Annotated in this window: 92 protein-coding genes, 1 tRNA gene and 1 other RNA gene (1 of these 94 only partly in view); 35 read left to right on the forward strand and 59 right to left on the reverse strand. The window is 45.2% G+C overall.

The window, feature by feature from the left end; genetic code table 11:
- The 3 genes from HQ865_RS10680 to purE all read left to right on the forward strand — a co-directional run.
- A protein-coding gene (locus HQ865_RS10680) for a hypothetical protein (RefSeq protein WP_173414895.1) crosses the window boundary here: on the forward strand, positions 1 to 18 show its 3' end. It extends 645 nt beyond the left edge of the window; 18 of the gene's 663 nt are visible here — the last part of the coding sequence; the start codon falls outside the window, past its left edge; its stop codon occupies positions 16 to 18.
- Positions 19 to 131: 113 nt separating this feature from the next.
- Complete coding sequence (locus HQ865_RS10685) at positions 132 to 575, forward strand: STM3941 family protein (protein ID WP_317170052.1); 444 nt, start codon at positions 132 to 134, stop codon at positions 573 to 575.
- A 10-nt stretch (positions 576 to 585) separates the two neighbouring features.
- Positions 586 to 1089 carry a 5-(carboxyamino)imidazole ribonucleotide mutase gene (gene purE, locus HQ865_RS10690; RefSeq protein ID WP_173414897.1) on the forward strand — a complete coding sequence of 168 codons (504 nt, stop codon included), beginning with the start codon at positions 586 to 588 and terminating at the stop codon, positions 1087 to 1089.
- Positions 1090 to 1137: 48 nt separating this feature from the next.
- On the opposite strand, the gene HQ865_RS10695 is transcribed toward purE, so the two are convergent.
- The gene (locus HQ865_RS10695; RefSeq protein ID WP_317170048.1) at positions 1138 to 1647 is read right to left on the reverse strand and encodes a YqgE/AlgH family protein; all 510 of its coding nucleotides are present in this window, start codon (positions 1645 to 1647) and stop codon (positions 1138 to 1140) included.
- Positions 1648 to 1795: 148 nt separating this feature from the next.
- Here HQ865_RS10695 and pdxH point away from each other — a divergent pair, with 148 nt between their 5' ends.
- From pdxH to HQ865_RS10715, 4 genes are all read left to right on the forward strand, one after another.
- Positions 1796 to 2443 carry a pyridoxamine 5'-phosphate oxidase gene (gene pdxH, locus HQ865_RS10700; RefSeq protein ID WP_173414899.1) on the forward strand — a complete coding sequence of 216 codons (648 nt, stop codon included), beginning with the start codon at positions 1796 to 1798 and terminating at the stop codon, positions 2441 to 2443.
- Positions 2440 to 2937 (forward strand): NADH-quinone oxidoreductase subunit C, encoded by a 498-nt coding sequence (locus tag HQ865_RS10705; RefSeq protein ID WP_173414900.1) that lies wholly within the window; start codon positions 2440 to 2442, stop codon positions 2935 to 2937. The genes pdxH and HQ865_RS10705 overlap by 4 nt, the downstream gene beginning before the upstream one ends.
- Before the next feature lie 239 nt (positions 2938 to 3176).
- Positions 3177 to 4025: a cupin-like domain-containing protein gene (locus HQ865_RS10710; RefSeq protein WP_173414901.1), complete on the forward strand. Its 849-nt coding sequence runs from the start codon at positions 3177 to 3179 to the stop codon at positions 4023 to 4025.
- Between the two features lie 350 nt (positions 4026 to 4375).
- Positions 4376 to 5539, forward strand: a complete 1164-nt coding sequence (locus HQ865_RS10715) for an NADH-quinone oxidoreductase subunit D (protein WP_237073808.1) — start codon at positions 4376 to 4378, stop codon at positions 5537 to 5539.
- A gap of 143 nt (positions 5540 to 5682) precedes the next feature.
- Here HQ865_RS10715 and HQ865_RS10720 read toward each other — a convergent pair whose 3' ends face one another.
- The 3 genes from HQ865_RS10720 to HQ865_RS10730 form a co-directional block, all read right to left on the reverse strand.
- Positions 5683 to 6534, reverse strand: a complete 852-nt coding sequence (locus HQ865_RS10720) for an energy transducer TonB (RefSeq protein ID WP_173414902.1) — start codon at positions 6532 to 6534, stop codon at positions 5683 to 5685.
- A gap of 346 nt (positions 6535 to 6880) precedes the next feature.
- Positions 6881 to 7903 (reverse strand): porin, encoded by a 1023-nt coding sequence (locus tag HQ865_RS10725; RefSeq protein WP_173414903.1) that lies wholly within the window; start codon positions 7901 to 7903, stop codon positions 6881 to 6883.
- A gap of 192 nt (positions 7904 to 8095) precedes the next feature.
- The gene (locus HQ865_RS10730; RefSeq protein WP_173414904.1) at positions 8096 to 9652 is read right to left on the reverse strand and encodes an ammonium transporter; all 1557 of its coding nucleotides are present in this window, start codon (positions 9650 to 9652) and stop codon (positions 8096 to 8098) included.
- Positions 9653 to 10207: 555 nt separating this feature from the next.
- Between HQ865_RS10730 and HQ865_RS10735 the strand changes: the two genes are divergently transcribed.
- Positions 10208 to 12379 (forward strand): glutamine synthetase III family protein, encoded by a 2172-nt coding sequence (locus HQ865_RS10735; RefSeq protein ID WP_173414905.1) that lies wholly within the window; start codon positions 10208 to 10210, stop codon positions 12377 to 12379.
- Positions 12380 to 12442: 63 nt separating this feature from the next.
- On the opposite strand, the gene HQ865_RS10740 is transcribed toward HQ865_RS10735, so the two are convergent.
- A complete protein-coding gene (locus HQ865_RS10740) occupies positions 12443 to 12955 on the reverse strand; it encodes a DinB family protein (protein WP_173414906.1) in 513 nt (170 codons plus the stop codon).
- Positions 12956 to 13114: 159 nt separating this feature from the next.
- Here HQ865_RS10740 and HQ865_RS10745 point away from each other — a divergent pair, with 159 nt between their 5' ends.
- Positions 13115 to 14659, forward strand: coding sequence for a L,D-transpeptidase scaffold domain-containing protein (locus tag HQ865_RS10745; RefSeq protein WP_173414907.1), 1545 nt, complete (start codon positions 13115 to 13117; stop codon positions 14657 to 14659).
- Between the two features lie 184 nt (positions 14660 to 14843).
- Here the strand turns inward: HQ865_RS10745 and HQ865_RS10750 are convergent, their stop codons facing one another.
- The 3 genes from HQ865_RS10750 to HQ865_RS10760 all read right to left on the reverse strand — a co-directional run bounded on the left by HQ865_RS10750 (position 14844) and on the right by HQ865_RS10760 (position 19110).
- Complete coding sequence (locus HQ865_RS10750; protein ID WP_173414908.1) at positions 14844 to 15659, reverse strand: murein L,D-transpeptidase catalytic domain family protein; 816 nt, start codon at positions 15657 to 15659, stop codon at positions 14844 to 14846.
- Between the two features lie 339 nt (positions 15660 to 15998).
- Entirely contained in the window at positions 15999 to 16580 is a 582-nt protein-coding gene (locus HQ865_RS10755) for a nitroreductase family protein (RefSeq protein ID WP_173414909.1), read from the reverse strand.
- 100 nt (positions 16581 to 16680) lie between these two features.
- A complete protein-coding gene (locus HQ865_RS10760) occupies positions 16681 to 19110 on the reverse strand; it encodes an alpha-ketoacid dehydrogenase subunit alpha/beta (protein ID WP_173414910.1) in 2430 nt (809 codons plus the stop codon).
- A 351-nt stretch (positions 19111 to 19461) separates the two neighbouring features.
- On the opposite strand from HQ865_RS10760, the gene HQ865_RS10765 reads away from it, so the two are divergent.
- The 3 genes from HQ865_RS10765 to HQ865_RS10775 all read left to right on the forward strand — a co-directional run bounded on the left by HQ865_RS10765 (position 19462) and on the right by HQ865_RS10775 (position 21894).
- A complete protein-coding gene (locus tag HQ865_RS10765) occupies positions 19462 to 19866 on the forward strand; it encodes a DUF1573 domain-containing protein (protein WP_173414911.1) in 405 nt (134 codons plus the stop codon).
- 98 nt (positions 19867 to 19964) lie between these two features.
- A complete protein-coding gene (locus tag HQ865_RS10770) occupies positions 19965 to 21191 on the forward strand; it encodes a pyridoxal phosphate-dependent aminotransferase (RefSeq protein ID WP_173414912.1) in 1227 nt (408 codons plus the stop codon).
- 31 nt (positions 21192 to 21222) lie between these two features.
- Positions 21223 to 21894 (forward strand): outer membrane beta-barrel protein, encoded by a 672-nt coding sequence (locus HQ865_RS10775; RefSeq protein WP_173414913.1) that lies wholly within the window; start codon positions 21223 to 21225, stop codon positions 21892 to 21894.
- A 99-nt stretch (positions 21895 to 21993) separates the two neighbouring features.
- Here HQ865_RS10775 and HQ865_RS10780 read toward each other — a convergent pair whose 3' ends face one another.
- Complete coding sequence (locus HQ865_RS10780) at positions 21994 to 22914, reverse strand: hypothetical protein (protein ID WP_173414914.1); 921 nt, start codon at positions 22912 to 22914, stop codon at positions 21994 to 21996.
- 205 nt (positions 22915 to 23119) lie between these two features.
- Here HQ865_RS10780 and HQ865_RS10785 point away from each other — a divergent pair, with 205 nt between their 5' ends.
- On the forward strand, positions 23120 to 23464 hold the full coding sequence (locus HQ865_RS10785) for a HopJ type III effector protein (RefSeq protein WP_173414915.1): 345 nt from the start codon (positions 23120 to 23122) through the stop codon (positions 23462 to 23464).
- A gap of 118 nt (positions 23465 to 23582) precedes the next feature.
- Here HQ865_RS10785 and HQ865_RS10790 read toward each other — a convergent pair whose 3' ends face one another.
- The 3 genes from HQ865_RS10790 to HQ865_RS10800 all read right to left on the reverse strand — a co-directional run bounded on the left by HQ865_RS10790 (position 23583) and on the right by HQ865_RS10800 (position 29349).
- Positions 23583 to 25070, reverse strand: coding sequence for an MBOAT family O-acyltransferase (locus HQ865_RS10790; protein WP_173414916.1), 1488 nt, complete (start codon positions 25068 to 25070; stop codon positions 23583 to 23585).
- A gap of 34 nt (positions 25071 to 25104) precedes the next feature.
- Positions 25105 to 26145 carry a hypothetical protein gene (locus tag HQ865_RS10795; protein WP_173414917.1) on the reverse strand — a complete coding sequence of 347 codons (1041 nt, stop codon included), beginning with the start codon at positions 26143 to 26145 and terminating at the stop codon, positions 25105 to 25107.
- 246 nt (positions 26146 to 26391) lie between these two features.
- A complete protein-coding gene (locus tag HQ865_RS10800) occupies positions 26392 to 29349 on the reverse strand; it encodes a sensor histidine kinase (protein ID WP_173414918.1) in 2958 nt (985 codons plus the stop codon).
- A 179-nt stretch (positions 29350 to 29528) separates the two neighbouring features.
- Here HQ865_RS10800 and HQ865_RS10805 point away from each other — a divergent pair, with 179 nt between their 5' ends.
- The 3 genes from HQ865_RS10805 (at position 29529) to HQ865_RS10815 (ending at position 31644) form a co-directional block, all read left to right on the forward strand.
- Positions 29529 to 30350: a hypothetical protein gene (locus HQ865_RS10805; protein WP_173414919.1), complete on the forward strand. Its 822-nt coding sequence runs from the start codon at positions 29529 to 29531 to the stop codon at positions 30348 to 30350.
- A gap of 325 nt (positions 30351 to 30675) precedes the next feature.
- Positions 30676 to 30846 carry a hypothetical protein gene (locus HQ865_RS10810; RefSeq protein WP_173414920.1) on the forward strand — a complete coding sequence of 57 codons (171 nt, stop codon included), beginning with the start codon at positions 30676 to 30678 and terminating at the stop codon, positions 30844 to 30846.
- Positions 30847 to 30894: 48 nt separating this feature from the next.
- Entirely contained in the window at positions 30895 to 31644 is a 750-nt protein-coding gene (locus tag HQ865_RS10815; protein WP_173414921.1) for a hypothetical protein, read from the forward strand.
- A gap of 129 nt (positions 31645 to 31773) precedes the next feature.
- Here the strand turns inward: HQ865_RS10815 and HQ865_RS10820 are convergent, their stop codons facing one another.
- From HQ865_RS10820 to HQ865_RS10855, 8 genes are all read right to left on the reverse strand, one after another.
- Positions 31774 to 33402, reverse strand: a complete 1629-nt coding sequence (locus HQ865_RS10820) for a tetratricopeptide repeat-containing sensor histidine kinase (RefSeq protein ID WP_173414922.1) — start codon at positions 33400 to 33402, stop codon at positions 31774 to 31776.
- Between the two features lie 110 nt (positions 33403 to 33512).
- Entirely contained in the window at positions 33513 to 34160 is a 648-nt protein-coding gene (locus HQ865_RS10825) for a hypothetical protein (RefSeq protein ID WP_173414923.1), read from the reverse strand.
- 298 nt (positions 34161 to 34458) lie between these two features.
- Positions 34459 to 34828, reverse strand: a transfer-messenger RNA (tmRNA) gene (ssrA, locus tag HQ865_RS10830).
- Positions 34829 to 34924: 96 nt separating this feature from the next.
- The gene (locus HQ865_RS10835; protein ID WP_173414924.1) at positions 34925 to 35602 is read right to left on the reverse strand and encodes a DUF6250 domain-containing protein; all 678 of its coding nucleotides are present in this window, start codon (positions 35600 to 35602) and stop codon (positions 34925 to 34927) included.
- A gap of 5 nt (positions 35603 to 35607) precedes the next feature.
- Positions 35608 to 38322 (reverse strand): exo-rhamnogalacturonan lyase family protein, encoded by a 2715-nt coding sequence (locus HQ865_RS10840; protein ID WP_173414925.1) that lies wholly within the window; start codon positions 38320 to 38322, stop codon positions 35608 to 35610.
- 245 nt (positions 38323 to 38567) lie between these two features.
- Positions 38568 to 39941, reverse strand: coding sequence for a glycoside hydrolase family 27 protein (locus tag HQ865_RS10845; protein WP_173414926.1), 1374 nt, complete (start codon positions 39939 to 39941; stop codon positions 38568 to 38570).
- Between the two features lie 23 nt (positions 39942 to 39964).
- Positions 39965 to 41587 (reverse strand): sodium/sugar symporter, encoded by a 1623-nt coding sequence (locus tag HQ865_RS10850; protein WP_173414927.1) that lies wholly within the window; start codon positions 41585 to 41587, stop codon positions 39965 to 39967.
- Between the two features lie 656 nt (positions 41588 to 42243).
- Positions 42244 to 42879 carry an acyloxyacyl hydrolase gene (locus tag HQ865_RS10855; RefSeq protein WP_173414928.1) on the reverse strand — a complete coding sequence of 212 codons (636 nt, stop codon included), beginning with the start codon at positions 42877 to 42879 and terminating at the stop codon, positions 42244 to 42246.
- 178 nt (positions 42880 to 43057) lie between these two features.
- Between HQ865_RS10855 and HQ865_RS10860 the strand changes: the two genes are divergently transcribed.
- Positions 43058 to 44086, forward strand: a complete 1029-nt coding sequence (locus HQ865_RS10860; RefSeq protein WP_173414929.1) for a hypothetical protein — start codon at positions 43058 to 43060, stop codon at positions 44084 to 44086.
- Positions 44087 to 44138: 52 nt separating this feature from the next.
- Here HQ865_RS10860 and HQ865_RS10865 read toward each other — a convergent pair whose 3' ends face one another.
- On the reverse strand, positions 44139 to 44459 hold the full coding sequence (locus tag HQ865_RS10865; protein ID WP_173414930.1) for a Dabb family protein: 321 nt from the start codon (positions 44457 to 44459) through the stop codon (positions 44139 to 44141).
- A 61-nt stretch (positions 44460 to 44520) separates the two neighbouring features.
- Between HQ865_RS10865 and HQ865_RS10870 the strand changes: the two genes are divergently transcribed.
- Positions 44521 to 45516, forward strand: coding sequence for a serine hydrolase domain-containing protein (locus HQ865_RS10870; RefSeq protein WP_173414931.1), 996 nt, complete (start codon positions 44521 to 44523; stop codon positions 45514 to 45516).
- Between the two features lie 57 nt (positions 45517 to 45573).
- Here the strand turns inward: HQ865_RS10870 and HQ865_RS10875 are convergent, their stop codons facing one another.
- Positions 45574 to 48102 carry a phosphocholine-specific phospholipase C gene (locus HQ865_RS10875; RefSeq protein ID WP_173414932.1) on the reverse strand — a complete coding sequence of 843 codons (2529 nt, stop codon included), beginning with the start codon at positions 48100 to 48102 and terminating at the stop codon, positions 45574 to 45576.
- Positions 48103 to 48713: 611 nt separating this feature from the next.
- Here HQ865_RS10875 and HQ865_RS10880 point away from each other — a divergent pair.
- The 4 genes from HQ865_RS10880 to HQ865_RS10895 all read left to right on the forward strand — a co-directional run bounded on the left by HQ865_RS10880 (position 48714) and on the right by HQ865_RS10895 (position 54563).
- Complete coding sequence (locus tag HQ865_RS10880) at positions 48714 to 51944, forward strand: SusC/RagA family TonB-linked outer membrane protein (RefSeq protein ID WP_173414933.1); 3231 nt, start codon at positions 48714 to 48716, stop codon at positions 51942 to 51944.
- Between the two features lie 11 nt (positions 51945 to 51955).
- Positions 51956 to 53422 (forward strand): SusD/RagB family nutrient-binding outer membrane lipoprotein, encoded by a 1467-nt coding sequence (locus HQ865_RS10885; RefSeq protein WP_173414934.1) that lies wholly within the window; start codon positions 51956 to 51958, stop codon positions 53420 to 53422.
- 109 nt (positions 53423 to 53531) lie between these two features.
- Entirely contained in the window at positions 53532 to 53912 is a 381-nt protein-coding gene (locus tag HQ865_RS10890; RefSeq protein WP_173414935.1) for a VOC family protein, read from the forward strand.
- Positions 53913 to 54071: 159 nt separating this feature from the next.
- Positions 54072 to 54563 (forward strand): hypothetical protein, encoded by a 492-nt coding sequence (locus HQ865_RS10895; RefSeq protein ID WP_173414936.1) that lies wholly within the window; start codon positions 54072 to 54074, stop codon positions 54561 to 54563.
- Between the two features lie 104 nt (positions 54564 to 54667).
- On the opposite strand, the gene HQ865_RS10900 is transcribed toward HQ865_RS10895, so the two are convergent.
- The 32 genes from HQ865_RS10900 to HQ865_RS11055 all read right to left on the reverse strand — a co-directional run bounded on the left by HQ865_RS10900 (position 54668) and on the right by HQ865_RS11055 (position 94809).
- Positions 54668 to 56092, reverse strand: coding sequence for a polysaccharide lyase 6 family protein (locus tag HQ865_RS10900; protein WP_173414937.1), 1425 nt, complete (start codon positions 56090 to 56092; stop codon positions 54668 to 54670).
- Between the two features lie 89 nt (positions 56093 to 56181).
- On the reverse strand, positions 56182 to 56844 hold the full coding sequence (locus tag HQ865_RS10905) for an outer membrane beta-barrel protein (protein WP_173414938.1): 663 nt from the start codon (positions 56842 to 56844) through the stop codon (positions 56182 to 56184).
- Positions 56845 to 56854: 10 nt separating this feature from the next.
- Positions 56855 to 57667: a hypothetical protein gene (locus tag HQ865_RS10910; protein ID WP_173414939.1), complete on the reverse strand. Its 813-nt coding sequence runs from the start codon at positions 57665 to 57667 to the stop codon at positions 56855 to 56857.
- A 14-nt stretch (positions 57668 to 57681) separates the two neighbouring features.
- Positions 57682 to 59232, reverse strand: a complete 1551-nt coding sequence (locus HQ865_RS10915) for a RagB/SusD family nutrient uptake outer membrane protein (RefSeq protein ID WP_173414940.1) — start codon at positions 59230 to 59232, stop codon at positions 57682 to 57684.
- A 12-nt stretch (positions 59233 to 59244) separates the two neighbouring features.
- On the reverse strand, positions 59245 to 62601 hold the full coding sequence (locus HQ865_RS10920) for a TonB-dependent receptor (RefSeq protein WP_173414941.1): 3357 nt from the start codon (positions 62599 to 62601) through the stop codon (positions 59245 to 59247).
- Positions 62602 to 62904: 303 nt separating this feature from the next.
- A complete protein-coding gene (locus HQ865_RS10925; RefSeq protein WP_173414942.1) occupies positions 62905 to 64080 on the reverse strand; it encodes a FecR family protein in 1176 nt (391 codons plus the stop codon).
- A gap of 111 nt (positions 64081 to 64191) precedes the next feature.
- Positions 64192 to 64785: an RNA polymerase sigma-70 factor gene (locus HQ865_RS10930; protein WP_173414943.1), complete on the reverse strand. Its 594-nt coding sequence runs from the start codon at positions 64783 to 64785 to the stop codon at positions 64192 to 64194.
- 221 nt (positions 64786 to 65006) lie between these two features.
- On the reverse strand, positions 65007 to 66746 hold the full coding sequence (locus tag HQ865_RS10935; protein ID WP_173414944.1) for a glycoside hydrolase family 28 protein: 1740 nt from the start codon (positions 66744 to 66746) through the stop codon (positions 65007 to 65009).
- Positions 66747 to 66758: 12 nt separating this feature from the next.
- Positions 66759 to 68816 (reverse strand): hypothetical protein, encoded by a 2058-nt coding sequence (locus HQ865_RS10940; protein WP_173414945.1) that lies wholly within the window; start codon positions 68814 to 68816, stop codon positions 66759 to 66761.
- 12 nt (positions 68817 to 68828) lie between these two features.
- Positions 68829 to 70412 (reverse strand): glycoside hydrolase family 28 protein, encoded by a 1584-nt coding sequence (locus HQ865_RS10945; protein WP_237073787.1) that lies wholly within the window; start codon positions 70410 to 70412, stop codon positions 68829 to 68831.
- A gap of 9 nt (positions 70413 to 70421) precedes the next feature.
- Positions 70422 to 70856, reverse strand: a complete 435-nt coding sequence (locus HQ865_RS10950) for a c-type cytochrome (RefSeq protein WP_173414946.1) — start codon at positions 70854 to 70856, stop codon at positions 70422 to 70424.
- 10 nt (positions 70857 to 70866) lie between these two features.
- Positions 70867 to 72156 carry a PQQ-dependent sugar dehydrogenase gene (locus HQ865_RS10955; protein WP_173414947.1) on the reverse strand — a complete coding sequence of 430 codons (1290 nt, stop codon included), beginning with the start codon at positions 72154 to 72156 and terminating at the stop codon, positions 70867 to 70869.
- 25 nt (positions 72157 to 72181) lie between these two features.
- A complete protein-coding gene (locus HQ865_RS10960; protein WP_173414948.1) occupies positions 72182 to 73081 on the reverse strand; it encodes an AraC family transcriptional regulator in 900 nt (299 codons plus the stop codon).
- A 106-nt stretch (positions 73082 to 73187) separates the two neighbouring features.
- A complete protein-coding gene (locus HQ865_RS10965) occupies positions 73188 to 76145 on the reverse strand; it encodes a glycosyl hydrolase family 28-related protein (protein ID WP_237073788.1) in 2958 nt (985 codons plus the stop codon).
- A 109-nt stretch (positions 76146 to 76254) separates the two neighbouring features.
- Positions 76255 to 77994, reverse strand: a complete 1740-nt coding sequence (locus HQ865_RS10970) for a HAMP domain-containing sensor histidine kinase (protein WP_173414949.1) — start codon at positions 77992 to 77994, stop codon at positions 76255 to 76257.
- Entirely contained in the window at positions 77991 to 79109 is a 1119-nt protein-coding gene (locus HQ865_RS10975; protein WP_173414950.1) for a sensor protein KdpD, read from the reverse strand. The genes HQ865_RS10970 and HQ865_RS10975 overlap by 4 nt, the downstream gene beginning before the upstream one ends.
- A 140-nt stretch (positions 79110 to 79249) precedes the next feature.
- The gene (locus tag HQ865_RS10980; protein ID WP_173414951.1) at positions 79250 to 80272 is read right to left on the reverse strand and encodes a porin; all 1023 of its coding nucleotides are present in this window, start codon (positions 80270 to 80272) and stop codon (positions 79250 to 79252) included.
- 284 nt (positions 80273 to 80556) lie between these two features.
- On the reverse strand, positions 80557 to 81108 hold the full coding sequence (locus tag HQ865_RS10985) for a K(+)-transporting ATPase subunit C (RefSeq protein ID WP_173414952.1): 552 nt from the start codon (positions 81106 to 81108) through the stop codon (positions 80557 to 80559).
- Between the two features lie 7 nt (positions 81109 to 81115).
- Positions 81116 to 83149 carry a potassium-transporting ATPase subunit KdpB gene (kdpB, locus tag HQ865_RS10990; protein WP_173414953.1) on the reverse strand — a complete coding sequence of 678 codons (2034 nt, stop codon included), beginning with the start codon at positions 83147 to 83149 and terminating at the stop codon, positions 81116 to 81118.
- Positions 83150 to 83262: 113 nt separating this feature from the next.
- Positions 83263 to 84981: a potassium-transporting ATPase subunit KdpA gene (kdpA, locus tag HQ865_RS10995; protein ID WP_173414954.1), complete on the reverse strand. Its 1719-nt coding sequence runs from the start codon at positions 84979 to 84981 to the stop codon at positions 83263 to 83265.
- Positions 84982 to 84987: 6 nt separating this feature from the next.
- The gene (gene kdpF, locus HQ865_RS26115; protein ID WP_095705731.1) at positions 84988 to 85065 is read right to left on the reverse strand and encodes a K(+)-transporting ATPase subunit F; all 78 of its coding nucleotides are present in this window, start codon (positions 85063 to 85065) and stop codon (positions 84988 to 84990) included.
- A gap of 258 nt (positions 85066 to 85323) precedes the next feature.
- Positions 85324 to 86655, reverse strand: a complete 1332-nt coding sequence (locus HQ865_RS11005) for a sigma-54-dependent transcriptional regulator (RefSeq protein WP_173414955.1) — start codon at positions 86653 to 86655, stop codon at positions 85324 to 85326.
- A gap of 781 nt (positions 86656 to 87436) precedes the next feature.
- Positions 87437 to 87670, reverse strand: coding sequence for a helix-turn-helix domain-containing protein (locus HQ865_RS11010; protein WP_173414956.1), 234 nt, complete (start codon positions 87668 to 87670; stop codon positions 87437 to 87439).
- A gap of 149 nt (positions 87671 to 87819) precedes the next feature.
- Positions 87820 to 88827: an ATP-binding protein gene (locus HQ865_RS11015; RefSeq protein ID WP_173414957.1), complete on the reverse strand. Its 1008-nt coding sequence runs from the start codon at positions 88825 to 88827 to the stop codon at positions 87820 to 87822.
- Between the two features lie 405 nt (positions 88828 to 89232).
- Entirely contained in the window at positions 89233 to 89841 is a 609-nt protein-coding gene (locus HQ865_RS11020; RefSeq protein WP_173414958.1) for a hypothetical protein, read from the reverse strand.
- Positions 89842 to 89864: 23 nt separating this feature from the next.
- Entirely contained in the window at positions 89865 to 90857 is a 993-nt protein-coding gene (locus tag HQ865_RS11025) for a relaxase/mobilization nuclease domain-containing protein (protein WP_173414959.1), read from the reverse strand.
- Positions 90838 to 91239, reverse strand: coding sequence for a plasmid mobilization protein (locus HQ865_RS11030; RefSeq protein ID WP_173414960.1), 402 nt, complete (start codon positions 91237 to 91239; stop codon positions 90838 to 90840). The genes HQ865_RS11025 and HQ865_RS11030 overlap by 20 nt, the downstream gene beginning before the upstream one ends.
- A 193-nt stretch (positions 91240 to 91432) precedes the next feature.
- On the reverse strand, positions 91433 to 91705 hold the full coding sequence (locus HQ865_RS11035) for a helix-turn-helix domain-containing protein (RefSeq protein ID WP_173414961.1): 273 nt from the start codon (positions 91703 to 91705) through the stop codon (positions 91433 to 91435).
- Positions 91702 to 91968: a helix-turn-helix domain-containing protein gene (locus tag HQ865_RS11040; protein WP_173414962.1), complete on the reverse strand. Its 267-nt coding sequence runs from the start codon at positions 91966 to 91968 to the stop codon at positions 91702 to 91704. Before HQ865_RS11040 ends, HQ865_RS11035 begins: the two co-directional genes overlap by 4 nt.
- A gap of 120 nt (positions 91969 to 92088) precedes the next feature.
- Positions 92089 to 93237 carry a hypothetical protein gene (locus HQ865_RS11045; RefSeq protein ID WP_173414963.1) on the reverse strand — a complete coding sequence of 383 codons (1149 nt, stop codon included), beginning with the start codon at positions 93235 to 93237 and terminating at the stop codon, positions 92089 to 92091.
- 213 nt (positions 93238 to 93450) lie between these two features.
- Positions 93451 to 94533 carry a 3-oxoacyl-ACP synthase III family protein gene (locus HQ865_RS11050; protein WP_173414964.1) on the reverse strand — a complete coding sequence of 361 codons (1083 nt, stop codon included), beginning with the start codon at positions 94531 to 94533 and terminating at the stop codon, positions 93451 to 93453.
- A gap of 81 nt (positions 94534 to 94614) precedes the next feature.
- On the reverse strand, positions 94615 to 94809 hold the full coding sequence (locus HQ865_RS11055; protein ID WP_173414965.1) for a cold-shock protein: 195 nt from the start codon (positions 94807 to 94809) through the stop codon (positions 94615 to 94617).
- 287 nt (positions 94810 to 95096) lie between these two features.
- Between HQ865_RS11055 and HQ865_RS11060 the strand changes: the two genes are divergently transcribed.
- Positions 95097 to 95579 carry a hypothetical protein gene (locus HQ865_RS11060; protein ID WP_173414966.1) on the forward strand — a complete coding sequence of 161 codons (483 nt, stop codon included), beginning with the start codon at positions 95097 to 95099 and terminating at the stop codon, positions 95577 to 95579.
- Positions 95580 to 95590: 11 nt separating this feature from the next.
- Here the strand turns inward: HQ865_RS11060 and HQ865_RS11065 are convergent, their stop codons facing one another.
- The gene (locus HQ865_RS11065) at positions 95591 to 97198 is read right to left on the reverse strand and encodes a Na+/H+ antiporter (RefSeq protein ID WP_173414967.1); all 1608 of its coding nucleotides are present in this window, start codon (positions 97196 to 97198) and stop codon (positions 95591 to 95593) included.
- A gap of 250 nt (positions 97199 to 97448) precedes the next feature.
- Here HQ865_RS11065 and HQ865_RS11070 point away from each other — a divergent pair, with 250 nt between their 5' ends.
- Positions 97449 to 97820 carry a hypothetical protein gene (locus HQ865_RS11070; protein WP_173414968.1) on the forward strand — a complete coding sequence of 124 codons (372 nt, stop codon included), beginning with the start codon at positions 97449 to 97451 and terminating at the stop codon, positions 97818 to 97820.
- Positions 97821 to 97854: 34 nt separating this feature from the next.
- On the opposite strand, the gene HQ865_RS11075 is transcribed toward HQ865_RS11070, so the two are convergent.
- Together HQ865_RS11075 and HQ865_RS11080 are read right to left on the reverse strand one after the other, a co-directional pair.
- The gene (locus HQ865_RS11075) at positions 97855 to 98139 is read right to left on the reverse strand and encodes a hypothetical protein (RefSeq protein ID WP_173414969.1); all 285 of its coding nucleotides are present in this window, start codon (positions 98137 to 98139) and stop codon (positions 97855 to 97857) included.
- A gap of 155 nt (positions 98140 to 98294) precedes the next feature.
- Positions 98295 to 99509 (reverse strand): sensor histidine kinase, encoded by a 1215-nt coding sequence (locus HQ865_RS11080; RefSeq protein WP_173414970.1) that lies wholly within the window; start codon positions 99507 to 99509, stop codon positions 98295 to 98297.
- A gap of 346 nt (positions 99510 to 99855) precedes the next feature.
- On the opposite strand from HQ865_RS11080, the gene HQ865_RS11085 reads away from it, so the two are divergent.
- From HQ865_RS11085 to HQ865_RS11120, 8 genes are all read left to right on the forward strand, one after another.
- Positions 99856 to 100587, forward strand: a complete 732-nt coding sequence (locus HQ865_RS11085; protein ID WP_173417777.1) for an acyl-CoA desaturase — start codon at positions 99856 to 99858, stop codon at positions 100585 to 100587.
- Positions 100588 to 100787: 200 nt separating this feature from the next.
- The gene (locus tag HQ865_RS11090; RefSeq protein WP_173414971.1) at positions 100788 to 102020 is read left to right on the forward strand and encodes a BamA/TamA family outer membrane protein; all 1233 of its coding nucleotides are present in this window, start codon (positions 100788 to 100790) and stop codon (positions 102018 to 102020) included.
- Between the two features lie 171 nt (positions 102021 to 102191).
- Entirely contained in the window at positions 102192 to 102413 is a 222-nt protein-coding gene (locus HQ865_RS11095; RefSeq protein ID WP_173414972.1) for a hypothetical protein, read from the forward strand.
- A 290-nt stretch (positions 102414 to 102703) separates the two neighbouring features.
- Positions 102704 to 102946, forward strand: coding sequence for a hypothetical protein (locus HQ865_RS11100; protein ID WP_173414973.1), 243 nt, complete (start codon positions 102704 to 102706; stop codon positions 102944 to 102946).
- A gap of 117 nt (positions 102947 to 103063) precedes the next feature.
- Positions 103064 to 103456, forward strand: a complete 393-nt coding sequence (locus HQ865_RS11105) for a hypothetical protein (RefSeq protein WP_173414974.1) — start codon at positions 103064 to 103066, stop codon at positions 103454 to 103456.
- A 15-nt stretch (positions 103457 to 103471) separates the two neighbouring features.
- Positions 103472 to 103609, forward strand: coding sequence for a hypothetical protein (locus HQ865_RS11110; RefSeq protein WP_173414975.1), 138 nt, complete (start codon positions 103472 to 103474; stop codon positions 103607 to 103609).
- Positions 103606 to 103932 carry a hypothetical protein gene (locus tag HQ865_RS11115; protein ID WP_173414976.1) on the forward strand — a complete coding sequence of 109 codons (327 nt, stop codon included), beginning with the start codon at positions 103606 to 103608 and terminating at the stop codon, positions 103930 to 103932. Before HQ865_RS11110 ends, HQ865_RS11115 begins: the two co-directional genes overlap by 4 nt.
- Positions 103933 to 104035: 103 nt before the next feature.
- A complete protein-coding gene (locus tag HQ865_RS11120; protein ID WP_173414977.1) occupies positions 104036 to 106303 on the forward strand; it encodes a glycosyltransferase family 4 protein in 2268 nt (755 codons plus the stop codon).
- 71 nt (positions 106304 to 106374) lie between these two features.
- On the opposite strand, the gene HQ865_RS11125 is transcribed toward HQ865_RS11120, so the two are convergent.
- Positions 106375 to 107610 carry a site-specific integrase gene (locus HQ865_RS11125; RefSeq protein ID WP_173414978.1) on the reverse strand — a complete coding sequence of 412 codons (1236 nt, stop codon included), beginning with the start codon at positions 107608 to 107610 and terminating at the stop codon, positions 106375 to 106377.
- Between the two features lie 310 nt (positions 107611 to 107920).
- Positions 107921 to 107994, reverse strand: a tRNA-Pro gene (locus tag HQ865_RS11130).
- Positions 107995 to 108314: 320 nt separating this feature from the next.
- Here HQ865_RS11130 and HQ865_RS11135 point away from each other — a divergent pair.
- The 3 genes from HQ865_RS11135 to HQ865_RS26120 all read left to right on the forward strand — a co-directional run bounded on the left by HQ865_RS11135 (position 108315) and on the right by HQ865_RS26120 (position 115297).
- Positions 108315 to 114011: a beta-propeller fold lactonase family protein gene (locus HQ865_RS11135; protein WP_173414979.1), complete on the forward strand. Its 5697-nt coding sequence runs from the start codon at positions 108315 to 108317 to the stop codon at positions 114009 to 114011.
- A gap of 301 nt (positions 114012 to 114312) precedes the next feature.
- On the forward strand, positions 114313 to 115179 hold the full coding sequence (locus HQ865_RS11140; RefSeq protein WP_173414980.1) for a hypothetical protein: 867 nt from the start codon (positions 114313 to 114315) through the stop codon (positions 115177 to 115179).
- A 37-nt stretch (positions 115180 to 115216) separates the two neighbouring features.
- Positions 115217 to 115297 (forward strand): hypothetical protein, encoded by an 81-nt coding sequence (locus HQ865_RS26120; RefSeq protein ID WP_394353377.1) that lies wholly within the window; start codon positions 115217 to 115219, stop codon positions 115295 to 115297.
- Positions 115298 to 115343: the final 46 nt, after the last annotated feature.

The raw sequence follows: 115343 nt of genomic DNA on the forward strand, positions 1-115343 counted from the left end.
AAAAGAAATAAAGCATAGGCTATTATGAATTAGTATCTTAGCGCATACTAAAACAATAAGTGGACGAAATAAAAATATACAAATCGCCTTTAAAGGCATTGAAACTGATCTTCTTAGCTTCAATTTTTGTTGTGCCCAGCCTTTACGCCCTCATCACAGGGAAGCTAAATATGCCTCCCATAATAGCATGGCCTGCCGTGTGTTTTTTTGGAGTGGGGATGCTGTATGGTATTTTCAACCTGCTGGACAGGCGGCCGCAGATCATCATCAACACCGTAGGTATTTTTGACCGGATGGCTTATACAGATTTTATCAACTGGAGCTTAATAGAAAACGCTTATGTATTCCATATCAGTAAGCAAACATTTATAGGTATTGTCATCGACCAATCGGCAACTGACCTGATCAGGAAAAAAAGCTCGCTCAAGGCATCCAAACATTTAGGCTTCCAGGAGATCACGCTTAAGCTTAGCACCATTAAAATAGACGAGACACGACTAAAGGATTTTATTGTAGCGATGTCTAAGGCCGACCCCGTTAAACAAACAAAACTAATTGAACAATATAACGCATAAACACATCAGCATGGATCAATCACAACCAAAAGTAGGTATTATTATGGGCAGCAAATCAGACCTGCCGGTTATGCAGGATGCCGCCGATGTTTTAAAAGAACTGGGTGTTGAATTTGAGATCACCGTAGTATCGGCACACCGCACGCCCGACCTGATGTTCAGCTACGCCCGCTCTGCTGCCGACCGCGGCCTGAAGGTGATCATAGCCGGTGCGGGTGGCGCCGCACACTTGCCGGGCATGGTGGCCTCATTAACCCATTTGCCGGTGATCGGTGTACCGGTACGTTCAAGCAATTCCATCGATGGCTGGGATTCGATACTTTCCATCCTGCAAATGCCAAACGGCATCCCTGTAGCAACCGTAGCCCTTAACGCCGCGAAAAATGCAGGTATTCTGGCCGCGCAGATCATCTCTACTGCAGATGAAAGCATCGTACAAAACCTAATCGACTATAAAAACGACCTGAAAGCCAAAGTAGAAGCTTCGGCCCGGGATATGGGGTTCGAGTCGTAAGTCAAAAGTAAGAAGTCAAAAATCACTTCTTACTTTTGACTTTTTACTTTAATTCAAAGTTGGATTTTCGGGAAAATTGGCGATGTGCGCGTAGCGCTGCCCTAAACCTATAACCACTTGCTTCCACAAATTATGTTCAGCATCGGCAAAAATGGTATCGATATTGAATTTGTTGGCAACTATCCAGGTATCCTCCTGCAATTCGGCATCCAGTTGGCCGGCCGCCCAGCCAGAGTAGCCGGTAAAGAATTTGATCTCGTCGGTTTTTAACTGGTAGTTATTGATCAGGTTTTTCACGGTATCGAAATCGCCGCCCCAGTAAATGCCGTTCCATATCTCCAGGCCGCCGTCAATCTTTTCTGGACAACGGTGGATAAAGTGCAGGGTATCTTCGGCAACGGGGCCACCATTATATACCGGGATCTCTGAATAAGAAACATCGGGCAGCAAATCGCCCAGCAGGTTGTCGCTCTGGTGGTTCAGCACAAAGCCCACTGCCCCCTCTTCGTGGTATTCGGTGATCAGGATAACCGAACGCTTAAAGTTGGGATCCATCATAAATGGTTCCGATATCAATAATCGTCCAACTGCGGCAGGGATAGTACTTAACATAGCTACAAAATTAAACACTAAAAATAGTCAATAGTTTAGTCAAAAATGACTTGTATCATCATATACGGTATAATTTATTTGTAAGTTTGCTGTGATGAACGAGCAGGAACTACAAAATTTAAGGCAGGATTATACCGCGGCTACCCTTACCGAAAAAGAAGTAAAGCAAGACCCTATCAGGCAATTTGATAAATGGTTTAACGACGCGGTTGCCTCACAAATACACGAGCCAAACGTAATGACACTGGCCACGGCAACACACGATGGCCGCCCTTCGGCACGTATTGTATTGTTGAAAGGCTTTAATAACGAAGGCTTTATGTTCTACACCAACTACCTGAGCCGCAAGGGGAAAGAGTTGGCCAAAAACCCGCTGGCGTCAGCCGTATTTTTTTGGGGCGAACTGGAACGCCAGGTGCGCATTGAAGGCACGGTTGAAAAACTGAGCCGCGAAAAATCAGAAGAGTATTTCCACAGCCGTCCAAAGGGCAGCCAGATCGGCGCCGTAGCATCACCCCAAAGCCAGGAAATTGACGGTCGTAAGGAACTGGAAGCCAAAGTGGCCGAACTGGAGGCCGAATACGCTGATAAGGATATCCCCAAGCCATCGTACTGGGGCGGATACATTATTAAGCCGCGCCTGTTTGAGTTTTGGCAGGGCCGTAGCAGCCGCCTGCACGACCGCATCGTCTATAAAAAAGTTGATAACAAGAACTGGAAGATCGTACGCCTTGCACCATGACGCTTGCTGAAGTTAAACAATTACTGACCGATAAATTTGGAGAACAGGTTATTGCCGGCGAGGAACTAACTGGCCTGCAACCTGCCCTGCTCATCAACCCCGCCGAAATTACCCGCGTATGCCTTGAACTGCGCGATAATCCGGCCACTTACTTTGATTTCCTTTCGTGCCTGAGCGGGGTTGACTATGGTGTGGAAGATGGCCGCTTCGGTGTGGTTTATCATTTAACATCCATCCCCTATCAAACACAGTTAGTGTTAAAGGTAAGCATAGTTCACGACCGAACCGGCGATACCCTGCCGCATTTCCCCAGTATAACCGCTGTTTATAAAGCCGCCGACTGGCACGAGCGTGAAGCTTACGATATGTATGGCATTTATTTTGACGGACATCCCGATATGCGCCGCTTGCTGATGCCGGATGACTGGGAGGGCTTCCCCCTGCGCAAAGATTACCACAATGCCGAGTATTATAAGGGGATTAAGATAGATTAGCGTTTTTTATTACTCCTCTGCATTTATGCATTTAAGGTGCCTGTGTCTTCACAGGCACCGGGTAGATATCCCGTGGGCTGTGTCCTCACAGACCACTCACCGATTGACTGGATTGGTTAAACTAATTCCCATATTCTCTATTTTTAAAATTGGCGCACTATGGTTTATATTCCGTTTTTTTATTATGATTGTGTACATAAACAAACCAATCATCACATTCAATCCCCTTTTATTAAACCATGGAAATCATCAGGCGCGAGAACATCACCCACGAGGAATTTTTAGAAGAACATTATAAACCGGGCATCCCGCTGGTGTTTAAAAACGCGGTGAAAGACTGGAAAGCTAAAGACTTATTTACCCCCGATTGGTTCCGCGAAAACTACGCCGACCGTACCACCGTGGTACAGGGCAAAACCTATAACATGCGCGAAATTATGGATATGGTTGAAGCCAGTTCGGAAGAAAAGCCCGCGCCTTATCCATCCATCTATAATATCAACGAGCAATTACCTGAATTGCTGCCGCTTATTAAGCCCGACCTGCAATATGCCCAACCTAACTGGCTAGACAACAAAATGTTTAAGCTTGGAAAGTGGGGCGCAGCATTAGAGTTATTTATCGGCGGCCCGGGCGGCAGGTTCCCATATTTGCATTTGGATTATTACCACCTTAACGCCTGGATCACCCAGCTTTATGGCGAGAAGCGTTTTACGGTTTTCCCGCGCGGGCAGGAGCACATGCTTTACCCCCGCCCTAACGACCCGTGGCGTTCTGAACTGAATATCTTCGAACCTGATTACGAGAAGTATCCGCTTTATAAGGATGCCACACCTATCAGCTTTGTGGTTGGCCCGGGCGAGACCTTGTTCATCCCCTTCGGTACCTGGCATACGGCCTATTCATTAACGCCAACCATCTCGGTGGCATTTGATACGCTTAACGCCAAAAACCACAAAGAATTTATGAAGGATGTGTGGACCTTTAAAAGCCGCGACAGCAAAGTAAAGGCTTTAGCCATGTATCCTTATGCATGGGTTGCCACCAACCTGAGCAAAATGATGGATACCTCGCCTATAAAAGGATAACTGGTTGTTTTAGTGGCAATTTAACCACAAAGGGCACAAAGTTTTTTCACAAAGGACACTAAGGAATATAAACCAGGTGTCCTTTGTTGTTTTTATTTATACTGTTTGTGCTGATAATGTTTAATTTCGGGCCTTGAGGTTAATATAACCGCGAAGAACATAAAGGGAAAGAATCACAAGGGTTATTTTAACCATTTAACTTTGTGCTTTCTTTGTGAAAACCCTTTGTGCCCTTTGTGGTTAAATTGCCATTAACGCACTCAAAACGGAAATTGAATACACTCGCCCCCATATACAACGAAGCTTTAAACCGCTACAACCAAAAGATAGCCAGCGCCGCAACCGAGGATATGGTGTTGAATATGGGTCCGCAGCACCCGTCTACCCACGGCGTTTTGCGTTTGGAACTCATCACCGACGGCGAGATCGTTAAAGAGGTGATCCCGCATATTGGCTACCTGCACCGTTGCTTCGAGAAACACGCCGAATCGCTTACTTATCAGCAAACTATACCCTTTACCGACCGGATGGACTACCTGGCCAGCATGAACAATAGCCATGCCTGGGTAATGGGTGTAGAACGGATGCTGGGTATTGATAAGGATATCCCCAAACGTATCGAATATATCCGCGTGCTGGTATGCGAATTGAACCGCATTGCCTCGCACCTGATCGCCATTGGTACTTACGGTATTGATATTGGCGCCTTCACCCCTTTCCTGTGGTGCTTCCGCGATAGGGAACATATTATGGGGATGCTGGAATGGGCATCAGGATCGCGCATGTTGTATAACTATATTTGGGTGGGCGGCCTGTTTTACGACTTGCCTGTTGGTTTTGAAGAACGCTGCCGCGAATTTGCAGATTACTTTAAACCCAAAATGGTGGAGTTGAACGGCCTGTTGACCGATAACCAGGTATTCATCAACCGCACAGCCAATGTGGGTGTTTTGCCGCTCGACGTAGCTATTAACTACGGCTGCAGCGGGCCGATGCTGCGTGGTTCGGGCTTGAAATGGGACCTGCGCCGTATAGATGGCTACTCGGCCTACCCCGAACTGGAGTTTGAGATCCCCGTAGGTACCGGCCAGATGGGTACCGTTGGCGATTGCTGGGACCGCTACAAGGTACGTGTAGATGAGATAGAACAATCGCTGCATATTATCGAACAATGCCTGGATCGCCTGCAAAAGGAACTGAAGCGCCCACCAGAATTTGATCCACGCGCCAAACTGCCCCGTAAGCTTAGTCCAAAACCACAAGACTATTATATACGCTGCGAGGGTGCCAAAGGCGAATTAGGCTTTTACTTCATCCATCAGCAAAAAAAGGAGAAAGACCTTAAAGGCAACGACCGCTTTATGGATACCGAGATCCCGTTCCGGGTAAAATCGCGCGGGCCAAGTTTTAGTAATCTTTCTGTATTGCCGGCCATGGCTAAAAATGTAATGATAGCCGATCTGATCGCGATTGTGGGCTCGATAGATTTTGTATTGGGGGAAGTGGACAGGTAGGGTTTTTACGTTTAGAATACAATAACGTCATTCTGAGCGATAGCGAAGAATCCCAAATTAGCAGAGTAGTCTGGCAAGATAGCTTTGCATACCGGGGATTCCTCGCTATCGCTCAGAATGACGATTTAGTTAAGTCCCGCTCGCTACTCAGCCAACTGAAAATTAATCGGGATCAAATACCTAACCCGTACCGCTTGTCCGTTTTGCATACCAGGTTTCCAGGCCGGTGCCAGTTTTAACACACGGCTTGCTTCTTCGTCAAAACCATAGCCTGCTTTGCGCTCAACGGTGATATTTGATAAATGACCATCCTTTTCAATAATAAAACTTAGGTATACCCTACCCGATACACCGGCATCCTGTGCCTGGCCCGGGAAGCGCAGGTTTTTTTGCAGGAATTTGGCCCAGGCTTTATCACCGCCAATTGGTTCGGGCATTACTTGCAAACCACCTTCGCCAACATTAATTATGCCATCGCCGTTACCTCCTTTAACGCCCTCTCCTGTTCCGGGATCTTCTATTAATGGCACATTGTCACTACCCGATCCCGGTACTATTTTATCCTCCGGGCCAATAGCTACATCTGCTTTTATCGGCTCCGGATCTTTAATTACATCTTTATCGGGCTTAACTACATAGTTTATATTTTGTGTAGAAACCTGTAGCGGCTTTGGCAGCTCTTTTGGAGCTTCTGTTTTAGGCTTTGCTTCCTTGGGTTTTGGTTGCTCCTTCTGCAGTTTTGCTTCAAAGATTTTCTCGGGCGGGGTTATTGTAAGAACTACCGTCTTGGTTACCGGTTCAATAGCCCGGTTACGCGATATCACCGTTTCGGTAATGCACAAGGCGGCTACCGTAAAAAAGGTAACTGCCATAGCCCTGTTTAACACCACCGGGTAACTGCGGCGCAGTTCGTAAGCGCCATAGTTTTGGTTCCTACCCTTAAATACAAGCGAGAGCCATTCCCGGTTGTACAAATTAAATTCTGATTTTAGCATGATGATTGAAATTAAGTTTCTTATTTAACGCCTTAATATTTTATAATATTGCGAAAAATCACACTTTTCAGAGTTTTACAACAATACTATAACTAATTTATTAGTTTTCAAATATAAATAAGTTTTTCATTTCAAACTAATAATTTAGTTAATATTTTTCTATGGATAATTCCACAGATTTCAGAAATGATTTCCCCGATTAGCAGTTTAGAACATCAAATTCTATCCCCCCAGCAAACCTTATCAAGAGAATCGGTGAAATCATTCCCAAAATCTGTGGAATCACAAAAAACAAAAAAGCCGCAGGGTATCCCCTACGGCTTCAATCACAATTATGTTGTTTAATTTAGAAGGCGTAAACAGCAGCCAAAGCAAATTGCGATGCCGATTTAGTGGCTATGCCTTTATTATCGGTAAACATCGTTTTCGATCCGTTATCTAACCTTACTTCCGGGATAAAGGTCAATGGGCCGCCTTTAATGTTGGCGGTAAATGTTAATCCGGTTACCGATTCGCCAACAGCCGGGCCTGCAGTAGTGAAGCCGCCTGTTTTGGTCTTAAAGTACTCGCCACGTAAGCCTAAGGTTACGGTGGGTGCTACCGCTACCTGCGGATACAAGGCCACACCGGTAAAACCGCCTTTAACCGCGGTCGGCGCGCTGAAATCAGCCGCGTTCAAGCCCAGTTTAAAGGCTTCGGTAATTTGGTAAGTAGTGGTCAGGTCAAGCTCGGTGCCTGATGCAGGGCCGCTTACCAGGTTCAAATAGGCCGTCCAGCCTTTTACCGGGGCTACCATCAGTTGCGCGCCGAAAGTGTTGATCTTGCTGGCGGCACTGTAAACATTCCACAGGTCGTTATATAAACCGGCGGCCAGGCTTACTTTATCGCTGAAAGCATAGCTCAGTTTAACACCGGCATTCTGGAACGGGCCGTTAGTGAACAAATACGAGGTGGAGTAGTTGAAGTTACCGGCAGGTGAGATCACTTCGTAACCTACAAAAGTGCTCATGTAACCGGCGGTAACGCTCAGCTGGCTGGTCAGATCATAAGCTACATACAGGTTTTGGATGTGGTTGGTGGGTACCGGGATCGACTGGTCATTACGCGGACCAAAGGATACTTCGCCTACAAACGAGGCTTTGCCGATCTTTTTTTTCAGGCCCAGGTCTACCATCCCGATCGAGAACGAGTTTTGATCTGAGGCGAAGCTGGTGGGGATATTGCTGTGTCCCGAAAAATCGTACTTATAATACGTATCTACCGAGCCGGTGATCACCAGTGACGGATCAACCGTTTTCGCCGCTTCCTGGGCATGGGCAACATAAGTAACAGCTGATAGTGCGAGTAATAGTAAAAATTTACTTTTCATTTTTAATTGTTTTAAGAGTTGAATGATTTTTTAGTTGTTTTTGAATGATTTATGATAGATATTGAATGATCGCTATTAAAAATTGGGGCAAAGCTCACCCCGTACCATGCGGCATTACATTTTTTACACACAGTAAAAGCTATAAACTATATAAACCGTGCGGGCAAATCTCCCGCACGGTATAGGGGTATGTTATACAGTTGTAGTAGTTGGCTCAAATAAGCCGCTCAGGCTAACGTCTTCGTCGTCCTGGTCTGGGTAGGCAGAAGTACCGTGTTCAAACACATCGATACCGCCTTTCATCAGTTCGCCGTGTTCTTCAACACGCAGTTTCCATGGGTAAGGCAATTTGCCAATTACAAACATCATGATGCCGGCAATAGCAAAGGTTGCAAAGGTGATGCTCGCGCTGCCGATCAATTGGTTAACTAACTGACCGGTGCCACCACCGTAAAATAAACCAGTGATCGGGTGCGAATCATCTGGTCCGGTTGGGCCGGTAACACCATATTTACCGCAAGCGAAAAAGCCGATAGAAAGCGTGCCCCAAATACCATTTAAACCATGCACAGGTACAGCGCCAACCGGATCATCAATACGCAGGTACTCTAATAATTGGGTACCATAATAAACAATCACGCCAGAGATAGCGCCCAGCAGGATAGCACCCAGCGGGCTAACCCAGTAGCACGAAGCAGTAATGGCCACCAGGCCAGCCAGGAAACCGTTTACGGTAAAGCCAACATCAAATTTACCCTTGGTGCTGCCAAACCATAAACCCAGGTACATAGCCACAATACCGCCGGCACAAGCAGCCAAAGTGGTGTTAGCAGCCACACGCCCAATACCTTGTCCGTCCATTGCAGAAAGCGTGCTGCCCGGGTTAAAGCCATACCAACCGAACCAAAGCAGGAAACCACCTACAGCGGCAATGGTAAGGTTATGCGGCGCCGGCATGCCACCACCATCACGGGCGAAGATGCGGCCTAAGCGTGGGCCTAATACCATAGCACCGACCAATGAAGCTACACCGCCAATGGTATGTACTACGGTTGAACCTGCAAAATCAAGGAAACCTTTAGCTACCAGCCAGCCGTCAGGACCCCATGCCCAGTGGCCCAGGATAGGATAAATAAAGCCGGTGATACCTATACTATATAATATATCGCCACGGAAACTGGTACGACCGATCATAGCGCCCGATACAATGGTAGAGCAGGTATCGGCAAAAGCGTACTGGAAGATCCAGTGGGCCAGCACCGGGATACCGGTTGTACCATAAGTAAGCGGGGTATTTTGCAAAAAGAACCAGTTTTTACCATCGGCACCACCCCAACCAATAAATCCGTTGCCGCTGCCAAACATAAACGCGTAGCCAACAGCCCAAAACAAGATCCCGCAAAGGCAGGTATCGAAGATACACTCCATCAAAATGTTAACGGTTTCGCGTTTACGTGCAAAACCGGCTTCCAGCATCACAAAACCGGCCTGCATGCCGAATACTAAAAACGCTGCTACCAATGTCCAGATGGTATTAGCGGTATTCATTAAAGCGGTTTCATGCGCCGTGTAAGTATCAGCCGCGTGTGCCGATGTTGAAATTAGCCCGGGTAATGTCATCATGGCTATTATCGCCAGCCCCAGCCCCAAAAGCTTCCCGGTGAAAATAGTTGCACCGAGTTGCCATTTCTCCCGCGTTAGTTGTCGAAACGACCCGAGGAATTTACTTTTTGTGAAGTTTACTTCCATTGTTTTTAAAATTTAGTTAGTTAGAATGATATGTGAACGATTAATAAATTCAAAATTTCCAATTTTACATCATAAATACATCTACATAATTTATAAAACTTTATTTTTTGTGATTTTTATCATTAATTATCAACAATATAATTATCAAAATCACACAAACATCAAATTTTAAAGATGTTTTTATTAATATTTTTATGAAAATATGGATATAATCTCAATTTATCAAAACATAAGTTAAAAATAATTACGTTTTTAATAAAATTTTATGATTTTATTAAAACAAATAGATCAAAACAGTAAAATATTTACACATTTTCAAACAAATAGGCAGATTTTAAGTCAAAAAGCAAAAAATCGACAGGATTATAGTATTTTACCATATAAAATCTATATTTTTAGTGGGTTTTTATTAAAAACGTACAATAATTCGAGGCCAAACGGGGGCTTAGTGCCAACGGCCCGCTAATTCGCTGATTAATTTATTTAAGACTTTTCCCTGATTTTTGAGTGTTTTTATCGGGATTACATTATTTTTGGTCATCAATTACCTAAAAAATGACAAATTTTCGATTCAAAGCGCTCGAAACAGTGCTAACAAGGACAATTCCGGAGATAAAATTGCCATCAGCTAAAATTTCAGACTATTTTGGCGCGAATGTTTTCGATAATAAAAAACTAAAGGAGTATTTATCCAATGATGCCTACCAAAGCATCATCAACTCTACCGACGATGGCGAACCCATCCCCCGCGAAACTGCCGAGCAGATCGCATCGGCCATGAAGAGTTGGGCCATTAGCAAAGGCGCTACGCACTATACTCACTGGTTCCAGCCCTTAACCGGATCGACCGCCGAAAAACACGACGCGTTTTTTGAACCAACTGCCGACGGCGTGATCGAGCGCTTTAGTGGTGATGCCCTTGCACAACAGGAGCCGGATGCTTCCAGCTTCCCGAGCGGCGGTATCCGTAACACTTTCGAGGCCCGTGGCTACACCGCCTGGGATCCATCCTCCCCTGCCTTTATTATGGGCCGCACTTTGTGTATCCCTACCGTGTTTGTATCGTACACCGGCGAAGCGCTGGATTATAAAGTACCTTTATTAAAAGCATTGAGCGTATTAAACAAGGCCGCTGTTGATGTTTGCCATTATTTTGATAAAAGCATCGAGAAAGTGAACGCCTCGTTAGGTATCGAGCAGGAATACTTCCTGGTAGATCTGGCCTTATATAATGCACGCCCCGATCTGTACTTAACCGGCCGTACATTGTTTGGCCACATGTCGGCCAAGAACCAGCAATTGGAGGACCATTATTTTGGTTCGATCCCAGAGCGGGTATATGCCTTTATGCAGGATATGGAAACCGAATCGTTGTTATTAGGCATCCCACTGAAAACCCGCCATAACGAGGTGGCCCCATCGCAATTTGAGTGCGCGCCGGTTTACGAAGAGATCAACCTGGCTATTGACCATAACCAGTTACTGATGGACCTGATGGACCGCGTAGCCAAACGCCATAACTTTAAAGTTTTGCTGCACGAGAAACCCTACGCTGGTTTAAACGGTTCGGGCAAGCACAATAACTGGTCGATGATCACCAACACGGGTAAAAACCTATTGTCGCCGGGTAAAACGCCCAAGAACAACCTGATGTTTCTTACCTTTTTTGTAAACGTGATCAAGGCTGTTTATGAACATGCCGACCTATTGCGCGCGTCCATCGCATCGGTTAATAACGATCATCGCTTGGGTGCTAACGAAGCACCGCCTGCAATTATCTCTATCTTCCTGGGCAGCCAGTTAAATGATGTGCTTGACGAGATAGAAACATCGCGCATCAGCAAAAAGATAAAGGACGACGCGCTGCTATGGCAAGGCATCCCTAAAGTACCGCAGATATTAAAGGATAACACCGACCGTAACCGCACCTCGCCTTTTGCTTTTACAGGTAATAAGTTTGAGTTGCGTGCCGTGGGTTCGTCGGCCAACTCGGCTAACCCGATGACGATATTGAACCTGATCGTTGCCGATCAGTTAAAAAAGTTTAAATACGATGTAGATAAGCTGATCCGCAAAGGCGAAAAGAAAGATGTTGCCTTACTCACGGTGATCAAACGCTGCATTAAGGAATCGAAATCGATCCGTTTTGAAGGTAATGGTTATAGCGAAGAGTGGGAAAAGGAAGCCGAACGCCGTGGACTAAACAACTTAAAGACCACACCCAAAGCACTCGACGCTTTATTATCCGACAAAACCGAGCGCCTGTTTGAGGAAACCGGTGTATATAATAAACGCGAGGCCGTGGCCCGTCACGAAATATTACTGGAAAGCTTTTACAAAAAACTACAAATTGAAGCCCGTGTAATTGGCGAACTGGTGAACAACGTGATCATCCCTGCCGCCATTACCTATCAAACCAAACTGGTAGAAAATGTGAAGGGCTTAAAAGAAATAGGTTTACCAAAGGAAAGCTATGCCGCGCAGATAGATATTATCGCTAAAATTAGCGAACACGTTAACTTCATCAAAACCAATGTGGAGCAGTTGATAGAAGAACGCAAAAAGGCCAACGTAATAGAAGACTCGCGCGAGAAAGCCTTAGCTTACGATGAAAAGGTAAAAACCTACTTCCAGCCCATACGCTACCACGTAGATAAACTGGAGCAGTTGATAGACGACGCCTTGTGGCCACTGCCAAAATTCAGGGAGTTGTTGTTTATTAAATAAGTACCCCCTGCCAGAGGGCTTTCAAAAAACTCATTTCTTCAAGTCTCCCCCTTTGGGGGAGATTTAGAGGGGGTGAATCACCGCTATCGTCACCAGCAATTGCCCGGTATGCCGCATGGTATGCTCGGCAGCGTGTACCAGCAAACCTATAACTGTTGACGGTATTTGCGCGCGGCCCACACCCCTTACTTCGTTTAAAGTCTGCTCGTCTGTATCCCCGATCTGCGCGATAGCTTTATCAACCTGCAGGTTAAAGGCATCTACCAATTCATCAATATTACTGGCCGCTTCGCCTTTCCCTTCGTTTGCCAAACGATTTAACTGGCTATCATCCAGGCTATTCCCGGCGGCATAAGTCAATAACCTATCCAGCACGCCTGTTAAATGCTGCAAATGAAAGCCTACAGAAGCCATCCCTGCAACCTTATTCCATAATTTATCATCCGGGAAACCGACGGTCATCTCGTTGATCTCCTCGCGGGCCTGCAACAAGGCATGTGCAACAGGTTGCAGCAAGGCCGGGATATTGGGTAGCGGGCCGCGCAGCCAAACCTCGGGTCTTTTTACATTACTCATATTTAAAGGCGTTAAAACGTAATATTATCCTTACAGGGTGTATCAAATTAACAACTATTATTACATTATTTAATGATGATAAACACTTATAAGTGTAAAAATATAGCTTATTTTAAGCATGGTATAAACATTGCTATGCCTAAACTATAATTAACACAAATGACCAGTCATACTACCTCCCCGAAGAATTTATATACCGCGTTTATCCTGCTGATAGGGCTAACGCTTACACTCACGTTTCAAAGTTGTAAAAAATCACGCTCGGATATGGGCAAAACCCTTTTCAAAAAAACCAAGAACAAGGTTTTTAAGGATGTTACCCCCGATGGCTTCGCCCCTGTTTTCCAGGAAGTGCTTGAGCAGCAACGATCGAAACTAAACAATGCCGATATTATTACTGCCTATTACCAGCATAACGATTATGACCCGGTATTGCTGATGGATCATTTTGAAAATGACGATATTAAAAATGTAACAGCCTATTATAATAAGGCAGGCGAGCACGGCCTTGATCCAAAACTGTTTCAACCGGCGCAGATAGATACATTACTGCACCGCTTTTACGATAAGAAAAAGTTAAAACAACTTGACGAGGCTTACCGGGACATGGCGCAGCTGGAATTATTGCTGGCTAACTCGCTCATCAACTATTCTAACGCGCTGCAATTCGGGGTGATCAATCCGCGCCGGATCTATTCACGTTATTTTACCGCGACAGCCAGGCCCGATAGTACTTTTATGAAGCACGTGTTCGAGGTGACAGACTTTAAAAGCTACCTTGATAGTATCCAGCCTAAAAAACCAGAATACCTTGCGCTGCAAAAATCGCTGACCGCGGGATATACTGCCCCCGGCTTAACCCAGGAGGAAACCCAGCGTGTGCTGATCGTAAACCTGGAACGCCTGAGGTGGCGCAACAAACCGGCAGAAAACCGTTATGTGCTGGTCAACATTCCGGCTTACCAGTTAGATATCATAAATAATGGATCATCCGAACTTAACATGAAAGTTTGCGTTGGTGAGGGCCGGAATAAAGACCGTACTAATACACTGGTAGAATATGATGACAGCGATAAGGTAGACCGCCCATTTTCGCGCGAGACACCGCAGCTAAACAGCATGATAAACGAAGCCCAGGTAAACCCGGTTTGGAATATCCCCGAAAGCATTGCCGGTAAGGAAATTATTGTGGAAGCCCAGAAAGATCCTTACTACCTGTCGAATAAAAACATTAACGTTTACAGGAACGGCAAATTGGTGGATGATCCGGAAACGATTGACTGGGGCGGCGCTTCGGCAACCGAATACTCATTTAAACAGCAACCCGGCGAAGATAACGCGCTGGGGAAGATCAAATTTCTGTTCCCTAATAAAAGCAGCGTTTATTTACACGATACACCGGCCAAGTTACCGTTTACCAAAGAGATGCGCGCCGTTAGCCACGGCTGTGTACGCCTTGAAAAACCGCTTGATTTTGCCCGGGCATTATTTGGCGATGGCAGCAAGAAGTATACATTGGTAGAAAAACTGATGGGCCAGGATAAATCCGAACCGACGGATATAGCTGTATCGCCCAAAATACCGGTGTACATTACCTACATTACCTGCTGGCCCGATGCCGCCGGACAGATACAGGTAAGACCCGACGTTTATGGATTGGATATTGTGCTGTACGCGCATATGAAGATGATAATGGCGATTTGACCCCCTCGTCATTCTGGAGTGACAGCGAAGAATCCCAAATTAGCAGAGCGGACCTGCAGAGTAGACCTATCTATCGGGGATTCTTCGCTGTCGCTCAGAATAACGGGCAAAAAAATGACAAAAAAAAGCCCGTCAAAATTAATTGACGGGCTTAATATTAACCCAAGGCTGGGTTTATAATTGGTTAGTTAGTGAGCACATCTTTTACCAGGTTATAGCTGCTATCGGCAAAGGCATATTTAGCGGCATTATCCTCATCTAAATACTTTGAGTTATAAGCCTCATCATTGCCATTAATAAACAAAACGTTTTTATTTTTAACAGTTTCAATAACCTTGTCCACCACATCGGTAGATACTGCCGGGCAACCAAAGCTGCGACCAAGGCGACCTAACTGATCGATAGTGTTTTGATTTACATAATCGGCGCCGTGCAATACAATCGCGCGTTCGCGTGCCTTGTTGTTGAAGCCCTGGTCCATCCCATCCAATCGCAGCGAGCGGCCGTGCTTACCCATGTAAATATCATCGGTAATATAAAAACCAAGACTGCTTTGATGCGATTCTTCGGTATTAGAAAAGGCGTTAGCCATATCGTTGCCGCTGCCTTGTCCGTGTGCTACCCAGGTGTTCATTAATAATTTGCGGTTTTGCAGGTCAACTATCCACATACGTTTAGTGGTGCTGGCTTTTGTAAAATCAACAATAGTTAAAATTGAACTTGATACAGGTAACAAATTGGCTATCTTGAGGTTATAATAACCTGTTACAGCCTTTTCAAACACAGCCGAATCTAAACCTGCTTTAGCCAGGCTTGCAGTTTCGTAAATGTCGTTCACGTAGTGAAAGAACAATACCTTAGCCGATGAATTTGGATTTCCTTTTGCCGCAGCGATTTTTAGGGTGCTGTCGCTCTTCATTACGTTTGCAAAACTCAGGTTGATGATAGACACCGACAACCCAAAAAGTGCACAGATCACCCACAAAAAGTGTTTTCTCATATTTTACTTAGTAAAGTGGTTAACAATACAGCAAAAAGGTTTATTAAAATTTATAATTTGTAAAACAAATATAAAACAATAATTGTATCCCACCAAATTACATGTAATATTAATCCACTTTTGCGAAAGTAAATTTACTTTTGGTTAACAAAAGCAATATTAGTCAGGAAGATCCTATTAAAAATACGCGTGTTATACGAACGATAGTGAGAAATCCTATACATAAAGCCGGTCGCACGAATAAGATTTTTTCCCTATGGTCAAGAGATAGTTCTCTTTCGCCCTCTCCTCTTTCCCGGCACATGCTCTATCGACATGATGGATTGAAAATAGCGTTAGTTACTCAACCCACTTCACTTTATCGGCTACAGGCACTTTGCGTTTACCTTCGGGATGTTCATCGGCGTAGCCTAAGTATAAGATACCTAAAACGTTATCGTCATCACCTAATTCCAGGAAAGCTTTGAATTCAGGACGCAGCGTCATGCCGCCGGTGCTCCAGAACGAAGCGATATTTAATGCTGTAGCGCCAATCAACAGGTTCTCAACTGCTGCAGAAGCTGCTACAATTTCTTCAAAAGGTGGAATTTTAGGCAGGTCGCCACGCTTCATGCTGGCAATTACAATGTGCGATACCTTATCGCCTATGTGGGTAAGATTGTTGAAGGTAGTCGGGTTAAAATTTTCGGCAACTGTGTTTTGCTGATATAAGGCGGCATGCTGTTCGCAAAATTTTGCAGGATCGGCATAAACCACAAATTGCCAGGGTTGGGTATTGCCGTGGTTAGGCGCCCAGTCAGCCAGTTCAAGCAGGGCTGCTACATGGCCGTTCGGAATTTTATTGCCGTTCATCATAGCAGGCTTAATGCTACGGCGGTTTTTAATAGTATTTGATACGGTTGAAAATGTGTTATTATCCATGCGGCGAAATTAGGAATTTATTTTTAGTTCATGGTTCATGGATCATAGTTCATGGTAGAACCTTTGCAGGTAGCGATGAACTATGATCCATGAACTATGATTATATCGCCGGATACCTCCCCGGATTAGCCTCGCTCATCATAGCGTAAACCGTTTCAACCACATCATCAACCGATGGTTTAGTGAAGTAATCGCCATCCGAACCATATGGTGGGCGGTGTTCCTTGGCGCACAGGGTTTTAGGATGCGCATCTAATAGATAATAGCCGCCTTGTTTCTCCAGGATCTGCTGCATCAGGTAAGCCGAACCGCCGCCGGGGATATCCTCGTCAACAATAAGCAATTTGCTGGTTTTACCTAAAGAAGCAGTGCATACCTTACCCTTATCAAATGGATACAGCGTCTGCGGGTCGATCACTTCAACGTTGATGCCCAAAGATTCCAGTTCTTCTACAGCCTCTATTACCACACGCAGTGTAGAGCCATAAGATACAATGGTAATATCGGTACCTTCTTTTATTACTTCAGCTACGCCAAGCGGCACGGTATACTCGCCCGGGTTAGCCGGTAGTTTTTCTTTCAGGCGGTAACCATTCAGGTTTTCTATTACAATGGCCGGTTCATCGCCGCGCAGCAGCGTGTTGTACATGCCGGCAGCCTGGGTCATGTTGCGGGGAACACAAATATGCACGCCACGCATGGTATTTAACAACACCCCCATTGGCGAACCTGAGTGCCAGATCCCTTCTAAACGGTGGCCACGCGTACGGACGATCAACGGCGCCTTTTGGCCGCCGCGGGTGCGGTAACTAAGGCTGGCCAGGTCATCACTCAAAACAGTGATGGCATATAACAGGTAGTCCAGGTACTGGATCTCGGCAATCGGGCGGAAGCCGCGCATAGACAGGCCCATGCCCTGCCCTATTATTGTCGCTTCGCGGATGCCGGTATCGGTAATGCGCAAATCGCCGTATTTAGCCTGCAAGCCGGCAAAACCCTGGTTAACATCGCCAATAGAGCCAACGTCTTCACCAAAAGCTACTATGCTTTTATCACGCTCAAAGTTAGCGTCGAAACAGGCGTTCAGCAGTTCGCGGCCATCCAGCATGCGGGCGTCGTGGTCGTAACGAACCGGGACAACCGGGACATTCAGTGGCGAAAAAGGCGTACCGGTAAACAGTTTAGAGTTAAAGCGTTCGTTATTCAGATCTGCCTGTTCACTTAACCAGCCTTTCAGTTCGTCGCGCCCGTTGGTTACTTCGCCAAGCGTAAGGCGTAATGCCTTGCGTACAGCGCTGATCACATCGGCCCTGCCCGGGTCTATAGCGCATTCCATTTTCGATGCCACATCCTGCAACTCATTACCTTTTGCAGATTGTGCAGCCAGGTCCTTAATTAAGGATGATGCCTGGGTCAATTCGTTTTTTATTTCGCCCGATAGTTCACTCCAGGCTTCGCGCTGCGCCTCGCGTACGTTGCGTTTGGCGGTAGCTTCCAGTTCATCCATTTCGGCATCGTTGCTGATGGCCGTGGCTATCATCCACTTGCGCATTTGCAGCAAACAGTCATGATCGGCCTCCCAGGCTAATCTATCTTTAGATTTATAGCGCTCGTGCGACCCGGAGGTGGAGTGCCCCTGCGGCTGCGTCATTTCTACAACGTGTATCAGCACGGGTACATGCTCAGCACGGCAGATGGCGATGGCACGTTCGTAGGTATCGCACAGGGCGGGGTAATCCCAGCCGCGTACTTTAAATATCTCGTAGCCGTTGCTATCTTCTTCGCGCTGGAAACCGCTTAATATTTCAGATATATCTTCTTTAGTAGTTTGCAGGCTGGCGGGCACAGATATGGCATAAGCATCATCCCAAACAGATATCGCCAGCGGCACCTGCAATACGCCGGCCGCGTTAAAGCTTTCAAAAAATAAACCTTCGGATGTTGAACCGTTGCCGATTGTACCAAACGCCACCTCGTTACCGCTTACCGAAAAGTTTTTCATATAGTCCAGTTCGCGGTTTTGGCGGTATAGTTTAGAGGCGTAGGCCAAACCCAATAAGCGCGGCATGTGGCCGCCAGTGGTAGAAATATCCGACGAGCAGTTCATCGTTTCCGACTGGATCGTCCAGTTACCATTGGCATCCACATAGCGGGTAGCGTAATGGCAATTCATTTGCCGGCCGGCCGAAGCTGGATCTTTCTCAATATCGGGATTGGCGTATAGCTGCGCAAAGAACTCCTTCAGGTTGCTCATACCGGTGGCGAACATGAAGGTTTGGTCGCGGTAGTAGCCGGCGCGCCAATCGCCAATTTTAAAGGCTTTAGCCATAGCCAGCTGGGCCACTTCCTTACCATCGCCAAATATGCCAAACTTAGCCTTACCGGTAAGTACTTCCCGTCGGCCCAGTATACTGGCCTGGCGGCTTTCGTACCCGATACGGTAATCGTTAAGGACAATCTTCCTGAATTCTTCAAAGCTCAATTCAGAAGCGTCAAACCTGGTGGTAGCATGTATGGTGGCTTCAGGCATATACAATATTTTGTTAGGGTGGTAAAATTATAAAATTCTATTTGGTAAACGACATAAATCCATCCGATAAATGATTTTTTGATACAAAACCAACAAAGCGATAGTTTGCAAAGTTTGCTTTTTGCAGCAAGATATTTTCAATTGGCAGTGTATCACCAATTTATATTGTGTCATTTTAACACTTTACCTAATCGGCCGTTATTAAAACCTCTCAGGTACAAACTCCGTATAAAGAACCAAACCGTTAAAATGCGGTTATTTATATTGAACATGATGAATAAAATAGTTAGTTCAAATAAACTATTTGCATAAAAATAAATCTATATATTTGTTTATAAACAAAAAACGACCATGAAAAAGTTGCTTATACTATGTGCAGTTGTATTAGGTTTTACATTCGCTGCCTCGGCCCAGGACAACCAAAAGCCGGAATTTAAATTTAACGAAGAGAAACACGATTTCGGTAAAATTGCCCAGGGCAAGCCGGTTACCACCAACTTTGAATTTACCAACGTTGGCGAACAACCGTTGATCCTGGCTGCTGTACAGCCAACCTGCGGTTGCACCATTGCCGATTTTACCAAAACCCCGGTTAAAAAGGGTGATAAAGGTACTATCAAAATTACTTATAACGCTGCGGTGATCGCGCCGTTCAATAAATCAATCACCATTACTTCAAACGCTGCAACCCCTACCAAGATCATCAGCATTGTTGGTGAAGTAGTGGCAGCGCCGGCGGCAACGTCAAGTAAATAACAAGATTTTTTTAACCCTATTAGCAAATAAAGGCCCGGGCATCCGGGCCTTTATTTGTTTTATATCTATTGGGTTTTAATTTTTTGTAGTTTTGTGCCATGCCAAAAATATCATCAAAAGGGCAGCATATGCCCGCATCGCCTATCAGGAAGCTGACCCCATTTGCCGATAAGGCTAAACTGGACGGCAAAAAGGTTTATCACCTTAACATCGGCCAGCCCGATATAGCCACCCCTGAGGGGATGCTGAACGCGGTAAAGCACATCGATTTTAATGTTTGGGCTTATACCCCATCCGAAGGAACGCTATCGTACCGTAAAAAATTAGTTAGCTATTATAATAAGCTGGGCTATAATATCAGTCCCGAAAATATCATTGTAACCGTTGGCGGATCGGAAGCGATAACCATTGCCATGATGGCCTGCCTTGATCCGGGTGATGAAGTGATCATCCCCGAACCATTTTATGCCAACTACAACGGCTTTGCCTGCGAAAGCGATATCGTGGTGAAACCTATCCTGTCGTATATCGACAATGGTTTTGCCCTGCCCCCTATCAGCGAGTTCGAGAAGCTGATCACCGATAAAACCAAGGCTATTATCATCTGTAACCCTAATAACCCAACCGGCTATTTATATAGTGCCGATGAACTGAACGCCCTGAAAGAACTGGCCCTGAAATATGACCTGTACCTGTTTAGCGACGAGGCCTACCGCGAGTTTTGCTATGATGGCCGCGAGTTTATATCGCCAATGCATTTGGATGGTATTGACGAGCATGTAATTGTGATGGATACCGTAAGCAAGCGTTATAGCGCCTGCGGTGCACGCCTGGGTTGCATGATCACCAAAAACAAAGCTGTTATAGCTGCCGGATTAAAGTTTGCGCAAGCCCGTTTAAGCCCTGGCATGGTTGAGCAGATAGCCGGTGAAGCCGCGGTTGATACTCCGGACAGCTATTTCGAAGCTGTTAATAAAGAATATACCCATCGCCGCGATATATTGGTGAGCGCGCTTAATAAAATGGATGGCGTGTTTTGCCCTAACCCGGGCGGCGCCTTCTACGTGGTGGCTAAACTGCCGATAGATAATGCCGATAAATTTTGCCAATGGATGCTGGAAAGCTTTAGCCATAACAACCAAACGGTAATGATGGCCCCGGCTACCGGTTTTTACAGCACAGCAGGCGCCGGCGCTAACGAAGTGCGCATGGCCTACGTTTTAAATGCCGCTGACCTGCAAAACGCAATGACTTGCCTGGAAGAAGCATTAAAAATATATCCTGGCAGAACGGAAAGTATAACAGCCAACGCTGAAGCCGTTTAACAGGATCTAAACAAAACCCCTTATCACAATAATGAAAAAAATTTTATTACTATCAGCAGTGATGCTGGTTGCCGGCATTGTATCGGCACAGAAAGTTAATTTTGGCGCAAGGCTGCGGTATACCGATGCCAAATTAATGATATCGGCATATGGGATGACCAGGCATTACAGGGATCTGGCAAACGTAGATCCGGGTGTTTTTGCTGATATTAATTTTGGCAAGGTAACTGTAGAGCCTGGTTTGCTTTTTGCATTGAAGGGTGGCGCCTTGGGTGGCCCTATCATAGGCAACTCAACCGACTATAACATATTAAATATCGACCTGCAGCTTTACACCCTGGAACTGCCGGTAAATATATTATATAATATCCCTTTAAAGCCGGGGAAGATTTTTATAGGCGGCGGACCGTATGCCGGTTATGCGGTATCCGGTAAATATAAAGGCTATACTACCCAATACACGTCACCAAATACGGTTACGGAAGTTAGCACCACCAGCACGCCGGTTAGCTTTGGCAGCTTCCCTACTTATATTAAACGATTTGACTTTGGCCTTAATGGCTTAGCAGGCTTTCGTTTAAACAATGGGTTTGAAATTAATATTGGGATGGGCTTTGGGTTGGCAAACGTGGTAAACAAAAACAACCCCGCTGTTATGCACAACCGCACAATCAGCGCCGGGATAGGGTATTTTTTTAAGTAAAATTTTATTACAGCTTTATATAAAACCCGGCCGGGTTTTCAATTGGGCGAGAACTAAGCAATTCTACTTACACTATTTAACAAAGGTTTATGATATGCGTCATGAACCTTTGTTGTTTTTAGCGGCACCGGCTTCATCATATTTTAAAATCATGCCTTTATAAATTTGCAGCATTTTTTTCATGGCTGCCTGTTGGGTTTGGGTAATGCTTACTACATGGTAATATTTATCGCCATCGTATCTTAATTTCACCTTTTTAGCGGTAGCCATTTTAACCAGCATAGCCAGGTCATCTTCTCCCATCCGCGCGTCGCTCCATTCCCAAATAGAGCCATCGCCGTTATCTCTTTTAAATTCGGGAGACATTGTAAAGTTTTCGCCATCGGCATTAACCGTCATTTCTTTAATAAACAACCAGTCATCAGCCAGGTAACGGGTGGCAAATCTAAGTTCAGGCCCGTAGGTATCTTTATTGATGTATAAAAACACACCGGCTACGTTAACATATAACGATGAGCTTGGATCGTATATATCAGTCGTTTTCGAAAACTGATCGTATTTTTTACGGGCGTTACGATATACTTTCTTAAATGTTGGCGCATCAACTTTAATGGCATCCAATTGTCGTAACGCAAAGTTGTTGGAAGTATCAGTTGCTGCCGTCTTCTGTGCTGCCACATACGCGCTGTCTTTTTTTGCAGCAGTATCAATCGCTACCGAATCGGCATAGGAAGAGTTAATACCTTTATTGCCCCCATTAACCACGGCAAACACCACAATAATAACAACCAGCAATATAAGAAACAGCACCGCCCAGGCACTTACACCCTGATTGGCCGGCTGATTATAATTGGCAATGGGCCGCTGACGTGGCTGAACGGCCGGGTCTATGATCACTCGTTCAGTTGCCGAAGGTGCCGGGAACTCGCTTCCGCAGTAATCACATTTAGCATGGCCGCCGTTAGCTATTTCTAATTTAGCGCCGCAGTTGGTGCAATTGGTCAATTGCTCAGTTCCCATATTGTTTTTAGCAAATTGTAAATAAGTGGTTGAGGTACAAAATTATAACCTGTGCATAAAAGCCATGGGCATACTTCCGTTCCGCGCTTTTAAAATACACCAAGAAACATTAATATCAAACCATATGCGCGGTTTATCTTCTTTATTTTTTGTTTATGGCGATAGTACCCGATACAATTGTAGCTTTGCGCCAAAACTATTCTGCATGAACGAACAGACCGACACCCTTATTAAAAGCCTGCAAAACGGATCAATAGCGTTTAAAGATGTGCTTGAATTTATTGATGCCCGCTACCAGCACCAGCCAACCGCCTTTAAAAACGGCGACGCCTATAACGAGGCTACCCAAAACCAGGGCAGCGCAAGGGTATTCAGCTTTGCGCGGATAAACGAATTAAGCAAAGAAGATACTTTACAGCTGTTTGCCGAGCATTACCAGGCGGTATTGAATACCCCCGATGGTACCGATCATCAAAACATCAGGCAGTTTATGACGCATGGCTGGGATGGGATTGTGTTTGAGGGCGAAGCGTTAACGGAAAAACAATAATCAAACCATTGCAGAGACACGATACTTCGTGTCTCTGCCTGTTCCGAATAAGGGGAATATAAAGATAGACACGAAGTATCGTGTCTATACTGTTTATGATTTATATTTTGCTACTCCTCTAAAACTGGAAATAAATAAAGGATTTCCCTGTTCCCTGGCTCAATACGATCATAATAAGCAGCAAGGCCCATACCGTGCCGGTAAGCCACCAGGGTAGTTTGGCAACAGTTTTTAGCACAGATGTATCACGCATCAGCCAATGGAAGGCCAGCATCAGCGTAATAACAACGGCTACTTTAATAATAGTAACGGTTGATAATAAGGGCGGCCCCGCAGGTGCTATACGCCCCGACATAGATGCCAGCATTTGCCATGCATCGGTAAAAGTGGCTGATCGGAAAAACACCCAGGTAACACAAATCAGTAAAAAGGTAAGTAAGGCGGCTATAAAGCCGGCCGGTTTTTTAGCGGTTAGATCGGGGCCTAACGATGCGGTAGCTATGACCGTAGCGGGCACAGTTTCGTCAGCGATTCCCCCTGATGCTTTTTTACGACTGTCGCTCAGGGCTTTTTCTACCCATAAATATACGCCGTGTAATCCGCCCCAGGCCACAAAGGTCCAGTTGGCGCCGTGCCACAGGCCGCCTACCAGCATAGTGATCATCAAATTAATATAAGTTCTGAACTTACCCTCGCGATTGCCGCCCAGCGGGATATAAAGATAATCGCGCAGCCAGGATGATAGGGTTATATGCCACCTGCGCCAAAAATCCGAAAAACCAATAGCGGCATACGGATATTTAAAATTTTGCGGCAACACAAAGCCAAGACACATCGCCACGCCAATGGCCGAGGTGGAATATCCCGCGAAATCAAAAAATATCTGACCAGAAAAGGCCAATACCCCTATCCAGGCATCAAGCGGGCCAAGCCCCCGGTGGGCGCTAAAAACCAGGTCGGACGCGCCGGAGAGCAGTGTATCAGCACATACTACCTTCATAAACAAACCAAGCGACAATAACAGCAAACCATCCAGTAATTGCTGACGGGTAGCTTTGCGCGGGCTTTCAAATTGCGGCACCAATTGCGGCGGGCGCACGATAGGCCCGGCTACCAGGTGCGGAAAAAAGGTAACAAATAACGAAAAATCAAGCAGCGACTTTACCGGCTCGCTTTTACGCTGGTACATATCCACCGTATAGCAAAGTGTGGTGAAGGTATAAAAGGAGATGCCCGCCGGCAAAATGATATTTGGTTTGGCCGGATGATAATTGACGCCGAAAGCATTGGTGAGCGCCACAAAGTTTTCGAGGATAAAACCGCCATATTTAAAAAAGCAGAGCATACCCAGGTTGCCTATCAAACTTATCACCAGCAGCATTCGGCGCTTATGCTTATTTTGTTGAGTATACAATGACCGCCCCACAAAAAAATCGACCACGGTAGACAGCCATAACAGCAAAATGAACGGCGGGTTCCAGGCGGCGTAAAAAACATAGCTTGCCAGTAACAGGTTTACTTTTTTTGCCTTCCACGCAATGGACAGGTTATGCAGTATCAGCATAATAGCAAAAAACACGACAAAGGTATAGGAGTTAAAAACCATGACGTTTGTGTTTAAGATTTAATTAAGGTTGATATTAATAATTGGCCGCCATTTTTAAATTCCAGCCTTCCTGTTGTTTAAGTATGCTTACTAAAGCTTTGGTATAAGTAATGGCGCTCTTCGGGTCAAGATGCGACCACTCGGGACAAACCAGGTGCGCTGTGGCCGGATAGTCGGCAAAGTAAATGCCCTTGCAGCCGGTTGTAGCCAGCAGCCTGTCCCAATACAGTTTACGCGGATAGCCCATACTTTCGCCAATATACATCGGCGGGTTCGATGGCGTCCGGACGAATATCACACTGCCGCCGCGCGCTTTAATTTTGTCTACATCGCTTTTAATGTTTTGCATAAAGGCGTCTAATTCCTTACCGCTCATTGGCGGGGAAGGGTCTTTCCCCAGCATAGCCCATATACCTTTTACCTGGTTTTGCAGGTTGGTATCGGCCACAAAGCGGTCGGTCATCTTATTTTGCCGGTTAAACATGGTCGGCTCAAAATCTATAGGAAAATCAAGCGTGGGATATACGCCCGGCCTGTCTTTTACCTGCGCATGATCTAACATGCCATTTATAGAAAGATGCGCCGAATTAAGGAATGCCAGGTTAGCTTCCACAGGCTTATCTAACAAAAAGCTGGCTTGCTGTGCCGGCGTGCGCTTTTTATAATAACCGATACCCTCGGCCGGCGATATCAAAAAATAAGGCGCCTTATTAAAAAATAAGATCTCGGTTACGTCCACTATCAGGCTGCCTTTAAACTTAGGATCATTGGCCAGGTCATCCAACATGGGGACGGGCGTAGACCCGGTCATGGCCAGTTGTATGGCATGCGTACCGGCCAGGCTTTCCCAGGTAGGGATATCCAGATCGTACTTAATGCGCGATGAGCCGATAAAAACGGTCGCCTTATCGGCCGGTTCGTACACCATGGCGCGCTTATCGGCCCATAATTCGGGGCCGTCATCATAATCGGCAATTACACCTTTATGGCGCAGGTATAACTCCCATGAGATAATAAAGGTAATTAACAGCACAACAGCCAGAATGGCCGACCGGGTGGTGGTATGTGTTTGCATAGGCCTGAGTATTGAAAAATGAAAGTATCAGCAAAATTTAAGGTTAGCCTAACCTGTCACCCTCCCCGATACCCTGTGCAGGCGTGCAACCCAAAAACACAAGTATTTTAATTAACTGAAAGATAGATAATTAAAAGTAAATACCAAATACATTGCTATGCATTTTTTCCACAACGGTATAATGTGGTACAGATGGCTAAGAAATTGTTATGTTTTTGGGGAAAGATAACAGCGCTATTAATTCTACTACTCCGATGGGATTTTTAAAATCTTTGTGATCAGCAGCTGCCACTTGCTCAGCTTTTTATCAAACTCAACTACCTGCAATGTTTTAAGTGGTATTTTAATGCTGATATGCGCGCCGCCTTTATTTTCTATCGAAAGTTCGCCGTTTAATTTCTCTACCCGCGAGCGGATATTGCCCAAGCCCATACCGCTTCCACTTCCTTTGGAGGGCGAATTGCCGGCTTTTATACCAACACCGTTATCCTTAACGGAAATGTGAAGCGATTGCTCATCGGTGAACATCTTCAACTCAATAGTACTGGCCCCCGAATGCTTAATAGCGTTGTGCACTATTTCCTTAACCAAAAGATAGATGGTGCGGCGGCTTTGCACCGTGATCTTCATATCGGGGATCTCATCGGGCAAATCGTCGACCAGGCGGATATTGGAATGCTCAAACAACAGGTTGATCTGGGCATAGGTATAATAGATCAGGATCTCCAGGTTATCATTACCAATATGCGTGCTCCATATCACTTCGCGTATCTTGGCCGATAGATCGCTCACCATGTTTTTTATCTGATCGATCTCCGGTCCGGCGTTCTCGCTTTTGCCGGCCCTGTCGGCCAATAATTTTATGGTAAATACACCCGGCCCTATGTCGTCGTGCATTTCCGAGCTTATCCTTTGTCGCTCGGCCAGGATCAATTGCTGTTGCGTATCAAAGGCTTTTTTCAACGATAAACGTTTGAGCAACATGGTTACATAGCCATAAAAAACAAGCAGCAGGAAGATCAAAAACAAGGCAATTTTAAAGGCCGTTCCGCGCCACCAGGGTTCTTCTATCGTAAACTTATAGCTTATCATACGGTCTGCCACCCCCATGCGCGGATCAACAGCAACGGCTTTCAGTGTGTAAGTCCCGGGCATTAACGATGAGAAGTGGATGGTCCGCTCGCCAGGTTCAGTCGTCAGCCAGGTGGTATCTGTTTTGGTGACCAGGCAGTATTTAATATAAATGTCCCTGGCTTTTAAATAAGCCGGGATCCCGATATTAAACAGCACATTATTTTCCGCGTACGATAGTTTGTGGCTGCCGCTATCCGGCCATATCTGGTTATTCACCTTAACATATAACAAATAGTTCTTCAGTTTTTTACCGGCTGTGGCCTTCACAAGCGGGAAATTATCCAGCCCCGCCGATGTGGCCATATACACCATCCCGCCCATTCCGTCCAGATCCAACACCTCGGATGCGCTGCGGTCCGGGAACTCGTAGTTATCAACCAAAGCCCTTTTTTGCGTATTAAATATTTGCAGCGGCCCCGAACCCAGTATCCACAGGTTTTTATCGATAGGTTTTATTTTAAATATCGATTTAGAGAAAAGCCCGTTTTGAACAGAAATATGCTCGATATCGTTTTTATCAACCACCAGCATACCATTACTGATGGTACCGATATAAAGCCGCTGATCTACCTCAGATAACGAGGCGGCATACACCTGTTGATTTTCAAATAAAAACGGCTTCATCCCGTTCTTATCGATCTTATAAAGAATGTTTTTAATGGTAACAAACAGCGCGTCCTGCCCGGTAGAATAGGCGATGGCGCGTGCCCGTAGCCGCAGGTAAAAAAAGTTATCGGCCTGGTTGTATTGAAAAACATGGCCAAACATGGCCTGGATCTGTTGGTTCAGCTTATCCGACTTTTCGCGTGGGATCACAAACAGGCCACTTGTGGATGCGATGTAGATCGCTTTATCATCATAGCATAATTGCTTGGCTGTTTTGATGTTAACCAGCTCGGTGATTTTTTTGGCTGGGATATTAACCCGGTAGGTAGAAAGAGAAGACGCCACGATATAATCATCATGATCCACAGCCGCGATGTAGTTTATAGATCCGGCAGCAGGTGATACCTTGATTTTAAAACTGGTATTTTTGGTAGCCGGATCGTACAGGGCCAGGAAGCCCTTTTGCGTGCCCAGCAGCAATTGATCGTTATACCGTTTCAGGCTTATTACCAGGTCTCCGGCATCTAAACCGGGAATAATGGTTTTATTGGCGATGTCTTTTTTGTATTGTACCAGCAAACCGTAGTACAGGCTACTGAGCCATTTATTACCCTCCAAATCATTTACAATGGCAGATAGGTTATACCCTTTTATTGCCTCACCATCTTTTAACGAATAACTGCCATCGTTGGTGTTTACCCACAAATTATCGGGTGTAACAGATACCGTATTTATAAAACTATTGAACGCGGTTTGCCCGCATTGCTTTACCGTATCGTTTTGCAGCAGCAGCTTTTTAACCGTGCCGGCAGGGTTAACCATCAGGTATGCCGTATCGCGGTAGGTGTTATTGGTCAGCCAGTAAACATTGCTCCGTATTTCCTCGTCTCCAGTATAAACTATCTTTTTCAGGCCGGTAGCTTCGGTGTAGGCGTACCATACCCTATCGCCACGGATCAACACCTTATCTTTTAACACGGCCAGGCTTGAGGTATAGGTATTGCCGATGTATCTTGCCGTCAGATCATTGGTATTCATCACAAAAATGCCTTTGTCTGACGTGGCCAAAAGTTCATCGTGAAACAAGGCCATCCGGGGGAAATTACGCTCGCTTTTATAATCGTAGCTTTCTACCAGCGTTACGTTCTCATGGTCGATATAAAAGATCTGCCCGTTGAAATTATTGAACCAGATGCGGCCGTACTTGTCTTCCAGCAAATTGGTGCAGCCTAAAGAAATTTGGCGGGGATGGCTAAAGTGTACATAGTTGATCCCATCGTACCGGGCCACGCCCATGTCGCTGGCTATCCATAAAAAACCATGCTTATCTACCCGCAGATCGTAGATCTCTTTTGTCGGGAACCCGAACGCCTGTTTCACTTGGCTGTTTTGAGCTTTTAAGCCTATGCCGGCAACCAATAAAAGCAGCGTTAAATATATCCTCGACAAAACCAGGTTCAGCATAGATGTTAAATTACGGTAAATGTATTTGTTTTCGGTAATAAAAAAAGGACATATTGGTAATGTATGCCCAATGCCTGTTAAAATTACCGCTTTGGAAACAGGTGTGGCTTTTTGTTTTGATACTGGCAACCGTAGGGCCTTGTTTTTACGTATTGTGAGCATAATTAATACCTGTAACCGTGCTTAAAAACTTCCGTCTAACCCCTGTCTGCTTCTTATTTGGCTTATTTATTACCTTGTCATCGTGCCGGAAACATCACCCGGATATCTCGCCCGGCGAAGGTGCTACCGATGCACCGCCGACCACAAACAACGGTCAGCCACGGATAACCCGGTACGAGTATTTCCCAAATCTGTATACGCTGTTTAACTATAATGCCGCCGGGCAGATCACCAGTATTAGCGATATTAATGCCGATACCCGGAGAGATTGTACGGTAACTTACCTGCCTAATGGCCGTGTAGACCGGATCATCGAAAGCTACAGCTACTGGAAATTTAATTACAACAGCAACGGCCTTTTAGAGCAGGCCGATGCTTATATAGACGGCATAGCCACCGCCCAGGGCTATTATAAATTTGTTTACGACGGGCAAAAGGTAATACAGGCTTTACTGTACAGCACCGAGGGCACCAGTACCATCCACCCCCATTCTAAATTAGACTTTCAATATGATGCAAATGGCGATATCACCCGCTCCGACACTTATTTGTGGGATGCCACTAACGCCAAATACACTTTTGCCGGCTACCAAACCTACCAGAACGATACCCACCCCAACCCGGTTTACTGGTTCCGCGATATTTTTATGGTGCTGTACCGGGTTATTGGCCCGCACAACAATACAAAGGCCACATTTTTTTACCCCGATGGCTCGGTAGACCAGGAGAATACATACGATTATACCTACAATAACAAAGGCTACCCCACATCGGCCGCGCGTAAAAATTTAACCGCGGGGACTAACGTATTTGTTACGCTGGCGTTTTTGTATCAGTAAGGGGTTAGGGCGAAGGGGTAGTGCTGGTAAGTACGCCAATTTTGATAATAAGATCGCTGTAGCAACGCCTTGTAAATACGTCTATCCAGTCAATAACCGTTGTTACAAAATAAAGCTCGTCGGCAGGTGCGTTTCGGCCATCGCTTCAATTACTGAAAATACAATTTTAGTTTTAATTTAAGCGTCCCGCTTAAATTTCTATGTGTTCAAGCGGCACGTTGGGACAGGCGTTGAGTAACTAAGAAACTTTTAAATCTAAAAATACTAAAAGTTTCAATGTAATTAACTTAACATGTTATCTTGTATTAATTTTAAGTAAAATATTATGACGAAAGAAGAAGTAAATGAGCTAATTGAAGCTAAATTAGAATCAATTAAAAAAGATTTTTTGGAGATAAAAGTTGAAATTAAATCGATAAATAATGCTATTCAAAAAAAATTAAGTGATTTGGAAAAAAAAATTGACAACATAGATGATTCTTGGGGACCAGCATAATCTCTACAGCCCACGCTTACTCAAGCAGGATTACCTAACTTTATTGCTATGAAAACGGTTCTGCTAACCGCATTTTTTAGTATTGCTGCTACAACCTTTGCACAAACAGGAAAAAAGAAGGTGGGGTATAGCACCCTTAAAACATTTTATATCGATATTAATAACGATAGTAAAACCGACACCATAATTTTAAGTTCATCGATACCGGGTAAAACGGCTTTTAATCAGATCGCCATTTTAATGTCGGGCGCTAAGAGAACCTTCTTTAAAGCGAAAGACCAATGGGCAGAAATACAGCCGGAATTTCTAACCGCAAACAAAAGCCTGGTGGCATCAAAAAACATTTTTATAAAAAAAACAAAACTACATAGTGTAATTATTCTATCGGGCGGCACCGATGGCGCTGGTTATGGCGGAGAGTTTTCTATAATAAACATTGAGAACAATAATATAAAAATGGTATTTGACTATAGTTCTGGTGAAAGCGCCGGCTCTATATCTGTGGATGTTGAAATCCCGATCAAACTTATTGATCTTGAAAAAAATGATCGATTATGCTTTGTATACAGTGAATATGGTGAGTTTTATAAATCGGTAAACGGCGGGCAAATTGGAACATATCACCCGTTTTTTGTTTTTACCGTTGATGATGATTGCCGGTATAGCGAAGCCCTGTCAAAAACATATAACGAAAAGCACTACGTTTATGTTGACCCTAAACACATGGGGAAAATTGAGATATTTTACCCGGATGATAAGAAGTTAAGGCCGCGGCTTTGGAAGGGCAAGGGCAAGTAGGCTTTGGCTACATAAAGCGTCCGAAATTATAAACTTCCACAACTGTTCAAGCGTCCTTAAGTCCGTTCAAGCGTGCCGCTTAGACAGGCGTGGGTAGCATTCCATATTATTTGCAATATTTGATTCAAATCAACACGCTCCTTTTACCAACTCATCATTGTTTGCATGCAAGTCTAATAATTCATTAATCAACTCAAGTGCATCTTGTGATGTTTGTTTCATTAAACCAAGTGAGGGTGCCAAACGTGCGTCAAAATCATCTTCCATCATCATCAAATCGGCCAGATAAATTGTAGCCCCAACCGGGCTGCGCAGGTCATGTGCCACCACACTCAGTATCCGGTCTTTATTTCTATTTGCCTGTTCCAGCGCGTTTTTTTGCCTGCTGATCTGATCGTTTAAGTCCGTTAGTACTTTTACATTTCGGCGGCTGCGGCGATAGTTAAATAACACCAGCGCTATAATTACCACTGCCAGGAATGAGAGTGATAATACTATCCATAAATATATCTTTCCCAATTGATTATCCTTTTTAAGCAAACTTATTTCCAGGCGCTGGCTCCGGGCATTTAATGCTTCATTCAGGTCTGTTTCCATCTGTTCTCTTTTCGCTTCGGCAATCGAATCACGCATGGAAATATACTGCTTATAGTAGTTTAGTTCCTGTAACTTCATGCGGTTAACCGATGCATATTGATACATCAGCCGGTTCCAGCCCAGCAATGCGTCCTCGTTATAATGTTTCTTCAAGCTTATGCTTAGGCTATCCAGTGTATTTTTAAGTTTGGGGGATTGCTTCTCATTCAAATACAAACCGGCAAGGTTAACCTGCGTTAACTGCGCGTCGCTAATATCACCGTTTGGTTTATTTGTGAACTGAAGGCTTTTTTTATAAAACACTTCAGATGAATCCGTATGGCCTGTCTTATTAAATATCTGTGCTATAGTACCATAAACAACACCCCGGTTAAGGTTACCCGTTGTCGTATCATAAGCCCCGGCATTTTCAGACCGGCGTACTTGCGCCAGGGCTTTCTGGCAATAAATACGCGCACTATCATAACGTGCCAAATTTTCGTAACACTGAGCGATATTATTCAACATCTCCTGCCGCAGGTGATCATAATTATAAACACGGCCGGGTACGCTGCATTTATCAAATATCTGCATAGTACGTATAAAGTACGATTTGGCAGCATTATATTGCTGCTGGCGGTACATAACTAAACCAATAAGATGATAGATCTGGAACGCATGGCACTCTTCGCCAGCTTTTTCTACTTTATCTTTAGCCTTAAAAAACTCATCTACAGCTGGTTGCACCCTACCGAAAGCATACAGCAAATTGCCTTTATTAAAATGATTGGAGAAGGAATACCGCAGCCAGTTAGTATCAGCCATGGGGTGCCTGTCGGCAATGGAAATAGCCGAATCGGCAAATAAGATAGCGCTATCGCGTACATTCAACAGTTGATAGTAAAACGCATAGTGCGAATACAGCAGCATATTTACCTGATCGCCGTGCAAATTTTTTGCCTTGCACAGCGAATCGGCAACGTAAATGGCCTTGCGCGGGCCGTATTTGGCTATTTTTGCGTCGGCCAGGCTAAACATCTTGCCGAGTTGGGCCTGGGGTATCCACGGTGCTTTAGGTTCCTGCAGGTGTGGCGCGAGTACCAGGGTATATATTAAAAATGCGGCAATAGAAACGCATATGGCCTTAAACCAAAATATCGGCTGGTATTTTTTAACGGGCATTGGTAAATTAGGGGCTGCGCCTTTTATTGCTACTTAAAGTTTTAAAAATAATAAAACTGCCCGATTTTATATATTAACTGCTATTTATTTGCCGTATAAATAGACGTTCCTCACCCCCTAACAATCTGCTCTATCTGCGCCAACTGCTCTGCACTTAGCCTATCCAGGTTCTCCTGGCTCAGGATGGTGTTATTAATCTGGATATAGTTATGTTGCTGGTTTACTACAGCGCCGGCGGGGCGTTTGCTGATGGCGCCTACCATTTCAAAATAAAGCCGGGCGGCGCGCATATCGCCATTACTGGCATACTTAAATACTTTAGCCAGTACATCTTGCGATAGCAACTTGAACCGGTCCATCTCTTCGGCAAAGCCCGGATGCGCCTGGTATTGTTTAATATGCCGAGCTATAGTTTGGCGGGTAAGACCGGTGGCTTCGGCTATATTGCTCTTTGTGGGCATTGTTCCGTACTGCCGCATCAAATTGGCAATAGCGGCGGTGATCACCGTGTGGTTATGCTCCCAAAGGCTATTCTTGGTATCGGCATTCATGATCAGGTCTATCTTATCTAAGTAGTCATCTCTTTCTTTACCCGTTAGCCGGTTAAGGGTATGGGTAGCCAGTTCGCCCAGGTATTGGTGTTCAAGTTTAGTAAGGTTTTCGACATCCTTTACGGTTATCTTTTTTTGAGCAAGAAGGCGGCGGATCTTGTTATCTGCAACGGCAAGATCTGTTAAAGCGGTAGGTTGGTTAGGCATTAGTATCTTTATTTAAAACTTATAAAGGTAGCAAATATTTTTGATAATTGCTAATTTTGTTAGTAAAAATCCATGTAACATGTTTTGGGGTGAAAAATTTATTAAATATTTGATTATCAATTATTTAATAAGAAAATTTACTGAAATTATGTTACATTGTGTTAACTTTTTTGAGAGATTTAGTGAAGATATATTGAGCAGAAACCTCTCCCTGCCACAACACATATCCTACGCGCCCCTCCCAGGGGAGGGAACTTTAGAAACGAGAAAAGCCACCCATAGGGCGGCTTTTCTCGTTTAGTGGAGCCGGAGGGATTCGAACCCTCGTCCAAACATGGTATAAGGTAAGCTTTCTACATACTTAGCTTCTGTTTAATTGTCGGGGATCCGGAAGGCCAGTCGCTTGCCTGTACCGTAAACCTTAGGTGCTTTATCTCGCCTGCTTATAACACCATCAGCGGGCCAGTTCCAATTTTCGATGCCCCGTTTGCCGGCCCATTGGGACGCAAAACCGGCGGGACAAAAGCTATGCTAATTCTAAATTAGGCAGCTAAGGCGTAGTTATTTTCGCCATTTGTGGTTTTGAGCGTTCAGATTATAGCGCTAATTCACCCAACGCGCTGTATGCTTACTTACTTATCTCCATCCTGTCAATTCCGGTCGACCCCATTTTTGAGGCTGAAAGCTGAAAGGATAAAGCTTAAAGCAATACAAATGTACTAAATAAACTCGGCTACGCTATCAGCAAAATGTAAATTGACGGGCTAATCCAGTTGCCAAACCCGTAAATGCCTTACCTCCTGCCGCGACCAGGTGGAGCGAAACCCGAAATATCCGGAGGTGAGCAACTGTGGGTCGGCATGGTCGAAAAAGCACTCGCCGTTTACCCAATAACTGGTAGCGCCTTTGTTAACTATTATCTTAATATGATAGGTCTTACCCGCCTGTAACAGGTGCGGCGCATCGAGGTATTCTTTAATTACGGGTTTGGTTCCATTTACCAAATACTTGCGGAAGCGGGTGGTTTTGTTGGTATTGCCACCCATACCCACATAATATAATTGCAGGTTATCGTAAGCTTCGAACTTGCCGTTGCGGGTGAACAGGTTGGCATTGGCCGGGTCGGTAGCCATCCAAAACTGGTTAAAGTCGGATAAGCGGTCGTTCTTGCCCGAATCTACCAGCACTACCCTATCGTATTCAATTTGGATATTGCCTTTTAGTAACTTGTTCAGCCAAACGGTAACGCCACCTTTAGTATCCAACACCAATGCGCCATTCTTTGTGCTGACGGTTGATACCGCATCCGGTTTGGGTTCTATCTCGCTTATCCAAACCTTTGTATCCAGCGGCTTAGTAAAGTCATCGCTAAATATCAGCTTCTCCTGCGCCGATGCGGTGCCGCACCATAATAGTAAAGCAATTAAACAATATCTCCTCATATCCATTATTTATCCCAGGCGGCATTATGTTCAGGTAGTTGGTCGCCGGCCAGGGCCAGCAGTTCGATAGCGTTCAGGCACCATTGCGATGTACTGTTGGTAGATACGTTGCGTATCTCGTTCAGTGGTTTGATCACAGAGGGGCCACTCAGTGGCTGCGAGTCGAACTTACCCGACCCATTCCCCCTGCCCATTCCCACAGGCATACCCGGGCGGCCTTGTCCATTAGGCAGGAATTGATCCCAGGCGCGTTTGGCGTATTTTACATCTTTTGTGATATAATAAACATAGGCCGGCTGGCGGGCATAGTCGCCCGCGGTCTCGCCCAGGGTTATTTTTACTTCAGGGCCTAAAGCGGCCTGCACTTCTTCTTTAGGTGCTCCGTATAGCGAACAGTATTGCAGGTATAGGCGGTTAAAGTCTTTATTATTTAGCAGTGGCGTTAGTTCGTAAAAGGCTTCCATCCCGCCCATCAAAGTGGCCAGGTGCAGGCTGCCGATGTCGCCATCGTGCAGTTGGTACATGTGGTTGGTCTTTGGATCGTACCCCATGCCGCCGTCCTTACCATTGCCCGAGTAAAAACCATATTTCATTTTGGCAAAGTCGCCAACGCCTACCAGTATTTTGTTCTTCCATTTAATATCGCCAGTGCGCTCCCACTCGGTCATCCAGTTACCAACTAAGCCGTCCCAATCCGGCCCGAAGCGGGCGTGTGTGGGGTACTGGCTTGGCGGCAGCAGCTCGCGCAGCGGATCGACGTGTAAAATGCCGCTATCGGCATTCATAGCGGTCTCGTGCATCATATCACCGGTACGCTCGTCGGTAGTGAGGTAGTAGTAATAGCGTCGCAACATAGCCTGGCTTTCGCGCACTTCTTTAGATCCGTCGCCCCAGTGGTTCACGTTGTGGCGCGAACCCAAACCGGCCATCCTGCCCAGGTGATAGCAGTCTACCTCGCTGGTATGGCGGGTCATGGCCTCGGCCATTTTAAAGATATCGGCACGGCCGCTGCGCAGGTAGCTATACCATAACCATATATCGGTGCCCAGTTCGGTATTATCCCAGGCAAATCCACCCATATCGTACTTCCAGGTGTGGCGCGCGGCATCGTACGAGTGCATCACATCGCCATAATTCCAGAAGCCGTACCACTCGCGATGGTCTATTTCCTGCTGATAAAAGGCGATGGCCTTATCCAACTGGTCTTCTATCCATTGCTTGCCTTTAGTGCTGCGATCGGGTAAACTCCATATACCGAACGCGCCTGCTTTGTGCAGATATTCGGGCGTGGTGACAAGCAAATTGGTATTGTTAGCCTCGGTCACATTATCGGCCAGTTGCTGGTTGGTGGGCATGGCATCGTACACGCTGATCAGCACCTCGCTGGTGCGGCCAACGCCATAAGGCGTGCTGAAGCCGGGTTGCACATCCTCGTAAGTTACGTTCAGGTCGTGCGCGGTAGTATCGTAGTGGCGCAGGTCCATGGCCTCGGCATAGGGCGACCACATCCACACGTTTATTTTGGCTTGCTTGGTCCGCGCACCAAATATCTCCAGCGCGGCCGGGTACGATTGCCAGAAATTCTTTAGCGATAACGACAGTCCTCCTGTTGCATCGCCCACAAAGGCCATACCCGTAGCGCGTTTACCGCCTATCACATCCAGCCAACTGGCGGCATTATTGGTGCGTTTTTGGATATTGAAGCCATCTGCGCTGCTTTGTACAAGTTTGTAATCGTTCCAACTGGCCATGTTATCATATAGTATCTTTTGGTTAGGCGCTTCCTCTACGTTAGGTATTTTGCGACCGTTGGCCTGATCTAAGGCGTTAGGGCTTGGCCGACGGCCATTCAGCGGCTGCACCGGCTCTGCCCAGATGCCATCACCCTCGCCCGAGAAACGCACGTGGTGGTTCTGTAATTGCTCGCGCAGGGGTACGTTAAAGGTTAAACCCAAACCTTTAATAAAATCTTTCTGGTCATCGCCATCATAAATAATGGTATGCAATAAGCGGATGTTGGATACCCCTTCATAGAAGTAGAAACGCAGGATAAACGGCATAAAACTGCGGCTGCCATTAGTTAGTTTGAAATTACCGTTCACACGCACTACCGCGCGCAGCGGGCCATTCTGCTCTACCGTTACCTGTTTAACATCACCCATAAAGCGCTGACGGGCAGGCGCGTTATCCCAATCGACATCGGGTTTATTTTGCAGCAGGCATTGTAATACGCCATCGGTGGCTACCTGTTTGCCATTGATGCTTAATGAGGGTACGATATCCGTTCCGCTTTTGGCAATAACGCACTGCACCGCGCCGGTATTGACGGTAACGGTCTTGCCATCATCGTTCACCTGCAAGGCCTTGGCTACCCCCGGTTTGTTTTTGGGTGATCCAATGGAAAGCGCCAGATCTTTAGTAGTAGAATCGCCAACAGCGGCAAGGCCGGTCCATTTAACCGAACCATCGGGCCATGTAGCCATCGTCCAGCTTTGTACGGGTAGTTTACTGCCATCGGGTTTGGTGAGGGCAAATTCAGTGTTCTTTTTTACCTGCCCCTGTGGCCAGGGCACACCCCAACTGGTACCGGTAGCCTTCTTTGGCGACCCGTACAACCATTTTAAAGGCACATCGCCGGGTTGCTGCGCAAAGACGCTTGCCGAAAATAGCAGTAAGGCGGCGGTACTTAGTTTTTTAAGGCAGGTAAAATTCCACGTCATAACAGGATAATGTTTTTGTTTAAGATACTGGGCTAAGCAAAGTGTTGTGCACCTGCTTATAATTGGTAAAGTAAATGTCAAACATTCAGGCTAATTGGGCATCCTGTTGTATCCTGTTCTGATGGTAACAAAGAGGTGATAGAAAAGAGGCCTCACCTAAATCCTCTCCAAAGGAGAGGACTTAAGAAGTTATTACTTAGGCCCCTCTCCGTTGGGGAGGGGTTGGGGTGAGGCTTTCGCGAGCATCAATTCACTGCCAACTTCATCAACACCACCCCATGCTTATTCACCTGCTGGTGATAGCTATCCGAAAACGCGCCTAAATTCTGCCGTTTCCACAGGTCGCGTACGGTTATTTTGCCGCTCAGACCAAGGTCGGCGAAGTTGATGCTGATATCTTTCGCGTCGCCATCTACATTGAACATGCCTACATACAGGCTTTTGCTGCCGGGGATATGACTGAACCATACCATCGCGCCGTCTCTATTATATAGCTGTTTAGGATCTGAACCTTGCTGGTTAACCGCCAATACTTCGGGGTTGCTTAGCAATTTCAGTTCCAACGGGCGGTTCTCGGGCATATTGCCACCCATCATCAATGGCGAGCGGAACAGGCACCAGAATGACATGTGGGTATACAGTTCATCTTCGGTAAAGCGACTGTAACGCTCTTTGCCTACCGGGCCGCGTTTAGATAGCTTGCCAATTTGCAGCATATCCGCATCGGGCCAATGGCCGGGGCCACCCTGCCCTTCCCAGCGTTTGGCATACTCAAACATGTGGGTGATCTCTTTCCAGTTATCCCAAAAATCGTCGGCCATGCGCCACATGTTGCCGTATTGTTTTACATGATCAGCCTGCGTTATCGGTGTTTCGCCTGGCGAAAGGCTGAACGCTACCGGCCTGCCGCATTGTGCTATCGCCTTGCGGTAACCTTCTACCTCGGCCACACTATAAGGGCGCGAAAGGTCATCAACCTTAATAAAATCTACTCCCCAGCTGGCATACAGGTTAAGGATAGAGTTGAGGTAAGCCTGTGCACCGGACTTGCTCATGTTAAGGCCATACATGTGGTTCATCCAGGGGCACTTTGACGCGGTATCGGCTATCATATCTGCCGTGATGCCGGGTGCGCCCATAACCGGGGTTTTGGCCCATACGGCCTGGCGTGGTATACCGCGCATTACGTGGATACCAAATTTCAGTCCCAGCGAGTGTACATAGTCGCCCAGCGGTTTAAAGCCTTTACCACCAAATGCTGACGGGAACTTGGTAGGCTGCGGCAGCAACCTACCCCATTTGTCCATAGTAAGCCATGGCACGAAAGAGCCATCCTGCAAATTCTTTTGAAAAGGGTTGCCGATATTGCTTCCCGGCGGGTTATCGTACGACCATAAAAAGTCGACCACGATGTATTGCCAGCCGTATTGTTTCAGGTTTTTGGCCATATAGGCGGCGTTGGCTTTCACCTCATCCTCGTGCACGGCCGAGCCGAAGCAGTTATAGCTATTCCAGCCCATGGGCGGCCTTTGCGCTACCATCTGCGCAAAACATGTATTATTGACAGTTAAAATACTTAACGCGCAAATAGCGCCGATAAAAATTGGTTTTAAACGCATCGTACAATGATATTTATTTCAAATTACCAGAAAACAGTGTAAAGGGCGGCCAGTATACCGCATATAATTACCGAAGATACAACAAATGAGGTGCTCACCTTATACATACTCTTATCGGCCTGAATGGTGCTTTCCTTATCTGAAGGCGCAGCCAGGCTGATCACCACCATCAGCACCATACAGATCACAAATACCCACATCATGCGGTTTAGGAATGGTATGGCCGGGATAGCATTGTGCGTTAACTCGGGCAGGAATTTAAACAGTATCGATAGCGGTATGGTAAGCAGGCCGGCAGTAAGCGCGGCACCTGATGTAGATTTTTTCCAGAACAGGCCCAGCAGGAATATGGCGAACACGCCCGGCGATATAAAGCCTACGTATTCCTGAATGAACTGGTAAACCTGATCGAACGTGCGCAGGGTTGGGGCTATGACAATGGCAATAACCGCTGACAGGATAACCGCCCAACGACCAATAACGATCATCTTCCGCTCTGAAGCATCTTTATTGATATGCTTTTTATAGATATCGAGCGTATAAATGGTGGCTATACTATTGCACTTGCCCGCCAACGATGCTACGATGGCCGCTGTTAATGCAGCGAAGGCCAGGCCTTTCAGTCCCGATGGTAGCAGGTTCATTAATACCGGATAAGCGTGGTCGGGTTTTAATTGTCCGGCAGCATCGGCCATTTCGGTATGGAAATAGCCATTTTGGTAAAGCACGTAGGTGGCTATACCCGGGATAACCACGATAAGCGGGATCAGCAGTTTTAAAAATGCAGCGAAGATCAAACCGTTGCGGCCTGTTTTAATATCGGCACCTAACGCCCTTTGAACGATGTACTGGTTACAGCCCCAATAGTTAAGGTTGTTTACCCACATACCGCCCGCCAGCAGCGATATCCCCGGCAGGATATCGTAAAACTTACTGTCTTTATAAAACACCATATGGAAGTGGTCGCCGGCCTGTTCTTTAAGTATCGAGAAGGCGTGGATAACGCCGTGCCCATGCATCTTGTCGGATACCAGTTGCATAGCCAAATAGCAGGTAACCAAACCTCCCGCTATCAGGATGATCACCTGGATCACATCGGTATAACCGATCACTTTCATCCCCCCCAGCGTAATGATCACCGAGAATATGGCCAGGCCGATGATGCAAGTATTAAAAGGTATGCCCGATATGGTCTCGATAGCCGAAGCGCCTAAAAAGAAGATCGACGTAAGGTTGACCAATACATAAGTAAGCAGCCAGAATACGGTCATCATAGAGCTTACGGTGCTGTTATATCGTTGCAGCAGGAACTGCGGCATGGTGTAGATCTTATTTTTAACATATACCGGCAGAAAGAATACCGCAACAATAATAAGTGTAGCGGCGGCTATCCACTCGTAACTGGCAATGGCCAAACCCATAGCGAAACCCGAACCTGACATGGCGATAAAATGCTCGGACGAAATATTTGAAGCTATGATAGAAGCGCCGATAGCCCACCAGGTAAGCGAACCTTCGGCCAGGAAAAACCCGGCGGTATCGGTATGGTCTGATTTTTTGCGCTGGTATACCCAGTAACCATACCCGGCTATCAGGATAAAATAGATGCAAAAAACGACATAGTCGCTTGAGGAAAGGTGTTTCATGTACTTAGGTTATAAATTGGGAGTCCTAATTTGCTCAAAAAAAACAAGTATACAACCAGTACATCTATTTTATTTACGAAATCGTTTACGCAAATATGTATGTACAAAACCCCTAATAATGGGGTATCAATACTATATGATCCTTTTTGGCCTGTCTGCTAATTTTCGTTATGCCTGTTTATATATGAATGATCAGGTTAGGCGAACTGAATTAAGGATTATCAGAAATGGTGAGATCGTTTTTCTATACGCTGCATAATCAGGATATGCTATAAAAAAAATAACCACCTGTAATTAAAACTACAGGTGGTCTTTTACTTTTTCAGAGCCCATCCGGAAATAGTAAAAATTTTAATGAATGGCGCTGCATATTACCAACAAAATATGCCGCAGTACCTAAATCATTTTACATCAGGTGGCGTCGCGCAAACCTATTTGTAATAAGGTTTAGGTTCTGTAAATATAAATTACTGAAAATCAATATAAAAATCAAATCAAAGCTATTACACCTATAGGGGTTTTGACATGACAAACAACAGTTTGCCCGATACAAACAGCGGTTTTGACTTATACCAAATGCAGGTTTAACCCATACAAACACCATGGTTTGGCAGGATAAAAACGCAATAAATTATCGAAAGTAAAGATGACTGTTATTAAAAGCTTAGCACCAGGCCCCCGGTCAGGGTCATATCGTTGATACCTGCGTTGGGTACTTTAAAACCTGCATTGCTTACATGCCTGATGCCGGGCCTGACATCGGCATACAGGTTTTTAAGTAATTTTACATTAATGCCCGCGCAAAGATTATTGGAGAATACAAAACCGTTGGACTGCCGCACCGGTGTATCGGAGAGGTAATGCGGGCCGGAACTGATCAGCAGGTAAAAGCTGAGTTTATTATTCGGGGTGTTCTTGCGAAATAAAAAGCCAAAGTTTACACCCACCTCATATCCGTCAAGATATTCCGTCCGGTCTGCATCACGATATTTTTTATAAGTGGTGGTGTTATACTGTGGCTGGGTAAGGATATCTATCCCAAAGGTTTTATGCCTTAAAATAGCGTAATAGTATTGCAGTTGATAAAAGGTGATCTTGTAATAATAGGTGGTCTTTAGCGCTATGTTATGATTATCGTTCCCCAACACTTGGCCAATATATTGGATGCCATTGCCGGCCAGGAAACCTATCTTGTGCTTTTTACCGTTAAATAAAGTATCCTGGGCCAGCAACGTATTCGGGATAAACGGGATAATAAAAAGAAAGGCGATCCAAAATACTTTTTTCTTCATAATTGTGCAGGTGCCTTGTGTATTGCTGTCTAAGCAGGCTTTGCTATTCACACGACTATAGCATTACGCTGTTTACGGCCGCCAAGTTGCCTTACCCCGCTGTAAATATATTTTGCTTTTTAGGCTGTAAAACGTTATTATCGTATCCGATAACCAAATAACCACCCTTATTGCCTATATGAAATTAAAAACACAAACTACACACTACACCTTTTTCTACCTGCCTGTTTTTTTGTTTCTTATCATTTTATTGCCATCCTGTAATACCTCGCAAAAACCGGGGATATATAAAGGTGAAAAGATCGCATCGGGTACGCGCGATAAACTGCATAAGTTAAATGACGAGTTACTATCCGCTTTGAAAACCAACAACCCCGAAGACCTTGAGCTATTAATGTCGCAGGGGATGATCGATGACCGGCATAAGCGTTTAGTAACGACCGAGGAGATCAGCATCCGCATGAAAACCGGGGATTATAGCCTGATGTCGGAGTATTATATCGTTAATCCACCCAAGGCGACCAGCGCATCCAGCACGATTAAGGAAAGGGATATGGGCATCAATAATTTCGATCTGACCTTTGCTAAAGCTACCGATGCTGATGAAATGTATGTGGCCCTTTTTACAGCTAAAAAGGCAATGCAAAAATGGCTGATCACCGCTATATACAATAAGTACAACTACGGTTGGAAAGTTGACAAACTGGAAGTACAGCCTTATGCCGAAAATGGCCTCACCGCGCCCGAACTGATGGAGAAAGCAAAAGAACAGTTGAAAAACGGTTACTGGCTGGATGGGTCTAACACGGCATCGTACGCGGTAAATTGCCTTCGCCCTTACTCAAGCTGGAAATATGTAAAGGAGCAGGAGATCTATCATTTTAATTTTGACGCGCTGGAAGTGGTTAAATCGCACTATAAATTACCGATAATCATTAATTCGATACCTACACACCCGCGCATTTGGCGCATACGTATCGAACGCACGCCTGATGGATCGTTCCCCAACGTAAACATCCTGAGTACGATCAACCTGCTGGACACGGTGGCCCTGAGAAAAGAAAACGATGCCATAGGTAAATCGATCGGCAGCGTAATGGCCGGGATAGATAAGGATAAAAAATATATCTATTACACTACCTATAACGAAGCCAAGCAGGGCGTGGCTGTTAACGACCACCACGATTTTGTACAGAAGTTGAAGTAAAGACAAATAAACATCGTCATCCTTAGTTTCCCTCAGGATGACGATGCTTTATTTATACACTCACCGCATCGTAAACTACAACTTTTTGCCACAGGTGGCTGTAGTTCTTAACAAAATCCTGGTGCACCGGGTGATCCTGGTAAACTTTTTGCCCGGCCACATCGCTAAAAAACATCAGTTCTGATACATCCCAGCTGTTTTCAACCACATCTCGCTTCTCGGTATCGGCCACCACGCCTACATGCAGGTGCTTAACGGTTTCTATAGCCGCCAAGGTTTTTACGCCGGCTATTAGCTGTTCGCGATCTTGCGTCGATCCGGAGTTTTTGAGCCAGAAAAATACATGATGAATTACGGGATAATTTTGTTCCATATTTTTTGTGCGCTGTGTTGATTATGTTTGCAATGCATCGCCAATATTAAAAATAATTTCCATGAAAAAGCTATCGCTTGTGTTTGCAATAGTATTGCTGTTCAATTTGCCACTTTACGCGCAATTGAATCTCGATACCGCTTCGTCGATAAAAAATAACCCAGCCATCTACTCGCTCATTGTTGTTAAAAACAATAAAACGCTGTGTAAAAAGTATTTTAACGGATATAATGCCCAAAGTTTGTTTAACGATCAATCGCTTACCAAAAGCATTTGCTCGATACTGATCGGTATCGCTATTAATAAAGGGTATATTTCTTCTGTGGATGAAAAACTGGCTGCTATTTTCCCCATACTAAAAAACGATCCGGATAAACGGAAGCAAACCATCACTATACGGCAGGTGATGAACCAGGCATCGGGCCTTGCGCACGAAAACCTGGAGAACCTGGGAGGATACCTTTCCTTGCCCAACCCCTCTGAATATGTTCTGAAAGCGCCTTTAGTTGATGAACCGGGCAAGGAATGGCATTATAACAACGCGGCCACGCATCTTTTATCGGTAATACTGACTAAAACCACGCATATGGATACCCGCGCCTTTGCTCAAAAGAACCTGTTCGGCCCGCTTGGCATCACCAAATTTGAATGGGCCAAAATGCGCGACGGCTATTATGATGGCTGCGGCTTGCTCAGCATCCGCTTAAGCTCGGGCGATATGCTTAAATTTGGACAGCTATTATTAAATAACGGAAAATATAATGGCAGGCAAATAGTACCCGCCAAATGGGTAAACCTGTTGTTTAACCCCGATGTTTTTTACCAGGCTACCTGGGGTTTTCCGCAATCTACCTATGGCTTGTGTTACTATCATTTCAATTATAAAGGTGTGGCGGTTACCTACGGCATGGGCTGGGGCGGACAGTTTTTGGTGATGATACCTGCTAAACAAGCTATAATGGTGATCAACCAAAACACGGCTGATGCGAACGCGATAAAGCAATCTATTAACTTTACAAATCGCATTTTCCCGATGCTGTTTAAGCTGGTAGATTAAATCGGCTAATAAAAAAGCCGCCCTTTTCAGAGCGGCCCGTAATTTTTGTGGCACCTGCTACACTATACCGCCCATCACCGGATCGGTTTTAGTTATTGCGCCGGTTTCCACGCGACCAGCAAAGCGTTCTTCGAATACGTTGTTATTATTCAACTTCACGCTGAAATCGTACCAGTTAAAGTTTTTTGCCAGGTTTAAAACCACCGTAGCCTTACTGTTGGCAGGTACAATTTTATTAATGCTGCCTGTTTTGTAAACATTATCTGCAATTATGACCTGCTGTTCCTTATTGGTGTTGTTAACGATAGTTACCAACACGTTACCGCTCAGCTTAGCCGGGATAGCTTTATCCTGTTCATATTCGCAACTGATATTCACCTGCTGATTGGTGGCATCACCCAAAAATTCGCGATAAAAGCCGTTGGGGCCATGCACACGTAAATGATATTTGCCATCAGCAAAGGCATTTACCGGCCAGTTGTAACTAAGCGCGTCACCCGCGGCAACCGCGAAGTGCCAGTTGCGTGATATTTCCTCTTTACCGTTATCGGCAAATTTCACAGGCGCATAAACGGTAAACGGCGAACCAGCCGAATCTTTACCAAAAACCTTGTTGCCTGCGGACATTTTTATTTCGAAACTTCTTTTATCGGCACTTAATCCGCCCACGGTATACAATTCATACGGTAACGCGCAGGAAGCCCTCACTCCTTTTTCCTGGGCCGAGATGATGGCGGGCTGCGCGCTGATCTCCGCAATATCATCGGCCGATAGCTTTTTAGGCAGGGCTGGCTCCTGCTTAAACTTGGCGTTGAAAATATCCTCTACCTTTTTGTCGCGGTTCAGAAATGGGATCTTTTCTAAGGGTGCGCCATTGTAAGGTGTAAATGCCGATGTCAGATCGCCGCAGATGGTACGGCGCCATTGGCTGATATTATCGAGATGGATATTCTTATTAAACTTCTTGTTCACAAACGTCTCCAGGAATTGCAGCGTAGATGTATGGTCGAATACTTCCGAACATACGCGGCCTCCCCTGCTCCACGGCGAAGCGATCATCATGGGCACACGGAAGCCAAGGCCGATGGCGCCCTCACGGGCCTGTCCGCGCGGGATGCCCTGCTTCAACTCGTTCTCTAAGCGCACGTGCTCTATCTCGGTCTCAATCCCCTTAGATACCTTACCTGTTCCCGGCAATTTATTATCAGGGATCATAAACGGCGGGATATGATCGAAGTAACCATCGTTCTCATCGTAGGTAACTATAAAGATGGTCTTCTTCCACACTTCCGGATTTTTTGTCAGGATATCCAGGATCTCCGACACATACCAGGCACCGTACCATGGCGCGCTCGGGTGATCGGAAAAGTTTTGCGGGCCGGCCAGCCACGAAACCGTTGGCAGTTTGCCTTTGTTCACATCCTCGCGAAACTGGTGCAGCAGATCGCCTTTGGGCACGGTGGCTCTGCGTTCTTTACCAAAATCGTTATAAGTAAGCTGCGCGATGCTACGAAAATGTGGATCGCCGGAATTGATAACAAAAGCGCGGTTATATAAACTTTTCTCTTTGGCCGATAACTTATCGTAGCTTTCCTTATTCCATTTGCTTAGTTCAAGGCGGGCATTATCCAATACTTCCTGCTTGGTTTTAATGGCCTCACGGCTTCGTTTTACCTCTGCTTCATCGGTAGAGTTAGCTTCCTGCAGCTTATCAATTTCGGCCGGTAGGGTTTCTGCTTGCTTTTGCAGGGTCTTGATATACCTGTCGGAGAATTTCACATTATAAGCTTTAAAAAATTCCAGCAGGTTGCAACCATAGTTAGATAACCAGGCGCGCTCCTCGCCTACGTAACCACCGCCGGTACTCAGATCGTTTTGATAAAAATTCCAGCTGATGCCGGCATCCTCTAATAACTCGGGGAATGTTTGCCACGGCATGGTAGCGGCCGCGAAATCGGTATTGCGAATATTGGCCTTGGGCAAACCATCCTCTTGGTGGGTGATCTTACCCGTCCAAAAGAATGAGCGGTTTGGCGTGGTACTGGTCATAGCCGAGCAGAAATTCTGATCGCATACGGTAAAGGCATCGGCCATAGCATAGTTAAAGGGCAGGTCTTCGCGGGTATAATGCCCCATGGTAAGCGGCATATCGGCATAGCTTTTATTGCCCGACCGCTTAGCGATCAACCATTTATCATATTTGCCTAAGTTATTGGCATCAACCTGGCTGGCGCGGCTATGTGGCAGCGACCCCATCCAGGTGATCTTGGTATCCTTTATATCCAGTCGGAACGGCGGATAGGTATTCCCCACCGCGTCGGTTTGCAACCATACCGGTTTTTGATCGGGCAGGATAATGGCACGCGGATCGCTAAAGCCACGCACTCCCTGCAAAGCGCCAAAGCAATGATCGAACGACCGATTTTCCTGCATCAGTATCACAATATGTTCGGCATCAAGATAAGTACTGCCGGGCGCAGGGTTAATGGCTAAAGCTTTTTGTATGGCCGGCGGCAGCATATTGGCCATTGCGACGCCGCCTGTTAATAGTGCTGCTTTCTTTAAAAAATCTCTCCTTGAATCCATCCTGTGTTTAGTTTTATTATGGTACCGTTTTTTTTTGATAGTGTCTGATGTCAAATATCGGGTAGCGCAATAAAAGATATGTTATGAAATAATTAATTATTTCGATTAGTATTTAATTTGTTACAAATCGAAATAAAAAACAATCAAATGAAAGTTACTTGTATCAGATGGTCAACGCGCGAATTATCTTTCTAACAGTATGCTTTTTGCGGTGATCGGTGCCACTTGTATGGCGTTGTTTTTTAGACAAATGGCAGGATAAAGCCATCAATAAATTGCAGGCATAACTACATTTTCCCTCTCTCTTCTTTCCAGATCCAATTTCAGGCAAAAAAGGGCCGGGAAGTATCTCGCATACTTCCCGGCCCTAATTAACTATTAACCGCCTCATTATCAACTTTTAGTTAATTTTTCACAGGGGCAGTATTAAATTCTATAAACAAAATAAAATTCATGTTGTTTTAACAATAAAGTAATTATTCCGTATTGGTTAATATTTAGCACAATTATCAATACTTATTAGAAATTTACTTGCATTTAACGAAATGTAATCTACTTTTACAGCGCACAATACCTTTTAACTATTAAATAATTAACTAACTGACTAACAAATGAAGAAAATTCTACTATGGAGTTTCTGCACAATGCTGTTTTCTATAACAGCCTCCTATGCACAAACCCGTGTCGTGACCGGGAGGGTTACGGCAAAAGAGGACGGTATGGCATTACCAGGAGTAACTGTTGCTGTAAAAGGCACCACTACGGGTACCCAAACCGGTGGGGACGGTAAATATTCCATCAATGTGCCAAACGGGGCGCAATTATCATTCAGCTTTATTGGTTACACCACGCAGGATATTACCCCTACAGGTAATACGCAGGATGTGGTATTGGTACAATCAAACAAACTACTTGGCGAGGTGGTGGTTACCGGGGCATTGGGCATCACGCGTACCCGCAACCAGCAAAGCTATGCCGCACAACAGGTAACCGGCGAGGAAGTGAGCAAGCAACGTTCATCAAACTTTGTAACCGGATTATCGGGTAAAGTGGCAGGTTTAGAGATACGCCAGAACAATACCGTAGGCGGTTCAACCAACGTAGTTTTGCGTGGCTACAAATCAATCACCGGTAATAACCAAGCTTTGTTTGTGATAGATGGCGTGCCCATTGGCAATACCAATACCAACGGCAGCGATCAGCAAACCGGCGGCGGCGGTTATGATTACGGCAGCCCGGTATCAGATATCAACCCCGACGACATTGAGAATATTACGGTATTGAAAGGCGCAGGCGCTACAGCCTTGTATGGTTCGCGCGGTAGTAACGGTGTGATACTGATCACCACTAAAAAAGCTAAAAAGGGGTTGGGGATTTCTCTAAATTCTACCATTACACTTAGCGAGATCGACCGGTCGACATTCCCCAAATACCAAACAACTTACGGCGGTGGTTATGCCAAATACTTTAACAGCGGCGATATTTTTGGTAAAACCGGTGTAAACGTAGCCCCTACTGCCGACGACGCGTCGAACGGTACCGAATTTGATCCTAATTTATTGATCTATCAGTGGGATGCCTTCGACCCTACATCGCCAAACTACGGTAAGCCTACACCTTGGGTGGCGGCGGCTAACGACCCGAGCACCTTCTTTATCAAGCCCATATCTACCATACAAAGCTTAATGGTAACCAATGGCGGCGATAACGGCAGCTTTAAGTTGGGTTATACCAAAAGTATCGACAGGGGAACCATTCCAAACAGTAAACTGGATAAAAACCTGGTTGATTTTAGCGCAACCTACAACATCACGCCAAAACTAACTGTCGGCGCCAATATCAATTACTTTAATACCAATGGCACGGGCCGTGGCGGTACCGGTTACGACGGCAATAATTCTGATAACCGCAACGTGATCACCGGCTTCAGGCAGTGGTGGCAAACCAACGTGGATATTAAGGAATTAAAAGCCGCATACGACCGCACGCAAAGCAATATATCATGGAATATGGCCGACCCGGCTAACGGCGTCACCTTCCCGGCATTTTGGAACAACCCTTACTGGGTGGTAGATCATAACTATGAAAACGATACCCGCAACCGTTACCTGGGTAATATCAACGCCAGCTACAAGCCTGTTTCGTGGTTGACCATTACCGGCCGCATCTCGCTTGATACTTATGCTGAGTTGCAGCAGGAACGCTATGATGTGGGTAGCATCGGGGTGCCTTATTATTCGCGGTATAACCATAACTATGCCGAAACCAACTACGACCTGGTAGTAAACATGAACAAGAATATCGCCAAAGATTTTAACCTGAAGGCACTGATCGGTACCAACATCCGTAAGAATAACGAAAATGCCATTACGGCCAGCACCAACGGCGGTTTGATCATCCCGGGGCTTTACTCGTTGTCAAATTCATTGAACGCGCCTTTAGCACCAACCGAATTTGACGGCCGCCGCGAAGTTGATGGCTATTTTGCCGGCGCTACGCTCACCTGGAAAAATATGCTGACCGTTGATGGAACCATCAGGCGCGACCAATCATCTACCCTGCCGCCATCTAACAATGCCTATTATTATCCATCGGTTTCTGCAGGTTTCGTTTTCTCGGAATTAATGAAGCAGTACAACTGGTTATCCTACGGAAAGGTGCGTGCCAGCTTCGCGCAAGTAGGCAGCGATGCGCCATATCACAGTATACTGGATACTTACACCATCTTGCCGCCAATTGGTTCAAATCCGCAAACAGCGGCCAGCACCACTAAAAACAACCCCGATCTGAAGCCCGAGCAAACCAAAAGCAAGGAAGTTGGCCTGGAGCTTTCATTCTTCGATAGTCGTTTAGGGTTTGATGGCAGCTATTATGAGACCAATACCTTCAATGAAATTTTACCGGTAAACGTATCTGGCGCTACAGGGTATAATTTCAAATACCTTAACGCGGGTTCGGTACAGAACAAGGGCTGGGAACTTTCGCTGAACGGAACTCCGGTAAAAACAAGTGCGTTCAACTGGAAAATAACCTTAAACTTTACCGCTAACCGTAACAAGGTAACATCCCTGTTTAAAGATGCTACCGGTAACGAAGCCAGTAACCTGCAACTGGCCAGCTTCCAGAACGGCGAATCGCTTAACGCACCATTGGGCGAATCGTTCGGCACCATCCGCGGGACAGATTTTGTGTATGATGCGCACGGGAATAAAATTGTGGGGCCGGATGGGCAATACCTCATCAGCGATAATTCTAACGTAAATCTGGGTAATATCAACCCTAACTGGACTGGCGGTATCAATAACAGCTTTACCTACAAAAACTTAGCGTTAAGTTTTTTGATCGATATCCGCAAAGGTGGTTCGGTATTCTCTAATGACCTGGCCTATGGTTTAGCTGATGGACTTTACCCGTTGACAGCTTATACTAACGACCTTGGTAAGCCAGTGCGCAACTCGCTTGCTGATGGCGGTGGTTTCATCCGCCCCGGTGTTACCGCTTCCGGCCAGCCGAATACCGTAAGGGTTAGCGGCGAAAACTATGGCGACTTTGGCGATGGCGCGGGTTTACTGCCACTAAAGGAGTTTGTTTATGATGCCAGCTATGTAAAACTGCGCGAAGCTATACTGGGCTATACCCTGCCTAAAAATGTGTTAGGAAAGCTTGGCCCGGTAAAAGGTGTTACCTTCCAACTGATTGGCCGCAACCTTTGGATCATCCATAAAAACATCCCTTATGCCGATCCGGAAGACGGCCTGAGCGCCGGTAACCTGCAGGGCATACAGGAAGGCTCGTACCCAACCACACGCACATTTGCCTTTAACTTAAAGCTGACCTTTTAATACATACTGAAATGAAAAAAATAGCATACATTTTTGTACTGATGCTGGCAATTTCGGCATGTACAAAAGATTTAACGTCGTTAAATATCGATCCCAAAAACCCATCCAACGTACCCTCGTACAGCCTGTTTACCGAGGCCGAGCGTTCGATGGCCAACACCATTGCTTCATCAAGCGTTAACCTGAATATTTTCCGCCTGATAGAGCAGCAATGGACAGAGACCACCTATCTGAACGAAACCCGGTACCAGTTACCATCGCGCAATCAGCCCGATAACATCTGGAGCGCGTTTTACACTGGTGCACTTGCCAATTTTCAGCAGGCAAAAAACAAGTTAAAAACAGATGTAACCGATGCCGGTACGCAGAAAAATGAAACAGCCATTATAGATATACTGCAGGTGTACACTTACTATTACCTGGTTACCACCTATGGCAACGTGCCCTATTCGCAGGCGCTGGATATCAACAATCCGTTCCCTAAGTATGATGATGCCAAAACTATTTATAACGACCTGCTGACCCGTTTAGATACCGACATTGCAGCCTTAAACGCAAGCGCCGGCAGTTTTGGCGACGCCGACGTGATCTATAAAGGCGACCCAACCGCGTGGAAAAAGTTTGCCAATACCCTTAAGTTAAAAATGGGCATTGTGCTGGCCGACGCGGATAATACCAAAGCGCAAGCCGTGGTGCAGGCGGCCGTGGCGGCCGGTGTATTCACCTCCAACGCTGATAATGCTACGTATAAATACGTGTCATCGCCGCCAAATACCAATCCTATTTGGGTTGACCTTGTGCAAAGCCAGCGGCACGATTTTGTGGCTACTACCGAATTTTTATCGTACCTAAAGCCCAACACCACCAACCAGGATCCTCGCCTGCCTTATTTCTTCGCGCTAAGCAGCAACGGTGTTTACGCGGGGGCGCCTAATGGCTCGGGTAACGGGGGCTTGGTATTCAGCCAGTATTCGCTGCCATCCGGCCCGTCATTAACGCCCGGCTCGGTCGGTTCATTAACTAATCCTGATTTCCCGGGGCTTTTGCTGGACTACGCCGAAACCGAATTTAACCTGGCCGAAGCTACCCAACGGGGTTATATTACGGGCAGTGTGGCCACGCATTATAATAACGCGGTTACCGCTTCCATCACCTATTGGGGTGGCACTGCGGCCCAGGCAACTGCTTACCTGTTACAGCCCGATGTTGCTTATTTAACGGCAACCGGCACTGCACTGCAAAAAATCGCCAGGCAGGAATACGTAGCTTATTACAATCGTGGCTGGGACGCCTGGACATTAACCCGCCGGCTTGATTACCCGGTATTGGTTAAACCAACCAAGGCTTATACCGATTTCCCGGTACGCTTCACCTACCCAATTAGCGAGCAGAACGTGAACGTAACCAACTACACGGCAGCATCATCGGCCATCGGCGGCGATGATGTAACCACAAAGCTTTTCTTTGATAAGTTTTAATGATATTGCTACCACAACAAAAGCTGCCCTTGGGGCGGCTTTTGTTGTTTAATGAGATTACTTAGTATTTAAACAATAACTATATTTAACTATTCAATACTCATTAAAAATGAAAGTATCGCTAAGCCGAATTATCATCTTTGGGAAAAATATCGATTTATTAAAAGCCTTCTATACCGAAAGTTTTAATCTGTCGGTTATAGAAGAAACAGCGGGCGAATGGGTAGTATTAAATGCGGGCGCTACTGAAATAGCATTACACAAAATTGGCGAACATATCGATTCAGGCAATGATGACTTTCGTGCGGAGAGCAATACTAAACTGGTTTTCAAGGTAAATACCGGTCTGCATCAACTTAGGCAGCAGTTAATTGATAAAGGTGTAGCAATGAAAGAAGCAAGATCGTTCCCCGGCATCAGTTCCCTGTTTTGCGATGGGGAAGATCCGGAAGGAAATGTATTTCAGTTGGAAGAGCGATCGAGTAACTAAGCTATCTTGATGGTTTTAAACAATAGCTATTATAGCAGCAAGGGTCAGACTTCATTGGATTACAAAGCAAATAAGCAATCCCCAAAGTTGCATTTTTAGTAAATTATAGGTAGTATAGCTAAACCTTATAAAACTTCAGAACCTATAACCTCTTAACAAATGAAACCAGGATCAATGTTGGAGTGTCTCTCTCCGGATGTGTTAGCCGACATCAAATCAAAATTAGCACCGTATCACACGGCCTTTTGCGGTTTAAAGCACGAGCAGGTGACAGAGGTTTATTCGGATGAAAACGGGGACTATTTTAAGCGCTACGGGTTTTGCGATAAAGCGGCCCGAAAATATCGTTTAGGCTGTGCACATACATCAGCCAATGATGAATTTTGCCGGATAATCTTATCCGCTTGCGAACAGTTCCCAGGCGCGCAAGCCCTGGCAGAACATTTCGGTGAATTATTCTTAAATGTGTATATGATGGACCTTACTAAAGGCGCGCTGGAAAAACAATTGGCGCTTGGCATGAGGATAGATAATAAACTGTTGATAGCTGATGCAAAAGCAGCGATAGCAGAAGTGATAAAAACGCATCATCAATTGGTTAGAGCTATAGAAGAATTAAGGATAGAGTTGATGAACAGGCTGCGATCCTGAGAAACAAACAACCCTCTGAAATATTAAATTCAGAGGGTTTTTGCTTTGGTTCCCTTTATCGTGAACTGATTGATCAGTGGCATTCTTAGGCTTGAACACTACCGCTATTTTACACCGAAGCCAACATCGCCCGGATGCAAAACATGAACAGTCACTGCATCGTTGCTCAACTCATCGGCACCAGCATCTAAAGCCCCCGTACGGGCTTGCCCATCCATATCATATTTTACGCCCGGATAATTACCAGCGGCACGGTCAATAGCCGCGCTACCTGCCTGGATATGGTAAGCACCCGATTGTGTTTTAACCAGTTTCGGATCGGCCATGGTGTAACCGTTTACAGGCATATTACCCGCGCCTTTTACCTTATATAAGATATTTCCTTCCCACAAACCATCAGTAAGCGGCCCCGAAAGTGTTGCGGCTGCACCACCGCCTTGTATAATATTATTGGCTACAGTGATGTGAGTGGCCCCCATCCCATCCTTACGTGCGGTCTGGATAATATTGCTTTTGTTATCAACCAATGTATTAAAGGCTATCAATACACGGTCGGGCCTGTCATGAGCAGTAAGCTGAGCACCATCAGCTACCTCGCCGTCGCCATTGCCAATGGTAATGGCTTCACTGCAACCCTCAAAATAATTGCTGTAGATCAGGTGATCATCGCCAAAAATGCGCAGACCGGGCGTATTGAAAAAGTAATTACCATAAACCTGGCTTTTATTGCCATGACGTAGCGTAAACTGGGCCGGACAATCGCGTATGGTATTATAACGCAGCACCACTGCCGATGCCTTTACCGATATCAGTTCATTCTCGCCCGCGCAATGTTCAAACAGGTTATACTCCACCAAACTATTGCTTGATGACAAACTAAAGCCGCTTAATCCAAACTGGAAAGCCTCGGCACCATTTTTACCGCCCTGGCTTACGGCATTGTTAAAATAATTATGGTGGATATGCAAGCGTTCGGCTATTTGTTTCCCCTCGCCCCTGATGGCAATAAAGCGGCCCATAGCGTTTTTATTCTGAAAAGTGTTATAATCCACTTCCTGATCACTGCCCGCGATAGTCAGGTCCTCGCCATCACCGGGTGTTTCAAAAATATTTTGAGTGAACCTGCAAAAGCTGGTGCCGATACCGGTTTTGGCTTTCGAAGCAGCATGTGTAAACTTAAACCCACTGATGACAATGTAAGTTGCAGGCTTCATTAGGCTAAACCCGCCAGCTCCGGCAATTTCGGCTTTACCGGGATGCTCGGCGGTGATGGTGATCGGTTTATCCTTTGCGGCTTTTCTATCAACGATAATATCACCGGCCGTTTTATAAACCCCATCAGCTAGTATGATTACATCGCCTGGTTTTGCCTTATTAATGGCCGATTGCAGATCGGCTATACTTTTAACAGGAACCGTTTGCGCCATTACTTTAAACGATACCAGTATGATCACGATCAATACAATTGCCGACCATGAAACGAAGCGGTTAAACGCTGTCCTTAGCTGATGAGTGTCTGTTTTTTCCATATTACGGGTATTTATAAGGGGTATTGATCTAAATTGAAAAAGATCCCCCAAATATCACATCCGGGGGATCGCGCTTAAAAACTGAACAATTATTTAAATTGATATCCTACCACAAAACTGCCAACCCTATTTTTTGATGAGTTGCCGTCGTTAGTGATATTGCTGAATCCTAAACCATAGTTAAAGCCAAGGCGCATGCCGTTCTTTAACTCAAACCCGGCCAGGGCGTTTAAACCAAAATCCATAGCGTTAAACTGATCGGTACCGCTGCCAAAGCTGGCCTCGTTGCTGATATCGCGTTTGTAATAAGTACTGATGGTAGATTTGTTGCTATAGGTTCCCCATACCGCCCGCGCGATATATGGCCCCGCGCCAAAGTAGATATTACCCGGTTTTACCGCTTGCCTGAATACCATATTCACCGGCACTTCTGCGTAGGTAATGTTAACGCTGTGCAGCATGGTATAAGGTACATTACTTCCATTTGATATCAGGTTTTCGGTAGTTTGGGAAACGTTACCCTTACCGGTCAGCAGGAAGCCGGGCTGTAACGTAAAGCCCTTGAAATTCAAATCGAACAAACCGCCGATCTGAAATTTGGCGCGCGCCTGCCAGTTGCCGCCACCATTTAGTGGAGCAACCGGGCCAATGTTTGCCAAATTGATGCCGCCCTGTATGGTAAACTTAGTTTCCTGGGCAAACAGGCTATGCGTGGTTGCGATTATCGCGATGATTAAAAGTATTTTTTTCATTTCTGGATGTTTATCTGGTTGGGAATACGGTGGTACCCCATACATGTATAGAACCATTATCTGCATAATAACCCGATGACCTAACCACGTTATAGCCGTTAATGTACAGCTTCGAATCGGATGTGTTGCCCAGGTTAATGATGATCTTCCCATCAGGGTCGAAACCTGTACCGGTGGTGGCATAGCTAAACGTAGCCGAAGTGGTGGTTTTACCATCGGTAGCGCCCGGTATAGTGGCCGGGGTTACCAGGAAGCCCAGTTTTGATTCGCGTGTGGCTACGGAACCCGCAGGTAACAGTGTTTGGTAAGTGTTGGCACCTGCCGGGATATTGTTAAAGTTATAATTACCCTGGATAATAAGGTAAAGCAGGTATTTTTTAACCGTTTGCTTATCGTACTGTGTCCACTGCGTTGCAGGGGCGGTTGTTTTGGGCAGACCAGTCGCCGGATCCAAAGCAGTTACTATCGGAAAGTCGAAAAAGAATCCACCGGCCACCTTATTGCTCGATATACGCCTTAAGGCATCATTATGCAGGAAAATATACGTACGGTCTGGCTTCATATACTCCATGGTATCGATACCGCAATAATCAATAGCCTTTTTCATCCACCTGAAAATTGTATCCGATGGGTTACCCGGGCTGCCATTAGCGCGCGACTTCAGGTAGTCCCATGCGGTCATATGCAGCTGGTTATCCAGGATAAACTTATCGTACTCATAGTTTTTTTGCCTGTCAAGACTAAAAAGGCTGCAACCGGCCATCAGTGCGCTTATACCTACCAGGCTAAGCAGCTTTATGTATGTTGTTTTAATATTTTTCATATCGCAAAAAATGATTAGTCGGAATATGGTGGATTTTGAACCAGTAATTTGTTTGAGTTAAGCACGGTGCGGTTTAATGGCCACAGGTACTTCCGCAGGTCGGTGCCCCAGCCTGTTGCCGCGGCAGGATCGATACCGGCTAATATCTGGCGCCTTTTCACCACGGGATCCATAATTTTAATTACATGATCGGTACGAACTAAATCAAACCAACGCTTGCCCTCGCCAAACAATTCCCATTGTCTTTCCTGTAATATCACATCCTCCAGCAGGTCGGGCGTAGCTACGGCTGGGTCTGTTGCCAGGTACGCTGGTAAACCGGCACGGGTGCGGATAAAGTTCAGGTACTTCAGCGAGTTGGTTTTATCTCCCGTTTTATTCAGCGCTTCGGCATATAACAGGTACTGATCGCCCAGGCGGTACATTACCGGGTACACATTAACTGTAGTAGCCATATCGGCAGCGGCAACCGTGTACGGGCCGGCTACGCCTGTAGGGCCGTATTGCCCGGCATAGTACTTCCACATGCGGTCACGCTCTTTTTTGGTGATATCCATGGTAGCCTTTACCCTGATATCGGTTGGGTTGGTAAGCGGCCAGTTGGTAAAAAAGTTCAGGTCGATAATAATAGGGGTATTATTTGGCGATGCTGATACGCCGGCCATACAGGCGCAGGCATTGGTAGCAAAGTTCCAGTTAATAGCCCAAATAGCTTCAACACTGGTAGTTGGCGATACAAACATGGCATTCCATGTGGCCTGCGGCTGCAAATCGGTAATAGCAGTAGCGCCATAGCTGGCCTTGGTTGCTACCGGAGTTTTGGCCTTAGCCAAATTCTGAAACCATTTAATGGCGTTTGGATAGTCCTTACGCCACATATACACATCGTTCATGATAGCGCAAATAGCAGCTTCGCTGATGGTAAATGTAGGGTTGCTGCTTTTATCTATCAACGCATAAGCCTGGGTCAGGTCGGGGATGATCACCTTATCAAAAACCTGGTCTTTAGGCGAGCGGGCAACGGCTGCATCAATAGAAATATCCTCGTAAGGTTCTGTACGGATCACCGCATCGCCCCAGTTACGTACGATATAAAAGTAGCAGATAGCCCGCATAGCCAGGGCCTGCGCCATATTATTGTTATTGATAGCAGGTGTAACCAGCGATTTGTTTACTTCCAGTTCGGCTGCCTGTGGGATGTATTTGATCAGCAGGTTAGCCAAACCAATAGTGCGGTATAAAGGTGTCCAATCCGACCAATCGTTACCGGCGGTTAAACTGTTCAGCTGCATTTCGTTTTCCTTATTGCCCGAATTACCGCCACGCTCGTAGTTATCAGAGCGGGCTTCGCCCCAGTAGGTCATACGGTTATAAAATTGCTTCTCGCCCATCATATTCCCCTGGAACGAGCCGTACATACCCGCCATAGCTGCCGTGATATCCTTAGCCGATTTATAAAATTGACTGATACTCACTGCCGCCAGCGGCTGCTCCTCCAAAAACGACTTTTTACATCCGCACAGCATAACCAGTACCAGCGATGAAATAGTTAATATCTTCTTCATTTTGATGAATTTTTATAGTGTAATGTTTATACCCAAACCCAACTCTCTCCTCTTCGGATATTTACCGCCATCAACCCCGGGCGACAGCACATCCGAAGAAAACTCCGGATCGAAGCCCGTATAATTGGTAAATGTGAGCAGGTTGACGCCGTATACATAGGCATTCAAGCCCTTGATACCGAACCTGCTGAGTATCTTAACCGGCACGTTGTAGTTAAACCTGGCGCTGGCTAAGCGTAAAAAGGTGCCGTCTTCCAGGTAAAAGCTGTTATTCCCCTTCTTCTGGTCGCCGTGGGTATCCTTATACGGGAAGTAAGGATACAGGGCAATATCACCCTGCTTACGCCAGGCAGTATAAATGGCCAGTGGCAATGTGGTACCGTTTGATGAACCAAAGGTGGATTGGTTTTCGAAAAAGGCATTATAGATCTGCCCGCCCACGGTAGCATTAACATTGAACGATAACGAGAAGCTTTTGTAGGTGAACGTATTGGCAAAACCAAGGAAGTATTTAGGTGTAGCGTTACCGATGATCTTGCGGTCGCTGTCATCTATCAAACTATCGCGGTTAACATTCAGCCATTCGGTATCACCACCAACCAATTTACCGGCCGGGCCATATAAGCTGTGCACATACCCGGTATATTTTTTCCCGTCGGCAGTGGTATAGTATTCGGCAGTTTTACCATCGGCAGATACGTTGACAGGGTTTAGCCTGTTCCAGTTACCATCATACGCGTTCGAGGCATCCCAACGGTAAATGCCTAACTGCTGCCAGCCATAAAAATCGCCTAAGCGTCCACCCTCCTGTATATAATGCTTATTATCTGATGTGATAAATGGCTGGTGGTTAAATAATGATTTTACAATACCACGCTGGAACGAGATATTACCGATAATATTCCATTTAAAGTTTTTGGTCATTACCGGCGTGCCGTTGATCGAAAACTCCATACCCTTATTCACAATATCGCCCACGTTTACGCGGATGGTGTTGAAGCCGGTTTCTTTAGGTATTTGCCTGTCGGCCAAAAGGTGGTTGGTAGCCTTGATGTAGTAATCGGCAACAAAACCCAGGCGGCCATGCAGGAAGGTCAGATCGATACCGAAATCTTTTTGTATGGTATTTTCCCACTGGATCTGGCTGTTGCCCAGTTTGGTTGCGGTTGTACCGCCGCCAACGCCATTATAATTCTCGTCAAAGTTGATCAGTGTAGATGATTCATAGTTACCTATACCATCATTACCCTGCTGGCCGAAGCTTGCCCTTAGCTTTCCATCATCCAAAAATGACTTGGTGAAGCCCATAAACTTCTCATCGGTAAAGCGCCACGCGGCCGAACCCGAGAAGAAGTTACCCCATTTGCTTTCCGGCCCGAACCTGGATGAACCGTCACGACGGAAAGTACCGGATAAAATATACTTCCCGCTAAAGCTATATCCCAAACGCCCGAATATAGATTGCGTAGAATGCGCGTTGGCGGTGGTGTAGCTTTTGGTAATATCGATATTACTGCCGTTGAATGTATAGATACTTTCGCTGATGAACGACGCCGGGATACCCTCATCATAAAAATCATCGTAGCGGCTGCGCTCAGCGCTCCAGCCTAACAAGCCGGTAAATGTATGCTTGGTACCAACGGTTTTGCTGTAGTTCAGGAAGCCTTGCAACTGCCAGTTAATAGTTTTATCCAATTCGTTCTTCCCACGGTTCTCGTTACCGTTATCATCCAAAAATTGGGGCTGGAAATAGATATTTTGCGAATTATCCAGCTGCGCGTTACCTACGCCCGTAAATCTCAGTCCCGGGAGGATAATATAATCCAGTGTGTTACTAAACTGCCCCCGGTATGCCTGCGTTTCGTTCTTTTCTAACAATACGTTGGCGATAGGGTTTCGTTTAGAGGATGTGTAACTGGTGAGCGACCCATCCGGCAGATAGATCCGGAGATTATTCGGTCGATCGAATATCGGTGTGAGCGATGTACCCGTACTCCAGTTCTGACTTCGCGTCCACGATACCGTAAGGTTAGTTGAATATTTTAACTTCGGCGTAGCCTGGAAATCGACGTTGATGCGTGATTGGCCACGTTTTGCAGATGTGTTCAGCGCGATACCACGGTCGTCAAGATAGTTCAAGCTACCATAATAGGTAAGTCCCTTTTGGCCGCCGCTTACGCTGAATTTCAGATCGTTTTTCTGTGCTGTATTACCCAGCAGCATCATTTCAAGATAGTTATCCGAATTATAGGCCGGGTTCAGCGAATCGGTAGCTGTACCCGCGCCGCTGCTGGTAGGGTTTTGTATCCTGCGCCATAAACGCAGATCGGCTGAGTTGGCTTGTGCTACGGTATGCGAGATCTGCCCGAACACGTGCGCGTATTGCACATCCAGTCTTGGCTTACCTTCTTTACCACGCTTGGTGGTGATCAGAATTACACCGTTGGCCGCACGCGCCCCGTATATTGATGCCGAAGCGGCATCTTTCAACACTTCGATAGTTTCAATATCATTAGGGTTGATGGCAGCAGCGTCGGTAGCGATAACACCATCGATAACATATAAAGGGGTGTTACCGCCGGTAGTCGAGAATGTCGACGCGCCGCGGATCTGGATAGTACCTTCGGCACCGGGTTCGCCGCTGTCGTTCACTACCAGTACACCTGCTGCCTGGCCCTGTAAGGCATCGTACAGGTTGATGGGTTGCCTTTCGGCAATTTGGGCAGCGCTTACCGATGTGATGGAGCCTGTCAGGTCGCGTTTTTTAGCGGTACCGCCGTAGCCCGTAACCACCACATCATCCAGCGTGCCCACGGCATCAGCCAGTGATACATTGATGGTAGTGCGACTGCCTACGGTCTCTTCCTTAGTAGTAAAACCTACATAAGTATACACCAGCACCGATTTTTCGTCGGGAGCATTGATGGTGTATTTACCGTTGATATCGGTAACGGTAATAATATTAGTTGCGCCTTTTACCCTGATGGTTACACCGGGCAGCGGCAAGCCTTTTGTATCGGTAACCGTGCCCTGCACTTTTATAATGGCAGCGGCGGCAGCGGGCTTATCCCCCCCTTCAAGTTTTCGCAAAACGATGGTTTGCTGAAAAACCTTGTAGGTAAGCTGCTGATTTTTAAGGAAGCGGTTAAGCGCCTCTTCAACAGTTACATTGTTTACATCCAATTCGAGGTTGTTTGCCGCCGGCAGATCGAGCTTATCGAACAGGAAATGGTAGTTAGTTTGTTTTTCTATTAACGACAGCACCTTCTCAACCGAAGTATGCTTCTCGTGAATAGTTACATTCTGACTAAAACTTTTGGCACTCAGTTGAGTAAGTGCTGCAATTATGATAAAAGCAGTTAGTTTCATAGCCAATAAAATTTGACGCACCAAAGGCGGGGCCTTAGGTATCACCTTAGCATAAAAAATCATATTTTTGTAAAGTTGGGTTAAACGTTAGCGTTCTGTTTCGTGGGATGTTTCCAGGGTAACCCGACACCTTACCGGGATGGTGCTGCGAACACTACCCGGTTTTTTTATGTCGATTTTTAGGGTTACCCGCTTTTACTAACTGGTTTGGGGTAATTCTTTTCTCATTTAGTTGTTGGTTTAAAGTGAATAATTGGTTGTTCTATCTCTATTTTTTGGTTTTCAGATCATTTAGTAATGGCATCAGTTCATCACGGTAACTTCCCTCCCGTCGATGGTGAAATTCATACCGGCATATTTAAACATGCTCAGCAGTTCAGATAATTTTACGCTGCGTGGCACCTTACCAATAAACTGGTGCGTGGGTATTTTACCTTTATAATTAATATTAACATCGTACCAGCGGGCCGCCTGGCGCATGGTGCCCTCAATACTTTCGTCCTTAAACTGGAAGAAGCCGTTTTTCCAGGCTACAGCTTCATCCATATCGCTTTCGGCAACTATCTTCACATCGCCCTGCGCATTCATAATGGCCTGGTTACCAGGCTTTAATATGTTCGATGATTTTCCGGTCAGCATGATCGATCCTTCCAGCAGGGTAGTTTTGGTCACTGGTTCATCATCATAAGCCATAATATTGAAATGGGTACCTAATACCCTTACTTCCTGTCGGTTGGTTTTTACAATAAAAGGCATAGCGGCGTTTTTAGCCACTTCAAAATAAGCCTCGCCCGTCATTTCAACATTGCGCTGCGAACCGGTAAACTCGGTAGGGAATTTGATGGATGATGCCGCGTTAAGCCAAACCTTACTGCCATCGGGCAGCACTACGTTATACTGGTAACCTTTTGGGGTGGTGATGGTATTGTATTCGATGGTTTTATTATCCGCGTCTTCACCAACCTTATAATCAACCTGGCCCTCTTTACTTTTTACTACTAAGGCATTACCTTGCCTGGCAACTACACCCTTATTGGCATCATCAAGCACAACGGTGGCGCCGCTGCCCAAAGTAAGTATGGCCTTATTGCTGCCGGGAAGCGCGTCATGCGCCGGGTGTACAATTGCTAACTGCATATCAGCCGGTTTGGGCCTGTTTAAAAAGTAAGCGCCTATGCCTGCTGTGATCAGGATACTGGCGGCTATGCCCCACATCCAATAACGTTTAGGCTTTATGGCAACGATCCCGGTACGCGGAGCAGCATTTAAAATATTATTCAACATAGACCGGCTTTTTTCCTCGTCGAATATCTCCTCGCGGGCACTCAGATCGTCCCATGCTTCGCGTAACAAACCGGTAAGCTGTTCATCATCGTAAGTTTTAAGCAGATCGAATAACTCCCTTAACTGCTGCGGGGTAGCCTGTTTGGTATAATACAGGTTAAACAGGTAGGATACGTTTTTATCGCCGTTGTTCATTTTTAAGCCTTAGAAAATTTCTTAAATAGCTGGTTTATATAGCCAAAAGAGGGGCTACATAATAATGACAACGGGAGGGCTAAAAAAGGGGCTACGTGGAATTAAATTTTTTTAAAAAAATTTAAAAAACAATAACAGGAACACCACCATGTCTGAATGGGCTTCGCAATAATTGCTGATAAAGGTTACGGCGTGCTGCAGGTATTTCTTCACCGTCTCGCGCGAAAGGTTCATTTCTTCGGCTATCTCGGCGTACTTCAACCGCTCGTGGCGGCTGAGCAGGTAAACTTTTTGCTGTTGGGGCGGCAGGCGGTCTATAGCGGTATCCAGCAGGCTGTAGTATTTGTTGTCGTCTGCATCGGGAATGAGTAATTGCTCTTCGCCAATGGTTTCCACTTCCCAAACAAGCTGGTGCTTTTGCTGGCGGACAGCTTTTTTAATGCAGTTAAGCGCATGGTTTTTTGCCGCTACAAAAAGATAGGCTTTAAAGTTCCGAATACCGGCAAGTTCGTGGTGATTAGTCCAGATCTTCAGGAATACATCCTGCACCACTTCTTCGGCCATCTCCATCGAATCGGTTAAACGGAAGATGAACAAACCTAATTGCTGATGATAGTTTTCGAACAGCCGGGTAAAGGCAGCTTCGTTACTATCTGCAACTTGCAGCAACAGTTCATCGTCGTTTGAAAGACTCGGGACAGGCATAAACAGGTTTAATAAATTGGTGATATAAACTTATTTTAAATAAATTGAATTGTCAACATGGTTAGCACCACTTTGACAATTTTCAATAACATTTAGCCAATTAAGCTTACTTCATAGCAGCTTTTCACTTCAATAATATGCGTGTTTTAATATTTAATATCAAAAAATAAGGTGCAGCGAATATCGCTGCACCTTTACATATCAATATAAATTGGTACCGGTTAAATGATACGCATTTTAACGGCATCCTTTTGCGCTCCTGCGGCAAGTTCCAAAGCTTTCGATGCCTTTGAAATATCGCCACCATCAACTACAATGCGATAGTTATTTCTACCCTCAACCCGCATAAAAACCGGCGCAGCACCCTTTATACGCGCGGCCGTCATCAGTATATCCCTACAATCTGTCAGCCTGCAAACCGATTCGGCTTTAGCATCACCCTGTACATTTAATCCATTGATGGCAGCATCCTCTACATGGTCAAATATCAGCGCCGGGCGTTCGTCCGTAGCGGCAATGCTTAAACTAACATTGTGCAATACCAGCCCGCGTACATTACGGGCGTAAATGCCATAAGCGGGCGGCACACCTATCTGGTAATATTCACCGGCAACTTTGGGTACATCGCGCACAGCACCCTGTTCGGTTGTACCGCCGCCGGGGAATGTGATCTGGACATTATTGAAAGTGATATTTTCCATATAAACATCATCCATGGCATTCAGCGTAACGCAGGAAAATATTTCGCCGGGATTATAAACGCTCGGATGCTCGGTCTCGCGCAAAGGCACGGGCTTAACAACCGTGGCCGTAATACCATTAAAGGAGATGTTGCGAATAATACCCGGCGCCTTTTTAGGATCGGCTGATTGCCCATTCTGCAAACCGATACCGATGGACACCGGCCCGGTAACATCCCGCATAATAATATTGGAGAACGAAATATTCTCGAACCGTGAACCAGGGCCGCAGCGCATTTTTACCGGGCACCCATAAGTTTCGTAGATGATACAGTTAGATACGGTGATATTCTCGGCCTCGCCCCCGCCAAACCTAAACACCGACCAGCGGGTGCTGAAGCTACAGCCATCAACCGTAACAAATTTGCAGCTACCAAACAGGGCGCAGGCATCATCCTGGCTTTGCACATCGCAATTGGTTAAATGCACATAACGGCAACTGATAAAATGAAAGCCATCGTTATTATTAATTACCCGGCCACGGATATGCAGGCCCTCCATTTTCACAAACTCGCTTTGGATAACCCGCACCGAGTGAAAGGCACTGTTCAGCAAATAAATATCCCTTACCGTTAAGTTTTTACACTGGTGGAACAACAAATGATACGGCCTGTGCGGACCGGTTATCCCTGCCGGAGGCATTACCCCTTTTGATGGTGAACGAAATTGCGAACCTTGTCCATCGATAGTACCCGGCCCCTCTATGATAATATTATTGGCTTTTACGGCGAAAAACAAACCTACGTTTCCATCATTCAACGTAGAATCGCCGCTGAGCGGAATGGCATCAGCAGCGTAGTATTGCTTACCGTCGGCCGTACCTAATAATATACCCTGGGCAGATATGTATAAACGCACATTGCTTTTTAACTCAACCGTCCCCGTTACAAATGTACCGGCGGGCACCAATACGGTACCACCCTGATCTTTTGTGCAGGCATCAACAGCGGCTTGGATGGCTTTCGTGTCCAGCGTTTTGCCATCGCCTTTGGCGCCAAAATCGCGGATGTTGTAAACTTTAGCACCAATGGTATGGTCATCAGGGCGGCTATCTATCCCAAAAGCGCTTGCGCGCTTCCCCATTAAACCCATACCTACGGTTGCACCAATAGCCGGGACCGACATTTTAGCCAGCCACTCGCGGCGCGAATTGGAAACAGGTTGCTCTACAGCAGGTTTGGCGAACAAGCCGCGCGCCTTCTTTACAAAATTAATACTCATAATTAACAAGGTTTATACCGTTATCGAGGTAGTAGCGCCATCCTTAATGGAGTAAACGCGCTTGCTCTGTCCGGTGGTTATGGTGATGATCAATTTATCTTTTTCCTGTCGTACAACTTCCATATCGAACTCCCGGCCAAAGGCGTGGATATTGCGTAAAGCCATTTTATCCCAACCCTTTGGCAGCCGCGGCGAGCAATCGAAACTGTTAAAACCAGTTGGCCGCATACCGAATAGTCCCTCGGTGTAGATGCAGCAATACAAACCGCTTTCTGCCGATAAATGCCTTTGGTTGCCCTCGGGATAAGCCTCAACCGGATACGGCACATGTTCGCCCAGCAAGCGGCGGCGCGAGTAATATTGCAAAAAGGTCATGGCGCGTTCGGTTTCGTTGGCTTGCAATACACCACGCAGGGCGTATAGGGTCGATCGATCCCAAAAAGTTTCTTTACCCGCCTGGGTAGCTAAACCATCGGCCGTCCATAAGCGTGGCGAGAACAAAGCATCTACCGTACCCTTGCTTCGGTCGAAGATACCCATGGTAAGCGGCAGGCAGATCCATGCTCGCAGCACATCGTTGGTTTCGTAATAACGGTAGGTATCAAATCCCTCCACGTTAGCACCGAAATATTTTTCCATATCGGCTTTCAAATCGGCAGCTTGTTTGGCATAAGCATCGGTTTCGGCTTTAGGCTGATGCAATTGCCTGCCCAACATGGCCGCCGATAGCAAGGCATCGTAATAAAGCGAATTGGTAGATAGATTAGCCTTGCCCGACGGAAAACGTCCCTCTAACTCATCACTTTTCGATTCGACCACACCCTGCGTGTTGATGTGCCGGCGGCTATATTCCAGGCACCATGTGATCAGCGGCCACAGTTTTTTAGCGGTATCGGCATTGCCATAGGTTAAGGCATAGCGCGAAGCGCCATAAGCTATCATAGCCTGGTCGCCCCTATCCCCTGCCCCTTTCCAAACGGTATCGCCTTCGGCTACTATCGAGCTGGGGATGGCCCGGTAATCGGGGTTCATATATTTGGCAAAAAGGCGGTAACAATTCATTGCGGAAAGGTTGCCGATCCTATCGCCGGAAAAAGCGAAGAAAGGGCTCACATATTCGGCCTGGTCGTTGGCCCAAATGGCGGCATAATAGGCTAATCCGCCCGGGCCATGCATATAGCCGCCCCTGGTTTTATAAATACTCTCGGTAGCCCTGATCTTGGCAAAGGCAAATTCGGTATTCAGCACTTCATCGGGGGTTTGCAATTGTAGGGGTGCCTCTATCTCAGTTACCCGGTTTTGACGGGCCTTTTCTTCAGCATCTACATTAATATTTACCGGCACCTGCGGCTGATCTGTAGCCCTGAAGCAAACCGCGAACGTAACCGACTTACCCGGCTGCAATACCCGGCTGCCATCATTAAGCGATTGCACCATAATGGTATGCGGCGCCCCTTTACTGCGTGTGGTATCGGTAGTAACTTCGCGGCGCAGGCGCTCCATAAATACGGTAACGGGCTTATCGCTTGTATTGGTCAATACAAATTTTTCCAGGGCCATTGGCTTATCCACCGATGGGAACAGGCTGCGCTCTATATTCAACATAGCCGGGTTGCCCGACTGTGCCGAAATGCGCATAATACCCTTATGGTTAATACTTTTCACGGTAAAACCCATATCTCCCGACTTACCGGTTTTAACCTGGTTGATATTCAGCAGCCGGTTATTAATAAAAATGCGGGGCAGGTCCGCATCGGGAAATGAATAAGAAATATGGCTGCGAGTGTTATCCGGCAACATACGGAATGTAGGGAACACTACCGTACGGCTGATATTACAAGCCCCCGCGGTATCGATACCATACTGCACCCACAGCGACACCTTTTCGCCCGACATTTCGATATGATCGGCATGAGGCAGACGGTCTTTTATCACCCAGGTGATGCTGCCATCAGGCTGTATGGCCCAGCGGTCGTTTTGCGCGGGCAATACTATTTTTTGGGCTGTTGCTGCTAATTGCAGGGCTAAAATCCCTGCGGCGATAAACGCAAGGCGTTTGCCCGATTTCATTTTTAATATCATTTAATATGCTGCTGTATTTTTAAATCCTGCCGGTAATTTATTGCCGTTTAATTGCATGTTGGTAACACCGCCATCAACCGCAACAAAGGCATCTGCCGAACCCAGTACTTTGTTGTTGCCGATATTGGCACCGGCAACCTTTGTTAGCCTGATGATAGACTTGCCGCCGTTGGTTTCAGGGATATCGCAATTGCTGATCTTTATTTCCTTACCATCTTCGCAGATCATGGCGGGGCGTAAATCATTAGATTTTAGTTTAAAGCGTACATTGTTTAGTACCAAACCCTCCACATGCCTTGCCCATACGCCATAGGCGGGTATAATCGGGCCAAAGGTTTTTACTTCGGGGTATTTGTCAATGGCTTCCGGCACAACCTGCTGCGCATTGGCCTGTGTACCGCCGCCAGCCAGTTGTATCTCTATATTCTCCAGCGTTAAGTTTTTTACAGGATGCCCCGGCACGCCTGTAATTAATATACCCGATGGTGGCATTAGCTGGGCTGTATCGGCAGCCTGGGCTTTTACGTTTTTAATGGTTACGTTTTCTAAAACCCCCGTTTGTTGCTGCGTATCCTGGTCTTTACGGAATACGCTCAGCCTCGACCCTAACCTGATGAGAATAGGGGTTTTTACGTTTACCATAGTGATATTAGCTATCTCTACATTATGTAAACGCGCGCCATCCACACTTAGCAGTTTGATACCGCCGTTGCCGGTGTTATAAATATAACAATCGCTGATCTTAATATCCTCAAAGGCCGCCATCGATTCGGTGCCCATTTTAATAGCGCCCTGGCTACTTTTTAAACGCATGCCGCTAACGGTGATATGGCTGCAGGGCATTTTGCTTGATGTGGTTTTAAAGCATACCGCATCATCACCGCTGTCGATATCGCAATCTTTGATATCCACATTCTGGCAGCCGTCAATATCTATCCCGTCGTTATGGGCAACACCGCGACTTATAATTTTTAGTTTTTGGATGCTTACATCCTTACATTGAAAATAGTGCGATGTCCATGCGGCCGAATAACTTAAAGTAACTCCGCTTACGCTGATCTTTTCGCAGCGCACCAATCGTAGCAAGAACGGCCGTCTACCCCAGCGTTCACCTTCGGGGCGGGTATCGGTTAATATCTGCTGCGCTTTTAGCGCCGACCCACGGCCATCGATCACACCCTCGCCCTCAATACCTATATTTTTCAAATCGACCCCTACCACCAACGCCCAGCCTACATGCTGACCAAGACCCTCGGTAAACGGGTCGAGGTTTTGGTAATCGTTAATATCGGTGCTGCCTAATAATACCGCGCCTTTTTGCAATTGCAGGGTTACGTTATTTTTTAGCGCGATAGTACCCGATAAGAAACGCCCTGCCGGGAAGATCACCTTGCCCCCGCCGGTTTGGTTACAATGGTCGATCGCCTCTTGGATGGCTACCGAATTAAGCGTTTGCCCATCGCCTTTGGCACCAAACTTTTCAATATTGCAATCTTCGGCATGTAATGCACCGGGTAAGGCCATTAGGCCAACGGCAATGGTCAGCTGTAACCATCGTGAGATCTTAGTTGTTAGCATCTGCATTTATTCAGGTTATTTTTTGTTGGCGGCCCTGGTTGCTTTCACCTGCGCAATAGTTATGGCTGTTGCTTTATTGGTAAAGTTATTACGGATATAGGTTAATACATCGGCAATTTCCTGGTCTTTTAAAAAATTGTGCGGCGGCATATTGTTCGAGTACGATTCGCCGTCGATATCAACATTTTGCGTAAAGCCGTTCAGCACCACTTTTATCAGCCGCACCTTATCGCCGGTTACATAACTGGTTTTGCTGAGCGGAGGGTTCATATTCGGCACGCCGCCGCCATCGGCCTGGTGGCACGAAAGGCAATATTGCTTATATACTTTTTCTCCGCGGGTGACAGATACCGTTATGCCTGCCGTAGCAATTACTTTAGATTTACTTTTAGTTTGCGCCTTAAGGCAAACCGGACTAACTAATAACAACAGGACAAATAGTTTTTTCATTTTAGGGGATTTATTTTTTAGTGTAGATAATTCGGTAGATGGTACCTTTAACATCATCGGTTACATAAAGCGAACCATCGGCACCCATGGCCAGGCCTACGGGGCGGTGTTCGGCACTGCGGCCACCTTTTGCAGTATTTTCGGCCGAGCCGGAAAAGTTATCGGCAAATATTTCCCAATCGCCTGAGGGCTTGCCATCTTTAAAGGGTTGGAATACCACGCAATAACCCTTTTGCGGCTCAGGCGCGCGGTTCCACGAGCCATGGAAAGCGATGAAAGCGCCGTTGCGGTATTTCTCGGGGAACATTTTGCCGGTATAAAAAAGCAAGCCGTTGGGAGCCATATGGCCGGGATAGGCAGCTACCGGGTCGAGGTATTTCGCGTCGGCTTCCTTTTTGCCATCGCCACCATATTCGGGGCCTTGTATTTTTTTATGTTGTATTTGATCGTAATACATAAACGGCCAGCCGGCGTTATCACCCAGCTTCAGGGCATACATACATTCGGCAGGTAACTCGGCTGATTTTTTTACATCATAGAGTTCGGGCCAGGAACTGTTCAGGTTATCGCGGCCATGCTGCATTACAAAAAGCTGGTTGTCCTGCTGGTTCCAATCTAACCCAACAATATTACGCAAACCAGTAGCAAAGCGAACGCCATCCTTATAGGTCTGGTTCAGTTTATCGGCCCTGAATTTCCACACCCCACCCGCCGAATCCAGCAACGGGCAACCTGGTATCCCCGGCGAATGTAGCCCCCTGTCCTGCACCTGGCAGGCGCTAAGCGGCGCGCCGATATTGATATAAATATTGCCATCATTATCCAGCACCAGCGATTTTGTTTCGTGCTGACGGCCGGCCTTCAGGCCGTATATGATGTGTTCGGCATGCAGGGTGTCAATCACTTTGCCCTGCGCGTCCAGCTTATATCGATAGATATCCGTATTGGATGAGGCATACATGTAGCCATCTTTAATATACATCCCTGTGCCGCCATAGTTACCAAAACCGCCGGTTATTTGGGCTTTTCCGTTGCTTCCTTCGTGCAGGGTGATGATGCCTTTGCCGCCCTTGGCTTTGGCCAGTTTTATATAAATATCGCCCTGAGGGGTAACAGCAATGTGACGGGCCTTGGCATCAAGCGTGGCCACTTTTAAGGCACCGAAACCATCGGGGAGTTTCAACCCGGCGTTATCGGCATCAGGGATAAGCGCGTTATCTGTTTTGAGGGCGTAAATAACCATCATAGTAGTTGCCGATAGCAGGAAGATAAGTGTTGCGGCTAAAAATTTTCTTTTCATTGGGTGTATCGGGTAGTTTTTGATATTAATTGTGCCAGGCGGGGGTGCTTTGCATAGACGGCTGCTTAATAAACTCGTTTTTATAAATGGCCGGGCTTTTACCGGTTATTTTTTTAAAGTATTTATGAAAGCTGGAGAAACTGTTGAACCCGCTTTCCAAACACAGCTGTTTAATACTCATCTTATTCTCTATCAATAACTTGCAGGCATTGCCAACTTTTATCTCTATCAGGAATTGCGAATAGGTTTTTTTAGTGCGCGATTTAAAATAACGGCAAAACGAGTTTGGGCAGATATGTGCTACGCTGGCAATTTCATCCAATTGTATCCGGCTGCGGAAATTCATCAGCGAATACTCATAAATGGCACTAATGCGGTCGTTCTCCACCTCCTTATAATCGTACCGGAAACCTATAGACGACAGCGCCCTTAACTGCCGGCTGTTGGCTATAACTGATAGTGTTTTCAGCAGCGTTAATACTTTAATGGCGCCCTCGCTTTTTAGCAGATTTTGCATTAGCGCGGCTATTTCCGTTTTACTTTTATCAATGATCATCAGGCCGCGACGGGCTTTTTCCAGTGTCATTTTTATGGCTTTATTTTCGGGGAGTTGCAGGAACTTATCGCCCCAAAAATCCTCGCAAAAATGCAATACAATGATATCGGCCTTACTACCGCCGCCCTCCAGGTACTGATCGTCGAACCGCCAGTAATGTGGCAAGTTGGCGCCTACCAGTATCATATCGCCATCTCTAAAGCGGCTGATATGGTCGCCGATAAACTGCGTGCCGCTTCCTTTTTTAAACCAGATCAGCTCTACCTCGCGATGATAATGCCAGCGGTTATTGTTTGAGGGCACCGTTTCATGGCGCACACTAAATGAACTTTCAGCGTCGGTACTTACTTTAAGTAACTTGGGTTTCATGATCAAATACAGGTATAGCGTTAATTGGACCGCTATACTGTAAAGACAATAACCATAAAGAAAAAGGGGCTATGGCATTCAGTTTTTTATTAAAATGAATGATCGCCTACTCTACCTTTAACAATTTGGCAGGTTCTTTTCCCCACACATCGTTAAAATATGTAACATCCTGCATCAACAACCCCGGCGAATTTTTTAGTTTGATCAGCACATGGTTATCCAGCGGGCGTACCAGTTTTATGCCCGATAGTTTCGCGCCGGGGCTATCATCTAAAAATATCGCGTAACGGCTGTCGCGCTTTTCATAATTAAAAGTGCTATTCTGCACACTCAGGCCCTTTACATGCCTTGCCCATAAAGCATACGATGGCTGGATCTTCAAATCGGCGGCATTGTATTGGCCAACGCCTAACTCGTTAGTGGTGTTCAGCGTATCTGATGCCGGGTTACCGCCCTTCACCAGGATGTTTACATCGTTAAAGCTTACTCCGTTTACATAGCCGGTATGCTTGCCATTAGGCAGTTTAAAATCTAATCCACCCTTCACATCGGCATTATCGGGCAGTTTGTACCCTGCTATAATTGGCGATGCCCGCCGCTGTGCCTCAAAAGGTTTCCATCGTGTGCCGTTGTATGAGCTGCCGCCGTACATTTCATAAACATCAATGGCATTCAGGCTGATGTTTTCCACCTCTCCGATATCCACGTTTTTGATCAGCAATTCGTTATGCGGTTTGCCATTCTCGGTAAACTCATATTTGCCGGCCTGCGCGCCGATAACCCGCCCACGGTTGGATATTGATATAAAAAACGGCGTAGTGGCCCTGTACATCTTTGAGCGGGAGTGAATAGTCCCTGTACGGCCGCTATTCAAAAACACATTCTTTACATGCGAGCCATCATTGGCCGAAATAGAGAAACCTGCCTTGTTGGCACCCAGCACATAAATATTATCTACATAAACATCGGTAATATCATCCACCGTTTCCGAACCGATCTGGATCAGGTTGCAATTGGTATCGCCAATAATATTACGCACAATGTAATTGCTGGCCGGTCGTGTAAATCCCAGTGAACAATCTGATCCCGGCTTCACCACGTCATCCGAACTTACGCGCGAGAAAACATTGGTAACCGTTACATTGTTGCACTCCATAAAATCGTAAATATCGCGTACGTTGCTTTGGCTGTATTTACCGAAATAAGTATCGTGCATGTTTAAATTATCGGTACCGGTAGCCAGCAGGGCAAAATGGCCGGAGCGGTCAATCTTTAACATGTGATCGAGGTCCTCTATTTTTGCGCCTTTATCGCCCATATAATAGGGTTCGTCTTTGGCTTCATCGTACCAAAGATCTTGCTTGTGCCAAATACCGCCTATTTCCACATTGGTGCAAAGCTTTAGGGTAAACATTTTATCGCTGCGGTTATCGGGCGTGTTTTTCATCACATTATCGCCGTTTACCAGGTTACCATCACCGGTGATACGGCCACAGCCGATGATCTTTACATTATCTAACCGCTCACCAAAAAACATACTGTTATGGAAGTAATGATGGCCAACATCCTGTTTGGTCATATAATTTTCAGGATCGGCATATGGCCCCATATCCGTAGGCGACAAGCCCGAACGGTACTTCTTATCGCTAAACCAGGTAGTTTCGGGAGCGTCTCCGCCTTTCATGGCTTTAATGGTCGCATCTTTATCTAAGTACAGGTAAACATTACTTAACAAATGTATGGTGCGCACCGGGTAAACGCCTTTGGTAAACAATAGCGTACCGCCACCGGTTTGATTAAGCTGTTCGATAGCGTTGTTGATGGCATCGGTATTATCATCAGTGCCATTGCTTGTTGCGCCAAAAGTTTTTACATCGACTTTGCCGGTGTACATGCTCGCTATATTTGATAGTCCTTTATTGATACCATCTTTAACATTTAACCTGAACTGGTAGTATTTATCTGGTTTTAAACCCGTTACCGCCGCGATGGAAGTTTTGAGATCGAAAGTTGCCGGAGATATAGACCAGGTTTTACCCTTATCCAGCGATTGCATCAATTGCACCGACGATGAGGACGTTCCGCTTCCCCACTTAAAAATAGCTTTAGTATAAGTATCAGCTGTTTCCTTGTATTGCAGATCTTTGGTTACCACCCGTTCAAAATCGGATATAGTTTGGGTAACCGTTAATGCGGCGGTTTCATTACCGGTACCGGGGCTGGTTAATATTTCAGGTTTAGATGTGGTATACATCGCCCTGAAAAGATAGTTACCGGCGGTTTTATAATTTACCCCTGATATTTCGATTTTCAAATCGGGACCATTTGCCGGTCTTAGGTCAAGATGATTAAATGTGATCACCGATCCGCCATCTTTTAGCTTTATGATCGACGCATCGCCGACTTTTTTATACGGATAGCCCACCCCAACCCGGCCGATTGATTGTGTGGCCAGTCCGCTTAACTTTACATCGCCCCTGCCGATGACATTAACTGTGGTATTTTCAATCGTAGTATTTATCCCTGCAGGCAGGTAAACTTTAACCGATACATCCGGGCTACGCTGACCTGCGGTATAGTAAAGTGTTAGATTATGCGTGCTATTAGCAGTTATAATAGGTTGCGCAATAACCAAACTGCCGCTAAGCGCCATTTGATGCACTGATATGATATAAGCTTTAGTTGCAGAGCCGCCTTTCGAAGCAACTATTAAATGATCGCCGCTTATTATTTCTCCCTCTGTTTTCGCCGTGCCGCTTTTATCGGTAACTGTATATTCCTGAATTGAACCATTGGCCGGTGCTATTTGCATAATCAATTGTTTCACATCAACGGCTGTGGAAACAAGGCCCTGGTCTTCGGGGGTATCTACAGTAAAAGCATAAGTACTGCCTTTTATCAGAACCAGCGTATCTTTAGTGATACGTACAATATTGGGGGCATTTTTACCAAACGTGATGCTTGGCTGCGCTAAAGCTTTTGCCGCAGCCGATACAAACAGTATAGATAAGAGGATAAGGTTTAGGATGTATATTTTTTTCAATGGCAGCATTGTCTTCAGCATATATTGGTTATTACAAATACACTATATTTTGCTTATGCTTTGTACCGCTTAATACACCATTTATTCAATTCTTTTGTCAGGCCGAGGGATACTTCTCAGCCAAATGGTTTTATACCGGTAAGCTAAATCCAAAGGTACTCCCCTCGCCAATAGCGCTTTTCACCCATATTTTTCCATTTTGCGCCTCGATAAAATCCTTTGAAATAGCAAGGCCTAAACCCGACCCGGATTTATTCTGGCCATCGGTTGGCACCTGGAAGTATCGGTCGAATAAGCGTTTTTGATATTGTTCGTCTATCCCTTTACCCGTGTCTTTAACCGAAAACTCCACCTCTCCTCTTTTATTAACTATGCTGATAGTTACTGTAGATCTTTCTGCACTGTAACGTAGCGCGTTAGACAGGAAATTCACCATTACCCAGGCTGTTTTTTCTACATCAACGTTAACTTGCGGCAGTTTATCGTCTTTAGCTACTTCCAGCTTAACCCCCTTTTGCTCGGCCTGGAAACTTACCGAAGCCATGGCGTAGTCAACAATTTCTTCGGGCTGCACCGGCACAAAATTTAGCTGGATGTTACCGGTTTCCACCTGCGATAGTTCCAACAGTTCGCTGGTGATCTTCAGCAGGCGGTCGCTGTCGTCTTTAATATGTTCCAGCAGTTGTTGCTGCTCGGTATTGATGTGGCCTATGCGCTCATCTTTCATCAATTTTAAACTCATTTTAATGGACGAGATCGGTGTTTTTAACTCGTGCGATATGGTGGCAATGAAGTTTGTTTTGGCCTCGTCGCGCTCTTTAAATTCGGTGATATTGCGCAAAACATAAACGTTACCGGCCGAATTTTTGGCAATGTTCAACGCACCGGCCGGATCGGCTGTAAGGTTGGGCACGTTTATCTCGCGGGTTTCTAACTGAAAATGAGAATCTTTCCCGTTCACCACAATTTTAAATGGCTTCCCGTTGCTTTCATTGCTGATTATCGATTTAAACAGGTCATTATTTTTGGCAACATCAGCAACAGAAAGTCCCTCCATTTTATCGATACTTAAATTAAGGATACCTTTTGCCGCGGTATTAATGAATAAGATCTCCTGTTTTTCGTTCACACCGATAATGGCATCGTGCATTTGTTCTATTATGGTTTCGATGCGCAATTTCTCCGACATGATCTTGGAAAGGTTACTGTTCTCCCATTCATTCAACCTGCCCGACATATCGTTAAAGGCTTTGGCCACCTCGGCAAATTCATCGTTTTTATTAAAATGGATCCGCTGATAGTTTTTGGGGCCAATATTGCGGATACCGGCCAAAAGTGTATTCAAAGGATCGGTGATAAAGCCCGGGAAATTAACGCTGAAGGTAAACAGCACCATAAAGGCAAATGCCCCGGCCAAACCCAAAAACACCAGCGACCGGTCTACTGATGCCCTTGCCAGGTCGTTTTTGCGCACTATGGCTTTCATATTTACGGTTTCAATATCCAGTAAGTGCCGGCGCACATGGCGCTGATGGGCTGCTATGTCTGCCGCGTTGGGCGCCTGCATGGCATTGAATGAAGCCCTTAAACCGGCTACCGCCTGCGCTTCGCCCGGTTCGGTAACATTATGTTCTTCTTTAACCAGCGCGGCATTAAACTGCGTTACAGCAGCAACAGACAATGGCAGTGAGTTCTCATCAAGCAGGGTACGCATTTCACGACAGTACCGCAAACTCTCGTAATTGTCTTTCAATATCACTTTGGCATTGTTGGATATCTGGTTGATATAAAACATGGATACCGCTCCGAAGAACAATACCACTACAAACAAAAAGCCGAAGCCCAACCGGAGTTTATTTTTTACTTTCATGATAGTATCACTAAATCAATTTCATTTGCTGCAATATTTTTCAGCAACTCGTTAAATACGGCCGTTCTTAATATTACCTGGAACAGGTTCAGGTGCGGCTTGCCGATACAAATGGTAGTTATTTCACGCTCGTTAGCCACCTTCATAATGGTTTGGGTAATCTGATCGCTTTTTAGTTTTATTACTTCGGCCCCCAGTTCTGTTGCCAGTTTAAAGTTATTAATTAAATGGCGCTGCTTATCTAATTTAATCCGCTCCATACTTTCGCTGCTGCTTTGTACATACAGCACAATCCAGGGCGAACGGTAATACGATGCCAGCCGGGCTGTTTTACGGATCACTACTTTTGCCGTTTCGGCGTTTGATGATATACAGGCCAAAAACCGTTCTGGCCGGAGTTTAATTTGTTTGGGTATTTCACTATCTATCTTTCGCTCCAGATGATGGGCCACTTCTTTCAGGGCTATCTCACGCAGCTGAAGTATTTTATCGCTTTGGAAAAAATTTTGCAGGGCACGTTCTATTTTAGCCTTTTCGTAGATCTTGCCATCCTTCAGGCGATCAATCAGTTCATCGGCGGTAAGGTCGATGTTTACGATCTCGTCGGCCATTTCCAGTATTTTATCCGGGATCCTTTCCGTGATCGCAATGCCGGTAATTTCTTCTATTTCCTGGTTTAAACTTTCTAAATGCTGGATGTTTACCGCAGTTATCACACTTATACCGGCTTCCAGCAAATCTACCACATCCTGCCAGCGTTTGCTGTTCTTGCTCCCTTCTATATTGGTATGCGCCAGTTCATCAACTATCACCACTTCGGGGTGCCGGTTAAGTATGGCTTGCAGATCCATTTCTTCCAGTTCCTTGCCCTTGTAAAATATTTTACGCCGGGCAATAAGCGGTAAACCTGCCAGCAGAGCATGCGTTTCGGCCCGGTTATGTGTTTCTATATAACCTATTTGTATGCCTATGCTATTACGCACCAGGGCATGTGCCTCCTGCAACATCCGGTAACTTTTGCCCACACCGGCGCTCATCCCAATATAAATTTTGAGCTTACCCCGCCGCGAGCGCTTAACCAGGTCTATAAAGTCTTTTACCCTGTTATTTTCCATGTTGCTTGATGGTGATCTAACTCACAAAGGGCTCAGAGATAGCATGCAGACCTATTCGATCATTATTAAAACCCCTTTATATTCTTTGTGCTGGCAATGTTGTGATTCCTTTGTGCTCTTTGTGGTTAAAATATTTTATTTTAAAATGCGTAAACAGCAGCCAAAGCAAACTGCGATGCCGATTTAGTGGCTATGCCCTTATTATCGGTAAACATCGTTTTCGATCCGTTATCTAACCTTACTTCCGGGATAAAGGTCAATGGGCCGCCTTTAATGTTGGCGGTAAATGTTAATCCGGTTACCGATTCGCCAGCAGCCGGGCCTGCAGTAGTGAAGCCGCCGGTTTTGGTCTTAAAGTACTCGCCACGTAAGCCTAAGGTTACGGTGGGTGCTACCGCTACCTGCGGATACAAGGCCACACCGGTAAAACCGCCTTTAACCGCGGTCGGCGCGCTGAAATCAGCCGCGTTCAAGCCCAGTTTAAAGGCTTCGGTAATTTGGTAAGTGGTGGTCAGGTCAAGCTCGGTGCCTGATGCAGGGCCGCTTACCAGGTTCAAATAGGCCGCCCAGCCTTTTACCGGGACTACCATCAGTTGCGCGCCGAAAGTGTTGATCTTGCTGGCGGCGCTGTAAACATTCCACAGGTCGTTATATAAACCGGCGGCAAGGCTTACTTTATCGCTGAAAGCATAGCTCAGTTTAACACCGGCATTCTGGAACGGGCCGTTAGTGAACAAATACGATGTGGAGTAGTTGAAGTTACCGGCAGGTGAGATTACTTCGTAACCTACAAAAGTGCTCATGTAACCGGCGGTAACGCTCAGCTGGCTGGTCAGATCATAAGCTACATACAGGTTTTGGATGTGGTTGGTGGGTACCGGGATCGACTGGTCATTACGCGGACCAAAGGATACTTCGCCTACAAACGAGGCTTTGCCGATCTTTTTTTTCAGGCCCAGGTCTACCATCCCGATCGAGAACGAGTTTTGATCTGAGGCGAAGCTGGTGGGGATATTGCTGTGTCCTGAAAAATCGTACTTGTAATACGTATCTACCGAGCCGGTGATCACCAGTGGCGGATCAACCGTTTTCGCCGCTTCCTGGGCACGGGTGATGGTGGCCGCTAAGGCCAGTATGGTTGTTATGGTTATTAGTTTGTTCATCTTGTGTTGTTATAATTTTAAATAATCCGTCATCCCGAATTTATTTCGGGACCCCACTTGCAAGGTCTCAACCATCAAGTCGGCTCTGCTTGTGGGATGCTGAAACAAGTTCAGCATGACATGTATGTTTTTCCGCTGAAGCCTCACCCTGCCCTCTCCAGAGGAGAGGGTTCCAAAGTCTCCCCCTTTGGGGGAGATTTAGAGGGGGCTTTCATCGGCATGTCATAAAAACCATTAGAGGCCGCCGGGATTATATTACTCAGCATGACGTTCTTTTTAACGAGTTATTTCAATGCGTCCAAAGCCACATTCAACTTCAGCACATTCACTTTTGCCGGGCCGAACGCCGGGCTTTCGATATGGCTATTCACCAGGGCCGCTACTTCCTGCTCATCTATTTTGCGGAATTGCGCCACACGTTTTACCTGTATTTTGGCAGCATCGGGAGATATATCCGGGTCTAAACCACTGCCTGATGCGGTGACCATATCGGCAGGGATATCGCTGCGTTTTAAATAGGGATGATATTTAAGCAGGGTATCAATACGGTTATTTACCTCTTTTAGATAATCAGGATTGCTGGGGCCTTTATTAGATCCGGCCGAGCCAGCAGCATTATAAGCCACCGCCGACGGGCGCCCCCAGAAGTATTGGGGTTTAGTAAAGCTTTGGCCGATAGCGGCATAGCCTACGACTTTGCCGTTTACCGTGATGGTTTCGCCATCGCCTTTGCCTTTAGCTAATTTGCCTGCAAAGGCAATTAAAACAGGATATATAATGCACAGCACCACTATTAACACAAGCGTTAAGCGGATGGATTGTATGAAGGTTTTCATGATGATATCAGATGATTACAGAGATTAATAAATCGATTAACTTGATGCCTATGAAAGGCGCGATAACGCCTCCCAGGCCATAAATAAGCAGGTTGCGGCGCAGCAGCGCGCTTGCACCAATGGGCTTATATTCCACACCTTTTAAAGCCAGTGGTATCAGCATCGGAATAATAATAGCGTTAAAGATCACTGCCGAAAGGATAGCGCTCTCCGGGCTGTGCAGGCGCATAATGTTTATCGCCTGTAAAGCAGGGATCGAAGCGATGAACAAGGCCGGCACAATAGCAAAATACTTGGCCACATCGTTCGCGATGGAAAATGTCGTCAGCGTACCACGGGTGATCAGTAGTTGCTTACCTATCTCTACGATCTCAATCAATTTGGTTGGATCGTTATCCAGGTCGACCATGTTACCGGCTTCTTTGGCGGCCTGGGTACCGCTGTTCATGGCTACGCCAACATCGGCCTGGGCCAGCGCGGGGGCATCGTTAGTGCCATCGCCCATCATGGCAACCAGCTTACCGGTGGCCTGCTCAGCTTTAATGTAGCGCATCTTATCCTCGGGCTTGGCTTCGGCAATAAAATCGTCCACACCGGCTTTTTCGGCAATAAATTTGGCGGTAAGCGGGTTATCGCCGGTAACCATCACAGTTTTGATACCCATTTTGCGCAGGCGCTCAAAGCGTTCGGCAATACCTGGTTTTATAATATCCTGCAGTTCGATCACCCCTAAAACCTGTTCGTTTTGTGCTACTACCAGCGGCGTACCACCTTTTGATGAGATCATTTTTACGCGGTCTTCCACCTCGCTGTCAAACGTGTTTCCGGCATTAATTACCGAGTTACGGATGGCATCGAACGCCCCTTTGCGGATGCGTTTACCATCTGGCGTATTGATCCCGCTGGCGCGTGTTTCGGCGGTAAATTTGATAAACTCCGAACCATCGGGGGCACTTAAAGACAAGCGCGCATTGCCTTGCTGCGCCAGTTCAATAATGGACTTGCCCTCTGGTGTTTCGTCAGCCAGCGATGATAACACACAAGCTTTCACCAACTCGTCTGGGTTAATACCGGGCGCGGGCCAAAACTGCGTGGCTTTACGGTTACCAATGGTGATCGTCCCGGTTTTATCTAAAAGTAACACGTCGATATCGCCGGCAGTTTCAACCGCCTTGCCCGATTTGGTGATCACGTTCGACCGCAGTGCCCTGTCCATCCCGGCAATACCAATGGCCGATAACAGGCCGCCAATGGTGGTAGGGATCAGGCATACAAACAGCGAGATGAGCGCCGCGATAGTAATTGGCGTGTTGGCATAAGCCGCGAAGGGTTGCAGCGTTACGCAAACGATGATAAACACCAGTGTAAAGCTGGCCAGCAGGATAGTTAAAGCTATCTCGTTTGGTGTTTTCTGTCGCGATGCCCCTTCTACCAGGGCTATCATTTTATCTAAAAAGCTTTCGCCGGGCTGGGTGGTTACCACAACCTTTATCCTGTCGGATAATACTTTGGTACCGCCAGTTACCGACGATTTATCGCCACCGGCCTCGCGGATCACCGGGGCCGATTCACCTGTAATGGCCGATTCATCAATGGTAGCCAAACCTTCAATAATTTCACCATCAGTGGGGATCGTATCGCCGGCTTCGCAGGTAAACACATCGCCTTTAAGCAACTGGTTTGATGAGCGTATGGTTACCGATCCATCTTCCAGTATAACTTTGGCGGGCGTGTCTTCGCGGGTTTTACGTAAACTATCGGCTTGCGCTTTACCACGGGCTTCGGCAATAGCTTCGGCAAAGTTGGCAAACAGCAGGGTAAGCAGCAGGATAATAAAAATGCTGCAATTATAAGCGAACGAGCCCTGATCGCGGTGCGAGAAGCTGTAGATGGTTACGTACAGCATAATGGCGGTACCAATCTCAACCGTAAACATTACGGGATTGCGCATCATGGTTTTAGGGTTCAGTTTAACGAACGACTCTTTTAGCGCAGTTTGCACCAAAGCGGGTTCAAATAATTTATTTGATGATGTTTTCATATTTTCACCCCTCCCAACCCTCCCCGAGGGGGAGGGCTTTAGGAGGCATTTGTTTTATTTGTTATTCCCTTTGTTAAAGCCCCTCTCCCTGGAGAGGGGTTGGGTAGAGGTTGTTATTTAAGCATTGAAAAATATTCGGCGATCGGGCCAAGTACCAGCGCCGGGAAATACGACAATGCATTGAGTACAATAATGACCGCAAACGTCATTACACCAAAGGTTACGGTATCGGTTTTAAGCGTGCCAGCCGATTCGGGTATGTATTTCTTCTGCGCCAGCAAACCAGCTATCGCAACCGGACCAATAATGGGCAGGAACCTTCCTAAGATGATCACCAGGCCGGTGAGCACATTCCAAAAAATGTTGTTATCGCCCAAGCCTTCAAAGCCCGAACCGTTGTTGGCGTTTGATGAAGTATTTTCATACAACATCTCCGAAAAGCCATGGTAGCCGGGATTGTTTAACCAGCTTGATGGTTTAACCGCCCAGTCGGCCGTACCATAATGGTTAAATACATAGGCAGATATGGCTGTGCCCGCCAATATCAGAAAAGGGCTGAGCAGGGTAATTAACGCAGCAATTTTCACCTCGCGCGCCTCAACCTTGTGCCCTAAAAACTCCGGCGTACGGCCAACCATCAGGCCCGATATAAATACCGCTATAATAACGTAGATCAAATAGTTCAGTACCCCTACGCCGCATCCGCCAAAGAATGAGTTGATCATCATGGCCAGTAATTGCCACAGGCCGGTGAGCGGCATGGTGCTATCGTGCATACCATTAACCGAACCCGTTGATACCACAGTGGTCAGCGTGCTCCAGTAAGCGGTAGCCATCGCGCCTATGCGCACCTCCTTACCTTCCATAGCACCTGCCGACTGGCTGACCCCCATTTTTGCAATGGCCGGGTTACCGCCAAGTTCGCTGCTAAAGGATGGGATCATCAGCATCAGCGTGCCGATCGTCATTACGCCAAAGATCACCCAACCCAATTTTTTCCTGCGGATGAAGTATCCAAAGGCCAATACCATGGCCATCGGGACGATCATCTGCGAAACGATCTCGGTAATATTGGTCAGGTAATTCGGGTTTTCCAGCGGGTGTGATGAGTTAGCTCCAAACCAGCCGCCCCCATTAGTACCTAAATGTTTTATAGCGATCATTTGCGCTGCCGGTCCGCGCGATACGTGTACCGTATCGCCCTGTAGGGATATAAACTGATCTTTACCGGCATAACTGGCAGGTGTACCATTAAAAGTTAGTATCAAGGCTACTATTATTGATAAGGGCAACAGCAGGCGGGTAACCGACCGCACAAAGTAGTTCCAGAAGTTACCCACATCGGTGGTGGTTTTGTCGCGCAGGGCTTTAAATACCGCTACCGCGCAGGCAATACCGGTAGCCGCGCTGGTAAAGTGCAGAAACATCAAAATAAAATGTTGGGTAAGATAGGTTACCCCGCTTTCGCCGCTATAGTGTTGCAGGTTACAGTTGGCTACAAAGCTTAGGATGGTGTTAAAGGCCAGGTCGGGCGTCATGCCGGGGTTGCCATCGGGATTAAGAGGCAGCTTATCCTGGTATATTAAAACAAAAAAGCCGTAAACCAACCATAACGAGTTGATCATTAGCATCGCTTTCAGAAACTGTTTCCAGTCCATAGGCTGGTTTGGGCTGATACCAGATAATTTGTAGATACCGGTTTCAAGCGGCTTCATAAAGTCGGTCCAAACCCTTTCGCCGGCAAACATTTTGGCCAGGTATTTACCCAGCGGGATAGCAATAAGCAGGGTGATGATAAAGGAGGCGATCACTCCTGATAGTTCGGTGTTCATTTTCGATTAAAATTTTTCGGGTTTAAGCAGTACATACACCATGTATGCAAACACTGCGATGGAAATGATAAATAGCGCGATCATGATGTAATCAGATTTTTTCGAACCAGTCGATTGATTTAAAAAATAGCCAGCAACAGATGATGATGGCGAGGAAAAGGACGATTGTGATCATTTTTTATATTGTTTTTGACCACTATTGGCAATGGGGATGCCATCGGGAAGAAAAACAACACAAACAGCTGATATACAGTTAAATGTTATTCACCGGCAGGTACCACAAACAAGAAAACCCTTCCAAAATGGAAGGGTTTTTTATCAGAATGGGAGACGACGATTTGCTTAGCTTAGTTTATACTCCTCCAGCTTGCGGTAAAGCGTGGTTAGGCCAATGCCTAATAAACGGGCTGTTTCGGTTTTGTTGCCGTTGGTACGTGCCAGGATTTTGTGGATATGCTGACGCTCGACGCTGGCCAGATCTACAGCGCTATGATCTCCGCTGTCATATTTAAATTCGGGCGGTAGCAGATCGGGGGTTAAAATAGCTTCATCGGCCAGTATCACTACCCGTTCTATCATATTTTTCAATTCGCGGATATTGCCTTTCCAGTGATGCTTATTCAGTAACTCTAAAAAAGCGCTATCCATTTTAAGTATGCCTTTGCCCATTTTCGATGCAAAATCTTTCAGATAATGATCTGCCAGCAAGGCTATATCTGCTTTACGCTCGTTTAGCGAAGGGAGCGCGATGGTAAATACCGAAAGCCGGTAATACAGGTCGAGCCGGAAACGCCCTGCTTCCGCTTCTTTTTGCAGATCGCGGTTGGTGGCCGCCAGTACCCGTATATTTACTTTGGTGGTTTGGGTATCGCCAAGTTTTATAAAAGTTTTGCTTTCTAAAACCCGCAACAGCTTAGCCTGAAGTTCCAGGCTCATCTCACCTATTTCGTCCAAAAAAACGGTGCCGTGCTGTGCTTCTTCCAGTAAGCCTTTTTTATCTTTCAGCGCGCCGGTGAAGGCGCCGGCCTTATAACCAAATAGTTCGCTCTCCAATAGCTCGCCCGAAAAACTGCTGCAGTTTATGGCCACAAAAGGCATCAAGCGCCGTTCGCTTTCATAGTGAATGGCTGATGCAAAAACTTCTTTACCCGTACCCGTTTCGCCCAAAAGCAAAACGGTGGTATCTGTTACCGCTACCCTGCGTGCCAGTGTAACCGCCTCTTGTATGGCTTTTGAGGCGCCTATAATATTGGCGAAGCTATATTTCCTGGTTACCTTTTTTTCAAGTTCAAACACACGTTGCTGCAAAATAGCTTTATCAATAGCCTGGTTAACCAGCGGAATGATCTTATCGTTATCGTCGCCTTTGGTGATGTAATTGAACGCGCCATTCTGAATGGCCTTTACCCCATCGGCAATAGTGCCATAAGCTGTAAGGTTAATAACCTCAACATAAGGTTTCTTTTCTTTTATGATTTTTACCAGGTCTACCCCGTTAACATCAGGCAATTTCACATCGCTTAATACCAATAACACATCTTCCTGCTGCAACAGTTTCAAACCTTCTTTACCCGTAAAAGCCTGCAATACCCGAAACCCTTCTAACCCGATGATACGCGATAGCAGATCGTTCAGCTTTTTTTCATCGTCGATGATGAGGATGGTTTGTTGCATTTGGATGCAATACTAATACTTGTTGGGGATATTAACGAATGAGCGTCGAAAATAGGTACTTCGAACCGGCAGGGTCAATGAGGTTATTAAGTATATCTACCAGGTATAGAGCGAATTAGATAGCATAAAAAAAGGACAGACCAGAAAAAAATCTGATCTGTCCTGTAACGTCGGGATGGCAGGATGATTATCCTGCTCCTTAATGCGTTGATTATATGAAAGTTATCAAGTTGACTTGTGAAAATGGTAACCGAATGGGTCTCATTTTATTAGACTTCATTTGATCGCATTTGTATCACTAAAGCACTCGTAACAGATAGTCAATGAACTTGTTATGCAAATATAATAAATCTTTTTCACTTAAAAAAGCCTATTTATTCGCCATACTGTTCATCTTTGGGTCTAAAGAACGACCGCCCCTTAATCATCATGTAAGCAACCGAAAGCGCTTAGCCGGGTAAAATGTCAAGGGCGAGCCAGCCGCTGAAAAGCGGACAATTCGGCTCGCTCCGTATACCCTTGACGTTTTATCCCGGCGTGGGCTATCTTTGCGGCTATGGTGAATGAGGGGCAACTATGCAAACGGCAATTGCTGTTTGCATTGCAATGAGGCTGGCAGCATAAGAATGAAGCCGCCTGCCGCAGGCGGTGATCTTTCCAGATATTGTATATATTTAATTCTAATACGATTGAAAAAATAGCTGAATGCAAGAAACCTTGCAACGTTTAACATGGTTGAAAAAGGAAATGCTATTTAAAAAGCAACAGAACGTTGCAATATTTAATTCTTTTTAAATCTTAATAACTCATCGGGTTCAACTTCTAAAGCTTTCGCGAGTTGCAGTACAGTTAACAAAGTGATGTTGACCATGCCGCTCTCGTAACGTTGAATATCAGCATAATCCACATTACAAAGCAATGCCATTTTCCTAAATGATAGTTTTTTAGACAGTCTTAATGATTTAAGATGTTTTCCGAATAGTGCTAATTGTTCTCTGTCTGTTTCGCTAACCATTTTTCCTGTGAAATGATTAGGAAAAATGGAATATTAAAAATTCAAAAACGTTGGCTTATTCCCCAACAAAATTTAACTTAAAATACAAAGATGGTTCACAGTGAATTCTCTTAGTTGGTTATGGATACACTTAAATACAAAATTAATTGCTATAGTCTTATATAAAATTTAGTTCCCCGTCCCTCTGTCGACTTAAAATATATCTGGCCACCATGTTGTTCAATACATTGTTTACTGAAACATAGTCCAAGTCCCGTGGAGGGTTCTCCGTTAGTGCCTATTCTGCCAGCAGCAGTAAATTTTTCGAATACATCGTTTTGATATATTTCGGGTATACCAATTCCCGCGTCCAGAACTTTTAATATGATCTGGTTGCGCTCGATCTTAGTACTCATTTTGACGGTTGAGTTTGGATAAGAGAATTTAATAGCGTTTGAAATTACATTTTGTATGGCGCGTTTTAACCGCGCACGGTCAATCTCCTTTACAAATTTATCGTTAGAAATGTTCGTTTCTACTTTTATACCTTTTAACAGACATAACCCTGATTGCTCCGTAATACAGATTTTAAAAAACTCATTTAACTCAGTTAATTCCTTTACGAGAGGTTTATTTTCATCAATTTCAACATATAAAAGATCGTCAAGAATTTCCATCGCATGCTTACAAGAAAAAGTACATAACTTTATAAACTCCTGGGTTTCCTGATCTGTAACCGTCGTATCAAGCAACTTGATCAAGCTACTCAAATTACTAATTGGATTACGCAAATCATGGATTACTTTCTGATACTGCTGTTGGGTTTCACTTACGAACTGGACTAACCGTTCAGTAATTCTTTTCATGGTAATCACGCCCAAAAACTTCCCGTCATCATAGACCGGCAGACAGTCATTTTCTGTTTCTTTCATCAATTCAAAAGCCTCAAAAATACTCTGCTCGGGGCTAACTTCCGGTTTGCTGATATCAAAATCAATTACATTAAGTGCGTCCGCATTGTGATGCAAATCCTTTAAGGTTAAGACGCCTATCACACGTTGTTCTTCGTCAATGATTGCGAGATACAGATTTTCTATCAACCACATGTATACAACCCGCGTATCCTCCAAAATAGATGCACCTGGAACTTGCCTGTCAATAAGATTAATAACTTTCATACTATCCGGTTTAGGTATATAATTAGCTCTCGTCGTCAGCAGAATTACCTTTCCTGATAATAAACTTTCGATTTACAAACCTCAATTGTTCAATAATTCATAGTATACTCACTAAACAAATGTTATACCCAATTCCAACCATACTTCACTCACTTATATTATTGAATTGTTGTACGGAGCAAGATAAATAAATGTTGGTGAATTCCACAACATTTTTCTTTAAAAACGCTTGGAGATTTGATCTAAACAATTAGCTTTGCATTATATAATAAACGTGGTCATTTGACAAACTGTCATTCACCCGTTTAATTGTGATAAGGTTTAGGTTAAAAGCCGCCCGGCAGAGTGATGGGTGGCTTTTATTATTGATAGCCTAATCCGCCACGAAAACGTTGTAACCCGTTATTACTTTTTTTGCTTCTTTAAGTGTCTTAGTTTCTGCTGTGCCTCTTTACTCATTTTAACTGCTTGCTGTGCGTTAATTTCCGCATCTAATAATTGCTGACGACGGGTTATATTAATGTTTGCCTGCCTAATCAGTTTGTCTCTGTTAACGAGGTAACCACTATCTACCTGTGCCGCAACTTCAGGGTAAAAACCTCGTACCAGTTCATATTTGTCTTTAGCTTCTGAACGACTTGAAAGTTCAATCAATAACATGACTACCATTGCAATTAAAATCGCGACGGCTAAACTCAACCATAGGACAATCTTAATCACAAACTTGGATTTTATATCAAATTCAATTCTGTTCCGAACAAGTATATATTTCGGTATGGCCTGTAATTTTTCACCGTAAACTTTCAGTTGGCTTCCATATTCGTTAAGCTGTTCCCAAAAATTTGTCATTTTCATTTCTTTTATTTCAGTTATAGACTTGTCTAAATCTTTAACCTGCGCCGGTAATTGTTCTAAATTCAAGGCCTCTATTTTACTTTGCCGCTTGTCGAGTTCAATATATTTCTTAGCCAAACTTTCAACAATTTCCTGCTGTATATTATCTTCATGTGCCATAATAATTTCTCTTATTAATTCAATCATCGACCAATGCCCATGCTTTGGTCTTGTTCTTCACCGTGACCTTTCTTGCGTCTCCGTCGAGGTTCTTCCGGTTCGCCGCCGCCTGAACTGCTTGTTTTCAATAGCTTTCCGAAGACTTCGTCTATGATGCTGGCATCTGCCTGTCTGCTCGTTTCCCTACTTCTCTCTGTTGCAATTGCCTGCCGTAACTGATCGGCCAAACGGCGTTCCTGAACCGAGCTTTGCTGCCGAGCGGTTTTTTCCTGCTGTTCGCGTACCTGCGACTGATCACTGATCTGCTTGCTTAGCCTGCTATAGCTTAAACTGCGGTCTAATTCTGACCCTTTAAACTTGAACTCGCCCTTACTAAAAGTGATACCCTGCTTTTCAAGCGAACCGCTTTTGTATTTATACAGTATACCAATGCCTTGCTTCGCTAATTCCTGCTTTAGCTCGTTCATGCTGTACACCTTTTGGCTAACCGCTTTTATGGCGTCGTGTAACTCATACTTTACCTTATCTATGCCCTTTAGTTGCTGACGATTAACGTTTTGCTTATCCTGTGCGATAAACAGGCCATGCTGCAAGGTGAGCGACTTGCAAATCTTAATGCTCTTTTGCCGTTGAAAGTTATCGGCTATGGTCTTGCCATTGTGGTTTACCCGGTTATAAATGATATGCACATGCGGATGCTCCCGGTCTTTATGACGTACCATTAAAACCTGCGTGTCCTGTATCTTCATGCGTAACAAATATGCCTGGGCGATACTGACCATTTTTTCATCGGTTAATATGTCTTTATCGTTAGGGCTCCAGCTTAATGCGATATGCCCGACCGCCTGACCTAAGCCGGGGTTCATTTTACGCTGCGCGTTAAAATCCTCGATGGTGTGCGCGATTTGCCCGGTGCGTACACCGTCCGCGTACAATATGGCTGCATGCTTTTTTAATACGTTGTATTGGATGCAGCCCCCGAAACTTTTGCCGGGCTTAGGTATCTTGGCGATCATGGCTGTTAAAATATTTCAGGGCATCAAAAATCTCGGTTAGGGTGCTGTCGGCTTTACGGGCAATACTTAGAATACCGTCCCGGTGCGCGAGCTTCGTTAATTGGTTCAGGTTATTGGCTAATCCTGACAGCATCCGCATCAACTGTAAATCCTCCGGCTTTAACCGGGCGACTACCCGCGCCGATTTAGCGGCTGCCCTTACCCAGTCGCTTACCCGCATCCCTGCTTCTCTGGCCTTTGTACCGATCATAAAATGTTCGGTGGCGGTTAGCCTCACCTTTACATGCGTCTCGCGCCTGACCCTGCTCTTGGGTCTGCCCCCCTTATGCTTGGGCTTATCAGTTTCCTGTTTAGCCGTTACTTTTAATTCCTGTGACATCATAATTCCTGTCTTTAAAAGCCTGAAACTTCCTTAAATCTTTTTGCGACCATCGGGAGCAAAAAGCAAGTTTGCCGACCCGCCGAAGGCGCGGGCGGAGTTTTTGGGTACCAAAAACACAAACTTGCTTCTTCTTCGCCCATAGACCTGGTTATCGTATATACAGCTATTCCGATAGTTCATTTGTCGATGATTTTTACTTGCTGTTTTGTTCCAATAGGTTCATGATGTCCTCGTACTTGTAATAGAGCAGGCCGCCGATTTTCGTGTAACGGAGCGTGCCGTTGATGCGCAAGTTTTGCAGCGTGCCGGAAGATATTTTAAGCAGCTTCTTAACCTCGTAGCTTTTCAGCCATTGCTTCGGTTCGATGCCGCCCGGTTGTATCATTTTCTTGATGCCCCTGATCTCGCCCAATAGTTCGTTCTTTAAATTGTTCAGGTCTTGTAATGTGATTAACTCGAAATTCATGCGGTAGCCTCCTTGCTTTGGTTTGAATTTAATGGTGTGGAAAAATTAAGATTTGCGGCTGCTATCCATTCAAGCAGAGCATTACGGGAGAACAGTAGTTTACCCCGCGTTTTAACGTGGGGGATTTTGTTCTCTTTGGCCAGTCCGTAAATGGTTGACGGCTTATAGCATATCAATGCCGATGCCTGCCGGGTCGTAAGCAGTACGTCCTGCTCCGGCGGCCTTTTGTCCGTCTCCAATGCTTTACGGACGGATGCTTCCATGAGCTTGCTCAACTCATTTTCTGAAAGGGAAGTAAATAGAATTCTTGGTTTTGTATCCATACATTTCGCGTTTGATGGATACAAAGGAATAGTACAAACCCCCTTAAAATCGCAATGACATTAATGTAATAATTTATGTTTTTTAAGGATTTGAAGCATTTCTTCGATATGGGGATTATCGGTAACGCTGTCTTTAAGTATGTCGAGACCCTTAGGGGCGTGGGTGGCGATAACGCTTTTAATACTCTCGGTGCCGGAGCCTGCAAAAACAGCAAAGTATTTTTTTAGGATGGTTGCATATTGGATGAGTTTGGTGCTGCGGTTAAATTCCCGGTTGATATTATAGGTAGCGTACATCAACGCATTGAGTACGTTGCGCATATCGCCGCGTGATGTGATTTTGACCGCTGTATAATCAGCCATTTTAAGGCTGTCGGGAAAAGCGCCGGACGAAAAGACCGTACCTAAAAATTTTTGCAGGTCGGTTTTGCTGAATACGGCGGCCTCTGTGCCGTTCTTTGTTTTAATCGGTTCAGTAAGAACCGACCACACTTTTTTTATCTCGGAAATATCACAAAGCAATTCAATACGCGTGGTGTCGGTTTTTTCGTTGATTGTTGGCTGCTCTTGCGGTGCGATTGGTTCGTCCTTGCCTGCAAGTTCGCGCCTCTTGTTATAACTCTCAAAATGCAATCCAATAGCGGCGTTTCCATCCGGCGATAGTGCCAACAAATGGTTGATCTCCACAAATCCCCGGTATAGACTGGCTTGCAGGTAACCTAAGTTATAAAAAAGCGTGTCAACCAGGTCGCCTTCAAAAAAAAGAAAATCAAGGCAGTAAAGGCAAAAGGCACGTAGATACGGTAATTGCTGCTCATACGGTAGTGCCGCATAGCTTATACCTAAATTCTGTTCGAAATCGCTTTTGCCTTGTTCATAGCCCTCCGTAAACCGCTTTGCCAGTTGCTCTTTAAAATCAATGTTCCATCCCGGCCAGTAATCGACCTCATATTGGTTTAAAGTATCTTCCGTGATATTTAAAAATTCTAATAAATCTTCATCGCTGATAAAGTAAACATGGCCGTCTCTTAACAATTCCAGGAACGGAAAATAGCCCTCCCTGTCCATCAGGTCAAAGCGGCTATCAGAACGGCCAAATACCCCGTCCCGCTTTTTGATAAAAGGGACTTTCAGGGCATCATAAAGATGACCGGAATACGGACTAAAATGTTGTAGCCGGTGGAAAAACATACTTTCCTTTAACGGCAAAAATTTATTTTAGTTTATAGGAAAGGGGTCAACGGGCTAAGTTTTATGCTTTTTCCGACTTTTGATGTTGTTTTAAGACAGTCTATACATTTGTTAAAGCCACTTGCAACTTTTAGTCTTTTTTCTGTCGCTATCAGGCTACCGATGGTAATGATTTGGGTAAATTGGTCGCACTTACCCTTTAAACCTCAGTGAGTAAGCATCCTCATGCTTTTAGGGTATTCTATAAATTAGCGAATTAATATTAACACCGGCACCTACAGCAACAAATGCCAGAATGCGGTCGTTCGTAATATTATAATTTTCTATCTTACCTTTTGAAAAGAGGTCGTATAGCGTAGGCAACGTTGCCACAGAACTATTGCCCAGCCAGGAAATGGTCATCGGCATCATATTGTCAGGAATCGACTTAATCCCGTAGAGTTCATATAATTGTTTCAGAATAGCCTCATCCATTTTATTATTTGCCTGGTGGATCAGCATTTTATCAATATCAGCAATTGATAATCCTGCCATTGCAATTGATTCTTTAATCGCAACCGGGACATATTTCAGCGCATGTTCATATAATTTCCGCCCCTGCATTTTTAAAAAAAGACGGTTATTACCATAGGCAGGATTGGATGATTTTTCCATCTTTAATACATACGCAAGCTCATGGCTATATGACCGGGTAACATGCGCAAGGATACCCACAGGTTCTGCACTTTCCATAGCTTCCAGGATCACAGCCCCTGCGCCGTCTGCATAAATCATACTGTCGCGATCATGGGGGTCACATATACGGGAAAGTGTTTCTGCACCTATCACCATTATTCTGTGAGCATTTCCGCTCCTGAGATAAAAATCTGCCTGTATCACTCCCTGTAACCACCCTGCGCATCCAAATGGCAAGTCATAAGCGATTGTCCGGGAATTGGAGATTTCAAGGTTATATTTTACTCGTGATGCAAGAGACGGCACAAACTCGCTCCGCGGATTATCAGCTCTTATATCACCGAAGTTATGCGCAACAATTATATAATCCAGTGATTCGCAGTCAATTTGTGCAGATTCAAGGGCACTCGTCGCAGCCAAGGTAGCAATATCAGAAGTAACAAGGTCATCGGTAACATACCTCCGTTCCCTGATCCCTGTGATTTGTTCAAATTGCCGAATTATTTCCTCATTAGTTTTTTCCAATACTGTGCCATCTTGGTTAAAAAAAATGTGCCCCATAAAGTCTTTATTTGTGATGGTGCGTGTAGGCAGATAGCTGCCGCTACCAATTATGATTGATTTCCTTGTATTTCCCATTTTATTTATAGGTATAAAGGTTATAAACAAAAAGGCACCTGACGCTAACGACAGGTGCCTACGAAAATTGTATCGTGATTTTTATATTACTTTTACATTGATCGCATTAAGGCCCTTGCGGCCTTCTTCTACCTCATAACTTACCAGATCATTGTCATGGATCTCATCAATAAGTCCGGTAGCGTGAACGAAAATTTCGCTCCTGTTGTCATTCTGTGAAATAAAGCCAAAACCTTTTTGGTTGTTAAAAAATTTCACAGTTCCTTCTTTTTGCATATTTATTATTTTAATAAGGAGGCAAGGTATGTATAATAATCAGGAAACCAGCACAATTGCGAAACTATTTAAATAATAGGCAAATACGATGACATTCTTACTCTGTCCAGATCAGCAAAATATTCGAACTGATTTTGACGGTAATTGTTTTTTGAATACTCAAGATCATCTGTTATTTGTGACGCAGGAATGACCGGATGGGTTCTGAAAGCCCCTAACAAAATGAACTTGAATGTGTTGAGGTAGTAATCGTACTTCTATACCGAAGAACGGCTCACAATCAAATAATGGTCTACCGAACAGGATTTTTACTTCAAAAAGATGATATAGAACGGTACATCCAGGTAGAGACAATACTGGCGTTTTATAAACAGCAGTTTATCAATACCGGCAAGCATTTACTTTTTGAGGGTGAAACATTTATAGGCAACGTAACCTTTTCAGATGATCACTGTATCCTGAATGGTTTCGATAATTTTGACCAATCAGAAAAAAAGGATATCAGGGCTTTTTTGGGAACCCTAATTATTCCGCATCAAAAAGCGCTTGCTTCTGCGTTCGGTTTCGGATTGCAGATCAAAGATAAATTAGTTTATTGCGAAGTGATCTTAAACATGGGGCTATATGAAATCTGGTTTAACGGTATTAATATAGCCGTACTTTCGCAAAACGCGAAATGCATCTGGCTGCAAGTTTCCGGGAATGCGTTGCCTCCTTCAATTCTCAGGGACATTAAAAAAGGAATAGAAAAATACTACAATCAATTCTGACAGATTTATAGTTATTTGTTTCTGTTCATTTCTTCCATATCCATATCTCTCTCATATTTTCTGATGACGTCATCAGAAAATATGGCCTCTTTGTGAAATTGTAATAAAAGCTGTCTGCGAAACATCACTATTTCTATTTGTGCCGACAAAAGCTGGTTCACAGGTTCTCTCAACAGGTCTGCCGAAGATAAATTGCTCGTTGCCGGATGGGCAATATCGTATTCCAGCTTTTTTGCAAATGATTCGTATTGTGTAATAATATCTTCCCTGATCTTATCACTTATTACTAACTGAAGATCGTTCGTTATAAATGTAATAATGCGCTCGGTCATGACAAGTTGCAGCTCTTTTTCTTCCCGACTGACGTTACTATCCTTTCTAATTTTCAATAACTTTATCAGCAATGGCAAGGACATTCCCTGAATAATAAATGTAGCAAAAATAACCATGAAAGCCAGGAAGATGATCAACGGTCTTTCTACGAGAAGTTTCCCATTACGAAGGATCAGCGGTAATGCCAGCGCCGTTGCAAGAGATACCACTCCACGTGTACCTGTCCAGGCGATTATCAGCACATTTTTCCAGAGGTCAGGACCAGTATTTTCCTCGCTACCTGATGACCACTTCGTTAGTAACTTTTGAGCAGACACGCCGGCGAATACCCAGATAATACGCACAAGTATGGTCACACTACTGATAGCGATACCATAACCAATCAGTTGCAATACGCTATATCCGGTCAGGCTTTTCAATATAGCAGGCAACTGCATCCCCATAAGAATAAAAATAAATCCGTTTAACAGGAAAATGATTGTATCCCAAACAGCCCTTGTACGCAACCGGGTATCATAGTTAAATATTTCCGGCGCTCGGTGAGCAATAACCAAACCTGCCGCTACAACCGCCAAAACACCGGAGACGTGGAGCCGCTCTGCCGCTAAATAGGATATGAAAGGTATTAATAAGTTCAGACTTGTATTGACTATGGCATTATTCTTAATTCTTTTGTGAATAGCCGCAAACAGCAAACCACTAATAATTCCGGCAGTTATTCCGCCGACGAATAATATAATAAAGTCAAGCCCGGCCTGCCAGAAAATAAATGTGCCGGTAGCTATGGCAATAACCGCATAGCGATAAGTGATCAACGCAGCAGCATCGTTAATAAGACTTTCCCCTTCCAGTATAGTTGTTACTTGTTTACCCAGTCCTAATCCCCGGGTAATGCCTGTAGCCGCCACAGCATCCGGGGGAGAAACGATAGCCCCCAGTACAAAAGCCAGCGGCCATGAAAATCCAGGTATAAGCCATTTGGCAACTATTGCAACAGATATCGTGGTTATGAACACCAAACTAACGGCCAGAGCGGTGATTGGTTTTATTGCGGCCCTGAATTCGTTCCATGATGTTTTCAGCGCCGATTCAAATAGCAATGGAGGCAGAAAAACCGAAAATATTGCATCGGGATTTAAACTAAGATCGGGCAGTGTCGGTATAAAGCCGACAGCAAGTCCGGCTGTTACCATCATTACCGGGTAAGGTAACCTAATTCGCCTGGACACTGCCGAAAGAACGACTAATATAGTAATAACAAAAATGATCCCTTCAAACTCTTGCATTTGTTTTAGTAAATACGTTTACCCAGTGGATTTGTTTATCATCCGGCGAAAGCAGTACACTATAATTAAAATGCCGAATTAATTATTCGTAATTATTTCCTACTATGGCATTTAAAATGTAACTTACTCATGGCCGCGACGCCGACGTTTACGGCTACCAAGTTACCCCTAAAATATTCCCGGTATGCGAGTTCGGGCGTTTAAAGTGAACAGTTTTCCTGCCAATTTAAAATCTCATAAATAATTAGAAATGACCTATAGTTCCTATAATGTAACCGATCCGCAGCATTTCAAGGTGGCTGAGTATCCGCTTGTTTCAGGCGAACTGAAATTGCTCAGTCAGGCGCTTTTTAATATTCCCGGTGCGCATAAGGCGGACATCTTTATTTCTTTTTTAAAAGATCATTATATAAATGCTGCCTGGGTTGCCGATAGTCCGTCAATTGTCAAGCTGGCTCTTTCAGGAGTTCTTTCCACCAGCCATATCGAAAGGCTTTTTACTTCGTGCCGGCAGAATACAGGTTTTCTACAGGAATTTGAAGATTATTTCAAAGATATGCTTTCTGAGAACAATAACGGCTCAGCACCCGACGGGATTGCTTCGGAAATAACAGTATTATAGGAAAGCTTTTTAATGACATGTTTTCTGTGGTTAACTATTTCGTTTTCATTACATTATGCCAATTTCGAATTACCCATTCTCTGGCCTGAATGTGCGTTAAATTTTTCTCGGGCAGAAAAATGAGCATTTCTTCAATTTTTCCTGATGGTAGAACACCGGATAATTGCGTACTGAGCTTATTGATCAGGTGAAGTACTTGGTAGCCGTCATGCCGGTTAAAGGCCAGATGGTCTCCAAAAAATGGCCTGTTAGAATGCATGCCTCGCCCGTTATTCCAACTGTAACGCTGTTTTAATTTCAAATTGTCTTTTTCTATCATAATCATTAAATCTATTATCCTTATTAAGCTATTGGAGTCCCTGGCGCATATAAAGCCTGAAAGCCAGGGATTGTTATGGTTTCAGTATCCCTGACTATAATATATCACTGGTTATGCAGCGAAGCAACCTTTTGTGTGTTTGCCAGGTAATATCCTCAATCAGTTATAGGAAGATTAAACCTAAAGATGGTGCCATTACCGATAGCTGACTGAACAGTGATTGTTCCTTTTAGAGCCCTGATCAGTTCTTTTACCGTTGCCAGGCCTATTCCGGTGCCTTTTTTATTTTCACGATCAGTGATATGGAGTGTAAAATTGCTGCTAAAAATCTGCTCGTGGTATTCTTTGGCTATGCCAACGCCGTTATCCTCTACCTCAAAAAAATAATGCCGGGCATCCTGCCTGAACCTGATCTGTATCAGTCCACGGTCTTTATCATTATAACGAATAGCATTGGTCAGCAAATTGATCAGTATTTGCTGAAGGGCGATCGTTGAGATATTCAGCGTCTCATTTTCAATAGGCAAAATAATACTGAAATTATCAGGGATGTTAATCGTACTGATCACGTCCTTCAAAAAAGCTAAAAAATTGACCGGATGTTTTTGTGTTGACAATAATCCGGGTGATTTGGAATAGGCAAGCATACCATCCAGCATAGTTATTAGGCGTTTAGTAGCATTGATATTCCGGTCTATTAAATCCTCACAGCTTTTATCCTGAAGTTTTTCCAAACGCGCTTTCAATAACTGTGCAGTTAGCAGGATACTGCTCATCGGGTTTTTAATGTCATGAGCTGCCATTGACACAAATCTCTGTATAAAGAGATTTGAATCAATGAGTTCCTGATGTATCTTTACCAGTTCTATAGCGCTTCTTCTTAATTCCAGTTTGTCTACAACCTGTTTAGCAATTATCTTTAAAGCGTTGGTTTGTTCTTCGGTTAGGTGCCTTTTATTCTGATCGATAACGCAAAATGAGCCTAATACAAAACCATCCTTATTAATGAGAGGAATGCCGGCATAAAAAGTGATTCCGTTTTCAGCTTGGATCATTGAATTCGCAGCAAATCGTTCATCCTTGCTGGCATCTTCTACGATCACGATATCATTATCAGAGGTAATCGTATGCGCACAAAATGACTGCTCAATCGGAGTTTCTTTCTCGGCTATTCCTTTGCTCGATTTAAACCATTGTCTTCTATCGTCAATCAAGCTGATAAAGGCGATAGGCGTCTGACAGATGGCGGAGGCCAAAGCGGTTAGTTCATCAAAGTCCTTTTCTTCAGCAGTATCTAAAATATCATAGGATTTAAGTGCCTCCAGTCGTGCTTCTTCATTCTGATCATTGAAAAACGCGAGCATCGACATCTATATTTATTGTAAGAAGAAAATAAAGATAATCATAATTATTGAGAAGTTGTTTTATTTTAGGAAACGGGTTAAATAGCGGTACCAAATGTTGAGTACCTTTTCCTGATATATTTTTATATTGTGCAATCGCGATAACAAAAACCGCGTTCAGGCGTTATATCATTAGTTCTTCTATAAAAAGTATCTGCATTCAGTTAATCAACTCTATTGTTGATCAAAACGCATCTAAATCCATTTTGCGTTTATGCTCAAGCAGTCAGGCCGACAGGACTATAAAGCCTTTCTCCGCGCTTCTTATCGATCCATCTGTACATTGATTAATGTACTCAAATTTATTTTTATGATGATTATTCTGATTTTCTTTTTAGCGCATTGGTTTTTGTCGCTGTTCTTTCAAACGTTTTTCCAGCACCGATATGCTTCGCACCGTATGTTTACCACAAGTAAGGCATGGGAGCGTATATTTTATGTGATGGCCTATCTTTTTGAAGGAGCATCCTTTTTAAACCCGCGGGCTTACGCACTGATGCACCGGGAGCATCACGCTTACAGCGATACGGAGAAAGATCCGCATTCGCCTCACTTCTTTGTTGACATCTTTCAAATGATGAAAGCAACTGTTAAAACCTTCAGGGATTATGTACAACGCACCAAAGATCCGGAAGCACAGTTTCCGGGGCACTACCCGGAATGGCCACTGGTTGATCGAATGGGTTCTTCTATTTTATCACGTCTGCTTTTCGGCGCAGCTTATACTACCTTTTATATCTTCTTTGCCACCCAATGGTGGCTGTTCCTTTTGCTGCCCATTCATTTTATGATGGGGCCGATACACGGCGCTATCGTTAACTGGTGCGGACATAAATATGGCTACCGCAATTTTGACAATAAGGATAAATCAAAGAATACGACGCCGTTCGACTTTCTAATGCTGGGAGAACTGTTTCAGAACAACCACCATAAGCATCCCAACAGCGCAAATTTCGGCAATAAGTGGTTTGAATTCGATCCGGTTTACCCGGTGATCAAGCTGATGCACTGGATGCGGATCATCAAATTAAGGAAAGCATATTGAAACAATTATCATAAACAAAAACAATAAAAAACTGCCCAACCCGGTCGGAAAAAAAGGGCCGTCTGCATACCAAGCAGGCAAAACAGAGGCACCTAAAACGGACATCGTCTACATCTAAAAAGAAGAAATAAAATGATAATTCAGACAGATAAATTTAAAAACAGCCAGTATACCCGGCTAAACATCAATCAACAACGTATATGAGACGGTGCCGGTTGGCAGTTATTGCCGCAATATGTTGTGTATTGCCTTCGGCACTGTACGCTCAGGACGCATCGAATACGATACCTAAACAAAGCGCGGTAAAAGATACTTCCCGGCAAACAGACCTGATCGATGTCGCTAAGAGCCTGTTTCACATCAATCCTCAGCAACCAAGAATACAACGCGAAAAAAAGGTGTACTTTTCTATCCTGCCTATCCCTGGCGCTGTGCCGGGGGGCGCCGGGCGCGCATTGATCACCAGCACCACTGCGGGTACTTACCTTGGACCGCAAAGCACTACTAACCTGTCTACAGCTACGTTCGCACCTTACTGGAATTTGCATGACCGGTTCGGCCTGCCTTTGCGATCCAGCATCTGGTTAAAAAACAATGCCTGGAACATACAAGGCGATATCCGCTTTTTAATATATCCGCAATATACCTGGGGGTTGGGCAGCAGTCATGCCTATGCCGACAAAACATTGGTAGACGATAATTATATCCGTTTTTATCAGAGCGTGCTTAAACGCATTACGCCCTATTTTTTTGCTGGCGGCGGCTACAATATTGATTACCGCAGCAATATAAGGAGCGACGATCCAAATGTTAACCTGGGCAGGTTTGCGGGCTATAATTATGGCACCAATGGCAGTTCGGTATCATCGGGAGTTAACCTGTCGCTGCTTTATGATACCCGTAACAATTCGATAAACCCTCTTCCCGGCTCATATTTTAATTTGGTTTACCGCATCAATCCGGTATTTCTGGGCAGCAATAACAACTGGCATTCCTTATATCTCGATTACAGGAAATATGTGCCGCTTAACCCGGCAAACAAAAACCAGCAAAATACACTGGCCTTCTGGTCGTACTTCTGGACGGTATTTAACAGCAATGCGCCTTATCTCGATCTGCCGAGCATCGGCTGGGACCCTTATAACCGCTCTGGCGAAGGCATCGATCAGAACCGCTACCGGGGCAGGTCGCTGTTTTACCTGGAGAGTGAATACCGCAGGGACATCACCGAAAACGGGCTGCTTGGCTTTGTGGTGTTTGCCGATGCAACGACCGTAAGTGGTTCGGGTAACCTGTTCACATCCTGGCACCCGGCGGCGGGAACGGGCCTCCGGGTCAAATTTAACAAGGGTTCCAATACCAATATCGGCATAGATTATGCTTTCAGCCAGGGTTATCGAGCAGTAGTACTTAACCTGGGCGAGGCGTTTTAAAACAGGTTGCAATATTTTACCTGTATTGTTAAAATATTAAAATTTCGGTTAGTTAATGTGTGAGTGGCGTGACAAACTACCGGGTTTTTAACTGTAGATTTACTCATTCTCCAAGCGATGTACGGCAGTAAGCCATTTACACGCTACACTTTCTACTAAACACAAAAAATCGTGAAATTTATTAACTATGTATTATGTTCCATAATACTGTTGTCTGTCAGCACGTCTGGATCTGCACAGAAATACAAAGCGCCAGCAGATATGGTGAAGCTGAATAAGGAGTATGTTAAAGTAAGCAACGAGATCACGGATATTAATGCGCAGCTCACTATAGCCCAAAATAACCTGCCCGGCTATCAAACAACAGCTAATACCGCAACCGGTAACGTATAAACCGCCGCCTCAACCAGTAGTAACAGCTCATCCAAAGCAACCAACGGTAATATTGACGACGCAAAATCGTCAAGAAAGGATGCGGATGATGCTTATGATAAAGCCAAAGATTCCAGATCGGCGAACAATAACGTCGGCAAACAAAATGAAAGGATAAGGAAGCTAAAAGCAGACCTGAACAAGAAACAGCAGCGCCTGAAAGACCTGGATGTTATGCGTGCCGCCATTTATGCCCAACTGCCAGCAAACCGGCATCAATAAAATATTAACCGCCTGCTAAATTCAATATAGTGTCAATAAGATCATCTTTTTCTCTGCAACAACAGTTTCACCTGCTAATTAACATGCAGGGCAACGACCATCATATGGCTGTTTTACCCGGCAGTGACCGCCGCCGGTTCCTGATCATCGATCAGGGAAATATCATTGGTGAGTTGGGCTTCGATGAGCAATTCGAGTGTGTCTTCAACCAGACAAACTTAAGTACGCTTGTAATAGAACAACTCTATGCAGGTATAAAAAGCCATTACTGACAATTGGCTTACCGTTAACGCAAATTGCGGAATTGGCTTATCTGATCGGGCATATATCAATAACAATGCCTTTTTCGGCATACCCGTTTTCAGCCGGATTGTTTTAATCATCAAACCATGAAAAAGAATAACTTCATTAAGTATTACCGTGTTTACAAAAACGACACTTCCGTTACCGAGGTTTCGGTTAATGACTTTAAACCAGTGTTACCAGGTCGCTTTAAAAGGGGGATACCCATTGCCGGGCCGGGGGATGCGCATTGCCCGTTACCCTGCTTTGAATATTCCCTGCCGCCTGATGGCAGCATGTTCTTTGGCTATCCGGATAAAGTCACGGCCATGGAAAAAGCAAAGGCCGGGGCGCTGGCTTACATTAACGAAATGATCAAAGAGGTAGAACTTGGCATCAAAAAGCTGGTACAGTACCGTAACGATCATTATGAAGACCTGAATATTAACCTGCTTGACGCCAATATCCGCAGGCTAAAAAAAGAAATGTACATCAAATAAATAAACAAAAAAACCATGAAAGGTAAGAATGCAAGCAGGGACGCGAGGAAAGCGCCCAGTCTGAATGGAAAAAAAGAGCCTTCAGCCTACCAAACAGGAAAAACCTCTGTATCGAAAATTGAAATTACACCTGTTATTAAAAAAAAGAAATGATGATCAATACAAAAACAGCCATTCAGCAGGCGCGGATTTATATATATGAACTGGATAATTGCGCCAGAGAATTCGGTTTTAAGGCTGACGAAGGATGGAAGCTGAATGTACTTTCAGATGCGGAAAAAGTAGTTGTTGAAAAGCAATATCATCCCGTTATTTCAGTAAAAGCGCTGCCGGAGGTACTGTCTGAATTATTTAATCTCGTAAAGGATGCCTTATCTCAGGTAAAACCGAACATTATTAATTCCATGACACCGGAAAATTTATCTATGTGCGGGTTGCAATACCTGGTTGCTTATAATCCCAAACGGGTAAGGTAACATTGAATAAAGAAACAATAGCCTGAAATAGTCCCTATTGCCTTGATATCAGTTTTAATGACCTGTTGTTAGACAGGTCTTTTACTTTCAATCTCAACTCAATATGAAAATCGCTTATATTTCTACCTATACGCCCAGGGAGTGCGGAATAGCGACATTTAATAAAAACCTGATACAAGCCATAGGCGCGAACTTTAAAAAACGTAACCTGTTAGAAGCCAGTTTCGTCATAGCCATGAACGATTCGGAGCATTTACAACAATATGATTACCCGGAAGAAGTGAAAGTTATTATCCGGCAGGATTACCAGGAAGATTATTTCAAAGCGGCTAATTATATCAATACCAGCACGGTCGACGTATGTGTGCTGGAACATGAATTCGGGATATTCGGAGGAGACAGCGGTAACTATATTCTTCCGCTACTCAGCAGACTTGACAAACCGTTGATCACGATTCTGCACACCGTGTTGCGGGAACCATCCTTTATTCAGAAGGCAATCATATCCGAGATTGCCAACCAATCTGCAACAGTGGTAGTAATGGGCCGGTGTGCCGTAGATTTCCTGGTAAATATTTATAATCTGCCTCCCGCAAAGATTAAGCTGATTGAACATGGGGTTCCCGACCTGGAAGCGCCCGGCGAAAATCCGGTTAAAACGATCACGGCTTTCCGTCATAAACGCGTACTGCTTACTTTCGGTCTGCTCGGCCGGAATAAAGGGCTTGAAACAGTTATAAAAGCTTTGCCTAAAATAGTTGCGCAATATCCGGATGTGATGTATGTGGTGCTGGGCAATACCCATCCCGGTGTTTTAAAAAGCTCAGGAGAGGAGTACCGCGAGTATCTTAAACGGCTTGCCGTTCAATTAAAGGTAGAAAACCATCTTGTTTTTATTAATCACTTCGTATCCGAAGAGGAACTGATCAATTACCTGGCTGCCGCAACCATTTATGTTACACCATATCTGAATGAAGCTCAGATTACCAGTGGCACGCTTTCTTACGCGGTGGGCGCCGGAGCAGCTGTCGTTTCTACGCCTTACTGGCATGCACTCGAACTACTGGAAAATAACCGGGGACGGTTATTTAATTTTAAAGATTTTGACGCGCTAGCATCGACAGTAAACGGACTACTTGAAAATGACACGGAGCGCGATCAACTCAAAAATAATGCTTATCAATATGGTCTCGGGCTGCGCTGGCCTAGGATAGGCGCTGAGTACATCATCCTCTTTCAGGATGCTATTCGCAACAAAAAAGACTTTGAAGAACAAAAGCTTCGCCAGCTTGTCGACCCGGAAATTATGCCTGTTTTCAGCCTTGCCCACGTCAAAAGGCTTACGGATGACACGGGAATTGTACAGCATGCTAAATATGGTATCCCCAACCTGAAGGAGGGCTATTGCTTGGACGATAATGCAAGGGCGCTTATAATGGCACTAATGGCTTACGGTCAGCATAAAAGCCAGGAGGCGCTTAACTTGCTGCCCGTTTTCCTGAGCTATATTCATTATATGCAATTGGACAATGGTAACTTCAGGAACTTCCTGAGTTTCAACAGGAGCTACCTGGACGAGGTAGGCTCAGAAGATTCTTTTGGGCGCACTGTATGGGCATTAGGTTATATGATCAGTAACGCGCCTAATATCTCCTACCAGGAATTTTCGGAAGAACTGTTCTTCCGTTCCGTTCCTCATTTTCAAAGCATGAAGCACTTACGCGGGATATTAAACACCATAGTAGGCATTGCATATTACCTACAGGTACATGCCGCTGATGAGCGTATCTTAACTCAACTCAATAAACTGACGGAGACCGTGGTTGCAGCCTACCTGGAGCACCGCAGGGACGACTGGCACTGGTTTGAAGAAAAGTTGACCTATGATAATGCCATCTTTCCACTGGCGCTGCTTCATTCCTACGGAATAACGGGCAATGAACAGGTGAAGCAGATCGCGCTGGAGTCTTTAAGTTTTCTGGATAAACTGACATTAAGCAATGGGTATCTAAGTCCGGTCGGCAATAACGGCTGGCATCAAAAGGGTAACAAAATGCCAGCCTACGACCAGCAAGCGATTGAAACGATGGCCATGGTCTTAATGTATCTTCAGGCGTATCGGGTTACCCATCAGCCCGAATATATCCGGAAAATGTTTTTATGCTATCTATGGTTCCTGGGAGAAAACACGCTTCGCGTTCCTCTTTACGACCATGAAACCAAAGGTTGTTGCGATGGCCTGGGCGCCGCCGGGGTGAACCGTAATCAAGGAGCTGAAAGTACGCTTGCTTATCTGATTGCGCATTTAGGTGTATTGAATGCATTTGAATTGGAATACCAGTACAACTTGCTGGGCGAACCATTAGTATAGATAAAGTTGGGATCCTATATACGAATAATTGTTTCAATTCAAAATAATCGATATCCGATCAACTAATAACTTTAGTTAAAGTTTTTTAACTTTACTTTGAGTCGCGCCATATCGTCACCTAATTTACTTTCAATGACCTTTGCGTAAATTTGCGTAGTGGTTAGCTTGCTATGCCCTAACAACTTGCTTACGGTTTCTATCGGTACACCGTTGGTTAGCGTAACCGTTGTGGCAAAAGTATGCCGGGCAATATGAAAGGTTAACGGTTTAACTATGTCGCATGTGTCCGCTATTTCCTTTAGATAGCTGTTCAGCTTTTGATTGCTTAACGTTGGGAGCACTTTACCTTCGGCCAATGCTTGCGGATGGCCTTTGTATTTTTCTACAATGGCTAACGCCTTTGGTAACAAAGGAACTTTAACAGGCTCATTGGTCTTTTGCCTGTTGGTTACTATCCAAATATCATTTTCGGATTTTTCTATCAGGTTGGCAGGGGTTAAATTAAATACATCAATATAAGCCAGTCCTGTATAGCAACTAAAAATAAAAAGGTCTTGCACAACCTGTAACCGCACGATGTTGAAATGCTTGTTTTCTATCCTTGCCAATTCATCTTTGGTCAAAAACTCACGTTCAACCTTATCAAATTTCAGTTGATAAGCCTGAAAGGGATTGCGGTCAATCCATTCCAGTCTAACCGCAAGATTTATCATTTTACAAAACCTTTCGATATGTTTCATCAGGCCGTTGTTGTTTAGCGGCTTTTGGCCTTTCTCCGGCGTTCTGTTAAGCAGGTAATACTGGAAGTCGGTAATAAATTTATAGCTTAGCTCGGACAGGTATTTGTCGCTTGTCTTAAATCGCTCTTTGATAAACTCCTTAATATACTTTTGGGTAGTATAGTAATTCTTCATCGTGCCTGGCTCCAATACGTTAGCCTGCTCCGCATTGTGATACTCCATCAGTTTACAAAGCGTAAATTCAGCCTGATCTGCCCCGGTAACTTTCTCCTTTAAAAGTTCTGCGGTAATAAATTTCTTTTGTAACAAAAGCTGTTGGTAACCCTCTACAATACCCGCCTTAAATTGGTCAAGGTATTTATTGAGTTTAGTAATTTCTTCGCGGCTACCTTTTGCCATTCCCTTAACAGGGTTCCAGTTACTTTCCTCGATGGAACGTTTAACGGAAATTTCAATACGTTTACCGTTTACGGTAATACGGGCATAAATTGGTGATTTGCCCGCTTGGTTAATCTTTTGCTTTTTAAGGTAAAAGCTGGCGCCGAAGGTGTTGTTTGCAGTACTCATAGCTATTCAATTAAAAAATTTACAAAAACATTGATTGACTGGATTTGATACACCCTTTGAAAAAGGGTCACCAACTTGGTTAAAAACACGTATTAAAACGCATCAAAAACAGTCAAAATAAATCAATCAATTAATTGACTATCAGTATGTTACAATGCTGTTGGTGACCCAAACGTAAGAAATAAAAATGGGTAACCGAATAGGTCTCATTTTCTTTGGTTTTACTTGAATAACTTGGTTTGAAATAAAATAAAAAACCCCTTAAATCATACGATTTAAGGGGTTTTACCGACTTTTAGTAGTCTAATTGTCGGGATGGCAGGATTCGAACCTGCGGCCTCCACATCCCAAATGTGGCGCGATACCGGGCTACGCTACATCCCGTTGTTCCCGTTTGGGATTGCAAAGATAGCGTTTTATAAGTTTGCTGCAAGAGATTTTTTAAAAGATTTTAATAAAAATTTAAAATTTAAATCACCAGTTTTTAACCAAATGTTTTTCAGTAGGTTATAAACAAATGTTCATTAAAAAAAATTTGGTGCCGCTAAAAAACCGAACCACAACATCAGTTACCATACTGTACTATCCTGAAATTAACTGTAAAAACAACAGCTAAGGGCACCCTCCTATTGATTATTGTAAAAATGAGGTATATTTATAACACCAATTATGTTACCCGTAACATGTAGCGCACCCGATTTTACATGAACAGAATTTTACATGTTATCATTATCCTGTTATGCTTATTCCTGTTGCCGCATGGTACGCAGGCGCAGCAGACCGTTCCTAACGGTACAACAACCCAGCCTATTAAAATGCCAGGCTCGGCGTGCGTTTACTGGTGGGATGCAGATAAGCCTGAAACGGGTATACAGCCTTATGGCATAGGCAATACCGTACCGGCCTTTGTAGCGAATAACCCGGGCACTACTCCAATTACTGTAACTGTTAGTGTAAGATTACCTACGGGCGGCGCAGATAACACGCCGGTTGCTCTTATCGTATCTCAGTTATCAGGCAAAGTATGGGCGCGTGGGCTTGATGCAAATAATTATGCATATGGAGCAGTTAGCACACAGTCAGAGCCTTATGGCATTGCCATTACTCCGGACCGCAGTTATGTATATATTACCAACAGAACAAAAAACACTGTATCATTAATTAAATACACTGTTACAAATGCAGTTCCGCCTATAGATATTAGTCATGTTTTAGATATCGACGTTGGCACCAGCCCTGAAGGTTTGGTAGCTAGTCCAGATGGAAGTAAGGTATATGTTGTAAACAGCGGCGATGCTACTATTAGTGTGATCAGCGTTGCCGACAATGTTGAAGTTAAAAAATTCCCGATCGGCGGCGCGCTACACCCAACAGGCATTGCCATTAGCCCTGATGGTGCTACCTTATATGTAAGCAACAACGGTTCGGGAACAGTAACGGTGATAAATGCCGCCGATGGTCAGATCAAAAATAATATTATTGTGGGGCTGGGCCCGCAGGGTATTGCTATTAGCCCGGATGGTAAGTTTGTGTATGTTGCCTGCCAACTGGCTAATACAATATCTATTATTAACACAGCCTCATTAGCTGCTACGCCAGTTAGTGTACCTGTTGGCCTTAAACCCTTTGGTGTTGCCGTATCGCCGGGTAGCGAAACCGTATATGTAAGTAACCAGGGAGATAATACGGTAACCGCTATTACTACATCCAATTACCAAAAAAAGACATTTAGTGTAGGTACATCTCCGCGCGGAATTGCGGTAACGCCTAATGGCACCTTTGTATACATAAATAATTTCGATTCGAACGATGTGTCAAAAATAGAGGTCGCCACGGGCCAGGTTACCAAATTCGACCAGGACGGGGGGCCTTTCTCGTTCGGTAATTTCATATCAGGCCCGTCAGGTTGCGCCATTCCACCGCAGCCTTATACTATTACCATCACTCCTACGCCGCCCGGTATCACCCCATCCGGTTCGCCGGCTGCGTTAAGCACGGGCGAAGGAGTGGCATCAGCTTCCACCAGTTTCAGTGTATCGGGCTTAAGTTTACCACAGGGCATTTTGGTTACAGCACCAAACGGTTTCGAGGTGAGCCTGGACAATGAAAATTTTGCCCCTACGGTAACGGTTGGTTCAGCAGGTAATATAACATCTACTCCTGTTTATATTCGTTTAAAGGCAGCGGATACGCAGGGTACTTATCCCGGCACCATCACATTTAGCAGCGGCAGCGCTACCGCTACCTTTGCCATGACGACCGGGACAATTCGTCCCCCCGAACCAACTATTATAACTGGCAAGGTAAACGGCAGTATATTCACTTGTGCGGGTACGCCATCTGCCAGCCCTAATATGTTACAAACCACCGTATCGGCGGTTAATTTAAATGGTGTGCTTGGCGCCACAGCATCAACGGGGTTTGAAATATCGCTTTCGCAAGACAAGGGCTTTGCCAGCCACCTCGATATCAGTTACGATGCCAATGTACCCAATACTACAATTTATGTCCGTTCATCAACCGAAATACAACAAGGTACAACTAATGGAATAATCACTTATACAGCGGGGCCTTTATCAAAAAAAGTAGCTATATCCGCCATCGCCTATTTTATACCTGTAGCTTATCCGCCAACGCCTTTAACACAGGACGTGATCAATCTTAAGCAAACCGTCCCGATCCATTTTTCGGGCACGGGTAATACTTTTAACTGGGTGTGCGATAACCCCAACATCAACCTGCCCACCAGCGGCGTTGGCGATATTCCATCGTTCCAGGCAGTAAATTATGGCACCGAAGATGTAGTAGCTAAAATTACGGCCTGGCCGGTATCTGCGCCGTTAAGCTATGTGGCCAACCTGGGGAGTAACGCCGTCTCGGTGATCAGTATCAACACTAACGAACTGATAGCTACCATACGCGTACCAGCCGCTCCTAAGTATATACTGATATCGCCCGACGCTACCCGTTTATATGTATCATGTTATGCGGCAGACAGTGTGAGTGTAATTGATGCCTCGCTAAACAAGGAAATTGCCCGTATAAAAGTTGGCAGCCAGCCACAGGGCATGTCGCTAAATGCCGATGGCAGTGTGCTTAGCGTGTTTTGTTCGGGCGGGGCTGGTTCGGTAGCACTTATCGATACAAAAACAAATAATCTGATCAATATTGTAAGCGCGGGCAGGTATCCGCCGGGCACCGTGTTTAGTCCCGATGGTAAAAAGGCATACGCCTATAATTATGGCATGGCCCCCAACAATTTCGATGTATTTGACACTGAAACCAATAAACGAATTGCCCCAATCCCCGGGCATACCAGTCCACAGGGCCTGGTGTTAAGCCCGGATGGTAATACCATATATGTAACAGACGCGACCGATCTGTATCCACAACCAGGCTGGAAACATTTGTTGTATGTAATTGATGCTAACACTTATGAAATTAAACAAACTTTAAATGTGGGCGAATATCCGCAGGGTATAGCGATTACGCACGATGGTAAAAAATTATATGTAACCTCCGGATTGCAAAACCGCGTATCTGTTATTAATACCGAAACTTTTGAAACAGAAGTGGATGTAGAGGTTGGCAATTTACCGGTATCTATAGCCACCACCGATGGCACCGGCTGCGAGGGCGTGCCTGTAACCTGTACCATTATTGTAAAACCCACTCCGCCCACTATTACCGCCAAGGGCACACCTACAGGTCATAACACCATACAGGGAAATCCATCAGATCAGGATGTTTTTACCGTATCGGGCATAAAAATGCAGGAAGGCATACTGGTTACACCACCCAACGGGTTTGAAGTAAGTTTAGATGGAAAAACATTTGCACCTACGGTAACCATTCCTTTAACAAGGACAGACGGTGTGATCACTGAGACTACCGTATATATCAGAATTGCAGGTGTTACAAAGGCAGGTACTTATTCGGGCGATATTACGATGAGTAGTAAAAATGCGGAAAACGAACCTGTTACCATGCCGCCGGTTATCGTTTACGAGCCTACATCCACCATACTTGCCAGTATAGCCGCCGGCAGTATTAATACCTGCGAGGGCGCACCATCCGCAAGCCCTAATATTACGCAGTTCACAGCTTCTGGGTTTAAGCTTGTTGGCGATATTTCGGTAATCGCTCCAGATGGGTTTGAAGTATCGTTAAATGCCGATAGCGGATATGGCCCAGGCTTTACATTGGCCCAGTCGGGCGGCAATGTCGCAAACACTATTATATATGTACGTTCGGCGGCATCGGCTAAAGGCACAATTTTAGGCAAGGTAATATTAAAAACACCGGGCGCTACCGATGGCCGGGTAGACGTAAAAGCAAATGTGGGTATTACTCCTGCTGTAAATAAAGTTACCGACAAGGCATACACCGGCGGCATGACCACCGATGTGTTTAGCTTTACGGGACCAGTACCCTACACCTACTATAGCTGGGCCAATGATAACATCAGCATAGGCCTGGCCAAAAGCGGCTTTGGCGATATCGCCGCGTTTACAGCTGTAAATAAAGGGAATACTCCACAACTGGCTAACATTACGGTTACGCCTATAACAGCACCACTTGCTTATGTGGCTATGTTTGATAACAAGCGCCTTTCCATCATCAATACAGCAACCGGTGCCCTGGTAGGCGCCCCCATAAATATCGGACTGTCCCCTACCGCGGTATCCGCCAGCCCCGATGGTAAGTTTGTATATGTAGCCAACCAGGGCGATAATAGCATGTCGATAATTAACACCAACACTAACCAGGAAGTGCTCCCAAGGATAACCGGTTTGCAAGCGCCAACGGGAATTGTAGTTAGCGCCGATGGTAGCAAGATATATGTGGCTAATAACTCTGCAAACTATGTAACAGTGATAGATGCTACATCCCATGCCCCTACAACGCTGCCGGTAGGTATCAATCCTGATGGCATAGCTTTAAGTCCGGACGGAAAACTTCTGTATGTTGTAAATGGCAGCAGCGCGTTTTTATCCGCTATCAATACGTCCGATCAATCGACCATTAAGATACCTATATCCGGTTCAGGCCCAAAAGGTATTGTAATTAGCCCCGACGGAACAAGAATTTATATCACTAATTACAACAGTAAATCGGTAACTGTAATAGACGCGACAAGTAATACACAAATATTACCGGCAATTGCCGTAGAAAATAACCCCAGAGGTATAGCGATCAACAACGATGGCAGCAAGTTATATGTGGCAAATGCCGGGTCGAAAAGTGTTTCAGTTATTGATACCAAAACAAAGGCAGTTACCCATATTGATGTTGGCACTAATCCGCAGGGGGTATCTATTAGTCCCGATGGTAGTTTGGTATATGTGGCTAATTCTGGTTCAAGCAATATTTCTGTTATCTATACTGCAACTAATTCGGTTACCACTATAAACAACGTCGGCGGTAGCCCGGTATCCTTCGGCAACTTTATCACCGGCGGCGCGGGGTGTACGGGGCCCGAAATGAAGTTTACTATAACAGTTAACCCCGAGTCGGCTTATATGACCACCAGCGGCACCTTGCCTTATTTTAACACTGTTTATGGTACACCATCTACCGTAGGCAGTTTCAAGGCTACCGGCATCAGTTTAAATGGCGCTATAACCGTTGTACCGCCTTTGGGTATCGAATTGAGTACCGATAATATTAAATACAGCCCGCAGCTTACCCTAAACGCCGACGCCAAAGGAGCAGTGGCCGCTACCGATATTTATGTAAGGTTAAGCGCCACGGCCGCTGCCAAAACCTACACCCCCGACGATATCCTGCTAAAAAGCCCGGGCGCTGCCGACGTGAAGATGCCGCTTACCGCTGTTACCAAGGTAGACCCGGCCCCCCTAACCATAACGGCAAAAGATGTAAAAAAAGCTGTAGGCACGACACTAACAGGCGGGCCGGGATCGGTCAAGTTCGATCATACCGCACTGCAAAATAATGAAACCGTGGGCACGGTAACCATTACGTATGGCGCCGGAGCTGAGAGCAGCGCCGCTATCGATACGTATAAAGGATCGGTAAAACCAGATTTTGCTACGGGTGGCACCTTCTCTCCCGACAATTATAAAATTGATTATATCCCCGGAGACATTATCGTCAGCAATATCATCAATGCCGACCTGATCAAAATACCCAATACCTTCACCCCCAACGGCGATGGCATAAACGACACCTGGAAAATCGACTACCTGCTCAACTTCCCTACCTGCACCGTAAATATATACGACCGCACCGGACGAAGTATTTTCCACTCCATCGGCTACGGCATGCCTTGGGATGGTACATTCGCGGGGCAGGCGCTGCCTTTCGGCACTTATTATTATGTGATTGATATTGATAAGGGGGCTAAGCGATTATCGGGGTACGTATTATTGATGAGGTGATGAGGCGAGGCTTACGAAGTTTTTGAAACTTCGTAAGCTACATAAACCATAGAGGCCGGTGCGGGAATCGAACTATTGAAAAATAACACTGATTACCAACTACTTACTATATGATTTTTTATCATTGCCACGATTAACGCGACCTGATTAAAATCATTGTTTTTTAAGAACTTTATTTGCATTATCGAAAACCTTATGCCTGCTAACAATCTTTACATCATGTCTAAGAGCAATGACATTTCCATATCATTACAAAGATACGAATATGCAGCTAAAATGAAAACGTTATACAGTCAATTTAATGGCAAAAATTAATCCGAAAATGTACTCTGGCAAAAAAACCATAACTATGAGAACAGTGTATTTATTAATTTCTTTCGCCTGTTTGTTAGTTGTATCCAAAGCTGATTGCCAAAAACTCCCCAATATTCAACCATCCGGCTTGCGAGCACCAGCAAACCTAAAAATTGATGGCAAAGCAACCGAGTGGGGAAATCAGCTACAGGCATATAACAAAAGCACCAACGTATATTATACCATCGCCAATGACGATAAAAACCTATACCTGATCGCTCAGGTAGCTGAGCCGCGGACCATTGAAAAACTGTTAGTTTCCGGCATTTCATTCATCATCAATAAGGATGATAAGGGACAGGATAAAGTTACGATAACATATCCTCTTGTTAAATGGGACTTTAGCCACGCTATATTAGTTAACGCAGGGGATAAAGCAAAATGGTCTGGCAATCCTAACCCCGGAAGTATGTTTGTGGAAACACTTACCAGGACAGACTCCACGGTAACATTAGCCAATCAGGCTTTTTCTGATCGTGCAAAAAGCATAGAGGTATCAGGGATTAGTGGAGTTGAGGGGTCATCCATTTCTATATACAACGAACAGAATATCCGGGTCGCTGGTCATTTCGATAATAAAGGTGTATTTACTTATGAACTATCGGTACCGTTGCAATTATTGGAAAAGTCGGTTAGCGGGTCGAAACCATTCAAATACCAGATAAGGCTAAATAGCTATGCCGATCACACGGGTGAAAGCACTTTTGTTCGCCGTGACCCGGTTACAGGTAATCGGGAATCAGTAGATGCTAATACAGATATAGATGTGGTCACGAAATTTGACGGCGGGTACGCTTTAGCAAAAAAGCCTTAGGGATTTGAAATTCCCATACTATAAACAACAAGATCAAATGGACTGCGGGCCTACCTGCTTGCGCATGGTAAACCGGCATTTTGGACGCAAGCAACCAAAGCAATCATCAGCCACATAGCGGTATCAAAGTATTCGTTTTAGGTAAATGAAAAAGCCCACAATGC

The organism is Mucilaginibacter mali (assembly GCF_013283875.1).
Lineage (GTDB): Bacteria > Bacteroidota > Bacteroidia > Sphingobacteriales > Sphingobacteriaceae > Mucilaginibacter > Mucilaginibacter mali.

Excerpts from the sequence above, each read along its gene's own strand:
- purE (WP_173414897.1), top strand. The coding sequence starts at position 586 with ATGGATCAATCACAACCAAAAGTAGGTATTATTATGGGCAGCAAATCA.
- HQ865_RS10695 (WP_317170048.1), bottom strand. The coding sequence starts at position 1,647 with ATGATGGATCCCAACTTTAAGCGTTCGGTTATCCTGATCACCGAATAC.
- pdxH (WP_173414899.1), top strand. The coding sequence starts at position 1,796 with ATGAACGAGCAGGAACTACAAAATTTAAGGCAGGATTATACCGCGGCT.
- HQ865_RS10705 (WP_173414900.1), top strand. The coding sequence starts at position 2,440 with ATGACGCTTGCTGAAGTTAAACAATTACTGACCGATAAATTTGGAGAA.
- HQ865_RS10710 (WP_173414901.1), top strand. The coding sequence starts at position 3,177 with ATGGAAATCATCAGGCGCGAGAACATCACCCACGAGGAATTTTTAGAA.
- HQ865_RS10715 (WP_237073808.1), top strand. The coding sequence starts at position 4,376 with ATGGTGTTGAATATGGGTCCGCAGCACCCGTCTACCCACGGCGTTTTG.
- HQ865_RS10720 (WP_173414902.1), bottom strand. The coding sequence starts at position 6,534 with ATGCTAAAATCAGAATTTAATTTGTACAACCGGGAATGGCTCTCGCTT.
- HQ865_RS10725 (WP_173414903.1), bottom strand. The coding sequence starts at position 7,903 with ATGAAAAGTAAATTTTTACTATTACTCGCACTATCAGCTGTTACTTAT.
- HQ865_RS10730 (WP_173414904.1), bottom strand. The coding sequence starts at position 9,652 with ATGGAAGTAAACTTCACAAAAAGTAAATTCCTCGGGTCGTTTCGACAA.
- HQ865_RS10735 (WP_173414905.1), top strand. The coding sequence starts at position 10,208 with ATGACAAATTTTCGATTCAAAGCGCTCGAAACAGTGCTAACAAGGACA.
- HQ865_RS10740 (WP_173414906.1), bottom strand. The coding sequence starts at position 12,955 with ATGAGTAATGTAAAAAGACCCGAGGTTTGGCTGCGCGGCCCGCTACCC.
- HQ865_RS10745 (WP_173414907.1), top strand. The coding sequence starts at position 13,115 with ATGACCAGTCATACTACCTCCCCGAAGAATTTATATACCGCGTTTATC.
- HQ865_RS10750 (WP_173414908.1), bottom strand. The coding sequence starts at position 15,659 with ATGAGAAAACACTTTTTGTGGGTGATCTGTGCACTTTTTGGGTTGTCG.
- HQ865_RS10755 (WP_173414909.1), bottom strand. The coding sequence starts at position 16,580 with ATGGATAATAACACATTTTCAACCGTATCAAATACTATTAAAAACCGC.
- HQ865_RS10760 (WP_173414910.1), bottom strand. The coding sequence starts at position 19,110 with ATGCCTGAAGCCACCATACATGCTACCACCAGGTTTGACGCTTCTGAA.
- HQ865_RS10765 (WP_173414911.1), top strand. The coding sequence starts at position 19,462 with ATGAAAAAGTTGCTTATACTATGTGCAGTTGTATTAGGTTTTACATTC.
- HQ865_RS10770 (WP_173414912.1), top strand. The coding sequence starts at position 19,965 with ATGCCAAAAATATCATCAAAAGGGCAGCATATGCCCGCATCGCCTATC.
- HQ865_RS10775 (WP_173414913.1), top strand. The coding sequence starts at position 21,223 with ATGAAAAAAATTTTATTACTATCAGCAGTGATGCTGGTTGCCGGCATT.
- HQ865_RS10780 (WP_173414914.1), bottom strand. The coding sequence starts at position 22,914 with ATGGGAACTGAGCAATTGACCAATTGCACCAACTGCGGCGCTAAATTA.
- HQ865_RS10785 (WP_173414915.1), top strand. The coding sequence starts at position 23,120 with ATGAACGAACAGACCGACACCCTTATTAAAAGCCTGCAAAACGGATCA.
- HQ865_RS10790 (WP_173414916.1), bottom strand. The coding sequence starts at position 25,070 with ATGGTTTTTAACTCCTATACCTTTGTCGTGTTTTTTGCTATTATGCTG.
- HQ865_RS10795 (WP_173414917.1), bottom strand. The coding sequence starts at position 26,145 with ATGCAAACACATACCACCACCCGGTCGGCCATTCTGGCTGTTGTGCTG.
- HQ865_RS10800 (WP_173414918.1), bottom strand. The coding sequence starts at position 29,349 with ATGCTGAACCTGGTTTTGTCGAGGATATATTTAACGCTGCTTTTATTG.
- HQ865_RS10810 (WP_173414920.1), top strand. The coding sequence starts at position 30,676 with ATGACGAAAGAAGAAGTAAATGAGCTAATTGAAGCTAAATTAGAATCA.
- HQ865_RS10815 (WP_173414921.1), top strand. The coding sequence starts at position 30,895 with ATGAAAACGGTTCTGCTAACCGCATTTTTTAGTATTGCTGCTACAACC.
- HQ865_RS10820 (WP_173414922.1), bottom strand. The coding sequence starts at position 33,402 with ATGCCCGTTAAAAAATACCAGCCGATATTTTGGTTTAAGGCCATATGC.
- HQ865_RS10825 (WP_173414923.1), bottom strand. The coding sequence starts at position 34,160 with ATGCCTAACCAACCTACCGCTTTAACAGATCTTGCCGTTGCAGATAAC.
- HQ865_RS10835 (WP_173414924.1), bottom strand. The coding sequence starts at position 35,602 with ATGAGGAGATATTGTTTAATTGCTTTACTATTATGGTGCGGCACCGCA.
- HQ865_RS10840 (WP_173414925.1), bottom strand. The coding sequence starts at position 38,322 with ATGACGTGGAATTTTACCTGCCTTAAAAAACTAAGTACCGCCGCCTTA.
- HQ865_RS10845 (WP_173414926.1), bottom strand. The coding sequence starts at position 39,941 with ATGCGTTTAAAACCAATTTTTATCGGCGCTATTTGCGCGTTAAGTATT.
- HQ865_RS10850 (WP_173414927.1), bottom strand. The coding sequence starts at position 41,587 with ATGAAACACCTTTCCTCAAGCGACTATGTCGTTTTTTGCATCTATTTT.
- HQ865_RS10855 (WP_173414928.1), bottom strand. The coding sequence starts at position 42,879 with ATGAAGAAAAAAGTATTTTGGATCGCCTTTCTTTTTATTATCCCGTTT.
- HQ865_RS10860 (WP_173414929.1), top strand. The coding sequence starts at position 43,058 with ATGAAATTAAAAACACAAACTACACACTACACCTTTTTCTACCTGCCT.
- HQ865_RS10865 (WP_173414930.1), bottom strand. The coding sequence starts at position 44,459 with ATGGAACAAAATTATCCCGTAATTCATCATGTATTTTTCTGGCTCAAA.
- HQ865_RS10870 (WP_173414931.1), top strand. The coding sequence starts at position 44,521 with ATGAAAAAGCTATCGCTTGTGTTTGCAATAGTATTGCTGTTCAATTTG.
- HQ865_RS10875 (WP_173414932.1), bottom strand. The coding sequence starts at position 48,102 with ATGGATTCAAGGAGAGATTTTTTAAAGAAAGCAGCACTATTAACAGGC.
- HQ865_RS10880 (WP_173414933.1), top strand. The coding sequence starts at position 48,714 with ATGAAGAAAATTCTACTATGGAGTTTCTGCACAATGCTGTTTTCTATA.
- HQ865_RS10885 (WP_173414934.1), top strand. The coding sequence starts at position 51,956 with ATGAAAAAAATAGCATACATTTTTGTACTGATGCTGGCAATTTCGGCA.
- HQ865_RS10890 (WP_173414935.1), top strand. The coding sequence starts at position 53,532 with ATGAAAGTATCGCTAAGCCGAATTATCATCTTTGGGAAAAATATCGAT.
- HQ865_RS10895 (WP_173414936.1), top strand. The coding sequence starts at position 54,072 with ATGAAACCAGGATCAATGTTGGAGTGTCTCTCTCCGGATGTGTTAGCC.
- HQ865_RS10900 (WP_173414937.1), bottom strand. The coding sequence starts at position 56,092 with ATGGAAAAAACAGACACTCATCAGCTAAGGACAGCGTTTAACCGCTTC.
- HQ865_RS10905 (WP_173414938.1), bottom strand. The coding sequence starts at position 56,844 with ATGAAAAAAATACTTTTAATCATCGCGATAATCGCAACCACGCATAGC.
- HQ865_RS10910 (WP_173414939.1), bottom strand. The coding sequence starts at position 57,667 with ATGAAAAATATTAAAACAACATACATAAAGCTGCTTAGCCTGGTAGGT.
- HQ865_RS10915 (WP_173414940.1), bottom strand. The coding sequence starts at position 59,232 with ATGAAGAAGATATTAACTATTTCATCGCTGGTACTGGTTATGCTGTGC.
- HQ865_RS10920 (WP_173414941.1), bottom strand. The coding sequence starts at position 62,601 with ATGAAACTAACTGCTTTTATCATAATTGCAGCACTTACTCAACTGAGT.
- HQ865_RS10925 (WP_173414942.1), bottom strand. The coding sequence starts at position 64,080 with ATGAACAACGGCGATAAAAACGTATCCTACCTGTTTAACCTGTATTAT.
- HQ865_RS10930 (WP_173414943.1), bottom strand. The coding sequence starts at position 64,785 with ATGCCTGTCCCGAGTCTTTCAAACGACGATGAACTGTTGCTGCAAGTT.
- HQ865_RS10935 (WP_173414944.1), bottom strand. The coding sequence starts at position 66,746 with ATGAGTATTAATTTTGTAAAGAAGGCGCGCGGCTTGTTCGCCAAACCT.
- HQ865_RS10940 (WP_173414945.1), bottom strand. The coding sequence starts at position 68,816 with ATGAAATCGGGCAAACGCCTTGCGTTTATCGCCGCAGGGATTTTAGCC.
- HQ865_RS10945 (WP_237073787.1), bottom strand. The coding sequence starts at position 70,412 with ATGCAGATGCTAACAACTAAGATCTCACGATGGTTACAGCTGACCATT.
- HQ865_RS10950 (WP_173414946.1), bottom strand. The coding sequence starts at position 70,856 with ATGAAAAAACTATTTGTCCTGTTGTTATTAGTTAGTCCGGTTTGCCTT.
- HQ865_RS10955 (WP_173414947.1), bottom strand. The coding sequence starts at position 72,156 with ATGAAAAGAAAATTTTTAGCCGCAACACTTATCTTCCTGCTATCGGCA.
- HQ865_RS10960 (WP_173414948.1), bottom strand. The coding sequence starts at position 73,081 with ATGAAACCCAAGTTACTTAAAGTAAGTACCGACGCTGAAAGTTCATTT.
- HQ865_RS10965 (WP_237073788.1), bottom strand. The coding sequence starts at position 76,145 with ATGCTGAAGACAATGCTGCCATTGAAAAAAATATACATCCTAAACCTT.
- HQ865_RS10970 (WP_173414949.1), bottom strand. The coding sequence starts at position 77,994 with ATGAAAGTAAAAAATAAACTCCGGTTGGGCTTCGGCTTTTTGTTTGTA.
- HQ865_RS10975 (WP_173414950.1), bottom strand. The coding sequence starts at position 79,109 with ATGGAAAATAACAGGGTAAAAGACTTTATAGACCTGGTTAAGCGCTCG.
- HQ865_RS10980 (WP_173414951.1), bottom strand. The coding sequence starts at position 80,272 with ATGAACAAACTAATAACCATAACAACCATACTGGCCTTAGCGGCCACC.
- HQ865_RS10985 (WP_173414952.1), bottom strand. The coding sequence starts at position 81,108 with ATGAAAACCTTCATACAATCCATCCGCTTAACGCTTGTGTTAATAGTG.
- kdpB (WP_173414953.1), bottom strand. The coding sequence starts at position 83,149 with ATGAAAACATCATCAAATAAATTATTTGAACCCGCTTTGGTGCAAACT.
- kdpA (WP_173414954.1), bottom strand. The coding sequence starts at position 84,981 with ATGAACACCGAACTATCAGGAGTGATCGCCTCCTTTATCATCACCCTG.
- kdpF (WP_095705731.1), bottom strand. The coding sequence starts at position 85,065 with ATGATCGCGCTATTTATCATTTCCATCGCAGTGTTTGCATACATGGTG.
- HQ865_RS11005 (WP_173414955.1), bottom strand. The coding sequence starts at position 86,655 with ATGCAACAAACCATCCTCATCATCGACGATGAAAAAAAGCTGAACGAT.
- HQ865_RS11010 (WP_173414956.1), bottom strand. The coding sequence starts at position 87,670 with ATGGTTAGCGAAACAGACAGAGAACAATTAGCACTATTCGGAAAACAT.
- HQ865_RS11015 (WP_173414957.1), bottom strand. The coding sequence starts at position 88,827 with ATGAAAGTTATTAATCTTATTGACAGGCAAGTTCCAGGTGCATCTATT.
- HQ865_RS11020 (WP_173414958.1), bottom strand. The coding sequence starts at position 89,841 with ATGGCACATGAAGATAATATACAGCAGGAAATTGTTGAAAGTTTGGCT.
- HQ865_RS11025 (WP_173414959.1), bottom strand. The coding sequence starts at position 90,857 with ATGATCGCCAAGATACCTAAGCCCGGCAAAAGTTTCGGGGGCTGCATC.
- HQ865_RS11030 (WP_173414960.1), bottom strand. The coding sequence starts at position 91,239 with ATGATGTCACAGGAATTAAAAGTAACGGCTAAACAGGAAACTGATAAG.
- HQ865_RS11035 (WP_173414961.1), bottom strand. The coding sequence starts at position 91,705 with ATGAATTTCGAGTTAATCACATTACAAGACCTGAACAATTTAAAGAAC.
- HQ865_RS11040 (WP_173414962.1), bottom strand. The coding sequence starts at position 91,968 with ATGGAAGCATCCGTCCGTAAAGCATTGGAGACGGACAAAAGGCCGCCG.
- HQ865_RS11050 (WP_173414964.1), bottom strand. The coding sequence starts at position 94,533 with ATGGGAAATACAAGGAAATCAATCATAATTGGTAGCGGCAGCTATCTG.
- HQ865_RS11055 (WP_173414965.1), bottom strand. The coding sequence starts at position 94,809 with ATGCAAAAAGAAGGAACTGTGAAATTTTTTAACAACCAAAAAGGTTTT.
- HQ865_RS11060 (WP_173414966.1), top strand. The coding sequence starts at position 95,097 with ATGGTCTACCGAACAGGATTTTTACTTCAAAAAGATGATATAGAACGG.
- HQ865_RS11065 (WP_173414967.1), bottom strand. The coding sequence starts at position 97,198 with ATGCAAGAGTTTGAAGGGATCATTTTTGTTATTACTATATTAGTCGTT.
- HQ865_RS11070 (WP_173414968.1), top strand. The coding sequence starts at position 97,449 with ATGACCTATAGTTCCTATAATGTAACCGATCCGCAGCATTTCAAGGTG.
- HQ865_RS11075 (WP_173414969.1), bottom strand. The coding sequence starts at position 98,139 with ATGATAGAAAAAGACAATTTGAAATTAAAACAGCGTTACAGTTGGAAT.
- HQ865_RS11080 (WP_173414970.1), bottom strand. The coding sequence starts at position 99,509 with ATGTCGATGCTCGCGTTTTTCAATGATCAGAATGAAGAAGCACGACTG.
- HQ865_RS11085 (WP_173417777.1), top strand. The coding sequence starts at position 99,856 with ATGATTATTCTGATTTTCTTTTTAGCGCATTGGTTTTTGTCGCTGTTC.
- HQ865_RS11090 (WP_173414971.1), top strand. The coding sequence starts at position 100,788 with ATGAGACGGTGCCGGTTGGCAGTTATTGCCGCAATATGTTGTGTATTG.
- HQ865_RS11105 (WP_173414974.1), top strand. The coding sequence starts at position 103,064 with ATGAAAAAGAATAACTTCATTAAGTATTACCGTGTTTACAAAAACGAC.
- HQ865_RS11110 (WP_173414975.1), top strand. The coding sequence starts at position 103,472 with ATGAAAGGTAAGAATGCAAGCAGGGACGCGAGGAAAGCGCCCAGTCTG.
- HQ865_RS11115 (WP_173414976.1), top strand. The coding sequence starts at position 103,606 with ATGATGATCAATACAAAAACAGCCATTCAGCAGGCGCGGATTTATATA.
- HQ865_RS11120 (WP_173414977.1), top strand. The coding sequence starts at position 104,036 with ATGAAAATCGCTTATATTTCTACCTATACGCCCAGGGAGTGCGGAATA.
- HQ865_RS11125 (WP_173414978.1), bottom strand. The coding sequence starts at position 107,610 with ATGAGTACTGCAAACAACACCTTCGGCGCCAGCTTTTACCTTAAAAAG.
- HQ865_RS11135 (WP_173414979.1), top strand. The coding sequence starts at position 108,315 with ATGAACAGAATTTTACATGTTATCATTATCCTGTTATGCTTATTCCTG.
- HQ865_RS11140 (WP_173414980.1), top strand. The coding sequence starts at position 114,313 with ATGGCAAAAATTAATCCGAAAATGTACTCTGGCAAAAAAACCATAACT.
- HQ865_RS26120 (WP_394353377.1), top strand. The coding sequence starts at position 115,217 with ATGGACTGCGGGCCTACCTGCTTGCGCATGGTAAACCGGCATTTTGGA.